Consider the following 113,618-nt stretch of genomic DNA (forward strand, 5'->3'; position numbering starts at 1 on the left):
TGTTTGAACCGGGCCAGATGATTGAGCACCGAGAAATGCGACAGCTCCATGCCCCGGGGCAGCATCTTGCTCAGCCGGTTGCGCAGCATCTGATCGGCTGTGAACAGCTCGGAAAACAGCGCAACGGCGAGGGCATTCTGGCTTTCATCTGCCATCAGGGGTTTCGAACTCTCGATCATGGGTCAGCGACGGAACGCGCTTGCGTGCTTGTTCCACGGCGCCAAGGTCGAGGTCAACCAAAGTCACGCCGGGTGCTTCGCCCGCATCGGCCAAAACCTCGCCCCAGGGCGCAATCGCCAGCGAATGCCCAAATGTGCTGCGTTGCTTGCCGCGTGTCGCGCTATGCGCGCCCGTCTGTGCGGCGGCGATTACAAATGCGCCGTTTTCAATCGCACGGGCGCGCAACAGCGGTTCCCAATGGGCGGCACCGGTCACCGGACAAAAGGCGGATGGCACGATCAGAATCTGCGCCCCGGCATGGGCGAGGGCGCGGTAGAGATAGGGAAACCGGACATCGTAGCAGATGCTCATGCCAATGCGCGCAAAGGGCAGATCAGTGACAACTGCGCGCTTCCCGGGCCGGTAGCCTGCGCTTTCGCGGTAGGTCTCGGTCTCGGAGACCTGCACGTCAAACATGTGGATCTTGTCATAGCGCGCGTGAATGCCGCCATCCGGCCCGATCATGAAAGAGCGATTGGCAAAGCGACCATCGGGGTCATCGGTTTTGAGCGCCAGCGACCCGATGGAGAGCCACACCCCCAAACGCGCGGCAAGTTCGCGCAAAGCTGCTAGGGTGAGGTCCTCGTTCTCATGCTGCAGCACGTCGTTCTGGCGTGTGCGGCTGGCAGAGACGCAATTGGTGACCTCTGGAGTCAGGATGAAACCCGCGCCGTCCCCCGCCGCGCGCTCGATCAGCTCTGCCGTGACGGGCAAATTGGCCTTGGGGTCATCCCCGGAGCACAGCTGAACGAGCGCCGCGCGCATCAGGCGGCCAAAAGCGGGTCGAGCTTGCCGCCTTGTTCCAGCGCATAGAGGTCGTCGCAGCCGCCGACATGGACATTGCCAATGAAGATCTGCGGCACGGTGCGGCCACCATTGGCGCGCTGGATCATCTCCGGCTTGCGGTCTGGGTTGGCAAAGACGTCGATCTCAGAAAAGGTCACGCCCTTTGTCGTCAGCAGGCGCTTGGCCGCATGGCAGAAGCCGCAGAGCGGCGAGGTGTAGATTTCAACGGTCGGCATTTCGGTGTCCTTGGTTCTGTTTGCCGACTACTTAATCATCCCGATGCACGCGCGCCAGTACGCCAATGCAAACCCGCTCTGCGCCCGCCGCGTGCAGGGCTTCGGCGCAAGCGCTCAGAGTTGCACCCGTGGTCAACACATCGTCTATCACGAGAACGGAGGGGTATCTGTCCAGCCAAGCCTCTCGCCCGTGATGCAGGCGTATTTTGCGCTCGAGGATCGCGCGCCGCTCCTCGCGGTTGCCGTTCAGGCTGGGTGTGCGCCCGGTCCGAACCAGAAGATCTGGGCAGTAGGGCAGGCCAAGTTCGGTCGCGAGGGACGCGGCAAGAAGCGCGGATTGGTTGTAGCGCCGTTTCAAACGCCTGCTCCAGTGCAGGGGAACAGGGGTCACCAGCGTGCCTGGTCGCATAATGGGCCGCAGGACGCGCGCCAGCCAGATGGCGGCAGGTGCGGCGATGTCGTGCCGGTCGTTGTGCTTGAGGCCCAGCACCAGCCGTCTTGCATTGTTGCGATAGCTAAGCGCTGCGCGCCCCTGCGCCCAGGGTCGCGGATGAGACAGGCAGCTGTCGCACAGGACGGGTTCACCGGTATTTTCGCCGGGCAGGGGCGCGCCGCAGGCATCACAGACCAGACCACCGATAAACGGGGTGTCACGCCAACAGGTCCCGCAGAGCGCAAAATCGGTTTCCACCATGTCGCGGCACAAAAGGCATTGCGGCGGGTAAATCAGCCGCAAGGCGGTTTGAACAATTCCAGCCATGGCTCTATCTACGGTCCCATGCAGCCGCTTTTGACAGATCGCACCGCCCTGACACAGCACCGCCAGAGGGCCACGCCCGACGCGTTTTTCCTGTTCGAAATCGCACGGGACGATCTTCAGGATCGCCTGTCGATGGTTAACAGAAGCTTTACCGCGCCCGCGATTGTGACCAACCAGCCGGGCGTGTGGGACGGCGCGTTCACGGATGCCCGTATCGTGGCAGATGGCGATACGCTGGACCTGGAGGAAGGCGCGCATGATCTGGTGCTGCATTCCCACGCGCTTCACTGGGCGAATGACCCGATTGGGCAGCTTGTCCAATGCCGTCGTGCGTTGAAGCCGGACGGGTTCTTGCTTGCGTCGTTTTTCGGGGGTCGGACCCTGCATGAATTGCGCGCCGCGCTGGCGCAGGCGGAATCCGAGATCACGGGTGGTCTGTCGCCGCGCGTGGCACCCATGGCCGAATTACGCGATGCCGGCGCTTTGTTGCAGCGCGCCGGGTTCGCGCTTCCGGTGGCGGACACGTTTTGTCAGACCGTGATGTATCAGACTCCGTTTCACCTGATGCGTGAGTTGCGGCAGATGGGCGAAGGCAATGCGCTGCACGACCGTTTGCGCAGGCCGGGTCGGCGGGATGTCATGACCCGCGCGGCCGAGATTTACGTGGACAGCTTTGGCAAAGACGGGCAGATCCCGGCCACTTTCGAATTCATCGTGCTGACGGGTTGGAGCCCGGACGAGAGCCAGCCCAAACCGTTGCGCCCCGGATCAGCCACTGCGCGTCTGGCCGAGGCGCTGGGCACACGCGAAACCCAACTCAAAGATTGACCTTGCCTCCCGCGCCCTTAAGTGTCGCTGGGACAGATTTCCGGAGAATGACATGCTCGACACCAGCACGGCCAAGACCTGCCCGGCGCACGCCCCCGCGGACCACCCGAAATTGCCCGCTCAGAAGGTGGGGATTTTGCTGGCCAATCTCGGGACGCCCGATGCGACCGATTACTGGTCCATGCGCCGTTACCTGAACGAGTTTCTGTCGGACCGCCGGGTAATCGACTATGCGCCGTGGAAATGGCAGCCGATCCTGCAACTGATCATCCTGACCAAACGCCCGTTCAGCTCGGGCGAGGCGTACAAGTCCATCTGGAACGAAGAGGCGAATGAAAGCCCGCTGATGACCATCACCAAGTCGCAGACCACCAAGATCAAGGCGGCGATGCACGCGGAATATGGCGATCAGGTGATGGTGGATTTCTGCATGCGCTACGGCAATCCCTCGACCCCGTCCAAAGTGCGCGAGATGGTCGAGGCGGGATGCTCGAAAATCCTGTTCTTTCCGCTTTACCCGCATTACGCCGGGGCCACATCGGCCACCGCGAATGATCAGTTCTTTCGTGCGCTGATGAAGGAAAAATGGCAGCCTACCGCGCGTGTTGTGGACCCGTATTTCGAGCATCCGAAATATATCGAGGCACTGGCACAATCGGTCGAGCGCGCCTATGGCGCGATGGACAAAAAGCCCGACATCCTTGTCTGTTCCTACCATGGCGTGCCGAAACGCTACCTGATGGAGGGCGACCCCTACCATTGCCAGTGCCAGAAAACCACGCGGCTGCTCAAGGAGCGGCTGGGCTGGGATGACACGCAGATCACCACCACTTTCCAGTCGCGCTTTGGTCCGGAGGAATGGCTCAAGCCCTATACCGTGGACGAGGTGAAGCGTCTGGCCGAAGAGGATGGCAAGAAACATATCGCCGTCATCGCACCCGCGTTTTCCGCCGATTGCATCGAAACGCTGGAAGAGATCAACGAAGAGATCAAAGAAAGCTTTGAAGAGGGCGGCGGTGAACGGTTCGACTATATCCCCTGCCTGAATGACGATGACGCGCATATCGACGCGCTGAGCACGATCATCGGCGAAAACCTTGGGGGTTGGGTGCCTTGACACCCGGCCACAATGGCTGACCGGTTCGGTCCAGACCGCACAAAAAGAAAAAGCGGCGCCCAGGGACGCCGCTTTTCCAATTTTTTGAAGCGCTAAAGCTTAGTCAGCTGCGACTGCTGCGATCACGATCGCCAGCAGGATCAGCGGAACCAGAACGCCAGCGGAAGAAGACGCTTGTGCGGTTTCTTCAACGATGACCGGCGGCTCCATGACAACTTCGTCTTTGGCGTAGGAGCCAGCGAAAGCGGTGGAAGCAGCAGCGGACAGAGCGGCAGCGAGTGCGAGTTTTTTCATAGTTAATCCTCCAGATTTACACTTGCCGCTCACACCATATCGGATGCGGCAAGCACCCAAGACTTACCTCGTGACTTTTTCTAAGCAGCTATTCAGGGGGAATGCAAACCGATCTTTACGGTTCTTCCATGCGCGCCGCCGATTTGTCGTCAAATAAGCAACACTTGCGTGCCAACCTTGGCCATTCCGAAGAGTTCCGCGATATGTTCGTTATACAGCCCAATGCAACCATTGGACGAACGACGCCCGATTTTGCGGGTATCGTGGGTGCCATGGATTCGGTAGTAGGTCCAGCTCAGGTAAAGCGCGTGTGTTCCCAGCGGGTTATCCGGGCCGGGGCCGACAAAATCGGGCCATTCCGGGTTGCGGATCTTCATCGCGGGCGTCGGGCGCCAGCTTGGGCCTTCGACTTTGCGGACAACTTTGGTGCGGCCGCGGCGGGTCAAATCCTCGGTCAGCGGTACCGAGGAGGGGTAGAGCTTGTAGGTCTGGCCATCGGCTGACCAGTAATGCAGCGCGCGGCTGGTGATATCGACCAGAATTGCGCCGTTATTGAGATTGCTGAAATAGGGACGCCAGTCCAGCGACCGGAAGCTGGAAATGTTGCGGCGCACCACGCGCGACAGGTCACGCTCGATCTCGACCGTCTCATTTTCGGTCTGCGCCAGCGCGGGTGTTCCGATCAGCGCAGCGGACCCCGCAAGGAAGGACCGGCGGTTCAGTGCAAATCCGGGTGTCTTGGTCATCGTCTCTTGCTCCATTCGCGCGATCACTCATTTGTGACGGTATTTAGTGCGCGAAAGCCTCAGTCGCAAATCAAACCGGCGTTAACTTGCGGATGCTTGCCCAAGTGGGTTTGATTGGCCACGTCATTGCGGATAGAGCAGTGAAAAAGCACATCCCGGATGGACCACTCATGAAACGTCTTACTGTTCTCCTGTTGCCGTTGGCTCTTCTTCTGGCCGCGTGTACCACCACGCCGTCCGCGCCACCGCAATTGGGTCCGGACGGTAAACCGCTTCCGAAACTCTACAGGATCCCTGCGGGAGCCGAGGGCCAGATTCAGTTTCGCATTCTTGATTCGATCAATTCCCTGCGGGGTGCCAAGGGCTTGCAGAATGTCGAGCTGAACGCACAGCTCAACGCGGCGGCAGCCACCCATTCGCGCGACATGGCGGTTCAGAACCGGCCCTGGCATTTCGGATCGGACGGGTCGTCGCCGCTGGATCGGGTGCGGCGCGTCGGCTATTCCGGGCTTCTGATCGGTGAAGCCATCTCGGAAACCTATGAGACCGAGCTTGAGACGCTGGCCGCATGGATGGAAGAACCCGGCACGCGCGAGGTGATCCTCTCGCCCGAGGCGAGGGATTTGGGTTTTGCCTATTTCCAGGAGGAAAACGGCAAGATCTGGTGGACACTGGTCATGGGAACACGCTCCCAGGCGGCCGTGACACCCACTCCGTCGGTCGAAGAGATTGCCGGGGCGGCAATTGATCTGGTCGAGGACGGCAACTGAGCCCTATCAGACCGGTTCGCGGTGGCTGGCCTGGATTTCTTCCCAGGCCTTGTTGATATCCACCATGCGCCGTTCGCTCATCTGAATCGCTTCTTCCGGGAGACCACGGGCCATCATCCGGTCCGGGTGGCTTTCCCGCACGGCGTTGCGCCAGACTTTTCTGATTTCGTCCAGAGACGCGGTCGGGTCCACACCCAGAACGGCATAGGGGTCTTTTTCGGCATCCGGCACGAACCGGGCGCGGAGGGTTTTGAACTGCGCCTTGTCGATCCCGAAAATGCCTGCCACCCGCGCCAGAAAGTCGTCTTCGGCGGGATGATAGGTGCCATCCGCAACGGCGATATGGAACAGCCCCTCCATCAGATCGCAAAGAGCGGTATCGGTATCGTCAAACATGGTGCGGATGCGTTTGGCATATTCCTCAAATCCCGCGACATCCTGCCGGGCGAGGTTGAACACCTTGGCGGCCTGCGCCTCGTCCTCCGGCGGGATGTGAAACACTTCGCGGAAGGCCGTGACCTCGTCCCGCGTGACCAGCCCGTCGGCCTTGGCCATCTTGGCGCCAAGTGCGATGACTGCGATGGTAAAGGCCACGGAGCGCTCAGGCGGCGTTCGCAGCTTTTCAAAAACGGTGCTGAGCGGCTCACCATTGGCAAGCGCGGCAAGGGCGGCGGATATGCGGGTCCAGATCGACATGGGGCTACAGTATAGAGGGTACAACCGGAAGTCAGTGTGACAATCACAGTAACTTTTGCATCAACACCAAATCCATCCATCGCCCGAATTTATAGCCAACTTCGGGCAAACGCGCGATTTCGCGGAACCCGATGGACGCGTGAAAGGCGACGCCAGCGGGGTTTTCGCCGCTGACACCGGCAAAGAGCGAATGCACCCCCTTGTTGCGGGCATCGGTTTCAAGCGCGGACATAAGCGCACGCCCAACCCCCCGGCCTCGGGCCTCCTCGGCCAGTACGATGCTATGCTCCATGGTGTGTCGATATCCCGGGCCGCCGCGAAACTGAAAATAGCAGGCATAGCCGATGACGCTCGCCCCGTCACAGGCGACGAAATAGGCATCGCTGTCCGCGATCGCAGTGGCCAATCCTTCAGTGGTCTTTTCTTCGGTGGTAAAGGTGATCGCGGTGTCGCGGATCACCGTGTTGGCCAGATCCGCAATAGACGGAGCATGGTCGGGCCGGGCCTTGCGGATTCTCATTGCAGGGTCACCGGGCCATTTCGGCACGCCATATGAGCCGCAAGTGCCGCCGACCCGGTTTTGAACGAGACGCGCGCGTCATTCAGGTAAGGGCTGAGCCTTTGCTGGAGCCGGTCGGCGTCGGGATGATGTACGACCAGACGGTCCAAACGGCACTCGACCTGGTCGAGCAACCCGGCCGGGTGGGTGTCGCAATCCCATTGGATCAGGGCCGGGAAACATCCGTCAAAGGGAAGGTTGCCATCGGCGGGCACCGCCATGCGCCACTTCAGGTCTCCACGTTCCAGCGCGATGATCTCCCCCGCTTCCGGCAGGTCGCGCAACAGCGTTTCAAGATCGGGCGTCTGACAGATCCAGTTGCTCAACCGCGGGGGGCCGGAAATCGTATCGAGCGCAAACCAACGGGGTCGCCCAGGGTCCGGCGCATCCGGGTTGATGGCAATCGCTTCAAGGTAAAGCCCGTCGGCCAGCCCGAGCAGATGGTTATGCGTGCCGAAATACGCGTGTTCGCCGCCCGTTTGCAGCGGCACGCCAAGCGTGTCGGTGACATGCGTGGCGGCGATATCGCGTGTTTTGCCTGCAACGGCCAGATGGTCCAGTGTGATCATGATGCGCCCTTTCGGGGGCACTCTGCCCGATATCGACCGGGTATGGCAAAGGGCTTTGTCACGAAAAAAAGCCCCCGATCCTGTCGGGGGCTTTGCGTGCGGTCTGGAGCGTCAGTGCTTAGTTGACAGCCTTGGCGTCCACCACGTCCTTTTCAATGGCTTCGCCCTTGGCAATTTCGATCCGGCGCGGTTTCAGCGCTTCGGGAATCTCGCGTTGCAGGTCGATATGCAGCATGCCGTCGCGATGGCTGGCCCCGGTCACGCGGACATGGTCGGCCAGATGGAACCGGCGCTCGAACGCGCGGGTGGCAATGCCGCGATGCAGGAAGGTGCGGTTCTCGTCCTCGTCGGCCTTGCGGGCCGAGACGACAAGCGCCTTTTCCTTGACCTCGACGCTCAGGTCGGCGTCCGAGAACCCGGCCACGGCGATCGAGATGCGGTAGGCATCGTCGGCGGTCTTTTCGATATTGTAGGGCGGATAGGTCTGGTTCGACACGTCATTGGCCATTACCCGGTCCATCAGGTCGGCAATCTGGTCAAAACCAACGGTTGCACGGTACAGCGGTGCAAGATCAAAGCTTCGCATGGGTCATCCTCCATTGAGCGACAACATATGTTGATCGGCCTTCCCGTCCGGGACAGGCCAGTTGACGTCCGGGCCCAGCATTGGCACCCGAACATCTCAGATTTGGGAAGCGGTCAGCGTAGTTTCAAGAGGGTCAGGGGCGCAGGAATTTCGCGCCCTTTGGCCGATCATTGGCATCCAGCCCCTTGAAGCGGGACCTTGACCGCAATTCGACCTTCAAAAGGGCAAGCGGCTCTTCCAGCGAAGTCCCAAGAGAGACCGGCGTGCCATCGGATTCCGCCTTGGCCGAGATCAGCGACACGATCCGCGGCACCCCACCGTCAAAGGAAAAGACCGGCGCACCGGACGATCCGAAATCTGCCGAACAGGACATGACCAGAATACCGCGTTTCCGTCCCATGACGGTGCAGGCTTCTTGCAGCGACGGTGCCTTGGCCCGGTCATGGGCGTAGCTCACCACGCTGATTTCCGCGCCTTGTTTTGGCTTCTGGGCGGTGTCGAACGGAACCACCTGTGTATTGCGGATCGGACGGGTGAGTTGCAGCAAGGCAACGTCATTGGGCACGTGGTCAAGATTGGCATCTGCGGAAAACATGTATCGCGGGTGAATGACCGATTGCTTGACCGCGCGATAGGCCGAGGCCCGTCCGTTGCGCAACCCGGCCTGAAACTGAATATCGCTATCGGATACGCGCGCGCCGCTTGTCTTGTCGAACAGGCAGTGCGCGGCTGTCAGGACGAGATCCGGTTCGACGAGAACACCGGTACAAAAGCCGATATCCTGCATGTCCAGGCGACCCACCGCTTCCCATCCTCGGCCATCGTCACCGGTGTTCAATTGCCGGAGCACACTGGTCTGGGCGCTCAGCGGCAGGCCCAGCATGCAAAAAAGGAAAGCCAACAGATAAGCGCGCAATGTTTGCCTCAATTCTCTCTCCCCGCAGGTTTACCCCGCAGTTTAGGCAAAAATACGGCAAATCGGGCGTATACGGTCAGGAATTTTGCAGGCTTGGTGGCTTTGGTCCCCCGGTGGCCCAATCCAGCAACTCGACCGTGTGCACGATGGGGGTTTCGGTGCCGCTGCCGATCTGCATCATGCAGCCGATATTGCCCGCTGCGATCACATCGGGTTTGACCGCTTCCAGCGTGCGCACCTTGCGGGCCTTGAGCTGCTTGGAAATCTCCGGCTGCATCAGGTTGTAGGTGCCTGCCGAGCCACAGCACAGATGGCTGTCGGCGGGTTCGGCCACCTTGAACCCGGCTTTCTTCAGAAGCGTTTTGGGATGCGTCTTGATCTGTTGCCCGTGCTGCAGCGAACAGGCGGCGTGATAGGCCACGGTCATGCCTTTGTCCGCGCCCTCGGGCAGGTCCAATTTCATCAGCACTTCGCTGACATCCATGGCAATGTCAGAGACGCGTTTGGCATCAGCGGCCAGCGCCCCATTGCGGAACATATGGCCGTAATCCTTGACCGTGGTGCCGCAGCCAGAGGTGTTGATCACAATGGCGTCCAGCCCCTTACCATCCATCTCGCGCGCCCAGGCGCGGATGTTCTTTCCGGCGGTGCCGTGGCTTTCGCTGGTTTTGCCCATGTGATGGGTCAACGCCCCGCAACAGCCCGCGCCCTCGGCCACCACGACTTCGCAGCCCAGCCGGGTCAAAAGCCGGATGGTGGCGTCGTTGATATCGGTATTCAGTGCCTTTTGCGCACAGCCGGTCATCAGCGCCACGCGCATCTTGGGCTCGGTTTTCGGCGCAAAGCTTTGCGGGTCGTCATTGCGGCTGACCGGCGGGATCTGTTTCGGGGCCATTTCCAGCATGGCGCGCAGTCGCGGATCTGGCATGAACCGGGCAAAGGGACGCCCGATCTTGGCACCAAGCAGCGCCACGCGGAACCGCATGGGATGGGGCAGGATGCGGGCGAGAATCCAGCGCAGCGCCTTGTCATGCCAAGGGCGGTCATAGTGCTGTTCGATATATTCCCGCGCGTGATCGACCAGATGCATGTAATGCACGCCCGAGGGACAGGTGGTCATGCAGGCCAGACAGGACAGGCAGCGGTCAATATGTTTGACCGTGGTCTCATCGGGCACACGCTCATTCTCAAGCATGTCCTTGATGAGGTAGATACGCCCCCGCGGGCTGTCCAACTCGTCGCCCAGCACCTGATAAGTGGGGCAGGTGGCGGTGCAGAACCCGCAATGCACACAGGTGCGGAGGATCTCGTTTGCGCGCTGGGTGCCGGGGTCCTTGAGTTGATCTTCGGTGAATGTCGTCTGCATGATTTACCCCATGAGTCCCGCGTTCAGAATGCTGCGCGGGTCGAATTTCGCGCGCAGGTCGGATTCGATTCGCGCCAGCGCGGCAGGTTGCGGTTGGAACACCGGCACCGATTTGCGTGTCTCTTCCGAGGCGCGGAACAGCGTGGCATGCCCACCGACGCCTTCAACCGCGCTGCGGATGGTCTCTGCCTTCTGCCGCTCGGGCACGAGCATCCAGATCAACCCGCCACCCCAGTCATAAACCGCCTCGGCCCCCTTGACCTGTGCCACCACGCCGGGCGCATCGCCGGGTTTGACCGACACGCGCCAGACATCGCCATCGCGGTCATGGAACGGCTCCACATCGCGGATATACCGCCAGCCCGCCGCCGTATGCTCGGGTTCGGTCTCAATGGTGAAATCGCCAATATCTGCCAGCAACGTGCGCAGGGCGTCGGTGCGATAGGCGACAGAGGCCTCGGACCCTTCCAGCCGGATCATCGTGACCGGTGCGCCGTCCATCCCCTTTTGCAGATGCGCCGCGCCCGTCACCTCATAGGGTGAGCCAAGCGCCTTGCTCAGCGCGCGCACCGCGTCCGCATCGCCCAAGCCTTCGCAAAGCAGTACCCCGGTGGCGCCGCTATTGGGCAGAACCTTGAAGCTGACTTCGGTCAGCACGCCCAGCGTACCCCAGCTGCCGCACAACAGTTTGACAAGGTCATAGCCAGTTACGTTCTTCATCACGCGACCGCCATTCTTGATGATGTTGCCTGCGCCATCGACAAACCGCACACCCAGCATGAAATCCCGCGCGGCGCCCACCTGAATGCGGCGCGGCCCGCTGACATTGGCGGCAATCACGCCGCCGATTGTGGGCCTGCCGTCTGTCCCCAGAAGCCCGCGCCAATCGCCCGGCTCAAAGGCGAGCCGCTGGTTTTCCGCATCCAATGCGGCCTTGATCTCGGCCAGCGGCGTGCCCGCCTGCGCTACCATGGTCAGCGCGCCGGGTTCATAAAGCGTGATGCCCGACAGCCCGCCGGTTTCCAGAATGTCGCCCGCGACGGGACGGCCCACGTCACGCGTGCCGCCGCCGCGAATGCGCAAAGGGCCTTGGGCCGCAGCAATGGTCTGGGCCAGTTCGGCCTCGGTTGTCGGTCGCATGATCAGGTTCTTTCGCTTGGGGTGGCGTTTATTCGGCGGCAACAGCCGTGGCGCGCCGTGTCTCGGACGCGTCCAGTGGGAACACCTTGGCCGGATTGAGCAGCCAGGCCGGGTCAAACACATCCTTGACCGCCATCTGCGCTTCCATATCGGCGGCCTCATATTGGTGCCACATCAGGTCGCGCTTCTCGATGCCCACGCCATGTTCCCCGGTCAGACAGCCACCCACCTCAACACAAAGCTTGAGAATATCGGCGCCAAAGGCCTCACATTTCTCAAGATCGCCGGGGGTGTTGGCATTGTAGAGGATCAGCGGATGCATGTTGCCGTCGCCCGCGTGGAATACATTGGCGACGCCAAGCCCGTAGTCTTTGGACATCTCGCTGATACGTTTCAACACATGCGGCAGGCTTGAGACCGGGATCGTGCCGTCCAGGCACATGTAATCGTTGATCTGGCCCATCGCGCCAAAAGCGGATTTGCGGCCCAGCCAGATGCGGCCCGCTTCATCGGCATCCTTGGCTTCGCGAAGTTCCAGTGGATCGTGGTTGCGCGCGATCTGCTTGATCAGGCCAAGCTGTTCGTCGATCTCCGCCTCAGAGCCTTCGACCTCGACAATCAAGAGCGCCTCGCAATCGGGATAGCCCGCTTTGGCGAAATCCTCGCAGGCGCGGATACAGGGGCGATCCATGAATTCGATGGCCACGGGCAGAACGCCTGCCTTGATGATGTCAGACACGCAGGCGCCCGCCACTTCGTTGCTGTCAAAGGCCATGAGCACGGGCCGCGCGCCTTCGGGTTTGGGAAGGATGCGCAGGGTGGCCTCCGTCACCACGCCAAGCTGGCCCTCCGAGCCACAGATCAGCCCCAGAAGGTCATAACCCGCCGCGTCCAGATGTGCGCCGCCAATCTCGACCACGGTGCCGTCCATCTCGACCATGGTCACGCCCAGGAGGTTGTTGGTGGTCACGCCGTATTTCAGGCAATGCGCGCCGCCCGAATTCATCGCGATATTGCCGGAAATCGCACAGGCAAGCTGACTGGAAGGGTCGGGCGCGTAAAAGAACCCGTCCTCTTCGACCGCGCCGGTCACGGACAGGTTGGTGCGGCCCGACTGCACGCGAATGACACGGTTGTCGTAATCTGTATCCAGCACCGCATTCATCCGCGCCACGCCTAGGATCACCGAATCCGCCGTGGGCAACGCGCCGCCCGCCAGCGAGGTGCCCGCGCCGCGCGGTACGACCGGTATGCCCAGATCGTGACAGATGCGCAGAATGTGCGACACCTCTTGGGTGGACGATGGCAACACCGCCGCCATGGGCGGGCAGCGATAGGCCGAGAGCGCATCGCATTCATAGGCGCGCAACTCCGCTTCGTGATGGATCACCGCGTCTTCGGGCAAGACCTCCCGCAACCGGGTGATCAGCGTTTCCTTCTTGGCAAGCCGCTCTGGGCGGGGGGCTGGCATTTCCATGGCGTCCTCCTAGATTGGTAAAAAAATATAACCAATTTCACGATGAAGCAAGGATCAATCCGTCGCAGAGCGACATCTGCCCCAAGCACCTGATATTCCGCCCCTTTCGCGTAGGGGCATTCCGCTCTAGGCTAAGCCAATGACATGGATGGACCGTCTCGGACTTTTTACACCGCTGGATTTCACGGCTGTCGCACTGCTGTTTTCGGGGTGGATTCTCATCGGTCTGCGCATCGAGATGCCGGGAAAACAGACCTCGGTTTCGGTGCTGATGGCGCAGTATCGCCGCGACTGGATGGAGCAGATGCTGACCCGCGATCCGCGGATATTTGATTCCCAGATCCTTGGCATCCTGCGGCAGGGCACGGCGTTTTTTGCGTCGGCCTGCATGATTGCCATTGGCGGTGCGCTGGCACTGATCGGCAATGCAGAGCGGCTGGCCGGTGTGGCCAATGACCTGACGCTAGAGGATGATCCGGCCTTTGTCTGGGAACTGAAGCTGGTGGTGATCGTGCTTCTGGTGGTGAATGCGTTTTTGAAATTCGTCTGGTCGCACCGGTTGTTTGGCTATTGCGCGGTGATCATGGCGGCTGTGCCGAACGATCCCGATGATCCCGCCGCGCGCCCCCGTGCGGTCAAGGCGGCGGAATTGAACATCACCGGCGCACGCAGTTATAACAGGGGATTACGATCAATTTACTTCGCAATGGCCGCGACGGCATGGCTTTTGGGGGCTGTGGCACTCATAATTGCGACGCTTCTTACACTGGCCGTTCTCTGGCGCCGCGAGTTTGCGTCGCGTTCCCGCGAAGCGCTGCTTGCACCCGAGACCGGCTGAACACTCATGAATTGGGGCCATGCCATGAAGACACCTGCTGCGCTTTGCATTCTGATGATGGCTACGGGCCTGTCTGCACCCGCTTGGGCGGACGCGCCGGAAATCGTCAAGGTCTCGGCCTCGAAACCGGGGATGGGCTGGCAGTTTGAGGTCACGCTGCGCCATCCCGATACCGGGTGGGACCATTTTGCGGATGGCTGGGAAGTTCTGGACGCTGAAGGTAACCGGCTGGGCTATCGCAAGCTGCATCACCCGCATGTGGACGAACAGCCTTTTACCCGGTCGCTGCGCCGCGTCATGGTGCCCGATGGCACGCGCAAGGTGATGATCCGCGCGCGCTGTTCCGAGCACGGCTGGGTCAGCAACACTGTTGAGGTCGAACTGTCCCCGGATGGGCGCGCCAGTTATTAACTGCGCCCCTCGCGCAGCCACGCGGCAACGATCAGGCCAGAGGCCAAAAGCAGCACAAGCCATCCCGGCAACAGCGGCACTTGCGTCACGTCACGCGTTTCAAACGCGCCGCGCGGCGTGATTCCGATCCAGCCGCGCCCGGCGGCAGGACGTCCTTCGCGTACCGCGCGAATTCTAGGAACGCCGTCTTCCAGTCGCAATGCACCGCCGCGACGGGTCTCGATCAGCGGCTCCAAAAGCGCCGCGCTGGCAATGGTTTGCTCGAATTCCTTCGGCGCGGCGGGGCCAAGCCCGATCACCGATTCCATGTCGCCATCGCGCAGCCGGTAAAGCCCGATCTCCGGCCCTTCGAACAGTGCCTCAAACCGGCCGGGGGTGACCTCTTCCAGCGGCAGTTCGGTTTCGGTCCCGTCGGGTCCGATCACAGTGACAGGGCCTGCATCATCCTCCAGTGTGCGGCGGATGATGCGCATGGTCTGGCCTGTGGCTTCGGCAAAAAGCGCCTCTTCCTCAAGCTCGGGTTCCTTCATCATCCAATGCGCAAGCCTGCGCAGCAGTTCCAGCTGCGGCCCGCCGCCTTCATATCCCCGGCTCCAGAGCCAGGCATGGTCAGAGGCCAGGAGCGCCACGCGCCCCTCGCCCACGCGGTCCAGCATCAGAAGCGGTTTGTCATCCACGCCGGACATCACCACTTCGCCGCGTTCGGGATCAACTTCGATCTGGCGCAGCCAGCGGCCCCAATCCTCAGGATTGCCAAGACCGGCGGTGACCGGGTGGCGTTCGCCGCGTTCGGTCACTTTCGGCGCGTAACCCTGTTCGATCACCCGGGCCGAGGGCGCAGCGGGTACAACCGGTGACAAGGGCGAGCGATAAAGCGAATCCGCGCTGGCGAAATCGGGACCAGCCGCGATCAGCACCGCGCCGCCGTCTTCGACATAGCGTGCCACGTTATCGAGATAGATGGCGGGCAGGATGCCGCGCCGCTTGTAGCGGTCAAAGATGATCAGGTCGAAATCGTCGATCTTTTCGAGGAACAGTTCCCGTGTGGGAAAAGCGATCAGCGACAATTCCCGCACCGGCACGCCGTCCTGTTTTTCCGGTGGACGCAGAATGGTGAAATGCACAAGGTCCACCGAGCTGTCGGATTTCAGCAGGTTGCGCCAGGTCCGCCCACCGGGATGCGGCTCGCCCGAGACCAGCAGCACGCGCAGCCGGTCGCGAACGCCGTTGATCTGGATCAGCGCGGTGTTGTTGCGGTCGGTCAGTTCGCCCTCAGCCGTTGGCACGATGAATTGCAGCACGTTGCGCCCGCCATGGGGCAGGGTCAGCGGCAGTTCGATGTCACGCCCGATGGGCACGGTGAATTGCTGTGGCTCTTCGCCATCGACTGAAACCAGAAGCGGTGTTTCCGTGGCACCCGGCGCGGCACCGCTATCCTCGATCCGCAGGGTCAGTGTGACGGGTTCGCCCAGAATGGCAAAAGCGGGGGCGTTGCTGACCACCAGCCGGCGGTCCCAATCCGTTTCGCGCCCGGTCATCAGCAGGTGCAGAGGGGCGGGCAGGTCTGGCGCGCGTTCGATGTCATGCAGCCGCCCATCGCTGAGCGCGATGATACCCGCGACGCGCGCGCGTGGCTCTTCGGCAAGAGCGGTGCCCAGCGCAGTCATGAGCTGCGTGCCGGTGTCGCCCTCTCCGTCGCCCACGGTAATGCGGCGCACCTCGGTATTGCCGCGCGCCAGCAGGGTTGTTTCGATTTCGTCCGCCGCATTTGCAGTGACCTCGGCGCGCTCCGCCAGTTTCTGCGACGCGCTGGTATCCTCCAAAAGCATCACGATATCGGTGAGCGGGGCGCGGTCCTCTTGCTGGAATGCCGGTTGCGCCAGCGCTGCGAGGATCACCAAGCCGCCCAAAAACCTGAGCGGCCAGCCACGAAGCCCGCGCCAGAGCGCAAGGCCAATGGCGGCGACCAGAATAGCCGCCACACCGGCCAGAACCGGCCATGGCAGCATGGGATCAAATACAACGCTTCCGGTCATTGGCCCAACCTGTCGAGCAGCGCAGGCACATGGACCTGATCGGATTTGTAATTGCCGGTGAGCACATGCATGATCAGGTTCACCCCGAACCGATAGGCCAGCTCGCGCTGCCGTTCACCTGCATAGCCGCGACCCACCGGGTAAAGCGGATTGCCGCGATCATCCATGGCCCAGGCCGCGGCCCAGTCATTGCCGCCGATGACCACGGGTGTGACCCCATCATTCAGATTACGGAATGGCATGCCCTCGATCCTTTCGGCATCCGGCGGCGCGGCCTCGACCCAGACATCGCGTCCCAGATGGCGGCCCGGGAAATCTTGCAACAGGTAGAAAGTCCGGGTGAGCACGTGATCCTCGGGCACCGGCTCCAGCGGCGGAATATCCAGCGGCGCGGCCAGCCGCTGCAGGCGGCGGCCATTGGGCGATGACGCGCCAAAGCCGGCAATATCGGCGTCGCGCGTGTCAAACAGGATCATCCCGCCAGAGCGCAGATAGGCGTTCAGCTTGGCATAGGCGGCGTCCGACGGGATCGGCTGATCCGGGTGCACGGGCCAGTAAAGGAACGGGAAAAACGCCAGTTCGTCACGCTCAAGGTCAACACCAACCGGTGCGGCGGGTTCCACGGAGGTACGGAAGAACAGCGTTTCGGACAACCCGTTCAGCCCGGCCTGCGCCATCTGGTCCAGATCGGGGTCACCGGTCAGCACATGGGCCAGCACCACCTCGGACGTGACGGCCAGTGCGAAATCGTCGCTGCCTTGTTCCTGAGCCTCCGCGAGTTGCGGCGAGAGCAACAGGGCAAACAGCACCGTCGCCGCCGTGCGCAGCGACCCGGTGAGCCGCCCTGACAGAGCCAGAGACGCGACCACATCGACCAAAAGCAGCACCGTGGCCAGCGCCAGAAGCACACCGGCAAGCGGGGTTTCGCGCGGTTGGCTCAACCCTTCGACGGGAATGCGATCCGGCCAGACTGCGGGTTCCAGCACCGTTTCAGCAGACACGGCGTTGCGGGCCAGTGTGCGCGCCTCGTTTTTGTAAAGCCCGGGCAGCAGCGAGGGTCCAAGCGGTTCGGTCACCAGATCTGGACCGCCCACGCCGGGCAGGTTCCCGGCCTCTTCCAACTGGCCAAAGGCGTTCATCACCTGCACGGGTTGCCATATGGTACCTTCCAGCGCTTCGGCGCTGGGCTGGCCCGCGGAACTGGACACCGCGAGCCGGTCCAGCATCTGCACGAAAAGGCCCGACAGCGGCAGCGTGGACCATTCCGCATTGGCGGTCACATGGACCAGCACGACCTGCCCCTGACCAATCGCTTTGCGGGTGACCAACGGCGTGCCATCGGCCAGTTGCGCAATGACCCGGTCGGCCAGCGTGGGATCGGGCTGCGCCATGACCTGCGCGGTGACACGCACGTCATCCGGCACATCCAGCCCGGCGAATGGCCCGTCCTCGGGGAAGGGGGCCAGTGATTTGGGTTCTCCCCAGCTCATCGCGCCGCCAACGCTGCGGCCACCGGCGCGCAGGCGCACGGGCATCAGCGGGTGTTCCTCGGACCGGCTCACGTCAGATGCGGCCAGTCGCGGACCGGCAAAGCGCAGCAGCACACCGCCCTTGTCCGCCCAGTCCAAGAGCGCTTGTTCCTCGGCTTCGGCCAGCGTGGCGACATCGGCAAGAACGATCACGTCTGGATTGGCGGGCAGGATATCGGTGAGCGCACCGCTGAGCAGTTCGGCATTCGGTTCAAGCGCTTTTTCGAGGTAATGCAGCGGCGACAGCAGTTCCAGCCCCTCGCGGTCCTCGCGCCCGGCGATCAAGGCCACCTCGCGACGCTGTAGGCTGTCGTCGGACAGGGAAATGGCACCAACGGATTTCTGCCCCTCGGCCTCAAACCGGGTGATGCGCGCGCGCAGTTCGGCGGGCAGGGACAGGGAAACCTGTGCTTCGGTCTCACCAGCGGCAAAAGAGGCCGTGGCGCGGGCCAGAATGGCGGCGGCCCCGGCGGGATCACGGCCATGGGCGGCGATGGACAGGTCCTGTGCGCCCAATGCCTCGGAACGCAGGGCCGTCAGTTGAATGGCACCGTCCTCATAGACCGGCGGAGCAAGACCAATCACCGGGCGTCCTGATTGAAGGACCCGCACCGTGCCGGACTGCTCCAGCCGCGCCAGCATGGCGTCACGCCCGTCATGGGCCAGACCATCGGAGAGCCAGAGCGTGTCGAAACTCTCGGTGCTCTCCAGTGCGGTCAGCGCACGATCAAAATCCGCTTGTCCCGGCAGCCATGCCGCTGGCTGCAGGCCCGGCAAACGGCTCCGCCACGTATCGGCGGTTTGGAAAACTGGCTCTTCGGCGTCCGTGACGCGCATCATGGCCACGCGCCGCCCATCGCTTTGTGCTTCTTGCAAGAGCGCGTCCAGTGCATTGCGCTGGGCGGTCCAGCTTGGCGCGCTGGCCCATCCCGCATCCATAAGGACCAACAGGGGACCAGTGCCGCGCTCGGCGTCATCACGCGGGTTCAGCACCGGACCGGCCAGCCCGATAATCAGCGCGGCCAGCGCCAGCATCCGCAGCAAAAGCAGCCACCACGGGGTGCGGTCGCTCACCTGTTCCTCGTCCTTCAGCCCGAGCAATAGGATCACGCCGGGGAAGAGCTTGCGCACCGGTGCGGGCGGCACGGCGCGCAGCAGAATCCACAGGATAGGCAGCGCGGCCAGCGCGGTCAAAAGCCAAGGGGAGAGGAAGCCAATGCCGAAAATCGTCATTTCGCCCCCTCCAGCGCCCGGTACATCCACAACAGCGCCGTTTGCGCCGCGTCCGTGGTGTGGTGCAGCTCATACTGCCAACCGGTCGATTGCGTCAGATGGCGCAGCCAGTCCTTGCGGTTTGCCAGCCGCTCAAGATAGCGGTCGCGCAGATCGCCCGCCTTGAGCGTGTCATGCTGCATGGAGCCGCCGATGCTCTGGAAAATCGTGCGGCCTTGAAACGGAAACGCCTCTTCCGACGGATCAAGCACCTGCACCAAGAGCCCGCGCACACCGCGATCCGCCGCCTTGGTCAACGCGGCCTCGATGGGCTCGGGATCGCCGAGAAAATCAGACAGGAACACTGCCCGTGCATGGGGCAGCATAAGCCGCGCTTCGGGCACGGCATAGTCGCTGTCATCATCGTTGGAAAAGGCTTGGGCCAGTTGCAAAAGCTGGTGTTCGCCGCGTTTCGGGGGCAAGGCACCGCCGGTCAGACCGACGCGTTCACCGCCGCGCAAGAGCAGGATCGACGCAGAGAGCGCCAAAAGCCGCGCGCGGTCGATTTTTTCCGGCGTGTTCTTGTCCGAGGAAAACCGCATCGAGGCGGCCTGATCGACCCAGAACATCACGCTTTGCGCGATCTGCCATTCCCGTTCGCGCACATATTGCCCATCGCTCTTGGCAGAGCGGCGCCAGTCGATGCTGCGCCGCCGGTCGCCGGGCTGGGCCGGGCGGTATTGCCAGAAATCATCGCCCATGCCTGCGCGCCGCCGCCCGTGTTCGCCCAAAAGCACCGTCCCGGCCAGATGTTCGGCACGGGCCAGCAAGGGCGGCAGGGTTGCGGCCTCCGCTTCGGAGCGGACGCGCAGTTGGGCGGGCTGGTGTATCACGCGGCGGCCTCGGCCCGGGTCAGGTCTGCGGCGGTCTCATCAATCAGCCTGGCCAGCGACATGCCGCGTGCGCGGGCCGCAAAGTTCAGCGCCATGCGATGGGTGAGCACCGGGCGCGCCATGTCGATCACGTCCTCGGCGCTGGGCGCAAGCCGCCCCTGAAGCATCGCGCGGGCACGCACCGTCATCATCAGCGCTTGTGCCGCGCGCGGACCGGGGCCCCAGGCCACGTTTTCGCGCACCACGTCGCTGGCCTCGGGCTCGTCTGGGCGGAAGGCGCGGACCAGATCAAGGATCATCTCGACCACGCTGTCGCCCACCGGCATGCGCCGCAGAAGCGTCTGCGCGTCGATCAGCTCCTGGGCTGTGAACACCTCGTGCGCGGCGTCTTCCTCGACCCCGGTGGTGGCCAGAAGGATATCGCGTTCGGTGTCGCGGTCCGGGTATTCGACGTCAATCTGCACAAGGAAACGGTCAAGCTGCGCTTCGGGCAGGGGATAGGTGCCTTCCTGTTCGATCGGGTTCTGCGTGGCCAGCACGTGAAACGGCGCATCCAGCTTGCGGTTTTCGCCCGCGACGGTGACCTGTTTCTCCTGCATCGCCTGCAACAGAGCCGATTGTGTCCGGGGGCTGGCGCGGTTGATCTCGTCCGCCATCAGCAGCTGGCAGAAAATCGGGCCTTCGATGAACTTGAAGGCGCGCGACCCGTCATCGGCGGTTTCCAGAACTTCGGAGCCAAGGATATCGGCGGGCATCAGGTCGGGGGTGAACTGAATCCGGTTGCCGTGCAGGCCCATGACGGTGCTGAGCGTTTCCACCAGACGTGTCTTGCCCAGTCCGGGCAGACCGATCAAAAGCGCATGACTGCCGCACAAGAGCGAGGCCAGCGTCAGGTCGACAACCCGTTCCTGACCGATGAACCGCTTGGTGATCGAGCTGCGCGCAAGGGCGAGCTTTTCTTCAAGCGCCTCGATATCCGCGACGAGGTTTTCGGTGTCGCTCATGAAAAAGCTCCCTTGCGAACTATGCCTATGAGTATGAGTGTATCGCTGAAACTGGAAATGGCAAAAGCAATGACCTCACAAAATCGCGTGACACCTTCGGCAGAGGGCATCGCCGCCGCGGCCAAGGCGGCCAGCAAGGGCAAGGGCCTGCCACCTGTGCACAAGTGGAATCCGCCCGATTGCGGTGATCTGGACATGCGGATTGCCCGGGACGGCACGTGGTTTTATCTGGGCACGCCCATTGGCCGCAAAGAGCTTGTCCGGCTGTTTTCCACCATCCTGCGCAAGGATGGCGACCGATATGTGTTGGTCACGCCGGTCGAAAAGGTCGGGATCACGGTGGATGACGCGCCGTTCGTGGCGGTGGATTTCGAGGCCCAGGGCGAAGGCCGGGACCAGGTTCTTACCTTCGAGACCAATGTTGGCGATTACACCACCGCGGGGCCGGACGCGCCGATCCGCGTGGAACGAGACCCGGAGACCGGCGAACCATCGCCCTATGTTTTGGTGCGGGCGAATCTTGACGCGCTGATCGACCGCAAGAGCTTTTACCGGCTTGTCGAGATTGGCGCGCATCACGATGTGGATGGCGAAAGCTGGTTCGGGCTGTGGTCCTCGGGTACGTTTTTCCCGATCATCCCGTCGGCAGACCTGCCCTGATCCTCAGGTCCGCACCACGTAGACCGAGCATTCTGCATGGGTGACCACATGGCTGGCGGTCGTGCCGAGAAGGTAATCCTGAACCTTGGGGTTGGCCGCCTCCATGACAACCAGATCAACCCCGCGCTCATCGGCCAGTTTGACGATCTGGCGATGCACGGCACCTTTGCGAACCACGGTTTCCACCTCGACGCCTTCGGCCGGGTGCGCTGCGAGGAACTTCTTCAACTCATCGCCCCAGTATTTGTCTGAATCATAGATATTCAGATTGCGCTCGATCTCGGGGGCGACCGTGGCCACGATCAGTTTGGCCCCGCGCCGCTGTGCCATTTCCACCGCTTCGGTATAGGCGTTGTATTCCACTTTGACGTGGCGAAGATTGACCGGGCATAGGATGAGTTTGGTGTCGCGTGCCATTTGAACCTGCCTTTCTGACTCCGCCCACCCTAGGACAAACGCCCCTTTGCCGCCAAGGGCAGGGGGCGTATCGGACCTGTTTTGATGGAACATCAGGTTTCGAGCGTTGTGCCGGAGCCTGAGTGCAAAAGGTTACACGCCGTATTCGCCGCCCAGATGCTTTTCGCCCCGTCTGCGGGCCAGCTCGATCTGTTTTTGCCGCTCGCTGAAACGCGCCTTGTCCGCGTCTGTGGTCTCATTGATGCAATGGTGGCAGGAGACCCCGTGTTCATATTCGTGACGCGCGCGATCCTCGGGCAGGATCGGACGGCGGCACGCGTGGCAGAGCAGGTGCGGCCCTTCCTTGAGCCCGTGGCCGACAGAGACCCGCCCGTCAAAGACGAAGCATTCACCCTGCCAGCTGCTGTCCTCGGCCGGGACCTCTTCGAGATATTTCAGAATGCCGCCCTTGAGGTGATAGACGTCCTCGACCCCCTGACCGATCAGGAAATTGGTGGATTTCTCACAGCGGATGCCACCGGTGCAGAACATGGCGATGCGCTTGTTATGAAAGCGGTCCTTGTTCTTTTCCCACCAGTCCGGGAAATCACGGAACGACGCGGTTTCCGGGTCCACGGCTCCCTCGAACGTGCCAATGGCCACTTCGTAATCGTTGCGCGTGTCGATCACCGCCACATCCGGGCTGCGGATAAGATCGTTCCAGTCGGCGGGGTCGACGTAGTGACCCACACTCGCGCGTGGGTCGACATCGGGCTGACCCATGGTCACGATCTCTTTCTTGAGTCGCACTTTCATCCGGGCAAAGGGCTGTTCGCTGGCGGTGCTTTCCTTGTGGTCCAGATCGGCACAGCCGGGCAGGGCGCGCACATGATCCAGCACCGCGTCAATCCCGCCGCGACCCCCGGCGATGGTGCCATTGATCCCCTCATGCGCCAAAAGCAGCGTGCCGGTCACCCCGTGCGACAGGCACAGCTCTTTGAGCGGTCCCTGAATGGCGGCGGGATCGTCGAAACGGGTGAAGTGATAGAGTGCAGCAACAATATACATGCGCGCGATGTAGGGCAGGGGCGGGGCGCTGTGCAAGGGGCAGGGTTGACGCGGGGCGCACCATTGCGAGAATGCGCCAAAACCGGAGAGGCCTCATGACCAAAGCGCTTATCGTCATCGACGTGCAAAATGATTTCTGCCCCGGCGGGGCGCTGGCGGTGACCGGCGGGGATGAGATTGTCGGGCCGGTCAACGCGCTCATGGCCGAATATGACGCTGTGGTGCTGACCCAGGACTGGCATCCGGCGGGGCATTCTTCGTTCGCGAGCCAGCATAGTGGCAAACTGCCCTTTGACGTGGTGGACATGCCCTACGGCTCCCAGATTCTCTGGCCGGATCACTGCGTTCAGGGATCGCCCGGCGCGCATTTTCATCCCGATCTGACCACGGATCGTGCCGATCTGATCATTCGCAAGGGGTTTCGCCCGGCGATCGACAGCTATTCAGCGTTTTTTGAGAATGACCACGAAACGCCCACCGGGCTGGAAGGCTACCTCAGGACGCGCGGGATCACATCGCTGGATATGGTGGGGCTGGCCACGGATTTCTGTGTCGCCTATTCGGCAGTGGACGCTGCAAAACTCGGGTTCGAAACACGGGTTCTGCAGGAGCATTGCCGGGCCATTGACCTTGACGGATCACTCGCGGCCTCGCGTGAGACCATGATCGCCGCAGGCGTGACGCTGGCCTGAACCTACCGAATCTTAACCGCTTGGGCGCTATCACCCTCTGCATGGACCGTTGCAGGCAGGTGAATGGCGCATCTTCTGGATACTGACAGCCAATTGGCAGAGTTCGAAGAACGTTCGCGACCACGCGGGCTTTTTCGGCGCTATGCCCGGGGCAGGATCGACTATTTCTGGAGACGCCAATGGCTGACCCTGACTGGGTCGGTTGCGCTGTCCGTGCTGGTTGATCCGTGGATCGGCCTGTTTGCGGTCTGTCTGGCCCTGTTGGGTGAAATGGTCGATTGCATCGCCCTGCGCCGGGCCTTGCGTCAGATGGACAGCGGCGAGCATTTCCAGAAGGCGTACGAACATACGGCGGTTACCGCCGGGTTTCAGGCCGCGACCATCGCGGCTTGTGTTGCTATGGCCTGGTTCGCGTCCCCCATGGGCGTGGCCAATTTCTTTTGTCTGGCCTATCTGACCGGGGCGGCGATGAATGCCGGTGTGGTCTTTCCCTTTCATCGGCGCGCGGCCTTTGCGCGGTTGTCGGTCTACGCGGCGGCGCTGGTTCTGATCCTTCTGGTGGATGTGTTCATCGTTCACGGGTTGTCTTTGCGTCATGGCTATGACCTTTTGGCGATATTCATGATGGCCTACATGGTCGGTATTTTTCTGCACTATGTGAATTCCGCCCAGATGCGCCATATCGCGACCTCGCGCGATTTGCTGCGGAGGCAACGCATGATCGAGATTGCCAACCAGGAAATGCATGATCAGCAGAAGGACCTGCGCAAACTGTCTCTTGTCGCGCGCCATGCGCTTGATTCCGTGGTGATTTCCCGGCCAGACAGGCGGATCGAATGGGTCAATGACGCGTTTTGCAGGTCGACCGGCTATGATCGGGACGAGGCCATCGGCAAAACGCCCGGCGAGCTGCTCAATTCCCCGCATACCGATCTTGGGAAAGTGGCCGAGCTTGAAGCCAATCTCAAAGCGGGAAAACCATTCCGGACAGAGATTCTCAACCGGCGCAAGGACGGGTCGGACATGTGGGTGGATACCACACTGGTCCCGCTTTTGACCGATCAGGGCGAGACCGAGCGCATCGTTGCCATCGAACGCGACATCACGCAGGCCAAGGCCCATGAACAGGAACTGGCCGATGCCCGCGTGGCCGCGGAAAGCAGTGAACGGGCCAAGTCCGAATTCCTGGCCACCATGAGCCATGAGATCCGCACGCCGATGAACGGGATCATCGGCATGTCGGAGCTTTTGAGCGAGACGCGCCTGGATCAGTCACAGCGGTTTTACACCGATACCATTCGTGGTTCGGCGGAGGCGTTGCTGAAGATCATCAATGATATTCTCGACCTGTCCAAACTTGATGCCGGCAAGCTGTCCATTGATCCGGTCGATTTCGCGCCTGGTCCTTGCATTCTGGATTGCATGGACCTCCTGCAGAAACAGGCAGACGAAAAATCGCTGTTGCTGGATGTGAGTTTCGAAACCTGTCTGCCCCAGCTCATGCATGGCGATGATGGCCGGTTGCGCCAGATTCTGATGAACCTTGTGGGCAACGCGTTGAAATTTACGGAGCATGGCAGCGTGTCGGTGCGTGTCCAACATGAGGAATATGACGATGGATACAGGCTTCAGCTTGCCGTTCGGGACACAGGAATCGGAATCGCGCCAGACAAGATCGAAACCATTTTCGACAATTTTTCGCAGGCGGACGCTGCGACAACGCGAAAATTCGGAGGGACCGGGCTGGGGCTGACTATTTCGCGCCTTCTGGCGCAGCAAATGGGCGGGGACATCACCGTGACATCTGAGCCGGGCGAGGGCTCGTGTTTCGAGCTACAGGTCAAACTGGGCAAGCCTGTCGGAACCCGCGTGCAGGTCCCGGTGACAGAGACTGCGACGGGCGGTCTCGACCAGCTTCGGGTGCTGCTGGCGGAAGACAACCGGACAAACCGGGTTCTGGTGCAGAAATTCCTCAAGGACAGCGGCGTCTGTCTTGACGTTGCGGAGAACGGTGAGATCGCGCTCAATATGGTCCTCAAAGCCGCGTTCGACGTCGTCTTGATGGACATGTCCATGCCGGTGATGGATGGGCTGGATGCGACGCGGGCCATTCGTGCCGCGGATATTGACCAACCCTGCATCATTGCGCTGACCGCCAACGCATTTGCCAGCGACCGCGAGGCCTGTCTTGCGGCAGGAATGGATGCGTTTCTGAGCAAACCGATCCGCCGCGCAGATCTGATTTCGGCGCTGTCACAGGCGGCTGTGGACCGGCCAACCCCAATGCCGGAGCATCCCGGCGCATCCCTGCGCCATGCAAATCCGCTTTGAAGCCCGGCCCCGCATCGCGTATCACCGGGAAATCCGCTGTTTACAGAAAGGCCGGGGCCCTTGGATATCGCAACCCGCGTGTGGAACCACAAATGGAAGATCGACCCCATCGTGCGGTCGCTCATCGACACGGATTTTTACAAGCTGTTGATGTGCCAATCGGTGTTCCGCAACAAGCCGGACACGCAGGTCACGTTTTCGCTGATCAACCGGACCAAGGCGATCCGGCTGGCCGAGCTGATCGACGAAGGCGAGCTGCGCGAACAGCTGGACCATATCCGCTCCCTGTCGCTGAGCCGCGGCGAAAGCACCTGGCTGCGCGGCAACACGTTTTACGGCAAACGCCAGATGTTCCGCCCGGATTTCATGGAGTGGTTCGAGAACCTGCAATTGCCGCCCTACCATCTGGAAAAGCGCGACGGGCAATATGAGCTGACGTTTGAGGGCAACTGGCCCGAAGTCATGCTGTGGGAAATCCCCGCGCTGGCCGTTCTGATGGAATTGCGCGGGCGCGCCGTGCTCAAGGAAATGGGCCGGTTCGAGCTTCAGGTGCTCTATGCCCGCGCCATGACAAAGCTCTGGGAAAAGGTCGAGCGTCTGCGCGCCGTGGAAAACCTGCGGATTGCGGATTTTGGCACAAGGCGGCGGCACTCTTTCCTCTGGCAGGATTGGTGCGTACAGGCGATGACCGAAGGGCTGGGCGAGAAATTCGTCGGTACCTCCAATTGCCTGATCGCCAAGAACCGCGATCTTGAGGCGATTGGCACCAATGCGCATGAACTGCCCATGGTCTACGCCGCACTGGCCGGGGATGACGCCGCGCTGGCCCGCGCGCCCTATGACGTTCTGGCCGACTGGCACGAAGAGCATGACGGCAATCTGCGCATCATCCTGCCCGATACCTATGGCACCAAGGGGTTCCTCGACCGTGCGCCGGATTGGCTGGCGGGATGGACCGGTATCCGCATCGACAGCGGCGATCCGGCCACCGGAGCCGAGATTGCCATCGACTGGTGGAAAAGCCGGGGCGAGGACCCGCGCGAGAAGCTGGTGATTTTCTCGGACGGGCTGGATGTGGAGTCGATCGAGGCGTTGCAAAAACAGTTTGCAGGCCGCGTGCGCGTGTCCTTCGGCTGGGGCACCAACCTGACCAATGATTTCCGGGGGCTTGTGCCGGATCGCGGGCTGAACGCCTTTTCACTGGTCTGCAAAGCGGTGAGCGCCAATGGCAGTCCCACGGTGAAACTGTCCGACAACCCGGAAAAAGCGATGGGGCCGAAGGACGAGATCGCACGCTACAAGCGGGTATTTGGAGTCGGTGAGCAGGAGCGGATTGAGGTTGTCGTGTGATTTCAATCACACCTATCTTGGGTGAGCAGGCGTAGGCTTTTTCGCGCAATGCGAGAAAGGAACGCTCAATGTCTGGTTCGACCCTGCCCACCATGTGCAACGCCTGGATTTTCTTGAACGAAGACGATCCGATGGGGCCAAACGGCTATGCGACAACGACCTATCCCGACCCGAATGGTGCATATCAACGGCTGATCGCGAAAGGTGTCTATGAGCATGTCGATATGCTGTTCATTTGCTTCGCCGCTCTTGTTCCGACATCGGACATGACGACGCCCAAAGGTGACGGAGAGGGTTTCACGATCCAGATGGGTGAGGCGACGCACCCGTCTCAGGACCAGTACAAGACGAATGGCTATCCGGTACGGTACTCAAATCAGAACTATCTGAATTGGGTGATCCGCGATGCGCGCGCCGCCAACCCCAACATCAAGATCCTGATGACCCTGCAATATGGTCGCGGCACGGACATCTCTTCGGTTTTCCTGCCAGAGGGGCGTACAGATCAGGAGAACGCCGAAGATTTTGCCGCCAACCTGCTCACCTATCTCAGGGCTTACGATCTGGATGGGTTCGACATCGATTGGGAATCCCCTTTGTCAGATGACACAACCACCGGTCAAATGGCGACGTATCTTGATGCCATTGGCACCTTGTTCGCGAAGCAGACCGACAAGAAATACTGGCTTACCATTTCTCCTGCCACTGCGGGCAATCTTGATGCTACTGCCATGAATGCGCATGTCGATTTTCTGAATCTCCAACTCTATTCAGGGTTCACTTTTGAATCAGACTTCACCGGGATTGGGATCGACAAAGAGCTGCTGGCTTACGGCGCCAAGTTTGAGTCGACAGTCCAAACGGCACAAAGCGCGTTTTCCGGCTACCAAAGCGGTGGCTACAAGATTGCTACAATGTGGCGACTGAACTCGGGCAATTTTGAGTACGAACAGGACAACCAGATCGCGTTGTATAATCTTGTACATGGAGCCTGAGAAACGCGTTGCAGCGTTTCAATCCTCCACCTTCCCCCTCAGCGCCTTGACCTCCCCCCGCTTCTTTTTGGCGTCCACGCGCTTGCGCTTTTGATTGGCTGAAACGCGGGTCGGGATGCGCCGCTTGGGCTTTTCACAGGCCTTGCGGATCATCTCGACCAGCCGCTCGCGGGCAATCTCGCGGTTGCGGGCCTGGGATCGCGTTTCATCCACCTGAAGGATCAGCGCGCCTTCCTTGGTCCATTTCCGCCCGGCGATCCGGCGCAGCCGGTGTTTGACCGCGTCGGGCAGGTTGGGCGAGCGTTCGGCTTCGAACCGCATTTCCACGGCGGTGGAGACCTTGTTCACGTTCTGCCCGCCGGGCCCGGAGGAGCGGATGAACTGCTCGGTCAGTTCCCAGTCTGCAAGGGTGATATGATCGTTCACGGTCAGCGGCATGGCCGCAATCTAATGCCTTGGCCCAGCAAAAGGAAAGAGCCGTCCCCCGGGTGGGAACGGCTCTTCGAGATTGTCAGGAGGTGGGGCCGGTAAGGCTCTCACCAATTTGGACTGCTCATCCTCCAAGGGCTGCCTCAGAGGGTTCCTCCCCAAACTGTTCCGACACCTTTCTCCAATACCTCTCTAGACACTGAAGCACCTCCTTTCGTTTGTTGACCCGTACCCGAATCATGGCACGGGTCCGACAAATCGCAAAAGGAAAAATTACGCCAAGGCGCGATTTTCACTCAGCCGCGCAACAATTGCCCGAAATGGAATCAGTGCGATCAGCGCAATCGACAGCTTCACCAGCCAATCAGCAAAGGCCAGCGTGACCCAGAGCGGGGCTTCGGGACCGGTCAGCATGAAGGGCACAGCTTCCCACGCCCAGTTGATCGCGGCGTCGGCATCGGGCCCAAAGAACGTGACCGAGGCCGAGAAGGCGATGGTAAAGAACAGCGCGGTGTCCAGCGCCGAGCCCACCAACGTGGAGACCAGCGGCGCGCGCCACCAGCGCCCTTCGCGGAAGCGGTTGAACACGGCAATGTCGGTCATCTGTGCCACGAGGAAGGCAAAGCCCGAGGCCACGGCAATGCGCAGTGGCACGGCGGCATAGGTATAGCCATCGCCCTGCAACATGATTTGCGAACCGATCAGCGAACAGGCCACGCCCGTCACGAACCCGGCGAACACCACTTTGCGCGCGGGACCGGCACCGTATACGCGGTTCATCACATCGGTGACAAGAAAGGCCAGCGGATAGGTAAACGCGCCCCATGTGAGGAGGCCGTCTAGAATAAGAAACTGAACAAGGATGTTCGAGGCCACGACAATGGCGGCCATGGCAAGAATGCCGGGAAGATGTGTGCGGTTCATGTTGTGATGCCCGTTTTAGCAAGGTTGCGGCGACTTGGCCCCCGGTGACCGGGAACGGGCGCGTCCTATAGAGACGGAGACGAGCGGTCAAGGGGGCGGCTGCGTGGTCTTGGGCTCGTGACGATGTATTCGACGAACTCGGTGCGCTGGAAAAAGCGGAAATTGTCGTCGGAAATCATGGTGAGCCGGATATGCCCGTCTTTGGTTTGCGTGACGGCTAGCCCTTCGAGATTGTCATGCGTTCCGGTCAGCGTTTCGAACAAAGTCGTTTCGTTCGAGAATCCATCGGCCAAAAGATCAAAGCGGCGCACGCGCGCGCGAAACCCGATGCCGTTGAATTCCCGTTCCAACAGATAGAACCGCCCGTCCGGCCCGAAATCCGCCCCGACCGCCAGAAATCCACCGCGGCGCGGGATGCTGAGCCGTTTGTCCCATGTGCTGTCGCGCAAGCGATAGACTGGGAAAGGACGGTTCAGGCGGCCGGACCGCTCGGGCAGCGTGTAAAGATGGCCATGTCGATCCACCGCCAGCGCTTCGAGCGAGGAATTGCCCTGTAGTGATTTGAAATCCGGATGTCGGGGCAGTTTTTTCGCGCGCTCCATCGTGGGATAGGCCCAAACGCGGTGGTTTCCTTCGTAAGATACGAAAATCCGCCCGTCTTTGCCCACCGCCAGCCCTTCGCTGTCCTTGCTGAATTTGCGGGTTTGGTTTTGCCCCTTGGGGTCACGCAGCGGTTTCAAAGCCTGGCTTTCAACACGCACAATGCGCCCATGTTCCCGGATCAGCCGCCCGGTGACATAGTGACCGCGGTCCGAGATGGCGGTGAAATCCATGCCATTTTCGGCCAGTTCAAGACCGGAAAAGCCGCCAAAATCCGGATCCGCCTGGCTCCAGGTGTAGCTCTGCAGATAACGGGCCTGATGATCCGGGGACGCGGCGATGCCCAGCCCCGACAGGAGCAAAAGCGCCGCGGCACTCAGGGCGACTGCAAGACGGCGGCGCATTGGCGGGGCAGATCGGCAAGAACGAGTTCACGGCGCGGTTTTGGCGGCGGTGCATTGGGATCGGGCGGCGGCGGGTTCAGGATACGGTCGACCCAGCCCTGCGCCTCGGCACAGCCATCGCCGGGACCGGGTGCGGCCTGATTGACGCAACCGGCGGCACCGGGTGGACAGGACAGACGCACATGGAAATGGTAGTGATGCCCCCACCAGGGCCGGATCTTGCGCAGGTAGGCGCGATTGCCTTTTTCATCCTTGCACATCTGCACCTTGGCACCGGGGAACACGAAAATCCGCGCCACACGCGGATCGCTGGCCGCGGCCTTGAGCACCTCGTGATGTTCGCGGGTCCATTGGTCATTGGTAAAGGCCCCCGCAGAGCGGCGCATGGAGATGGACGAGATATTCTCGCGCGCTTGCCGCGACAGGTTGAGGTTGGTCGCAGGCCGCATCCAGATATCGATATCCAGCCCGATCTGGTGGCTGCGATGCCCGGTCAGCATCGGGCCGCCGCGCGGCTGCGAAATATCCCCGATATAGAGCCCGTTCCAGCCTGGAAGGGACGCCACCTTGCGCGACAGATCCTGAATGTAGTCGATGGTGATGGGGTGGCCCCAGTTGCGGTTGCGGCTGAGCCGCATGGCTTGCCATGTGGGACCGGTTTCGGGCAGTTCCATACCGCCCGCCATGCAGCCCTTGGCATAGCCGCCATAGGGGGCGGGGGACTGATCCGAGGCACCGGCTTTGGCGCCGAACAGCTGCTTGGCCTGTTTTGTGGACAGGACACCCATGGAATCGCCAATCGTAGGCAGCGGCGCGCTGGCCAATGTGGCGCGTGTCTTGGGCGTCTCGCCCCCGCCACAGGCGGCCAGCGTCAGGACACAGGCGAGCGCGGCGAGATGTCTGATGGGGTTGCGGACCATGCTGCTTGGTCTCCCTCTGGTTTCACCCAGCGTAGCAAAAGAAGCCCGATCAGGAAAAGCACAATGAGCGGGGTTACGCCCATTTGCTGCGATCCTGTGAGCGCCGTCACAATCCCGATGGACAATGGCGCGAGGAACGAGGTCGCCTTGCCCGCCAGCGCATAGAGGCCAAAGGCTTCGGTCATGCGGGCGGGGTTGGCCTGACGGACCATCATTGTGCGGCTGGCGGACTGGATCACGCCGCCCGCAGCACCAATCACCGCGCCCATGATGTAAAAGGCGATATCGGGGACGGGCGAGCCTTCGGGGAGGGGGATGCCATAGATCGCGTTGGGTGAGATCAGCACGATCGAGATCGCCACAAAGGTCAGGAGCAGAATGCTGGTGGTGATCACTGGTTTGGGGCCAAAGCGCGCATCGGCCATACCGCCGAGCCAGGCGAATATTGCGCCCGAGATAATGGCGAGGATGCCGAAAATGCCCACATCCACGACCGTCCAGCCCAAAACGCCAGAGGCGTAGATGCCGCCGAATGTGTACATGCCATTCAGAGCGTCACGATAGAACATGGACGATCCGAGATAGGCAAAGAGCGACGGGGTGCGCGGCAGGCGCGCGATGGTGGTTTTCAATCCCTTCAGCGCGGCGCGCGTGGCACCTGCCGGGGCGCTGGCGGGTTTTGGATCACGCACCCAGAGGAAGAAGGGGATCATGAAGACGGCAAACCAGATCGCCGTCAGCGGCCCGACAAAGCGGGTGCCTTCGCGCATGTCCGGATCAAGGCCCAGTGCCGGGGCGAGGCCGATAAAGGTTTTCCCGGTCTCGGCGCTTTCGGCAAAAAACAGGAGCATGATGACCAGCGCCACCAACCCGCCGCAATAGCCAAAAGCCCAGCCATTGCCGGAGATGCGGCCAATCTCTTCCTTGGTCCCCAGATCCGGCAGCATGGAATTGGTGAAGATCGTGGCGAACTCCATCCCGATCATCCCGATGGCAAAAAAGAACAGCACAGTCACGATGTTGAAGCTGTCCGGTGCGGCAAACCACAGTGCGCCCGAGCCAATCACGTACAGCGCCGAGAATAGCCAGATATAGCGCATCCGGTGGCCCGAGGTGTCCGCCAGTGCGCCAAGGATGGGCGCGAGGATGGCAATGGCGATCCCCGCCGCCCCGATGCCAAAGCCCCAGGCCGCCTGCGCCGATGACCCGTCGCCGACCATTTCGCGCACATAGGGCGCAAAGATGAAGGTGATCAGCAATGTGTTGTAAGGCTGGCTGGCCCAGTCGAAAAAGAACCAGCCCCAGATGCGTTTGCGCCTGACAGTGTCCATATCACCCCCGTGTTTCCACGTGGTTAGACCCCGGCGCGGGCGTTCTGGCAAGTCTTTCGATAGGTGACGTCGATGTCTTGTGGCCTATGCGTCCTGCATGGGGGGCCAGGGGCGTTGCGCTTCGGCATCGGACCAGGCCCGCACCCAGTCGGGCATCGGATACTGACCGGGCTCTTGCCCCAGTTCGCGCATCACCTCTGCCGGTGGAACAATACCGCCCGGCCCGGTGACCGCAGTGCGATAGAGCGCATGCCCGGAGCAGTCGCCGCTTTTGTTCCACATGCTTTGTTCGATGTAGAAGAAACGATCATCATGGCAGATTGCCCGCGAGCGCATCTCGATCCGTTCAAAGGTGCGGATGCGGCGGCGGTAGCGCACCGATGATCCCGCCACGGTCAACCCCCAGCGCCGCCGTTTGAGAACGTCAACCAGACCGGTGCGCTGTGCCAGAGGGATACGGCCAAGGTCATACAGGGTCAGCGTGCGACCATTGTTCAACTCCATCCACATGTCGATGTCCCAGGGCCAGCACCTGTGATGGGAGACATGGGTCCCGGTCAGGTCCAGCTTGGGCGCGTTGCGGAATTTCCACAACTCCTTGAACATCCGGATAAAGGGGTACATCGGCGCTCTCCTTTGGCCCTTTTGTCGCGCTGCGGCGCGGCACGGGCAAGCCATGACCCTGCGGCACTTGTTCTTTGGTCTCGCGCGGCTTACCTGTTTTTCCGCCGGAACAAGGAGACAGGCCGCCATGTACGCGATTTACGGACCGATCAAGCTTATTCTCGACGTGGCGTTTTTCATCATGATCGCCCATATCATCATGAGCTGGTTGATCAATTTCAACGTGCTGAACCTGCGCCAGCAATTCGTGGCCCAGCTCTGGTACGGTCTGAACCGGCTGCTTGAACCGATCTACCGCCCGATCCGCAACATCCTGCCCGATACGCGCCCGCTGGACCTTGCGCCGCTGGTGGCCTTCATCATCCTCATTTCGCTGCGCGACTTCATCCTGCCGGAATTGTTCGGGCTGATCTGACGCCCTCGCGGGGCTTGTTCACCGATTCTCAATGTGGGATTGTTTCGATCAGAGCAGATTGAAACAAAACCTACAGGTTCCCCATGGAAAACGCCGCCACGCTTTTGCGGGACGTGTTCGGATTCGATGATTTCCGTCCCGGTCAGGGCGAGATCGTGGAAGCCGTGGTGCGCGATGAAAACGTGCTGGCCATCATGCCCACGGGTGGTGGGAAATCTCTGTGTTTTCAATTGCCTGCACTGATGCGCGAAGGGGTGACGGTGGTCATCTCGCCGCTGATCGCGTTGATGCGGGATCAGGTGCGCGGGCTGCGCGAGGCGGGGGTGTCCGCCGGGGCGCTGACCTCGGGCAATACGCCGGAAGAGAGTGACGCGATCTGGGCAGGGCTGGAGGCGGGGACGCTCAAGCTTTTGTATCTGGCACCCGAGCGGCTCGCCTCTGGTGGTACGCTGACCATGTTGCGGCGGATCGGGGTCAGCCTGATCGCCGTGGACGAGGCCCATTGTGTGAGCCAATGGGGCCATGATTTCCGGCCTGATTACCTGCGCATCGGTGAATTGCGCGGCGCGCTGGGCGTGCCTTTGGCTGCGTTCACCGCCACGGCAGATGCCGAAACCCAGGACGAGATTGTCACCCGGCTTTTCGGCGGCGAAGAGCCCGCGCGCTTCCTGCGCGGTTTTGACCGGCCCAACATCCATCTGGCGTTTCAGCCCAAGGACGGGCCGCGCCGCCAGATCCTTGATTTCGCCGATGCGCGCAGGGGCCAATGCGGCATTGTCTATTGCGGCACGCGCGCCAAGACCGAGACGCTGGCGCAAGCGCTGCGCGAGGCCGGGCATGAGGCGATCCATTATCATGGCGGTATGGAGGCCGAGGACCGCCGTATCGTAGAGGCGCGATTTGCGCGCGAGGATGGGCTGATCGTTGTGGCGACCGTGGCCTTTGGCATGGGCGTGGATAAACCGGACATCCGCTGGGTGGCGCATGCGGACCTGCCCAAAAGCATCGAGGCGTATTACCAGGAGATCGGCCGCGCCGGTCGCGATGGCGGCCCCGCTGAGACGCTGACGCTGTTCGGGGCCGACGATATCCGCCTGCGCCGCGCCCAGATCGACGAGGGGCTGGCCCCGCCCGAACGGCGCGTAGCGGATCACGGACGGCTCAACGCGCTGTTGGGTCTGGCCGAGGCGTTGGCCTGTCGGCGCGTGACCTTGCTGGGGTATTTCGGAGAGCGGACGGAGCCCTGCGGGCATTGCGACCTGTGCCAATCCCCGGTCGAGACCTTTGACGGGTCCGAGGCGGTGCGCAAAGCGCTTTCAGCCGCGCTGCGCACCGGCGAATGGTTTGGCGCGGGGCATCTCATTGACATTCTGATGGGCAATGAGACCGACAAGGTGCGCATGAAGGGCCATGACCAGTTGCCTACCTTTGGCGTCGGGCGCGAGTTTGACAAGCGCGGCTGGCAGGCGGTGTTCCGGCAGATGATGGGTCATGACCTTTTTCGTCCCGATCCCGACCGCCACGGCGCGCTGCGCATGACCGAAGCCGCCCGGCCCCTGTTGCGCGGTGAGGAAAGCATCACGCTGCGCAGGGACACGATCACCAGGGCACAGGCGCGGCGGCGCCCGGCGATCAAGGCGATGGTGAGCGACGAAGACGCGCCGCTGCTCTCTGCGCTGAAAGCCAAGCGCCGCGCCTTGGCCGAGGCGGCAAGCGTCCCGGCTTATATTATCTTCAGCGACCGCACGCTGATCGAGATGGCGGAAACACGGCCGCAATCTCTGGACGAAATGGCGCGGATCTCGGGTGTAGGGGCGAAAAAGCTGGAGCGCTACGGGGCAGAGTTTCTCGCTGTGATTACCGGCGAAGCCCACGAGATGCACCCGACCCGGCGCAAACTTGCCGGACGCGCGGCGGGTGATGTTTATGACCGGTTGCTGGAGGTACAGTCCGATCTGGCGCGCGGGCAATGCGGCACGGAAAAACCGCTGTCCTGTTCGGCTTCGCAATTGGCCAAGCTCGCTTCATCCCGGCCCAGCGTTCCGGAAGAGCTTGAACGGCTCTTGGGCGAGAAGCGCGCGGAACGATTTGGCGCGGCCTTTCTGGACGTTTTGCGCGAAGCGTCCTAAGTCACGTTCAACAGACGGAGGGTGGCGATGCTCGTGGTGATTTCCCCGGCCAAGCGGCTGGATTGGGACGCGGTGGATGTTGAAACAACCGAACCGGCGATGGCCGAGGACGCGATGCGTTTGGCCAAGACGGCGCGCAATCTCACGCTGGGCGATCTCAAGGGGTTGATGAACATCTCCGATGACCTGGCCAAACTGAACCGCGACCGGTTCAAGAACTTTTCCGAAGCGCCGGAAGATCCGCGCCCTGCCATGTTCGCCTTTGCGGGTGACACCTATCTGGGGCTGGAAGCGAAAACGCTGGACGAGGACGCGCTGCGCTATGCGCAGGATCATCTGCGCATCCTGTCAGGGCTGTATGGTGTGCTACGCCCGCTTGATGCGATCCAGCCTTACCGTCTGGAAATGGGCTCACGGTTGAAAACGCGGCGCGGCACAAACCTCTATCAATACTGGCGCGACCAGATTGCCAAGGCGCTGAACGCGCAGGCCGAGGCGATGGGGACCGATGTGCTCATCAATTGCGCCAGCCAGGAGTATTTTGGTGCCGTGGACCTCAAGGCGCTGAAACTCCGGGTTGTGACGCCGCAGTTTTACGACATGAAGGGCGGCAAGCCCAAGATCATCAGCTTTTTCGCCAAAAAGGCCCGCGGTGCGATGGCCCGCTATATCGTGCAGAACCGGTTGAGCGATCCGGAAGATATCAAGGGCTTTGACACGGGCGGATATGTTTATGAACCGGAATTGTCGGAGCCGGATAGACCGGCGTTCCTGCATGATGGCCAAGGCTGAAAACCAGCGTTAGCCGGCATCATCCATCGCTGGAAAAGGCGGGGCAACTCCCTCTGGTTGGTAGCGTTCGATCATGTCCTCGACGGCGGCGCGTTTGATCGGTTTGGTGACGTAATCATCCAGCCCGGCCTGGATCAGCATATCGCGGTCCCCGGCCATGGCATGTGCGGTGCAGGCGATGATCGGGGTGCGTTTCATTGTGCCACTTTCCCGTTCGCGAATGGCGGCGGTGGCCTGTTTGCCATCCATTTCCGGCATGGAAATATCCATAAAGATCACGTCCGGCTGAAAGCTTTCATAAAGGTCCAGCGCTTCGCGCCCGTTATTGGCGAATTCAAGCTCGACCCGCAGGGATTTGAGCATTTTGCCAAAGACGAACCGGTTGGTCTTGTTGTCTTCTGCCGCCAGGACACGCAGCAGGCGCTGTTGTGGTGATGCGTCCTCAGAAGGCTTTGGCGGGGCATGATCGTCCGGGGCGGGATCGGGCGCCGCGTTTCCTGCAGGTGCTGGCTTTTGCTCCGGGGCGTCCGACAGGCGCGCAAGTGCATTTGACAGAACATGGCGTGGCACAGGTTTTTGCAGAATGGCGTGCAGCGACGCGCTGGCCGGGTCCTGTTCGGCATAGCCGATATTCGAGCTGAGCATGATCACCGGTGTGTCATTGCCCAAATCCTTGAGCGCGCGGGTCAATTCCAGCCCGTCCATTTCCGGCATGTTGTGATCGGTCAGGATCAGGTCAAATGCATGGTCGCGTTCAAGGTAGGCCAGCGCATCGCGGCCGTTCTTGCAGATATGGGTATCGACCTGCATGACCTGCAATTGCTTCTGCAGGATCAAACAATTGACCGGCTGATCATCGACAATCAGGACGCGGCGAATATCCTGCGGGGGCCGGGGCGGTTCTGACATTTCGTCGGCAGCACAGGGCAGGGTGATCTGAAAGCCGAAGCTGCTGCCTTTTCCGACCTCGCTGTCGACCCAGACCTGCCCCCCCATCATGCCGATCAGGCGGCTTGTGATGGCCAGGCCAAGCCCGGTGCCCTCGAATTTGCGGTTTCGGTCGTCTTCGACCTGATTGAACTCGCCGAACACGTGGGCAAGCTTGTCCTGGGGAATGCCGATGCCGGTGTCTTCGACCGTGATATGAATGGCGGTCTTGCCGTTTTCGCGCGGTACCCCGACGACGCGGATCAAAACATGACCCTCCAGCGTGAATTTCACCGCGTTGCCCAGAATATTGGTCAGGATCTGCCGGATGCGCCCCGGGTCCCCGACAAATTCCGTCGGCAGGAACATGTCGTAATCCACCAGCAAATCCAGCCATTTGTCGCGCGCTGAGGGTTGCAGAAGCATGACGATCTCGTGGATCGCGCGCTCAAGATCAAACCGTTCGGGATGCAGCTCAAGCTTGTCGGCCTCGATCTTGGAATAATCCAGCACGTCATTGATGATGACCAGCAGCGCCTCGCCCGAGTTCTTCATCGTGTCGACGTAAAGCTGCTGTTCCTCGCTCAGGTCGGTATCGGTGAGAAGGTCGGCCATACCGATCACGCCGTTCATCGGCGTTCTGATCTCGTGACTCATATTGGCGAGGAACGCGGATTTTGCCCGGTTTGCGGCCTCGGCCCGGTTGCGGGCTTCGCGCAGCTCCTTTTCATAGCGAATCGTGTCGGTGATATTGAGTGCGAGGCTGACCACATCCCCGGCCTCGCCGCGTTTGTCCAATAGCTTGACATACATGTCGTTCCAGAACCGGAGCGTCACGGGTTCCGGATTTGGCGACTGCCAGCGTTCGAGCATCATCGAACGCCAATCCTGTGGGCTCAGTTCGCCGGTGTCGACAATGCCCTCTTCGGTCAGGAGCTGCAGGATGCGGGCAAAGGGGACGCCGGGTTCGATCTCTTCCAACCCATCGAACACGGACAGATAGGCGGAATTGGCGCTGATCAAACGATGATCGGCGTCGAAGAAGGCGAACCCGTCTTCGATGGTTTCCACAGCTTGCCACAACCGGCGTTCGGCCACTTCAAGGTTTTGGGTGACGACCGTCAGATCGGATTTGACCCGCTGGTTTTCGTCGCGGACCGTCGCTACCTCTGCGGTTTTTTCGACGATTTCCTCGCTGAGCGCACGGGCGTGATGGCCCAGTTTGCGATTGGCGGCAAACAGCTCGGCCTGCTTCAGTTCCAACAGCCGTTCCGCGGCCAGACGCGCACGGCGTTCTTCTGCAAGTTTACTGGCCAGACTCATGCGGCGATTCCGACATCCCATGTCCAAGATGTGGGCAAGATGGCCGCATTGGGTGAATATCTGTTTAAATGCCGCTTTTGCCGAACATGACAGTTTCCGGCCAAAACCCGGGGAATCGTTGCCAAGCCGGTGCAGGGCATGGAACAATGATACCATTGAGACCGGAGGATTTTTTCATGCATCGTTTCCTCACCTATTTGATGTGTTCATTCATTGCCCTGACGCTGCAGGCGCAGCTGTCGCTTGCGCAGGATATCGTCCCCGACCGACGCTTGGTCGTGTCGCGCGATGTGGATTTCTTTGGCTCCGATCTTCAGGCGCTGTTCGATACCAATCGCGAAGCCTGTGAGCGGGTGTGCCTGAATGATCCGGCGTGCAAGGCATTTACCTTTAACACCCGGTCAAATGCCTGTTTCCCCAAGAGCGCGGTCAGCGAGCGCAATGAATACGAAGGTGCGATTTCCGCCATCGTAGTTGAAACGCCGGCACAGGTCCTGTCCCGGGCCGAGACCCGCGCCGCGGATCTTGGCTTTCTCAACAAGCGTGATCTGGATGCCGCGTTTTCCCAGGCCCGAAAACTGGGCGGCACCCATATGGGTGGCAAATGGACGGTTGATGTTCTGCTCAAGGCGTCGCGCGACAAAGAGGCCGAGGGCGATCTGAACCTCGCGCTGCATTGGGCGGGCGCAGCTGTGGCACAAAGCGATGCGAGCGATCAATGGGCTGACTATGCGCGGCTTGCTTTGGCGAATGAAGCGGCGGCCAATCGCGGCAGTGACCGTCGCCGTTTTGCCGCACAGGCGCTGAGCGCCAGTATCAACGCCTATCTGCGCGCGGCGGGTGACCCGGCACGTGTCGCGGGTCTTCTGGTGATGGCCGAGGCGTTGGAGGAATCGTCGCGCGGCCGCGACATGGTGCCGACCCTGCGTCTGGCGGAAAGCATTCAGCCGCGTGCCGATGTGGTGGCGGCGCTGGATGATGCCATCGGCAAATACGGCTTCCGTATCACCGAACACAGCACCGAAAGCGACAAGGCCGAGCCGCGTATCTGCGCGCGCTTCAGCGAGGATCTGGTGCGCACCGGGCTGGATTATACGCCCTATGTGCAACTGCCCGATCCCGGTCTTGTCGTTGAGGCGGCCGGGCGGAACATCTGCGTCAGCGGTGTGCAGCACGGCGCGCGCTATACCATCACCTTCCGTGAGGGGCTGCCCGCAGCGTCAGGTGAGACCATGGCCAAGGATGTGACCATCGCGCAATACGTGCGTGACCGACAGCCTTCGGTGGCGTTCAAGGGGCGGGCCTATGTGCTGCCGCGTGTCGCCGATGCGGGGCTTCCGATCGAGACGGTGAACCTCTCCGAGGTGGAGCTGACCCTGCGCCGGGTGTCCGACCGCAACCTGCTGCGCGCCATTCAGGACAGCTATTTTGGCGAACCGATGGGCTATTATACCGAGCGCCGGTTTGAACGCGAGGTGGGCGAAACGATCTGGGAAGGTGTGGGCGAGGTCGAAGAGACGCTCAACCGTGATGTCACCACGCGCTTGCCGATGGGGGACGTGCTCAAGGATCAGCCGCCGGGCATTTATGCCCTGACTGCGCGGGTCCCGTCGGAAGATGAATACAGCAACAACACGGCGACGCAGTGGTTCGTGCTGTCTGATCTGGGCATGGCCAGCATGTCCGGCACCGATGGGCTGCATGTGTTCATCCGTGGTCTTGGCGATGCGGCGGGGCGTGAGGACGTCACCGTTCAACTGGTGTCTCAGGCCAACCGCGTTCTGGCGGAATTGGCCACCGATGCCGAAGGTCATGTGCGTTTCGATCCCGGTCTTACGCGCGGGACACAGGGCGCGGCACCTGCGCTGCTGGTGGCCAGGACCGGCGAAGACATTGCCTTCCTGTCCCTCGATGACCCGGCCTTTGATCTGTCTGATCGTGGGGTCGAAGGGCGTGAACCCGGCGGGCCGGTGGATGTGTTCCTGACCACGGACCGGGGGGCGTATCGCGCGGGTGAAGTGATCTATGCCACCGCTCTGGCGCGCGATGCGCAGGTGCAGGCGATTGACGATTTGCCGCTGACCGCGGTTTTGACGCGGCCTGATGGCGTGGAATATGCGCGGCACCTGTCGGACGGAGGCCGCGCGGGTGGCCATGTGTTCGAGATGCCCACCGGAGCCTCGGTGGCGCGCGGCACCTGGCGGATTGACGTGTTCAGTGATCCGGACGCGCCCGCCATCGCGACCGAGACCGTGCTGGTCGAGGATTTCCTGCCGGAACGCATTGATTTCGACCTGTCTCTGCCCGAGGGGCGGCTGACGGCGGCGGATAATCCCGAACTGACCATCGAGGCGCGCTACCTGTTCGGGGCACCGGGGGCGGATCTGCCCGCCGATGTGCGCGTGCGCCTGTCGCGGGCGCAGTCGGTCGAGGGGTTTGACGGGTTCCGCTTTGGCCGTCATGACCTGCGTGTCGATCCGCGCACCCGGTATATGGAAGGCAATTTGCTCACCGATGCGGAGGGTCTGCTGAGTGTGCCGCTTGATCTGCCCAAGATTGAGGGTGAGGGCGCGGCACTGCCCATGAACATGCAGGTTGTTGTGTCCATGTCCGAAGGCTCGGGCCGTCCGGTCGAGCGGCGCATCACGCGTGCGCTGGCCCCGGCCAGCCCGGTTCTGGGCATCAAGCCGCTGTTTGACGGGGTGGTGAAGCAAGGCTCTGAGGCGCGGTTCCGGCTGATCGCGCTGAACGAACAGACCCAGCCCATGCCGATGCAGGTGAAATGGTCCTTCAACCGCGTGCGGACCCGGTACGAATGGTATCGGCTGCATGGGCAATGGAACTGGGAACCGACGGTGACCAGGACCCAGATTGCCTCGGGCGAGGCGACGCTGGGCGCTGATCCGGTCGAGATCGCGGCCGGTGTGGACTGGGGCAACTATGAGTTGGTCGTGGAGCGCGTCGGCGGCGACTACCTTGCCGCCTCTACCGATTTCTGGGCCGGATGGTACGCGCCTGCGGACACGTCCAGCACACCCGATACGCTGGAGTTGTCGCTGGACAAACCAGCATATCGCGCGGGCGAAACCGCAACGCTGCGGATTGTGCCGCGCTATGCGGGCACCGCGCTGATCACCGTCATGTCCGACCGTGTGATTGACATGCAGACGGTGCAGGTGGCCGAGGGCGAAAACACCGTTCCACTGACCGTAACGGACGATTGGGGCGCTGGTGCCTATGTCTCCGCCACGGTGATCCGCCCGATGGATCTGCCCGCCGGTCAGAACCCGGCACGTGCGCTGGGGCTGGCCCATGCCAGCATCGACCCGGGGCAAAAGGCGCTGGAGGTGTCGCTGATTACCGGCGACACGTCCAAACCGCGCGGGCCGCTGGAGGCTGTGGTGCAGGTGGACGGCATTGCCGAGGGTGAAAGCGGTTTTGTCACCGTGGCCGCCACTGATCTGGGCATTCTCAACATCACCGGTTTCCAAAGCCCTGATCCGCAAGGCCATTACTTTGGCCAGCGCAAACTGGGCGTTGAGATGCGCGACCTCTATGGTCGGCTGATCAACGGGCTGGACGGTTCGATGGGGCGGGTCCGCTCGGGCGGTGACGCGGGCGATGCGGGGCGGTTCAATTCGCCGCCGCCGACCGAAGAGCTTGTCGCGCTGTTCTCTGGCCCGGTCGAAGTGGGCGCGGATGGGCGCGCCACGGTCAGCTTTGACATCCCGGAATTCAACGGCACGATCCGGTTGGCCGCTGTCGCCTGGACCCCAACTGGCGTCGGACAGGCCGAGGCCGATGTGCTGGTGCGTGACCCGGTGGTGGTGACCGCGAGCCTGCCGCGCTTCCTTGCTCCCGGAGATCAGAGCCGCATGCTTCTGGAAATCGTGCATGCCGAAGGGCCGAGCGGGCGCATGGGTCTGGATATCACCGCCGATGGCGTGACGCTGGATGCAGGCGCGATCCCGTCGGGCGTCGATCTGGCGGAACGGGGTAAGGCAACCTTCGCGGTGCCGGTCACCGCCGGGGCCGAGGGCGACCACGAGATCACCATCGCGCTGACCACACCGGACGGGCAGCTTTTGCGCAAATCGCTGACTGTTCCGGTGCGCAACAATGATCCCGAGGTCTCGGAAACCCGCCGCTTCTCGCTTGCGCCCGGGGAGACATTCACCTTTGACGACAATGTCTTTGCCGGGCTGCGGGTGAACACTGCCTCGGCGCTGGTATCGGCCGGGCCGCTGGCGCAGTTCGACGCGCCACGGCTGCTGGCGTCGCTGGATCGCTATCCCTATGGCTGCACCGAGCAGATCACATCGCGGGCTATGCCGCTGCTGTACATGTCGTCGGTGACCGAGGCGATGGGACTGACCGAAACGGCCCGTATCCAGCAGCGCATCGACGAAACCGTGGCGCAGATCCTCACGCGGCAGGCCCCCAATGGTACCTTTGGCCTCTGGCGCGCGGCGTCCGGGGATTTCTGGCTGGACGCTTATGTGAGCGATTTCCTTAGCCGCGCCCGTGCTGGCGGGTTTGAGGTGCCGGACCTGGCTTTCCGTCAGGCGATGGATAACCTGAAGAACCGGGTCAACTACGCCCCCGATTTCGACAATGGCGGCGAGGATCTGGCCTATGCGCTCATGGTGCTGGCGCGTGAAGGCGCGGCGGCGGTGGGTGACCTGCGTTACTATGCGGATGTGAAGGGCAATGATTTCGCCACGCCGCTCGCCTCAGCCCAATTGGGCGCGGCGCTGGCCATGTATGGAGATCAGACCCGCGCCGACCGCATGTTCGCCATTGCCGTGCGGCAGATGTCGGGCCGCATGGGCGAAGAAGCGTCCGTTTTCCGCGTCGATTATGGCACCAACCTGCGCGATGCGGCGGGGCTGCTGTCCTTGGCCGTCGAAGCGGGGTCTTCGGTGGTGGACCGCGAGGTTTTGGTGCAGCGCATCTCCAACGCACGGCCCCAGATGTCGACGCAGGAACAGGCCTGGGCGCTGCTGGCGGCGCATGCGATGGTGACCGATCCCAGCGCCTCGGGCGTACTTCTGGATGGCGAACCGGTGAGCGGACCGATGGTGCGCCGCTTTGCCAATGGCACTGCGCCGCGCACGATCACCAATACTGGCGACCGTGCCACCAGCGTGACGCTTACCAGTTTTGGCAAACCCTCCGAGCCAGTGTCCGAGAGCGGCTATGGTTACCGTCTGGAACGGCTCTACTACACGATGGAGGGCGAGGAAGTGACCGGCCCTGTGCAGGTGGGCGACAGACTGGTGACCGTGCTGCGTGTGACACCGGCGGAAACCACGGGCGCGCGGCTGATGATCAACGATCCGCTGCCTGCGGGCTTCGAGATCGACAATCCGAACCTCTTGCGGTCGGGCGATATCCGGTCGCTGGAGTGGCTCAAGCCCAAGGATGCCCGCCACACGGAATTCCGCGCCGACCGGTTCCTTGCGGCGGTGGATCATCGCGGCGACAAGAGCTTTGATCTTGCCTATATCGTGCGCGCCATTTCCCCCGGTGACTTCCATCACCCGGCGGCGGTGGTCGAGGATATGTATCGCCCGCAATACCGCGCGCGCACCGCATCGGGGCAGCTCACGGTTTCGCAATGAAACGGTTTGGGCTTTTTGTACTGATTGCCCTGCTCTGGTTCGGGGCTATTGCGCGCGACACGTTTGACGATTGGGTGGATTCGACTGTCCTGCCCCGGGTATTGGCCGAAACCTCGGTCGAGGTACTGGACCGCGAGGGGCGGCTGTTGCGCGGCTACACGGTCGAGGACGGACGCTGGCGCTTTTCCGTGACGCTGGACGAGATCGACCCGATGCTGGTCGATATGCTGGTGGCCTACGAGGACAAGCGTTTCTGGGACCATCCCGGTGTTGATGTGATCGCCACCTCGCGCGCGGTCTACCAGGCGCTGCGCTATGGGCGTGTGGTGTCGGGCGGCTCGACCCTGACCATGCAGGTGGCGCGGCTTCTGGAAGACAGCGGCACTGGCGCTCTGGCGGGCAAGATCCGGCAGGCGCGGCTGGCGCTGGCGATGGAACGCAAGCTGACCAAGCGCGAGATCCTGACGCTCTATTTCATCCACGCGCCTTATGGCGGCAATCTTGAAGGGGTGCGCGCGGCGACGCTGGGCTATTTCGGCAAGGAACCCAAACGGCTGACCACCGCGGAGGCGGCGCTTTTGGTGGCGCTGCCGCAAAGCCCGGAAGGCCGCCGCCCGGACAAGCGCCATGCGCGCGCGGTGGCGGCGCGCGACAGGGTACTGGACCGGGTGCAGGGCGCAGGGGTCATCGGGCAAGAGGCCGCACAGGTGTCGAAACGCGAGGCGGTGCCCGATGGGCGAAAGGATTTCCCGGTTCTCGCCCCGCATATCGCCGACCGCGCGCGGACCGAGGCGCCGTTCCGGCAGGTGCATGACCTGACCATTGACCGGGATTTGCAGAAACGGCTGGAGGCCTTGGCCGCGCGGGCGGTACAGGGCAAGGGGGATCACCTGTCGATTGCCATGGTGGTGGCGGATCACGTGACCGGCGAGGTGCTGGCCTCGGTCGGTTCTGCGGGCCTGACCGGCGGTGAGCAGCGCGACGGTTTTGTCGATATGACCCGCGCGCTGCGATCACCCGGTTCGACGCTGAAACCGCTGGTCTATGCGCTGGGCTTTGACCGGGGGCTGGCGCATCCGCAAACCTTGATCGACGACAGCCCGGTGCGCTTCGGGGCCTATGCCCCGGAAAATTTCGACCGCCAGTTTCGTGGCGAAGTGACGGTGGAGCGCGCGCTGCAATTGTCGCTCAACATCCCGGTGGTGCGCCTCACCGAGGCATTGGGACCGGCGCATCTTATGGCGGCTTTGCGCCGCTCCGGTGCGAACCCGGCCTTGCAGGGCGGTACGCCGGGTCTTGCCGTGGCGCTGGGCGGCGTGGGTTTGACGCTGGAGGATATGGTGCAGCTTTACGCGTCGCTGGCGCAACTGGGTAAGGCGCGTCCGCTTTATTGGCAGAGGGGCGAAGCGCCTGAACCTGCTGGTGATGTGACCGGTGAGATTGCCGCGTGGCAGGTGGGACATATCCTGTCAGACCTGGCCCCGCCGCCCGGTGCGCCGCGCGATTGGCTGGCCTATAAAACCGGAACGTCCTATGGCCACCGCGATGCGTGGTCTCTGGGCTTTGACGGGCGGCATGTGGCCGGGGTCTGGATCGGGCGGCCCGATGGCACGCCGGTGCCGGGGGTATTTGGCGGCGAGGTGGCCGCGCCGGTGCTGTTCGAGGCATTTCAGCTGCTGAAAACCACGCCCGCACATTTGCCACCACCGCCGCCCGCGACGCTGATGCTACGCAATGCGGACCTGCCGCAGCCCTTACGCAGATTCCGTGCGCGTGACGGGCAATACCGGCAGGACAACAGCGCCTTTGAAATGGCATTTCCGCCCAATGGAGCGGTTATGTCAGGGGAGCATGTGACGGTGAAACTCCGCCACGGAACGCCGCCCTTCACGGTGTTGGTCGACGGCGCGCCCATGGTCACGAATGCACGGACGCGGGTCTTGCCCGTGCTGTTGCCGTCGCGCGGGTTTTCGCGACTGGCGGTGATTGATGCAAAGGGGCGCTCTGCCTCGGCGGTGATCCGCCGCGAATAAAGCGCCCCTGAGCGTTGGCTCAGAGCCGTTCGATGGCCACCGCGATACCCTGACCGCCGCCGATGCACATGGTGATCAGGCCCTTGGACCCGCCAACGCGCTCAAGCTCATACATGGCTTTGACCATCAGAATCGCACCGGTGGCCCCCACCGGGTGGCCCAGCGCGATGGCGCCGCCATTCGGGTTCACCTTGGCCGGATCAAGACCCAGCTGCTTGTTCACGGCAAGCGCCTGCGCTGCAAAGGCCTCATTGGACTCGATCACGTCAAACGTATCCAGTGACAGGCCGGTTTTCTCCATCAGGGCCTGACAGGCCGGAACCGGGCCGATGCCCATGATGTCCGGGCGCACACCCGCAACCGCATAACCCAGGATGCGGAATTTCGGCGTCAGCCCTGCCTTTTCGGCCGCGTCCGCACGGGCCAGCACCAGCGCGGCGGCACCGTCATTGATGCCCGATGCGTTGCCCGCTGTCACCGAACCGTCTTTTTGGAACACGGCGCGCAGACCGGAGAGGGCCTCGATCGTGGTGGCTTTGGGATGTTCATCGGTGTCGATGGCAACCATGTCGCGGCGCACCTTTACCTCTACGGGCGCGATCTGCTCTTTGAAGCGGCCTTCTTCGATGGCGCGGGCGGCGCGGTTCTGGCTTTCGAGGGCAAAGGCATCCTGTGCCTCGCGCGAGATATCGTTTTCGGCGGCCACGTTTTCGGCAGTCACACCCATATGGCCGGTGCCAAAGGGGCAAGTCAGCGCGCCGACCATCATGTCGATGGTGCGAATGTCGCCCATTTTGGCGCCAAACCGCTGGGACGGGTTGATGAACGGTGCGCGGCTCATGTTTTCGGCACCGCCTGCAACGGCAAAATCGGCATCGCCCAGCATCAGCGCCTGTGTGGCGGAAACGACCGCTTGCGCGCCGGAACCGCAGAGTCGGTTCACGTTGAGCGCCGGGGCGGTGTCGGGAATGCCCGCTGCGATGGATGCAGCGCGGCTGAGATACATGTCACGTGGTTCGGTGTTGATCACGTGACCAAAGACGGTGGTGCCGATCTGCCCGCCTTCGACGCCTGCGCGTTCCAGCGCGGCTTTGGTGGCCACTGTGGCCAGGTCGATGGGGGGAGTGCCAGCAAAAGAGCCACCAAAGGTTCCGATGGCGGTACGTGCGCCACCAAGAATGACGATATCATTAGACATGAAGATTCCTCGTTTTTAAGTACCGCGACTATGATGGGCCGGTCTGACAGAGTCAGCAGGACATGCGGTCGCGATTTCCCTGAACGCATAGCGGGATTGCGCTTGCCATTGGGCGGCCATGGATACAAAGTTCCGTCATGACGGAGAACGCTATAGATACCGGCGGGGAGGCAGTGCTTGCCCTTTTGCCCGCACGGCTCAAAGAGGCGCGGCGCGCCCAGGGCCTGTCGCTGGAAGCGGTGGCCAAGCTGTCGGGCGTGTCGCGGTCGATGGTAAGCCAGATCGAGCGCGGCGAAAGCAGCCCGACCATTGCGACGCTGTGGAACCTGACCCGCGCGCTGCAGGTGGATTTCGCCGGGTTGCTGGAAGACGGACAGACCGCGCCGCGCATCGAGGTGCTGCGCGCCGACCAGATTCCCACCATCGACAATATGGGACAGGGATGCCGCATCCGCATCCTGTCTCCGCCGGAAGAGGCCGGGCGCAATGAGCTCTATGAACTTCGGTTCGAAGAGGGTGGCAAGCTGGACAGTCAGCCGCACAAGCATGGTACGGTTGAAATCCTGAGCGTCATCAATGGGGATGTGACGGTGACCTCGGGCGAGAATCAGGAGATTCTGACGCGCGGGGATTCGGCACGATACGCGGCGGACCTTCCCCATTGCATCGCGGCCAAGGACGGAACAGCCAAGGTTTTCCTTGTCGTGCAGGATGCAGGATAAAATCCGCTAAATAGGAAATCCGTTATTTCGGATTGTCATCCGCTGTGCTATGGTGGCCGCAGAAGGAGTCGCATCATGGCACAAGCATTTCTGAATCACCTCACCGATACGCTCGCCGGGATCGAGGCCGACGGGTTGATGAAGCACGAACGCCCCATGACCGGGCCGCAAGGTGCGCACATGCAGGTGGCCGGGCGCGATATGATCAACCTGTGCGCCAATAATTACCTTGGTCTTGCCAATCATCCTGATCTGATCGACGCCGCCAAGGAGGCAATGGACAGCCACGGATATGGCATGGCCTCGGTGCGGTTCATTTGCGGCACGCAGGACCTGCATCGCGCGTTGGAAACCCGATTGGCCGATTTTCTCGGGATGGACGATTCGATCCTGTTTGCCGCCTGTTTCGATGCCAATGCCGCTGTGTTCGAGCCTCTATTAGGGCCGGATGATGCCATCATCTCGGATGCGCTGAACCATGCCAGCATCATTGACGGCATCCGTCTCTGCAAGGCGCGGCGCTACCGTTTTGCCAATTCCGATATGGCGGATCTTGAGGCGCAGTTGAAAGCAGCCCGCGAGGATGGAGCGCGTCACGTTATGATCGCCACCGATGGCGTGTTCTCGATGGATGGCTTCCTGGCCAAGCTGCCCGAGATACGCACGCTGGCGGATAAATATGATGCGCTGATCATGGTGGATGATTGCCACGCCACGGGGCTCATGGGCCCCAAGGGGGCGGGCACCCCGGCCCATGCGGGCGTACAGGTCGACATTCTGACCGGGACTCTGGGCAAGGCGCTGGGCGGAGCGATTGGCGGCTATGTGGCCGCGTCTCAACCGGTGGTGGACATGCTGCGGCAGCGCGGGCGGCCTTATCTCTTTTCCAACGCTTTGCCACCTGCGGTGGTAGGCGCGGGGATCAAGGCGCTGGATCTCGTCGAAGCAGGTGATGATCTGCGCGCGCAACTGTTCGAGAATGCGGAGTATTGGCGCGCTGGGCTGACCCGGCTTGGGTTTGACCTCTTGCCCGGCGAACATCCAATCATTCCCGTCATGCTGGGCGAGGCGCAGTTGGCGCAGGACATGGCGGCGAAGCTCTATGACGAAGGCGTTTATGTCTCGGGCTTTTTCTTTCCCGTTGTGCCCAAGGGTCAGGCGCGCATCCGCACCCAAATGAATGCGGCGCTGACGCGCGACGATCTGGATACGGCGTTGGGCGCGTTTGAGCGCGTGGGCAAAGAGCTGGGGGTGATCTGATGCACAATGATATGAAAGCTCTTGTCAAGGCCGAGCCGCGTGAAGGGCTGTGGCTGCAAGATGTGCCGGTGCCCGAGATCGGGCCGGATGACGTGCTGATCAAGGTGCATAAGACCGGAATTTGCGGCACCGATGTGCATATCTGGAACTGGGATGAGTGGGCGCAGAAAACCGTGCCTGTACCGCTGGTCACGGGCCATGAATTCGCCGGGGAAATCGTCGAGATCGGGCGCAATGTGGATGACCTTGAGGTCGGACAGCGGTGTTCCGGAGAGGGGCATCTGATCGGCCATCATTCGCGGCAGGTGCGGGCGGGCAAGTTCCATCTTGATCCCGAAACACGCGGCATCGGGGTGAATGAACAGGGGGCCTTTGCAGAGTACCTGCGCTTGCCCGCTTTCAACGTGGTGCCATTGCCCGACGCGATTGATGATGAGATCGGCGCCATCCTCGACCCGCTGGGCAATGCGGTGCATACCGCGCTCAGCTTTGATCTGGTGGGTGAGGATGTGCTGATCACCGGGGCCGGGCCGATTGGCATCATGGCGGCGGCTGTCGCCCGTCATGTGGGCGCGCGGCATGTGGTGATCACCGATGTGAACGCGGATCGGCTGGCGCTGGCGGCCAAGGTGGCGGATGTGGTGCCGGTCAATGTGGGTGAACAGGACCTGAAACAGGTGATCGCCGATCTGGGTATGAAAGAGGGCTTTGACGTCGGTCTTGAGATGTCCGGCAACCAGCGCGCGCTCGATCAGATGGTCGAAGCACTGGTGATGGGCGGGCGCATCGCGCTTTTGGGTATTCCGCCGGGCAAATCGCCGGTGGACTGGTCGCGGATCGTGTTCAAAGCGATCACCATCAAGGGCGTCTATGGCCGCGAGATTTTCGAGACCTGGTACAAGATGATCGCCATGCTGGAAAACGGGCTGGATGTGCGCGGGGTGATCACCCACCGGTTCAAGGCGGATGACTTTGAAAAGGGCTTTGCCGCCATGCGTTCGGGCAAAAGCGGCAAGGTTGTGCTGGAGTGGTGAGAGATCAGCCCGGGCGTAACCCGGTCTCGACCAGCATGCCGCGCCGTTTGGCCTCGTAATAATAGCCTTTGGCATACCACATGATGGCGGTCTGATGATCGCCATCGGACAAAAGCCACGCACCGCGAAGGTATTTGCCAGCGTATTTCAGGTTGGTATCGGCATCGAGAAGATCGGAAGGCTGACCACGAAAGCCCATCGTGCGGGCGGTTTGCGGCAGGATCTGCAAGAGACCCCAATAGGGACCGTTGCGGGCCCAGGGACGGTGCGTACTTTCGCGAATGGCAAGCTTGTGAACCAATGCGCGCGGCATCTCGTATTGATCTGCCCATTTGTTGATGAGCGCACGCAGCTCTGGCGTTTCATTGGGATAAAGCGGCGGGTTGAATCCGGATGTCTTGGCTGTGTCCTCTGGCTCTGAGCGCCGCCCGCAAGCGGCCAGGGCGGTGACAAGGCCAGCGATCATGGCGCGACGTGTGAAATGGGTCATGAAACGACTCGGGTTGTGATGTTTGGCCAAGGTTAGACGCGGTGCCGGGCCTGTGCACGCGCCAAGACGCGCCCCGGCAAAGCGCCGCCTATGCTTTGCGGAAAACGGCCACCAGCCCGGTCGCGTCGCGATGCTCGGATGTATTGGCGGGGCCGTAAATCCGTACTTCGGGCAATTGCAGATCGGTGATCGAGGCTCCAAGTGCTGCGAATTTTTCCTCAAACCCCCGCTCCGCCCAGTATTTCGCGTTGATGGACAGGGCGATGACCGCACCGGGTGCCGCAATGCGCAGAACCTCGTCCAGCGCTTCGGGACCGACATGGCCGGTGGTGAATGTGCCAGAGCTGACAAGGCCCGTGTAACCCCCGTCCTCTACCGGCAAAAGCCCGGTCAGATCTCCGGTAAACAGAGACCTGTAGATGTTTTTCTGCGCCGCGATATCGAGCATGTCCTGCGAAATATCGGTGCCGTCAATGGGAGCGACCCCGCGTTGCGCCAATGCCTGCGCGCATAGCCCCGTCCCCGCCCCAAGGTCCAGCACCGGCCCGGTTCCGCCCGTCCCGACAAAGACACGCTCCACGTGATCGGGCAGGCGGTAGTCCATCTCTGCGGCAAAGCTGGTGTCATAGCTGTCTGCCCATTTGGCATAGAGCCGTTTGCTGTCTTCGGGGGTTTGCAGCGCATAGGCGCGATCAAGATCGGGTTTGTCCTGTGCCATGCGCGTATTGGGACCGAAAACACAGGTGACCGCAAGGCGTGGCTTGAATGTCTCCAATTTGGACCGCACTGTCGGGATATGACATCAACACTGCTTTCATTTGGTCACGGCTTTTCAGCCCAGGCGCTGACCCCGCTTCTTCTGCCCGAGGGGTGGCGCGTGATCGGGACCACACGTTCCGCGGACAAGATGGCAGGGCTGCGGGAAACCGGCATCGAAGTGCTGCGCTTTCCCGGGGATGACCTGCGCCCCGCGCTGGAGATGGCCAGTCATGTCCTGATTTCGGCAGGGCCCGATGCGGGGGGTGATCCTGTCCTTGCGTTGATGCGGCAGGCTTTCGTGGACTGCGCGCCCAATCTGAAATGGGTCGGGTATCTGTCCACGACCGGCGTCTATGGGGATCACGACGGCGGGTGGGTGGATGAAACCACGCCGCTGGCCCCCTCTACGCGCCGGGGCCGCTGGCGACAGGAGGCCGAGGCCGCGTGGCAATCGATTCCCGGTTTGCCGCTGCATATCTTTCGGCTGGCCGGTATCTATGGCCCGGGGCGAGGGCCGTTTGCCAAAGTGCGCAAGGGAACGGCGCGGCGCATCATCAAACCCGGACAGGTCTTTAGCCGCATCCATGTCGACGATATCGCACAGGTGCTTCGGGCCTCCATCGCGCAGCCCAACCCGGGTGCAATCTATAATCTGTGCGATGACGATCCGGCACCGCCGCAGGACGTGATTGCCTATGCCGCAGAATTGCTGGGTGTGCCCGTGCCGCCGCCGATCGATTTCGACAAGGCCGAGATGACCCCAATGGCGCGTAGTTTCTATGCCGAAAGCAAGCGGGTACGGAACGACCGGATCAAGGATGAGCTGGGGGTTGAGTTGAAATATCCGGATTATCGCCATGGGTTGCGGGCCCTGCTGGCGTTGGAAAAGGCCCGCACAAAGTGACCGAACCGCGCACGTTGGGCGAATTGCTTGATGCGATTGAGCCCGGCGACAACACGGTCGACATTTCGCTGGGCGAGATTTTGGACAAGATTGGCGGACGGTCCTTTGCGCCTGTCATCCTTGTGCCAGCGCTTTTGATGATATCGCCGCTGTCCGCCATTCCCGGCATGCCGACGCTATCGGGCCTGTTGATCATTCTCATCACCTTGCAATGGGTGTTTGCGCGAAATCACATGTGGCTGCCCGGTGTTCTGTTGCGCCGCCGGGTGGCTGCCTCCAAGGTTTCGCGCGCTGCCTCGTGGCTGCGCAAACCGACGGGCTGGGTGGACCGGCACAGTCACAGGCGGCTGCGGGTGCTGACCACGCCGCCGCTGACACTGGTTCCGAAACTGTCCATCCTGTTGATCGCGTCAAGCTGGCCGATACTGGAACTGTTGCCGATGGTGACCAGCATTGGCGCCTTTGCCGTTGCGTTGCTGGCCTTTGGCATGATGACGCGGGACGGTGCCTATCTTGCTGCTGGATATGCCGCGATCGGGCTTGTGGCCGGACTGATTATCTGGCTGACCGGATTGGCGTGATGTCGCTGCCCGAGGGCGCGGCCAGAAGCGTGGGTTTGCCCGCGCGCGCGCCCGATACCCAGTCATAGACCTGCGCCACCTGCTCGGCCTTGCGCTCCCAGGTGAACAGCGCATGGACCCGGTCGCGTGCGGCGATGGACATCGGGTCCAGCATCCTCGGATTGTCCGCCACCTGTTTCAACGCGGTGCGCAGCCCCTTGATGATCGCGGCGCGGGGGCCGATGGGGATCTTGATACCCGTGTCCGGCGTGACAAGTTCACCGGGCCCGGCATAATCCACGATCATCGGCACCACGCCCAGCGCCATGGCCTCAAGCACCACGCCGCCGCCGAATTCGCGGATTGACGGGAAGGTGAGCAAGTGACTGCGCGCGGCGATGTCCTGGACCGCATCATGGGCCTGCCAGCCATGGAAGGTGACGGCCTGGTCGATGCCTTCGTCCTCGGCCTGTTGTCGCAGCTCCGGCATCATGGGGCCATCGCCGATGATGTCGAGCGTCAGGCGGCCCGCGCTCAACAGCGGTGCCGCAGCGGACAGAAGCATGTCCGGGCCTTTGTAAGGTACCAGCCGACCGATGAAGCATCCCCTCAGAGAACCGCCCGCATATGGCGGGGCCATACGTGTAAAGCGCAAAGAATCCACCGCGTTTTCAGGCAGGTAGAACAGCTTGTCCCTGAAACGCTCCGGGATCTCCGACGCGGTGTGTCGCGATCCGGCCAGGATGGCGGCAGCATGGCGCAGCGTCGCGCGGCGACCTGGCAGGGCCTTGTAGGCGGTTCGCAGGTAGCTCAGGAATTCGCGTTCGCGGCGGCGTTCGCTGTCGAACCCGTCGGGCCAGGGCACGCCGCCATTGAGCGGCCCAAGCACAAAAGGCACTCCAGTCTTGGCGCAGTGGCGGGCCAGAGGGCTGGCGATGGTCGGGCTGAGCGGGGTGATACGATGCACGATGTCAAACGCGCCGTTCATAAGATCCTCGGAAAACCGGCGCCAGACCAGACGTTCGAAATACGGGTAGGCCAGCGCGTTGAGCGCTTGCACGGTGGTCCAGCCTTTGCCCTGCCCCATGCGCAGCTTTTCACCCAGTCGCCAGAGCGGTTTGGCGATGGCGTCACTGTCGATAAAACTGACATCGCGATCTTCCGCATAACCCTGGGCCAGGATGGCATCGCGGTTGCGTGTGTGGGTGACCAGATGCACATCGGCGACCTTGCGCAGGGCATGCGCCAGTGACCACCCCACAAGCGGGACCGAAACCCAGTCGGGGTTGGCGGCTTCGGCAATGGCAAGAACGCGGGGACGTGTCATCGATTCACTGTCCTACCGGACGCCATTTGAGATGGCCTGTCTCATCATAGGTCATATTGAGCCGTTCCCGCCGCAGCGTTTCCGCATAGCCCATCAATGCGCCTGACAAAAGCCATGTGACAGGCGTCAGGGTGGCGTTTGGCACCAGTTCCACGGCATTGATTCCCAGCATCAGCGTAAGCGGACCGATATAGGGGGATATCTCATCTGCCTTGCGCGCCAGCATTTCCCGCCACATCAGGAAAATGGGCAGCACCATGAGCCCGAACTCCGCAAGGAATCCAAACCAGCCATATTGACCGAGCACGATGATCCAGCGCCCGTCAGAGACGGATTCCAGTGTGCCGTTCACCTCGTTATAGATCAGGTTCCGGCCCCAGCTTCCCCAGCCAAAGACCGGTTTTTCGTAGGCGCGTTCCAGCAGGATATCTTCGTTGTAGAAGCGGAAGCGCAGCGAATTGGCGCGGTCCTCGTCGATGCTTTCCGCAGCGGCCAGGATGTCATCGGCGGGGATCAGGTCCACCGCCTTGAGCATCGGATAGCCAATGGCCAGAAGCGCCAGAAGGGCGGCCACCTTGAGCTGCATGCGCACGCCGAAGATAAGCACCACGGGCAGCAGGAAAACCGCAAAGATCAGCGCGCCCAGTGACTTGCACAGCACCAGTACACCGCCGAGATAGATCGTCGCAACAGCCAGGAGCACTTTCCGCTTTTTCTCGAATTTGAAAAGCGCGGCCGCCGCGGTCAGCGCTAGCATCGCAAAAAACGCCAACCAGATCCCGTGATAGAGGAACACCATTGGTCGCCATCCGCCAAAGCGCATCGTTTGCAGGAACGAATGCTGGAAATAGCCATAGATCCACAGGTTCAGCTGCGGCGACAGTCGGATTTCCAGCAGCATGAGCGGCGTGTAGGCCAGCCCGGCAAACATCAATACAATCAACACTTGCCGCTGCGAGTCCGCATCGGTCAGGAACTGCCGCGCCAGCACAAAGGGGATGAAGATCAGGATCTGGGTGATGGACAGGGCCAGCGCATCGGTCACGCCCAGCCCCGGAAGGGTCAGTTCGCCCCAATAGACCACCTCGCCATTATTGGCGACGGTTGCGATGGGCGACAGGATAAAGGTGAGCATGAGGATCTTGCCCAGCACCGTATCGGGCAGGATCGACCGACGCAGCCCGTACATGGCCAGCACCATGATCAGCGCGACAAGCGCCGGAATGGAATGCTTGGTCAGCGGCGGCAAGAGCGGGAAATCATAGGCGGCGGGCGGCGGTGGCAGGATCAGAAAGGCCGCCACAAGATTGATGATCAGCGCGAGCGAAAGCGACAAACGGCGAAAAAGGATCACCGTCACGACCGGCCATACGGCCAGCATCAGCATTGCAAGTGCGTTGGGCATGGTCCCTTTCGCGTTCAATCCCGCGCGTTCTAAACCCGGATTGAGACAGTTTTAGCACCCGATTAGGTCAGAGTCGTGGCATCTGCTCTCACAGATGCGTGCAGGCCGCAAAAGCAAACGGTTTGCGGTGTTAGATATTGCACTTTGGGCACAGCACCGTAGCCTTGGAAAACCTGTTGCATATCTGGTGTTTGCCCCGTTTTGACCCAGCGTCGGAAAATTGCATATCTGTGCGATCAATCGCCTCTTGACCCGCTGAGCTATTCCGGCGGGAACGCCCGGATTCATGCTGCCTTGGGCGCGCATGTTGGCGATGTCACCGTGCTTGATCCGGGTTGGGGGCGTCTGGACTGGCTACGTCGGGCGATTGATGCGATGCCGGAAGCGATCATGCTGCGGCTGCGGTGGCGCATTCATCTGCTGTTGGCGCGGTTCATTGCGCATTCGATTCAGAAGCAGCTTGTGCAGGGGCGTTTTGACGTGGTGTTCGGGGCCTATTCGTTTCACTCCATGGCCGGGCTTCGGGTGCCGCCCGGCATGCTCACGGCCTATACCTCGGACGCGACGCCAACCACCTACAAGAGGTCCGAGATCGGCGAAAGCTTTGGGTCGTATCTTGCCCTGTCGCGGCTGTTTGATCCGATGATCCTGCGGGCTGAACGCAAGACGTTTTCGAGGATCGACTTTCTGCTCTGGCCGACCGAATGGCTCAAATCCGGGGCGGACGGGCTTTATGACCTGAGCGATGTGCAATCGCTGGTCGTGCCCTGGGGGGCAAATGTTCCGGACCCCATGCCCAGTGACGTGCCGCCGGTTTTGAGCGCTGGCGCGCCCGTGCGCTTGGTTCTTGTCGGGCGCGACTGGTTCGCCAAGGGCGGGCCGTTGGTTTTCGAGACAATCAAGGTTCTCCGGAACCGTGGCATCGATGCCCAGATTGATGTGATCGGAGTTGAACCGCCCGAGTTTAATCGGGCAGATTTCGTGAAGGTGCACGGGCTTCTGGACAAAGCCGATCCGGAGCAATTTGCCCGGTTTGAATCCGTGCTGCGCCGTGCGCATTTCCTGTTTCAACCATCTTTCGAAAGCTTCGGTTTCGCGTTCTGCGAGGCGTCGGCCTATGGCCTGCCGTCGCTGTGCCTGCGCGTGGGGGGCGTTCCGGTCCGCGATGGGGTCAACGGCTATGCCCTGCCGCGCGAATCCACCGCGTCGGATTTCGCCGACAAGGTGGCTGAGCTTATCGCTGCACCCGACGCGTATCGCAAACTGCGCGCATCATCCCGGACCGAGTATGAAGAGCGCTTGAATTGGGACGCCTGGGGTCGCCGGGTTGATGCGCTTTTGGCCGAGCGCGGGCAATAGATTGCGTCTGGATATATCCGGACATCGCATCTGGCCCTATTTCCTGACAATAGGACGCACTAGCTTCCCAACCAACGCCGCTCGCGTCGCGAGCGGTGCGATTCTTGCGCCCAGCACCACATCTCAGGAGATTGCCACCCATGAAAATGACGACCGAAGAAGCCTTTGTGAAAGTGCTTCAGCGCCACGGGATCGAACATGCCTTTGGCATTATCGGGTCCGCCATGATGCCGATCTCGGACTTGTTCCCGAAGGCCGGGATCATGTTCTGGGACTGCGCGCATGAAGGCTCGGCGGGCATGATGGCCGATGGCTATACCCGCGCCACCGGCAAGATGAGCATGATGATCGCCCAGAACGGTCCGGGCATCACCAATTTCGTCACCGCCGTGAAAACCGCCTACTGGAACCACACGCCGCTTCTCTTGGTCACGCCGCAGGCCGCAAACAAGACCATCGGTCAGGGTGGGTTCCAGGAAGTCGAACAGATGAAGCTGTTCGAAGACATGGTGGCCTATCAGGAAGAGGTACGCGATCCGTCCCGCGTGGCCGAGGTCCTGACGCGCGTGATCTCCCAGGCCAAGCGCCTGTGCGGTCCGGCGCAGCTCAATATTCCGCGCGATTTCTGGACCCAGGTAGTGGATATCGAGATCCCCGATCCGATCGAGTTCGAATCCTCGCCCGGTGGAACCAATTCCGTTGCGGATGCCGCCAAATTGCTGTCCGACGCGAAGAACCCGGTGATCCTCAACGGCGCGGGCGTTGTGCTGTCTCAGGGTGGTATCAACGCGTCCATGCAACTGGCCGAGCGTCTCGATGCGCCGGTCTGCGTGGGCTACCAGCACAATGACGCCTTCCCCGGCTCGCATCCGCTCTTTGCCGGGCCGCTGGGTTATAACGGGTCCAAGGCCGCGATGGAGCTGATCAAGGAGGCCGACGTGGTGCTGTGCCTTGGCACGCGGCTCAACCCGTTCTCGACCCTGCCGGGCTATGGCATGGAATACTGGCCTGCAAAGGCCAAGATCATTCAGGTGGATATCAACCCGAACCGCATCGGCCTGACCAAGAAGGTCACGGTGGGGATCGTGGGTGATGCCGCCAAGGTGGCGCATGGCATTCTGGAGCAACTGTCCGAGACTGCCGGTGACGCGGGCCGCGCCGAACGCAAGGGCCGGATTGCCGAGACCAAGTCGCGCTGGGCGCAGCAGCTGTCCTCGATGGATCACGAGGATGATGATCCCGGCACCAGCTGGAACGAGCGCGCCCGCGCGGACAAGCCCGACTGGATGAGCCCCCGCATGGCGTGGCGCGCGATCCAGTCCGCGCTGCCGAAAGAGGCGATCATCTCGTCCGATATCGGCAATAACTGCGCCATCGGCAACGCCTATCCCAGCTTTGAAGCGGGGCGGAAATACCTCGCGCCGGGTCTGTTCGGTCCCTGCGGCTATGGCCTGCCTGCCATTGTCGGCGCCAAGATCGGTTGCCCGGATGTGCCGGTTGTGGGCTTTGCCGGGGACGGTGCGTTCGGCATCGCGGTGAACGAGCTGACGGCGATTGGCCGGGGCGAATGGCCCGCGATCACCCAGATCGTGTTCCGCAACTACCAATGGGGCGCGGAAAAGCGCAACTCGACCCTGTGGTTCGATGACAATTTCGTCGGTACCGAACTGGATGAGCAGGTGTCTTATGCCGGGATCGCAAAGGCCTGTGGTCTGCAAGGCGTCGTGGCGCGGACAATGGAAGAGCTGACCGCAGCGCTGGATCAGGCGATCAAGGATCAGAAAGACGGCAAGACGACGCTGATCGAAGCCATGATCAACCAGGAACTGGGCGAGCCGTTCCGCCGCGACGCGATGAAAAAGCCGGTCGCCGTGGCCGGGATCGACGCGGCCGACATGCGCCCGCAAACGGGCAGCTGATCTGATGGGCGGACCCGGCGCCATGGGCGCAATCCTTGTGCTCAATGCCGGGTCGTCCTCGATCAAGTTCGCGCTGTTCGACAACGCGCTTGAGCAATCGCTCTCGGGCCTCGCCGCTGGTATTGGCGGGGCGTCATTCCTTGAGGTGGACGGAGAGCGGCGAGAATTGCCGTTCATCGACCACCGTTCGGCGCTGGCGGCGGTGCTCAAGGCGCTGGAGGCGCGCGGTGTCGCTGTTAAAGACTTGCGCGCGGCGGCGCATCGGGTCGTGCATGGCGGTCGCAAGCTTACCGCGCCGGTGCGGATCAATGACGAGGTGCGGGTCGAGATCGCGGCCTGTTCGCCGCTGGCACCGTTGCACAACCCTCATAACCTTGCCGCCATCGACACGCTGGCCGAGCTGGCCCCGGACCTGCCGCAATATGCCAGTTTCGACACTTCGTTCCATGCGACCAACCCGGATGTGGCGACACGCTATGCGATCCCCAAGATGATGGAGACCAAGGGTATTCGCCGCTACGGGTTTCATGGGCTGAGCTATGCTTCGCTGGTGCGGCGGCTACCGGAGATCTCGGGCGAGAAGCTGCCCTCGCGGCTTTTGGCGTTTCATCTGGGCAATGGGGCGTCGCTCTGTGCAATCCTGAATGGGCAGTCGGTGGCGACAACCATGGGCTATTCGCCGCTGGATGGGCTGACCATGGGGACGCGGTCGGGCGGGATCGATGCCAATGCGGTACTGCGGCTGGTCGAGGAAAACGGGCTGGAGCGGACCAAGGCGATCCTGAACCATGAAAGCGGTTTGCTGGGATTGTCGGGGGGCAAATCCGACATGCGTAACCTTATGCTCGACCCCAGTGCCGACAGCGCCTTTGCCATCGAGCATTTCTGCTACTGGACGCTGCGCCATGCCGGGAGCCTGATTGCGGCCATGCAGGGGGTGGATGCCATCGCCTTTACCGGCGGGATCGGGGAGAACGCCACCGCCGTGCGGGCGCGCATTTGTCAGGGGTTGGAATGGCTTGGGGCGCGGATGAACCCGGATTTCAACCACCGTGCCCGGCCGCGGCTGCATGCAGACAGTTCCAAGGTCGGGTTGTGGGTGATCCCCGCCGAAGAAGAGCGCATGATTGCGCGGGACGCCCAAAGCCTGATGGAGGCGGCGTGATGGGTCTGGATCAAGCCAGCGCCAGCGTCACCACGGTCGCGGCGACAATGTCATCCACCGTTGCGCCGCGGCTCAGGTCACAGACCGGATGGCGGAAGCCTTGCAGCATCGGTCCAATGGCCTGCGCGCCCGCAAGCTCCTGGCAGAGCTTGTACGCGATATTGCCCGCATCCAGCGAGGGGAAGACCAGCACATTGGCCCGGCCCTCCCCCAAACCCTTCTTGGCGGCGATGGCGGCGTTCAGGGCCGCATCCGCCTGGATCGGGCCGGTAAAGCCCGTGGCCTCGGCCACGCGGCGCACCAGATCGACGCTGTCGCCACTGCCGGAGGTGCCGGTGGAAAAGGACAAAAGCGCTACATCCGCATGGCCTAGAAGCGCCGCACCCGTGGCGGCAGAGGCGCGGGCAATGGCCTCAAGCTCAGCCGCATCGGGGGCCACGTTGACCGCGCAATCGGCAAAGATCATTTCGCGCCCATCGGGGAACAGCATGAGGAAAAAGGACGAGGGCACGGTGACGCCCTCGGCCAGCCCAATGCCGATGGCGGCCGCCTCGATCACCCGGCGCGTGGGGCTGTCGGCACCGGCGACCATCGACTCGGCCTCGCCCGCGGCGACCATGGCGGCGGCGTGGTACAGGGGCTTTTTCAGCATCCGTCGCGCGATGCCCTCTTTGAGCCCGCGCGCCTCGATCAGGGCGGTGACATGCGCCTCGGTGACATCGCCCAGCCCGACCGGATCGGCCAACCCTTCGCCACGCAGCCGCGCGCAGGCCTCGGCCACCCGGGGATCGTCCATTTCGGGGAACACCACGCGGGCGCGTTTGGCGCGGGCGCGATCAAAAAAATTTTCCAGAACCGGCATGTATGCCTCCGTATACCTGCATGAAAGGAGCCAGCGATGAGCGATGACGTCAAGATCAACCGGGGTCTCAAGGGCATCTATTTCGAACGATCCGGCGTCAGCCATATCGATGGCGCCAAGGGCGAGCTGCTTTATCGCGGGTATACGATCCATGATCTGGCAGAGCATTCCACCTTTGAAGAGGTGTGCTACCTTTTGATCCATGGCGAGTTGCCGAATGCGGAGCAATTGGGGGAATTCGATGCCGCGCTGAAGGCTGCACGCGAGCTTCCGGGTGAGGTGCATGACATCATCCGCGCCTGCAAGGACGGGCATCCGATGGATGTGCTGCGCACCGCCGTGTCGGCGTTGGCGGCGCTGGAGCCGGGTAGTCAGGAAACCGGGGAAGAGGCGTTTCTGCGCAACGGGATCCGGCTCACGGCGCAGGTGCCGATGATCATCGCCGCGCATGAGGCCATTCGTAACGGGCGGGATCCGGTTCCGGCCGATCCCACGCTGAGCCATGCCGCGAACTGGCTCTGGATGCTCAAGGGTGAAAAACCATCCGAAGATGCGGCGCGATTGGCGGATGTGGATTTCATCCTGCACGCGGAACATGGTGCCAACGCGTCGAGCTTTGCCGCGCGGGTGACTGTGGGAACCGAGGCGAACCTGCATGGCGCGATGGTCACGGCGCTGAGCACGCTGGCTGGTCCCGCCCATGGTGGCGCGGCCGAGGATGTGATGAAAATGGTGCATGAGATCGGTAGCCCGGACAAGGCGGCGGACTATGTGAAAGCCAAGCGCAAGAACCGCGAGGCGGTGACCGGCTTCGGGCACCGGGTCTATCGTGCCGAGGACCCGCGCGCGCGGCATATGCGCGAAGGCGTGCGCAAGCTGGGCGAAGAGATGGGCGCACCGGAATGGTACGAAATCCTTCAGGCGGTGGTCGAGGCGATGAAGCCCTACAGCCGCCATGGGCTGAACGTGAATGTCGATTTCTATTCGGGCGTCATCTACCAGCTTCACGGCATTCCGATGGACCTCTATGTGCCGATTTTTGCAATTGGGCGGATGCCCGGGTGGTTCGTACAGTGCCTTGAACAGCAGCGCAGCAATATCCTGATCCGGCCTTTGACGCTGTATAACGGACCGGAACAGCGCGACTATATTCCGATTGAAGGCAGATAAACGTTTCGTTTTGGGGTGAAAACTCAGAACGACGTCAAATGAAAGCGCTTGCATTTTGACATGGTTTTTGGTGTCGTGCGCGGCGAAGGGGAGTGAAAATGGGCCAGCCTAAAATTGATACCTCGCCGGTTGTATCGGACGAGGTGCGCAAGACCACGTGCTACATGTGCGCCTGCCGCTGCGGGATCAATGTGCATATGAAGGACGGCAAGGTTGCCTATATCGAGGGCAATCGCGACCATCCGGTGAACCGCGGTGTGCTCTGCGCCAAGGGCAGCGCGGGCATCATGCAGCACAATGCGCCCTCACGCCTGCGCGCGCCGCTCAAGCGGGTGGGACCGCGTGGCTCGGGCGAGTTCGAGGAAATCAGCTGGGACGAGGCGCTGGAGCTTGCGGTGAGCTGGATGAAACCACTGCGCGAGACCGCGCCGGAAAAGCTGGCGTTTTTCACCGGGCGGGACCAGTCGCAGAGCTTCACTAGCTTCTGGGCGCAAAATTTCGGCACCCCGAACTACGCTGCCCATGGTGGCTTTTGTTCCGTCAACATGGCGGCGGCGGGCATTTACACGATGGGCGGCGCGTTCTGGGAATTCGGCCAGCCGGATTGGGAGCGCAGCAAGCTTTTCATGATTTTCGGTGTGGCCGAGGACCATGACAGCAACCCGATCAAGATGGGCATCGGACGGCTCAAGGAACGGGGCGCGCGGGTCATCGGGGTGAATCCAATCCGCACGGGCTATAACGCGGTGGCCGATGACTGGGTGGGGATCACGCCGGGCACCGATGGGTTGTTCATCCTGGCGCTGGTCCATGAGCTGTTGAAGGCGGGCAAAATCGACCTCGATTACCTCGCGCGCTACACCAATGCTCCGGTGCTCGTGAATTGCGATCCATCGTCAGCGGAACACGGCCTGTTCCTGCGGGATGCAGATGGCAAGCAGCTGGTCATGGACCGGATCACCGGGAAACCGGCACCCTTTGATCAGCCCGGGGTCAAACCCGACCTGCGCCATGGCCTGCGCAAAGCCGGTGTCACCCATAAACCGGTGATGCATTTCCTGGCCGAGCGCTATCTTGATCCGCAATACGCGCCCGAGGCGGTGGCCGAGCGCTGCGGTGTGAAGGCGGCCAAGATCAGGACTCTGGCCGCCGAGATCGCGCGCGTCGCGTTCGAAGAAACGATCGAGATTGATCAGCCGTGGACCGATTTCCGGGGGGAGCGCCATGAAAAGATGATCGGCCGTCCGGTCAGCTTCCATGCCATGCGCGGGATTTCCGCCCATTCCAACGGGTTCCAGACCTGTCGCGCGCTGCATGTGTTGCAGATTCTTCTGGGCAGTGTCGAAGCGCCGGGCGGGTTCCGGTTCAAACCGCCCTATCCCAAACCGGTCGAAGCGCATCCGACGCCGCACGGGTCGGCAAAACCGGGATCGCCGCTCGACGGTCCGCATCTGGGCTTTCCGCGTGGCCCCGATGACCTTTTGCTAAAAGAGGACGGCAGCCCGACGCGGATCGACAAGGCGTTTACATGGGACAATCCGATGTCGGCCCACGGGCTGATGCATATGGTGATTTCCAACGCCCATGCAGGTGATCCTTACAAGATCGACACGCTGTTTCTCTATATGGCGAACATGGCGTGGAACTCGTCCATGAACACCAGCGGCGTCATGAAGATGCTGACGGATACCGATGAGAACGGCGAGTATGTGATCCCCCGGATCATCTATTCGGATGCCTATTCCTCCGAAATGGTGGCCTATGCGGACCTGATCCTGCCGGACACCACCTATCTTGAGCGGCATGACTGTATCTCGCTGCTCGATCGCCCGATCTGCGAGGCGGATGCGGCGGCGGATGCGATCCGCTGGCCGGTGGTGGAGCCTGACCGCGATGTGCGTGGGTTCCAATCGGTGCTCTGTGATCTTGGCGCGCGGATGGGTATGCCCGGTTTCGTCAATGAGGATGGCAGCGCGAAATATGCCGATTACGCGGATTACATCGTCAACCATCAGCGCAAACCGGGGATAGGCCCGCTGGCGGGCTGGCGTATGGGTGAAAACGGGCTGACCCATGGGCGCGGCGCGCCGAATGAGGGGCAGTTGGACAATTACATCGCCAATGGCGGGTTCTTTGTCAGCCACATCCCCGACGAGGCGCAGTATTACAAACCGTGGAACATGGCCTATCAGAACTGGGCCGTGGAGATGGGCATTTTTGATGCGGCAGCGCCCTATCTGTTCCAGCTCTATGTGGAGCCGATGCGCAGGTTCCAACTGGCCGCAGAGGGCCATGGCAAACGCCAGCCGCCCGAGCATCTGCGCGAGCGGATCAAGACCACTCTGGACCCGCTGCCGATCTGGTATCCGCCCTTCGAGGACGGGCATGTGGACCCGGTGGAATACCCGATCCACGCGCTGACCCAGCGGCCTATGGCGATGTATCATTCGTGGGGGACGCAAAACGCGTGGCTGCGGCAGATCCATGGGCGCAACCCGCTCTACCTGCCGACGAAACTGATGCGGCAGCATGGGTTTGCCGATGGCGATTGGGCGCGGGTGATTTCGGCCCATGGCGAGATCACGGTGCCGGTCATGGAGATGGCTGCGCTGAATGAAAATACCGTCTGGACCTGGAATGCCATTGGCAAGCGCAAGGGGGCCTGGGCACTGAAAGAGGACGCGCCGGAGGCGACCAAGGGCTTTCTGCTCAACCACCTGATCCATGAGCTTCTGCCGCCCAAGGGCGACGGGCTGCGCTGGGCCAATTCCGATCCGGTCACCGGTCAGGCGGCATGGTTTGACCTGCGGGTGAAGATCGAGAAGTCGGCTCCGCCAGAGGCCAGCCAGCCGAGCTATGGCACGATCAAATCGCCCGTGGGGCAGGGGCCGGATGAATTGACGTGGAAGGTGGGGAAATGAGCGGAGTGCAGCGCATATTGGTGATCATCGCGGTTTTCCTGGTCCTGATCATTGCAAGCTTTGTCTGGTTCGTCTCGACCTGGGATCCGGCCAAGGAAGAGTCGATCACGCATAGGATGCCAATGGAGGAGGTAACGGCATGACCCAATTGCCCGAAACCACCGAACGTAAGCTTGGCCTTGTTATCGACCTTGATACCTGTGTTGGCTGCCATGCCTGTGTCGTGGCTTGCAAGGGCTGGAACACCGAAAACTATGGCGCGCCGTTGTCCGATCAGGACCCCTATGGGACGCCGTCGGGCACCTTCCTGAACCGCGTACATAGCTACGAGATCACGCCAAAGGAAGGCACCGCCAAGCTGGTGCATTTCCCGAAATCCTGCCTGCATTGCGACGATGCGCCTTGCGTCACGGTTTGCCCCACCGGGGCCAGCTACAAGCGGGTCGAGGACGGGATCGTTCTGGTCAACGAAGATCACTGCATTGGCTGCGGGCTTTGCGCCTGGGCCTGTCCCTATGGTGCGAGGGAAATGGATGCGGCTGAGGGCGTGATGAAGAAATGCACGCTTTGCGTGGACCGCATCTATAACGAGAACCTGCCCGAGGAAGACCGCGAACCGGCTTGCGTGCGTACCTGCCCGGCGGGCGCGCGGCATTTCGGTGATCTGGGCGATCCCGACAGTGACGTGAGCCAGCTGGTCGCGGAGCGTGGCGGCATGGACCTGATGCCGGAACAGGGCACCAAGCCGGTCAACAAATACCTGCCGCCCCGGCCCAAGGATGTCTTGGACGAGGTCGATATCCTCGCCCCGCTTCTGGCCACTCCGGAAACCGCAGAACACCGCAACCTGTCGGGATTCCTCGGCTGGCTTGACCGCACATTGGAGAAGATCTGATGCATCCGGCACCGTCGATCATTCTGTTTACCTCGCTTTCGGGTCTGGGCTTTGGATTGCTGTTCTTCCTTGGCCTTGGCTATCCACAGCCGACCGGTTGGGTGGGGTTCGTTTTCTTCCTGATCGCCTATTTTCTGGCGGCGGGTGGGCTTCTCCTGTCCACCTTTCACCTCGGTCACCCGGAACGTGCGTGGCGGGCGATGAGCCAATGGCAAAGCTCGTGGCTGTCGCGCGAGGGTGTCTGCGCGGTGGCGGCGCTGGTGGTGATGGGGCTCTATGCGCTCGGGCTGGTGTTCTTTGACAGCGCATGGCAACCGCTGGGCTGGATTGGTGCGCTGCTGTCACTGGCCACGGTGGGCACCACGTCAATGATTTACGGACAGCTCAAGACGGTGCCGCGCTGGAACATGCTGCCGCTGACGCCGGCGCTGTTTCTGAGCCTTTCGTTGGCGGGTGGTGCGCTCCTGGCTGGTCAGGTGACATGGGCGACCGGCTTGCTGGTGCTTGCGGCATTGGTGCAGGTGGCGTGGTGGGTTCTGGGTGACAAGGCGCTGGTCTCGTCTGGCAGCGATCTGGCCTCGGCCACAGGTCTGGGCGCGATCGGCGACGTGCGCGCCTTCGAGCCGCCCCATACGGGCACCAATTACCTGCTAAGCGAGATGGTCCATGTAGTGGGTCGCGCCCATGCATTGAAACTGCGCGCCATCGCGTTTGGGTTGGGCTTTGTGCTTCCCGTTCTCTTCCTGCTCTTGCCGTTTAATCACCTCTGGGGTGTACTGGCGGTGCTGGCCCATGTGGCGGGTGTGCTGGTGTCACGCTGGCTGTTCTTTGCCGAGGCCGAGCACGTGGTCGGGATCTATTACGGAAAGAGATGAGATGCGCGGATTGCCTGTCTTTCGACCCGAACGGGGGGAGTGGATCGGGCAGTGGGGCGATATCACTATCACGGTTGCCGATCCCGAGCTTGCGCAGGCACATGCGCTGGAAATGCGCGGGTCAGCCAGTGATTTGCTCAATCGGGTGTTGCCCGGTTTCCACGAACAGGTTTTTCCACGTGCGATAGATGCGGCGTCGGAAGGGTGTCGCAAGGTTTTGGGCTGGCAAGGTGTACCCGAGCTTGAAGACTGGGAACTGATCGCGCTTGAGGTCGATGCCCGCGACCGGCTTTGGGTGGCGGTGCAGGAATATGTCGCCGATGACTACGCGCTGTGGATCGTCGGATTTGATCGTCATGGACGGGCGCGGCATTTGCGTCGCGCGCCCGATCTGGCAGGCAGCGGTCAGGCGCCACTGCATCTGCGCGGGGATCATGTTTTGGATCTTGGGCTGGGTAGCGCGGCGCTTACTTGCGCTGGAAGAACCGTTTGATGCGTCCACCCGTCTGGCTCACTGCGTCGCCCGCATCGGCAAGGCCCTCTTCGACATCCTCAAGCACCGGATCGATCCGCGCCTGACGGAACCGCCGCCAGCGCACCCAGATCGCCCAGAAAACCAGTGCCGAGAAAACGAGGATCACGATGTTGAGCCACGGGATGATCGTCACATCCGGGCCGTCCACCTGTCGCACGGAAATGGCGTTGGGAAAGATCGAGATGAACTCGTTGCGCCAGCCGTAATGCTTGATCGCCACCCATTTCGGGGCCTCTGCGGTGGATTTCAGATCGGCGGCTTCGGCCTGCAGGTTCGAGGTGTCGAACTTGAAATAAGGCGGCCAGCCCCAGCCTGTATCCTCGTTGCGATAGACCATGACCCGGTCATTGGTGCCACGCGTCTGGATGAAGAACACATCGCGGTTCACCACGCCTTCGGCATTGCCCACATCGGCCTTGGCCCAGAAGATGGAGTTTTCGCCAAAGTCGATCCGCTTTTCATAGGTGTCGGTGATCCGCGCGATGTCATGCTGCGGCAGGGTATAGTGGAAGAAGGCCGCCACCAGCGTCCAGAAGCTGAGGATCAGGAGCCATTTGATAAAACGCATTTTCGTTGCCTTAGTGGAAATTCGTGAAATAGACCAGTGCCGCCACCAGCGTGATCGGAATGATATAGACGCCCAGGATCAGCTTGCGGCGCAGCGATCCGTCATAGTCACGCAAGCCCTCTTCGATAAAGGCATCGCGGTCGCCGTCCCTGCCGGTTTCGTCCCACTCCGCTTCAAGCTTTCCGCGTCGCACGGCGCGGGAATAGAAGGACAGGCAGACATAGACCACCGTCAGCACGATCAGGCCAATCACGGCCAGACGCAGGAATGCGAACATCTTTACCTTCCTCTCACCGCGCCCCCAACGGCACCCCATGGACCCACGCGGGCGATCATGTCTTCGCGCGGGGGCGGACCGGGGGGCTCTTCTTGCATGGGGGCGTCATGGCCAAAGAGTGCGTCACGCGCCCCTGCCTTGTCCACCTGATACTCGCGGGCAAGGAAATCAACCACATAAGAGCGTTTCGTGTCGCTCCAGCCACGGTAAAGGCGGTAAAAAAGCTGTTTGTGGCAGATAAAAAGCTGGCGGATGTCCATCGGGGCCAGTTCGGCGAGCAGCATATTGACCAGATCGCGGTCGGGCGTGTCAGCGGCGCGGAGCGAGTAGAAATAGGCCGGATGCTCGGATGAGATGCGCGGCCATTGTCCCGCGCCCTCGGCCCAGTTCACCAGTTGCCGCAGGCCATGGTACGCCTCGGGCAGTTGATCGGCGTGGTTGCGGGCAAGGCGGCGGATGTCGCGGCGGGTGGCACCGCTGAGGTCGATCCCGGCCTCTTGCGCGGCGTCCACCACGATGAAATCCATTTTCTGCCGCAGGATCGCTGCGGCGTCGATGCCGCGCGCTTTCACGATGGGTTCGACCAGATCGTTATAGTCAAAGAACTTGGCGATGCGGTTCCGCTCGGTCAGGTCAAAGGTGTATTTGATCGGCAGATCGCGCAGCGCATCCTTGTCCCCGGCGGTGATCAGCGCCGGGTGATCGACCCCGCGAAACAGGTAGCATCCGCCGAAATGCGCGGTCCAGAAATTGCGCGTCTCGAATTCCATGTGATCGAGCAGCACAGGGTTGCGGATGATGTCGCCGGTGCGCTTGGCGTGGCTGATCATCTTGGCGATCAGCACATCGTCAAACCACGCATCCTCGCGGGTCTTGAACTCGTCCACCATGGCCGCCAATTCGCCCGCTTCGCGCAGGGTATTGCCGGTGGTGTCGGCCTCGACGGTGATCTTGTGAATGTCGAACAGGCGGACGGGGTCGGAGACGTCGAAGACGGAATTGACCAGCTCGCCTGCGACGGCATCGCGGGCCGTAAGGGCAAAAAGCTGCGCCTCGTTGGTCTGGATGAAGTCCTTGAGGATGGTGCGGGAGGTGGAGAAAGTGGCGTCGAGCAGCGGCGCGGTTTTCTGCTCGGTGGTGAGCAGGATGAACTGCCGGTTCACGCCGCGATGGTTGAGGTAAAGCGGGTCGTTCAGGTCTTCGCCCACCTCCGGCGAAAAGCCGGAAATGTCGATGTGGAAATCGGTCAGGGTGGTGGTCTTGCCGGTCAGATGCTTGAGCGCGCGGTTATAGCGGTCCACGAGCGCGGGGCTGTCCACGTGGATCAGATTGCCGAACATGAGGCCGGATTGGATGAGGCGGTTCATTGGGGAAGCTCTTGTCGCCGAATGATTTTCCTTAGCTTATCAGGAGAAAGTGGTGGATTTACGCGATGCACCATGGCATGGCAATTCGGACAAAGAGGCACCAAATCCGTGGTTGGGTCCACCGAGTATTCCTGCCGCACGAGCTTCATCGGGTTCAGGTGATGGACGTGGATAAATCCCTTGCCCAAATCACCATAGACCTTTTGAAAATCCATTTCGCAAACGTTGCATTTTGCGCCGAAGTGCCGAATGCAGGCCTCCCGCGCTGCTCCGTTTCGTTCGATGGCCTCAACCGTGACTGTCTTCTTGGCCCCTTCAGGAAAAAGCTTCTCGATCTTAGTGTGAATGCCATCGGATATCTCTGCTTCCTGACCCTCTAACACAGCAATCCATTGAGAACCGGCTTTCGTCAACGTCGCGGGATACAGGGTTTCATCCAACTCGAGAATTTGAGAGGGCCCATCTTCATTCGGCATCCGGCCATTGACCATTTTAAAGATAAGAAGCGCGTATCCTTCCTCGTCGACGTGTTTGAGCTTTCTTTGGGCATCAGAAAATCCAGGAGATCTTCGAGCGCGATTCAAGGCCCAGTCTTCATCAAGTATTACGGCGGATGATTCTGTGGTTCGGTCGTCCCACGCGCCAAAATACACCTCTTTCTTGTCGTGATTTACCGCTGACCAACTCCAGCGCGGGTTGGCATATTCCGCACCGATCTTACGGAAGAAAGCTGTTCGGCTCATTTCATCACCTGTTTTGGGAAAACTAGTACACAAATTGTAGAGAATATATGCCCGGGTTCACCCCGGGCCGCGCCCGTCCGGGTCTTCGACCGTCCTCGGGCGAAACGTTCCCCCGGAGCGTTTCCATGAAGCCCTCGGACCCTCCCCCCGGAGGGCGCGTTGGCGATGTCATGCACAAATCGCGCGACGTGCCTGCTTTGAAGTGATCACGCGGGCCAACCGGAGCACATGCGCCCTCCAGGTCGGGCGCGGCCCTTCGCTCTGTTGGGGCGGGCGTGGCGCTCATGATTTGCTCTCCAAATACCGACGCTTCGCCTCTTCCTGCCGCCCGAAGTCGCGTACCATGGCCTCGATCGCCACCTCGTCCGACTTATCCGCATAGCGGAACTCAGAATCCGCGTAGCGGTTGATCTCCTGCAGCACCATGTCGGTGGTGATCGGCACGCGCAGCTCTTCGATCATGGCTTTCTTCTCGTCATAGCCCTTGCGCAGGAACAGTTCGGGGTTCTCCATCCATTCATCGGGCAGCTCAAAATCCATCGCGCGGACCTTGACCGCGTCGGTGATGTTCTTGATGGCGCGGCCGGTGAAGCGTTCGTCAGCTTCCTGAATGCCTTTGAGATAGGTGCCCATCTTGGTGATCGTGTCCAGTTCCCCAATCTGATCGCGGACGCGGTCAAAGACGTTCAAAAGCCCCTGTTCATGCGGGCGGGAATGGCTGTCGAAGCTGGCGGCGACGGCTTTCTTGATTTCCTGTGCGGCAAAGACCTCGTGATCGCCCAGCGGGATCGAATGGTTCTTGCCCATGAGCAGGTAGAGGATGTCGATGTAATCCTCGCGGGTCTGAGGCCCATCGACGAGGAACCGGGCACCCGCGCGTTGGCGCAGCGCGTCGTCCACATTCTCGGGGTAGTTGGAGAACATGCCGAAGGTGCAATTGCCGCGCACCACGGTGTTGGCCCCGGCAAAGCTTTCCATCAGCACGGCGGTAATCTCCTGCTGGCCCGCCGAAGACTGCCGGTCGCCGCGTTTGCCGGCGATCTGGTCGATATCGTCGATGGTGCCAAAGCCGATCACGTTGGGGTCGATCACATTGTTGACGAAGGCCTTGGTGTTCTGGCCCGACTTGCCCTGATAGCTGTCGATATTGTCGGTGCTGAGGTTCTGGTAGCGGAAGGGGTAATCGGCCACCTTGCAATAGTCGTTGATCAGACCGGCCATCATCTGGATCAGGATGGTCTTGCCGGTGCCCGGTTTACCATCGCCCATGAAGGTAAAGATGAAGCCGCCCAGCTCGGTGAACGGGTTCAGCTTGCGGTCGAAATCATAGGCCATGAGCATTTTGGAGAGCTTCAGCGCCTGATATTTCGCGATGTGGTTGCCGATGATCTCGTTCGGTTTCTTGAACGTCATGGTCAGAGTCGAGGATTTCGCCTTGGCCGCGGGGGTAAAGCCGCGGATGGTCAGGTCGTCGGCCTCGATATGCCAGGACGCGCCGGTGAAGGGGGCGAGGCGCGGGGCGGTCTGGGCGCGCAGGTTCACCTTTTCCATGACCTGTTCGGCGAAGGCGCTGATCGTGGCGATCAGGTGGGCGTCATCGGGGGCGTGCCGCTCGATATCCTGATCGAGTTCCCAGAGCAGACCGTGCAGGGCGATCTGGCCATTATCGGTGATCAGTTCCTCGACCTCGCCCACCTCGACCGTGGTCTCGGTGGTGTGGGTTGAGAGCAGATAGGCGGTGGCATTGGCCCAGCTATACGCGGTGATCAGCGCCTCGGCAGTGAGCAGCTCGCTGAATTCGCTCTTGCGGTTGGCGGGCAGCGCGCCCTCCAGGTTGGCGCGTTTGAGATCGGAAAGCCCGGTGGCTTCAGCATAGGTTTCCGCCACGGCCTGCGCGATGGCGATGGCGCGGCGGAGCGTGTGCAGAACGGTGGCCTGTTGCGGCGAAGTCAACGCATCCTCGTCATCGGCGGCCTCTATGGTGGCGCGCAACTGCACGCCGTGTTTGACGGTCTGGCGGCGGGTGGCGAGGCCCGGGGTGGTCGAGCGGAAACGGCGGGTGCGCGCGATGCCGGGGGAGCGTTCCTCTGCCTCCTCGGCGCCATTGCCGGACGCGATGCGTGGTGTGTGGTCGAACCCGGTGAGCAGGGCGGTGGCGGCGGCGTAATGCTTGCGAATGTCCTCTTCGCGAAGCTCCATCTGATCGGCTGTCTGGCTCATGAATGTCTCTTTCAAATGGTGCAAATGGTGGGCAATTTGCCCACCCTACGGGGTTAATAACTCAGCACTCGGCCCCCGGGGCTGACGACGAATTTACGGACGCTGCCGAAACCGGGCGGGTTTTTCTCGGCCAGCACCTGAAACGGGCGCTGCGGCAGGATGATGGCGCGGTGGGTTTCCGTGGCGCCGGTGTCGATGCCCCGGCCCGAGAAGGGATCAAGTGCGAAGACCTCGCGTTCCACGGTGGAAAACCAGCCTGCGCGCTCCTCTTGCACCCGCTCGCTTTCCAGCACTTCCATGGTCCAGGCCAGCGTCCAGTCCTGTCCCTCGGGCGCGTTGGCCTCGGCCAGCACATCGCGGATCGGTCCGGCCTGACGGGTGAAGCTGTGGGAATACATCGGCCCCACATGCACCCGGCGCAGGCGTTTGGGGTGCAGGTCGTCAAAGCTTTCGTCGAACCCCTTGGCGATGGTCAGCAGTTTGAGCGCGCCCAGCGACTGGCTCATCAGGTGGCGTTGCACCTCGGGCCAGCGGCGGGTATCCTTGGGCAGCGCGGTATGGCCGCTGTCTTCCAGTTCCATGATGTAGATCGTGGGCAGGTTGATCTGGCTGTCATAGACCGCCCAGTGCACCCGGTATTTGCGCCGCTCGTCAAAGCCGCTGATCCAGTCGATGCGCGGGTCGTTGCGCGCCCAGAACAGGTGACCTCGGACCAGTTCCTCGTAATAGAGCCGCTGGGACAGGGCGAATTGCAGCTTTGTCGGGATCTGCTGATCGCCGATGATGGTGCCGACCATCTGATCCTTGAGTGCCGCCGTGCCGGGCATGTTTTCCAGATGGCTACCGGCCTGTTGCGCGTCATTGGCCATAACCAGAAGTTCGTTGAAGGTCGGGAAACCGCTTTCCGTGGCGTCGATGGCAAGGCTGCCAAAGAACTGCCCTGTCTCGCGCCCGACCAGCAGGTATTTCATGGAGAGCGCCTTGAACGTATAGGCGATGCCCCGGATGTAGCGGGCGAGGATTTTCACATCGTCGCGGCTCACACTGCCTTCGGCCTCCATCACGCCCGCGACGCGGCCCAGATGGGTTGTGATCGCCTCGAATTTACCGAAATAGCGGCGGCTGGCGAATGTGTCGGTCAGCCCGCGATGGTCGGAGGCGGCGTCAATCATGCGCGGGTCCGTTCAAACCAGTTTCCTTGCGTCCTGAGCGGGCATTGTAAATCGTGTCACTCAAAGCCGCCGCCATTGCCACTATCAGCGCCGTCGCGGACCTCTTTCACCGAAAGCTGCCGACCATCCTTGTCCGTCACCGGGCGAAGCGATCCGCGCACGAACAGCACCAGTAGGAAGAACAGCCCCAACCCGCCCGCGCCATACCGCAGCCAGGCCGGTGCCCCGAACATGGACGCGAGACCCGAGAGGATCAGGAAGAACACCGCCCCCACGAAATACCAGTTCTCACGCAGATAAATCCGCAGATCGATCAGGAAAACCTGCATCACGACCCCCCGTAGGCGTTGCTGTCATGTTTCTTCACGATCTCTGCAAAGCGGCGCGCGAAACGTTCATCGGCTTTGGCCTTGGCCTGCAACACATCACGGGCAAAGACCATGTGATCTTCATGCGCTTCCAGCATGTCGGCCATTTTCTGGTTGGTCGCGGTTCCGATGGCGGCCATGGCGCTTTGCGCTTCCTGATCGGTTTTTACGCCAATCTCGTTGATGCGGTGGGCCACGTCCTGTTGTTGCGCGGTCTTGAGCGATTTGGTCAGCGCATCGTAGAGCACAACCCGCTGCTGGGTGTCAGTTTGCAGCTTGTTGATCAGCACCATCTGCGTCGCGGCCTGGTTCTGCAGAGAGTCGACCCAGGATTTGCCCTTTTCGATATAGCGTTCCAGCGTCTGGGACTTGGCGAGCTTGACCTGCTCCTGCTGGACCATTTCGTTATAGGCCTTGTTCAGATCGGCCAGTTCGGTTTCCAGCTTGGTGCGCGCGGCGGCATCCTGTTCGACCGCGATCTTGTTTTCCAGCGTGATGATTTTCGGGTCCATGGCGAGGATCTCGGCCTTGAGGCTTTCCAGCTCGCCCACGGTGAATTCACGGTCATCAAGCGTGGCGGACAGATTGGTTTCGACCTTGGTCTTTTGATCGTTGAGCACCGCCAACTGCCCTTCGAGCAGCTTGGTGATGATGTCTGATTTGGCGATCAGATCCTGAAGCTTGTCGTCGATATTGGCGGTTTTCATGCGTTCCTGCCGCATGGCGTCGGAGCGGTCCTTGGAGAAGAAACCGACAAAGCTTTCCCAGCCGGTTTTCGAACGCATCTCGTCAAAATCACGGGAAAAGGCGGCGGTCACATCGTCCAGCCCCATGATCAGTTCGGCGATATTGGCGTTCATCACCTCGGTATGGGCATGCACGTCTTCGAGCGTTGCATTCTCGATGTCGATCTCGGTGCCGTCCTTGATCTTGTCGCGGGCCACTTCGATGCGGCTGGTGATTTCCGATATCTTCGATTGCGCTTCGGCCACCTGGGCCTGGCTTTCGCGCAGTTGGGTTTCGAAATCTGACATTTAAACGCTCCCTCTTTGAATATCTTGAGGTGGATATGGATAATGTTACGCCGATTTACATCTTTGCGGCTTGGGTTTTGGGGAAACTGTGGCAAATGTGCCGTGCAAAGGGAAGGTCTGATTGGGGGCCAGCCCCCAAACCCCCGAGGTAATTTCAAACGGAAGAAGACAGGATCGGGTCACAGATCAGCGAGCGTGAGCGCAGCATTGATCCCTGTGAGCAAGGCGCGGCGCAGGCGTCCGAGCGGAAAGCGGGCGGGTGGTGTGGCAAAGGCTGTTGGAAAAGGCTGGTCTGGGGTTTTGTCCAGCGCAAGATCGGCCAGCAAGCGGCCCGCGTAGCTGCCCATGGCGACGCCATTGCCATGAAAGGCGAACCCCGCGAAAGCGCCGGGCATTTCCGGGATGGGGCCGATGAAAGGTGTACGATTGCGCGCCAGACAGACAAGCCCGTTCCAGAAATGGGGGCGCTCCACATCCCTCCATTCCGGGAACATCGCGTTGAAATCGGCGTGGATCTTGCGGCGCAGGCGGGCCATGGCGCGCGGTGTGGCGTAAACGCCGCCACGCATGCCGAACAGGAATCGCCGGTCGGGCAGGAGGCGAAAGTAATGCAGCAGATGGCGGGTGTCATAGGCCATTTGGTCCGAGGTCCAACCCTGTGCGGCCAGTTCGGCATTGGTCAGGGGCCGCGTGGCCAGCACGTTGGACTGCAGCGGCAAGTAGCGGGCGCGCAACCAGTCGGGGATGTCATCGGAGGAATAGCCGTTGGTGGCAAGAATCAAGCGGCGCGCGGTCAGTTTTCCGGTCGGGGTGATGAGCGTGAATCCCTCGCGAATGGCGGTAACGGGGCTGGCGTCATGCAGAACAGCGCCTGCTGCCTCGGCCGCGCGGGCAAGGCTGTGCACATATTTGCGGGGGTTGAGACCAAAGCCGATTGGCAGGGTCAGACCACCAAAGAACCGCCCGCCCATGCCAAGCCCGGGCAATTCGTCGGCCTCGTGCAGGTCGGGCGTCACACCGTAGTCTTGATTGAGACCATGAACCTCTGATCGCAGCGCTTTCATCGCGCGCCTGGTGTGGGCCAGCACCGTTTCGCCGCGCGATTGCCGGTCGGCGCGGATATTGTGCCGGTCGAGCAGATCGGCGACCAGTGCAACGGCGGCTTTTTCAGCGTCGCGATAGGCTTGTCTGCCTGCGATGCCATGGCGTTTGACCAAAGCGGCGGAGCTGATCTTGCCGCCGCCGAGACAGCAGAACCCGCCGTTGCGCCCCGACGCGCCCCAGCCGATGCGCTTGGCTTCCAGCACGCGGACGTCGGCACCCTGTTCCGCCAGATGAAGCGCAGCGGAAAGCCCGGTGAACCCGCCGCCGATGATCGCCACGTTGCAGCGTTGCGCGCCGTCCAGCGCCGGGCGGGGGGCTGGGGAAGGTACGTCGTTCCACACACATGCCTCCAGCGGCGCGTCGGAATAGGCGTAAGGCTCGTAAACGCGCTGCATCAGGCCCGAATGGCGGCCTGTTCCTCGGCCTGCTGGCGGAGGGTGGCGCGTTTGGAGATCAGCGAAGCGGTGATCACGCCCACGGTCACAATGCCGATCATGATGGTAGAGAGCGCGTTGATTTCCGGACTGACGCCAAGCCGCACGGCCGAGAAGATCTTGATCGGCAGGGTGGTGGCGGAGGGGCCGGCGGTGAAGGAGGCGATCACCAGATCATCGAGCGAGAGCGTAAAGGCCAGCAACCAGCCCGAGATCACCGCAGGGGCGATGATCGGCAGGGTGACAAGGCGAAAGGCCTGAAACGGGGTGCAGCCGAGGTCCAGCGCGGCCTCTTCCAGTGAGCGGTCAAAGCTGACAAGGCGCGAGGAGACCACAACCGAGACGTAGCACATGGAAAACGTGGTATGGGCCAGGATGATGGTCAGCACACCCCGGTCCAGCCCGATGCCGATGAAAAGCAGCAAGAGCGAGAGGCCGGTGATCACTTCGGGCATGACAAGCGGCGCGTAGATCATGCCGGAAAACAGCGTGCGGCCCGCAAAGCGCCCGGCCCGGACCAGAACCAGCGCCGCCATGGTGCCCAGCACGGTAGCGATTGTCGAGGACACGACCGCGACCCGTATCGTGACCCAGGCGGCGTCGAGAAAGGCCTCGTTCTGCAACAACTCTCCATACCATCGGGTCGAGAACCCGGCCCAGACCGTCACCAGTTTGGAGGAGTTGAAACTGTAGATCACGAGGATCAGCATGGGCAGGTAGAGGAAGGCAAAGCCCAGCGTCAGCGACACCGCATTGAAAGCGGAAAAGCGTTTCATGCGCGATCCTCCCTATCGCCGATTTCTTCAAAAGAAATCGGTCCGAAATCTTTTGAAGATTTCGTGTGCAACGGACTCATCCCTCGGCCTCCCGCGCCTTTTGCTCGTTGCGCTGGAACAGGATGATCGGAATGATCAGGATCAAGAGCAGGATCACAGCCACGGCAGATGCCACCGGCCAGTCGCGATTGTTGAAGAACTCTTCGAACAGCACCTTGCCGATCATCAGCGTGCCGGACCCGCCCAGAAGCGAGGGGATCACGAACTCGCCCACCACCGGGATGAAGACAAGGAAACAGCCCGCGATGATGCCTTGTTTCGACAGCGGGATCGTCACGAGCCAGAAGGCTTCCATCCGCGAACAGCCGAGGTCTTCGGCGGCTTCGAGCAGGGAGTCGTCCATTTTCTCCAGCGCCGAATAGATCGGCAGGATCATGAAGGGCAGGTAGGTATAAACGATGCCGATATAGACCGCCGCATTGGTGTTAAGGATGGTCAGCGGCTCGGAAATCAGACCAGTCCAGAGCAGAAAGGCGTTCAGCAAGCCTTCGTTCGACAGAATCCCCATCCACGCATAAACCCGGATGAGGAACGAGGTCCAGAAGGGCAGGATCACCAGCATCAGAAGCGTGGGCCGCCATTCGGGGGCGGCGCGGGCCATGGCATAGGCGATGGGGTAGCCCACCAACAGGGTCAGGATGGTCGAGATCAGCGCGATCCTGACCGAGGACAGGTAGGCCTTCCAATAGAGGTCATCTTCGGTCAGCCAGACGAAATTTTCGAAATCCAGTTCCGACAGGAAGCCCTTGATCGCGGCCCAGCCGCCGGAAATGTCCAGCGTGGGGGTGTAGGGTGGGATGGCGATGGCCGTGTCCGAAAGCGAGATCTTGAACACGATGAGGAAGGGCACCAGAAACAGCGCCAGAAGCCAGGCATAAGGCACCGCGATGAGGGCAAAGCGGCGCATGGTTATCCCTCCAACATCACGGCGGCGGTGTCGGTCCAACTCAGCCAGACCTGATCTTCCCATGTCAGCGCGCGGCGCGACAGGCGGCGGGTATTGGCGGTTTGCGCCTTCATCATCGTGCCGCCCGGCAGCTCCACGTGATAGGTGGAGAGGTTGCCCAGATAAGCGATGTCGATGATCTTGCCCTGCACACGGTTGCGGGCTTCGGGCTCATCGGTGCTGATTGCGACCTTTTCGGGGCGCATGGCAAGGAAACAGCGCTGATCCTTGCTGAAACTCTTATCTGTTTCGGCGTGAAACGGTCTCTGCCCCTCGGCCCAGGCCACGTCATAGCCCTTGCCCTCGGGCGTGGCCGTACCCTCGATAATGTTCACATCACCGATAAAGTCGGCCACATAGACCGAATTGGGCTGTTCATAGATTTCGGCAGGTGTGGCGACCTGCATGATCCGGCCCTCATCCATCACCGCCACGCGGGAGGCCACGGTCATTGCCTCTTCCTGATCATGGGTCACGATCACGAATGTGGTGCCGGTTTTCTCCTGAATATCCATCAGTTCAAACTGCGTCTGTTGCCGCAGCTTGGCATCAAGCGCGCCGAGCGGCTCATCCAGCAAAAGAAGTTTCGGCGCCTTGGCAAGCGAGCGGGCCAGCGCCACTCGCTGCCGCTGGCCGCCAGAGATCTGGTGCGGTTTGCGCTGGGCGAAACGCTCCAGCCGCGTGAGGCGCAGCATTTCTTTCACGCGGTCGTCGATATTGCCCTTGGGCATGCCTTCGCGTTTCAGGCCAAAGGCGATGTTTTCGGCCACGCTCAGATGCGGGAACAGCGCGTAGGACTGAAACATCATGTTCACGGCGCGCTTGTTCGGCGGCACACCGGCCATGTCCTGCCCGGCGATAAGGATCTGGCCTTCGGTTGGTGTCTCGAACCCCGCCAGCATGCGCATCATCGTGGTCTTGCCACAGCCAGAAGGACCCAGAAGGGCAAAGAATTCCTGGGCAAATATGTCCTGGGTCAGGTTGTCGATGGCCACGAAATCGCCAAAGCGTTTTGTCACGCCTTTGAACTGGATCAGCGGCTTTTCATTGGGATCGGCCCAGGGGGCAAAGACGGGTTCGGCCATGGATGCGCCTCAAAACTGAAAACGCCCGCGCCGGGTGTGGCGCGGGCGATATGTCAATGGATCAGGTACCGGACTTGATCTTGGTCCAGAGGCGCGTCACCACACGCTGCACTTTCGGCGGGTAGGGCGTGGTGGTGAACAGGTTTTCCAGCGCCGCCGGCGTCGGATAGATCGCCGGGTCGCCGATCACGTCCTCCAGCAGCAATTCCTGAGACGCCTCGTTGCCATTGGCATAGTAGACGTAGTTGGAGGCGTCCGCCATGTTCTGCGCATCCATGATGAAGTTCAGGAAGACATGCGCGGCGTCCGGGTTGGGGGCGTCGGCGGGAATGGCCATCTGGTCAAACCACATCTGCGCGCCTTCATTGGGCGCGTTATAAGCAATCTCGACGCCATTGTCGGCCTCGGCGGCGCGGTCACGGGCCTGAAGGATGTCGCCGGACCAGCCCACCGCGACACAGATGTCACCATTGGCCAGCGCATTGATGTATTCCGAGCTGTGGAATTTCTGGATATGCGGGCGGACAGGCATGAAAACACCTTCGGCCTTGGCAATCACGTCCGGATCGTGGCTGTCAGGGTCTTCGCCGAGATATTTCAGCGCGGCGGGGATCATTTCCGCCGGGGCATCCAGGAAATGCACGCCACAGGAGGCCAGTTTTTCCATGTTGGCGGCGTCAAAAACCAGCGACCAGCTGTCGATGGGGGCGTCTTCGCCCAGCAGTTCCTGAACCTTGCCGACATTCACACCGATACCGGTGGTGCCCCACATGTAGTTGATCGAATACTCATTGCCGGGGTCGTATTGCGCGGTGCGCGACGACACCACATCCCACATGTTTTCAAGGTTGGGAAGCTTGGATTTGTCCAGTTTCTGGAACGCGCCCGCCATGATCTGGCGTTGCAGGAAGGTGCCCGACGGCACCACCACGTCATAGCCGGAGCTCCCCGCCAGCATCTTGGTTTCCAGAACTTCGTTGCTGTCGAACACGTCATAGATCAGGTCGATGCCGGTTTCGGCTTCGAATTTCTCAAGCAGCGCTTCGTCGATATAGTCCGACCAGTTGTAGACACGGACTTCTTCGGCGCCGACCATGCCAGCGACAAGGGCCAAAGCCGCAGTGCAGCTCATCAGGGTTTTGGTCATTCTTTGCTCCCGTTGGGTTTATGTGGCTATCCTGCCACCTTCTCCCGATTTGATCAAATTCTGCCTGTTCAGGCAATATGGAAATGCTTTCATGCAACCGTTAAAGTCGCAAGGGCAGATCGAAAGGCGCGGAAAGAGGCAGATGAACCAGCTTGCCAAACAAGCCCCCACGGCGGGTCTCCCCGCGCATGAACGGGTTTACCGGGAATTGCGCGCACAGGTACTTTTCGGGGAAATGCCACCCGGCGCGCCGGTGACGATTCAGGGGCTTGTGGCCAGCCTCGGGGCTGGCATGACACCGGTCCGTGAAGCGATCCGACGCCTGATCGCCGAAGGCGCGCTGCGCTTTCAGGGCAATCGCCGGGTCTCCGTGCCGGTGCTGGATAAAGATGCGGTGCAGGAGTTGATCCATGCGCGCGTCGCCATTGAGCCCGAGCTGACACGCCGCGCCTGCGGACATGTGTCGGGGGCACAGGTTGACACGCTACGGTCCATTGACGACCGGCTGGATCGTGCCATCGCCGGTGGGGATGTGCAGGGCTATCTGGAACAGAATTATCGCTTCCACGCGGCGCTCTATTCCATGGCTAACGCCCCGATCCTTCAGGATATGGCTGAAGGTCTCTGGCTGCGCTTTGGCCCGTCCTTGCGGGTGGTTTGCGGGCGATTCGGGACCCAGAGCCTGCCGGATCAGCACAAGGCGATCCTCGCTGCGCTGTCGGCGCGCGATGCCGATACGGCGGCTCGGGCGATGGAAGACGACGTGCGTCAGGGCATGGAGCAGATTGTCCAGTCTCTTGAGTGATCAGGTATAAGGCGATCGTTGCGGTCGCAGTGTCAGCTCTGTGACGCAGGACGTATTTGGCAAGGTGATCGCAGTGGCAATCATCTCGGCGATGTCGGCCATCTGGATCATCTTGTCGGGGTCCTTGCCGTCCTTGCCAACCCCGGGTGTGTTGACGAATCCTGGATGGACCAGCGTCACCCGCACGCCATCTTCGCGCACCTCTTCGAACAGCGCCTTGGCAAACCCTGCCTGGGCGTGGCGGGTGGCGCAATGGACGGAGTGGCGTTTCCATCCGGTCCAGGACGTCGGGCCGCAGATATAGACAAAGGCCCCTTCTGCTGCGCGGACCGCAGGCAGGACATGGGCGGTCAGACGCATGGTGGCCCGCAAAACGGCAGTGATCGTGTGGTCCCAATCTGCGAACCGGTCTGTCGAAACCTCGCCATATGTGAATTTCGCGGCGCAATGGACGAGCGCGTCCAGCCGTCCGGTCTTCGTGGCCCATTCTGCCAGCGCCGCCAGTTGATCCATGTCTGACATTTCGGCACTCATCGGTTCGGCGCTGCCACCTGCCTGTTCAATCAGCGCGCAGGTTTGATCCAGCTTGTCCCGGTCGCGGCCATGAACCTTGATATGCCAACCATCGCGCGCCAACCGCAGAGCGGTGCCCTGACCGATGCCGCTGGACCCTCCGGTGATCAATGCGATTTTTCCGGTCATGGCTGTCTCCTTTGATCGTGCTGCACGTTGCCGCCGGCGCAAGTATACCAGGGAATTCGAAATCACCGGATAAAGCCCGGAGGTAACCAGGCGTGCGCTGATTCGATTGACAGGAAATAATTTGATCATATTCTGGGCGCGACCGTTGCAACCCGGGGAGTCCGCGCCATGAACATGATCACCAACCACCTGCCAACGGCTGAGCTTCAGGCGCTTGATGCGGCCCATCACATGCATCCGTTCACCGCCGGAGGCGAGTTGGCGGCCAAGGGCGCGCGCGTTATCACACGGGCGCGTGGCGTGACACTGACCGACAGTGACGGCAACGAGATTCTCGATGCCATGGCGGGGTTGTGGTGCGTGAATATCGGTTATGGTCGCGACGAGCTGGCAGAGGTGGCGGCGCGGCAGATGCGCGAGCTTCCCTATTACAACACGTTTTTTCAGACGACTCATGTGCCCGCAATCGCGCTGGCCGAGAGGCTGGCCGCGCTGGCCCCCGGCGATCTGAACCATGTGTTTTTCGCAGGCTCCGGGTCCGAGGCGAATGACACCAATATCCGCATGGTCCGCACCTATTGGGCGATGAAGGGCCAGCCCGAGCGCAATGTCATCATCTCGCGCAAAAACGCCTATCACGGGTCGTCTGTCGGCTCTGGCTCGCTTGGCGGCATGGCGGGTATGCATGCGCAGGGCGGGATGCCGATCCCGGGCATTCATCACATCAACCAGCCCGACTGGTGGTCCGAAGGCGGCGATATGGAACGCGAGGCGTTTGGCCTTGCCCGCGCGCAAGAGCTGGAAGCAGCGATCAAGGAGATCGGCCCGGACAAGGTGGCAGCTTTTATCGGCGAGCCGGTGCAAGGCGCGGGCGGTGTGATCGTTCCGCCAGACAGCTACTGGCCGGAAATTCAGCGGATTTGCGACAAATACTGCATCCTGCTGATCGCCGATGAAGTGATCTGCGGCTTTGGCCGTACCGGCAACTGGTTTGGATCACAGACCGTTGGGATCAAGCCGCATATCATGACCATCGCCAAGGGGCTGTCATCGGGCTACCAGCCTATCGGCGGCTCAATCGTCTGTGACGAGCTGGCGAACGTGATCGGGCAGGGGGAGTTCAATCACGGCTACACCTATTCCGGTCATCCGGTCGCCTCGGCCGTGGCGCTGGAGAACCTGCGCATCATTGAGGAAGAGGGCATCGTCGATCACGTCCGCGACGTGGCCGCGCCCTATGTGGCCGAGAAATGGCAAAGCCTGACTGATCACCCGATGGTGGGCGAGGCGCGGATTGTCGGGCTGATGGGGTCCATCGCGCTGACCCCGAACAAGGAAACCCGCGCCAAATTCGCATCAGATGCAGGCACAGTCGGCTATATCTGCCGCGAACGGTGCTTTGCCAACAACCTGATCATGCGCCATGTGGGCGACCGGATGATCATTGCACCGCCGCTGGTGATCAAGCCCGAGGAGATCGACACGCTGATCGCGCGGGCGCGGCTGTCATTGGACGAGGCATTCGAGCGGGTGCGCAAAGAGGGGCTCTGGCAGGAGGCGTAGCCGGAATCGGCAAATTCCTGCCTCATGATCTGCACATTTCATGGCTATTCCGGATGCAATGCGATGCACGACGGGAGGCACACATGATATTCACTCAGAAAACCGTTCTGACCTGTGCGCTGACCCTGTCCGCCTGTGCGCTTTGCGTTGCCTTCATCGTGTCGGTCAAAGGTTCCGCAGCTCACAATACACAGTTTGCGGATAGATCCGGACCCCCGGGCAATATGCGGGCAGACCTGGTCGAGGTGCAGTACACGCAGGGGATTCGACAACTTCCGCGTGTTGAGGACGCGCCGAAAGCCGGAGTTGCGCGCTAATATCGTTCCGACATCACGCCAATATTCAGAATTCTGTTTCGAAATGCCTGCGTTGAACCGTCAGATTATGGAATGATCGCCCGGGACCTGTATGCTTCCGCTCTGACACAGGGAAAACAGGGGAAGGCTCATGGGCATCCGACAAACCACTGGCCGCGGGCAGCGCTTTGACAGCATTCTGGACACCGTCGGCAATACGCCGGTCATCCGCATCAACCGCATCGCGCCAAACAATGTCACCGTTTACGTGAAATTCGAGGCCTTCAACCCGGCTGGGTCGGTCAAGGACAGGCTGGCGCTCAATATCATCGAGGCGGCGGAGCGCGACGGGCGACTCAAGCCGGGACAGACCGTGGTCGAGGCGACCTCGGGCAATACCGGGATCGGGCTGGCGATGGTCTGCGCGGCCAAGGGTTATCCGCTTGTCGTGACCATGGCGGAAAGCTTCTCGGTTGAGCGGCGGCGGCTGATGCGGTTCCTCGGGGCCAAGGTTGTGCTGACGCCCAAGGCGCAGAAAGGCTTTGGCATGTATACCAAGGCAAAGGAACTGGCCGAGCAAAACGGCTGGTTCCTGGCCAGCCAGTTCGAGACGCCGGACAATGCCGATATCCATGAAAACACCACCGCACGCGAGATCATGGGCGATTTCGAGGGGGAGCGTCTGGACTACCTGATCACCGGCTATGGCACGGGCGGCACGGTTTCGGGCCTTGGCCGCGTGCTGCGCAAGGAGCGCCCCGACACGAAAATCATCCTTTCGGAACCGGCCAATGCCGCGCTGGTGGGGTCGGGCTATATCAACACCCGCAACGATTCCAACCAGCCCACCGAAAGCCACCCCAATTTTGAGCCGCACCCGATTCAGGGCTGGACCCCGGATTTCATTCCCTACGTGCTCCAGGAGACGCTGGACAAGAAGTTCTATGACGAATTGATCCCGGTTGCTGGTCCTGACGGCATCAAATGGTCGCGCAGGCTGGCGGCGGAAGAGGGCATCTTTACCGGCATTTCCGGCGGCTCCACCTTTGCCGTGGCCATGGCGCTGGCGGAACGCGCGCCGGAGGGATCGGTGATGCTGGTCATGCTGCCCGATACCGGCGAACGCTATCTCTCGACGCCGTTGTTCGAAGGCGTGGCCGAGGAGATGACCGAGGAGGAATGGGACATCTCCCGCTCGACCCCGTCGGCACAGATGGCGGCGGAGTAAACGCTGCGGCATAGGGACAGCCGGGGGCGCCCCGGCTTCCCAAAGGCGCATGGGTTGTCTATAGCGGTGCGAATTCCGGCCCGCCCCAGCGGGCCGATCCTAGCACCGCGAGACCCCATGTCGCTTTCGATGATGTCCACCTTTGTGAAACCGATGCACCCCGAGGGGCGCAAGTTCGTGGCGATTGCCGCTGCGATCACGCTGGTCCTGTTCTGGCTCTGGCAGCCGCTGGGCTGGATCGGTGCAGGGATCACAGTCTGGGTCTATTACTTCTTTCGCGATCCCGAGCGCGTCACGCCGGATCGGCCCGGGCTGATGGTGTCGCCTGCCGATGGAGTGATCTCGCTGCTGGAACCGGCTGTGCCGCCTGCGGAGCTGGGCTTGGGCGATGCGCCGATGACGCGGGTGTCCGTGTTCATGTCTGTGTTCAACTGCCATGTGAATCGCCTGCCGCATGAAGGCACGATCGAAACCGTGGCTTACCGCCCCGGCAAGTTCCTGAACGCTTCGCTGGACAAGGCGTCGGAGGATAACGAGCGCAACGGGCTCACCGTGCAGATCGCCGATGGCCGCCGCTACGGCGTGGTGCAGATCGCCGGGCTGGTGGCGCGGCGCATCCTGTGCTGGTCGCAAGAGGGTGAGGCGCTGCAACGCGGTGAGCGGTTCGGCCTGATCCGCTTTGGCTCGCGACTGGACATCTACCTGCCCGAGGGCGTCGCGCCGCTGGTCGAGATTGGCCAGACAATGATCGCCGGGGAAACGGTGATTGCCGATCTTGGGGTGACGGAGGGCGCATGACCGCAGAGCCGCCCCGCACCCAAAGGGACAAGGTTCCCTTTCTGATGCTCCTGCCGAACATGGTGACGCTGGGCGGGATGTGCATCGGGCTGACCTCGATCCGCTTTGCTATGGACGAACGGTTCGGAACGGCGATGCTGCTGCTCTTACTGGCAGCAATCTTTGACGGGGTCGACGGGCTGTTGGCGCGGTCGCTCAGCGCCACGTCGAAAATCGGCGCAGAGCTGGATTCGCTTTCGGATTTCCTGTGTTTCGGCGTCGCGCCTGCGATCCTTGTCTACCAGATGTACCTGTCCGGGATCGGCAGCCTCGGTTGGGTATTCGTGCTGGTCTTTGCATCGGCCACCTGTCTGCGGCTGGCGCGGTTCAACGTGCACAACACGTCTCAGGAAGAAGACGCCAAACCGATGACCTATTTCATCGGTGTGCCCGCGCCCGGCGGAGCGCTGTTGGTGCTGTTCCCGGCCTTTCTGGACTATGCCGAAATCCTGAGCTTTGGCGATCTGCCCTATGTGGTGGCGATCTGGAGCGTGATTGTGGCGCTGTTGATGGTGTCGGGGGTCCAGACCCTGTCGCCCAAGGCGCTTCGGGTGCCGCGCGCGCTGATCTGGCCGATGATGTTCACCGTGGTGATTGCCATTGGCCTTCTGTTCACCCGGCCATGGCTGGTGCTGGTGATCGTGGATACGGTCTATTCGGCCTCGCTGATCCGCAGCCTGTATCTGGCGGCGCGAAGACACCGGGGATAGGGTGAGTAGCTCTGCCTACCAAACCGGTCACACCACACGATCCAGCATCTTCAGACAGGCGTCCATCTGTTCGACGGTGATGAATTCATCGGCCATATGCGCCTGTTCGATAGAGCCGGGGCCACAGACCACCACATGAGTGCCAAGGCTCTGGAACAGCCCCGCTTCGGTGCCAAAGGCCACCAGATCCGCGCCATTCGCGCCGGTGAGCTTGGCCACCAGATCGCGGGCCGCGTTCTCTTCCATCGGTTCCAGCCCGGCCACCTCACCGATCACATCGGTCCAGATATCGGCATTGGGGTCCACTGCTTGCATCGCGGGGCGCAGCACCTGATCGACAAAGGCACTCATCTCGCCCTTGACGAAATCGGCGTCGCCCCATTGCACGGGCCGCATTTCCCAGTCCACCTCGGCCAGCGACGCGATCACGTTATGGGCCGATCCGCCATGGATGCGGCCCACATTGATCGTGGTCCAGGGCGGGTCAAAGCGGCTGCCCGATGGCACGCGGGTTTTGAGCTCTTCACGCAGTTCCAGCAGCTTGCTGACATAGCGCGTCGCATATTCGGCGGCGTTCACGCCCCGGTCGGGGGCCGATCCGTGCCCCTCAAGCCCGCGGAAATGCGCGGTGTATTCGCAGCAGCCTTTGTGGCCTTCGATAATCCGCATCGAGGTCGGTTCGCCCACGATGGCCATGTCCGGGCGCACGCCCTGGGCGCGCAGCGCATCCACCAGCGCCTGACCGCCGAGGCAGCCCACCTCTTCGTCATAGGTAAAGGCGAAATGAACCGGGCGGGACAGGTCGCGTTGCGCATAACGCTCGGCCATGGTCACCGCGCACGCGATAAACCCTTTCATGTCGCAGGTGCCGCGCCCGTAGAGCGCGCCGTCATGTTCCACCATGTCGAACGGATCACTGGACCACGGCTGATCGGTGACCGGAACAACGTCGGAATGCCCGGAGAGGACAAGCCCGCCCTCTTGTTCCGGGCCGATGGTGGCGAACATGTTGGCCTTGGTGCCGCTCTCATCGGACAGGATCTGCACCCGCGCGCCCGCATCCTCGAGCCGGTTGGCCAGGATCGCCATCATGTCGAGATTGCTGTCCGCCGACACGGTCGGACAAGCGATAAGCTCGCGCAGGAGATCGATGCTGGCGTTCAGCTGGTTCATTTCACGGTGACCTTGCGGGGCCGGTTACAGAAGGTTTCGGCCGGGCCGCTTTCGGTGATCAGGATGGATTCGGTGATCTCCAGCCCCCAATCCTCCATCCACAGCCCCGGCATGAAGTGGAAGGTCATTCCGGGTTGCAGCACGGTCTCATCCTCGGAACGCAGCGAAATGGTCCGCTCGCCCCAGTCGGGCGGATAGCTCAAGCCGATGGGGTAGCCGCAGCGCGCTGCGCGCTTGATGTCGGATTTGCCCAGCTCGTCGGCCAGCGCATTGGCCACATCACAGGCGCGGTTGCCCGCACGCGCCATCTCGATCCCGGCCTCCAGCCCGCGCAACAATGCCTCTTCGGCGCGTTTGAGGAAATCGGGCGGCGTGCCAAGAAAGATCGTCCGGCAGAGCGGTGCGTGGTAGCGGCGGTAGCAGCCCGAGATCTCAAAGAAGGTCGCTTCCCCCCCGGCGAAAGCCTTGCCGTTCCAGGTCAGGTGCGGCGCGGCGGCGTCAGGGCCGGAGGGCAAGAGCGGCACGATGGCCGGGTAGTCGCCCCAATGCCCGTCCGCGCCCTGCACCGCGTCGGCCATGGCGGCGGCGACCACTTCGTTTTTCGGCACGCCCAGTTCGGTGCGCTCCATCAGCCCGTCCATGATCTTTTCACTGATCCGCGCGGCGCGGCGCATAAAGGTGATCTCTTCGTCCGATTTCACAGCGCGGCACCAGTTGACCAGCGCGGTGGCGTCCACGATCTCGCATTGCGGCAGCCAGTTCACCAGTTCTTCATGCGCCTTGGCGCTGTAATAGTAGTTCTCCATCTCCACGCCGATCCGCGCGGCGGACAGCTCAAGGTCACCGATCCGCACCGCAAGGTCCTGCATCGGGTGGCGTTCGGTGGATTGGACAAAGTGATCCGCATAGCCCAATATCCGGTCATCATCCATCCAGACGGTGCGCAGCGCGCCATTGCTGTCCTGTTCGCGGCCCCACCAGATCGGGTCCGCATACGGAAGCACGATTACCCCCTGATGCACGTAAAAGGACCACCCGTCGTAGGCGGTCAGCCATGCCATGTTCGACGGATCGGTCACGAACAAAAGGTCCAGCCCTTTCTCGGCCATTGCCGCACGGACCTTGGTCAGGCGGCGGTCATATTCTGCGGCGGAAAAGGGGATGTCCTTGGCAAAGCGATGCATCGGCATGACGGATCCTGTGGCTATGGGGTGTGAGGTGAGACTCGGGAAATGTCATTGCCTTTGCCCCAACAAAAACGACATGGGAGGACGTTTTGCGTCGCCCGTCCGAATCCATTCCGCGCAAGCTGACTTTCTGTCCAGTTCTCGCGCCGCGACTCGGGTTCTTTGTGGCAAAATCTGCCGCATCTGCTTGAAAAACGCACGATCACTTGCCCAAAAAGAGCGCTTTGCGGCCCCGTGTGCTGAATAGTTTAGCGCTAACTAGCGGGCCATTGTCCTGAATTTCTCGAATATGATGGTCATTCGTCCTGCGGTGCCGCGAATGGTCAATGAAATGTCGCATCGCGGTTGCAGTTGCGTCCGATGCGCGTTTTACTCTTGTCCAAATAACGGGGATCACCCGAACAAAAAAACAGGGAGCCGAACTTGGCAGATAGTTCAGGGAACGACGCGTTCGTCGAATTTGAACGCGTGCAGAAAAGCTACGATGGCGAGTCACTTGTCGTCAAAGACCTCAACCTCACGATGCCAAAAGGCGAGTTTCTGACGATGCTCGGACCGTCAGGGTCCGGCAAGACCACTTGCCTGATGATGTTGGCCGGGTTCGAGACCGCGACCCATGGCGATATTCGCCTGGGCGGCACCTCGATCAACAACATCCCGCCGCATAAACGCGGCATTGGCATGGTGTTCCAGAACTACGCGTTGTTCCCGCATATGACGATCGCCGAGAACCTCAGCTTCCCGCTTGAGGTCCGCAAGATCGGCAAGTCGGACCGCGAGGAAAAAGTCAAACGCGCGCTTGATATGGTTGAAATGGGTGCCTTTGGCGGTCGTCGCCCGGCGCAGCTTTCCGGCGGTCAGCAACAGCGGATCGCGCTGGCGCGCGCGCTGGTGTTCGAGCCGGAGCTGGTTCTGATGGACGAACCGCTGGGCGCGCTGGACAAGCAGCTGCGCGAAAAGATGCAGTTTGAAATCACTGATCTGGCCCACCGTCTGGGCATCACCGTGGTCTATGTGACCCATGACCAGACCGAGGCGCTGACCATGTCGGACCGGGTGGCCGTGTTCGACGATGGCCGTATTCAGCAGCTGGCACCGCCCGATCAGTTGTACGAAGAGCCGGAAAACAGCTTTGTTGCCCAGTTCATCGGCGAGAACAACACGCTTGAAGGTACGATCAAGGAGATCAAGGGCGGCCTCGCGGTGGTGCAGCTGGACGATGGTGGACTGATCGACTGCACCCCGGTGAATGTCAGCCAGGTGGGTGAACGCACCCGGGTTTCGATCCGCCCCGAACGTGTCGAGTTCAACAAGGACCGGATGCAGGAAGGCGCGCATACGCTCAAGGCCGAGGTACTGGAATTCATCTACATGGGCGATATCTTTCGTACACGGCTGCGCGTCGCGGGCAATGACGAGTTCATCGTCAAGACCCGGAACGCGCCCGACCAGGTGCGGCTCAAGCCCGGCGAACAGATCGAGATCGGCTGGTTGCCGCAGGATTGCCGGGCGCTTGACGCGGCCTGATGCATATCGTGGCGCGCGGCTCACTCGCGGCGTACCACGGGAAAGCGGTCTGGCGCGAGTTTTACCCGTAGCCGCCCGGACCGCACAACAGATAACCAACGGGTTCAGTAGGGAGTTTAACCAATGAAACTGACCACAACTCTTATGGCGACATCGGCTCTGACCGTTGCGGCAGGCATGGCGTCTGCCGCCGGTCACGGCATGGCCGACGACATGACGCTTGTGAGCTGGGGCGGCGCGTATCAGAGCTCGCAGCAGCGCGCATATGCAGAGCCTTATATGGAAATGAACGAAGGCGTTTCGATTTCCTGGGACGAAAGCTCGGCCGAAGCTGTGGCCAAGCTGCGCGCCATGAACGAAGCCGGCAACGTGACCTGGGATCTCGTGGACGTCGTGGCGGCTGACGCCATCCGTCTGTGCGACGAAGGCCTGGCGATGGAAATCGACCCGGACGAAGATCTGGCAGCCGCGCCTGATGGCACCTCTGCCGAGGACGACTTCGGTGACCTGCTGGTCTCCGACTGCTTCATCCCGCAAATCGTCTATTCCACCACCTTCGGCTACCGCACCGACATGGTTCCGGAAGGCGTTGATGCGCCGTCCGACATCTGCTCGGTCTTCGATCTGGAAACTTATCCGGGCAAGCGCGCGCTGGAAAAGCGTCCGATCAACAACATGGAATGGGCGCTGCTCTGTGACGGCGTGGCCAAGGACGACGTCTATGACGTTCTGGAAACTCCGGAAGGTCAGGAACAGGCGCTTGCCAAGCTCGACACTATCAAGGACGACGTGATCTGGTGGTCCGCGGGTGCCGACACGCCGCAACTGCTGGCCGATGGCGAGATCTTCATGGGCTCGACCTATAACGGTCGTCTGTTCTCGGTCATCGAAGAGCAGAACCAGCCCGTCGCCATGATGTGGGACGCGCAGGTGTTCGACCTTGATGGCTGGATCATTCCCGCGGGTCTGCCTGAAGATCGTCTGGCCCGTGTGAAGGACTTCGTGATGTTCGCGACCGACACCCAGCGTCTGGCGGATCAGGCCAAGTACATCTCCTATGGCCCGGCGCGCGCCTCTTCGGCGCCGCTGGTTGGCAAGCACGCGGATCTGGGCATCGAAATGGCACAGCACATGCCGACCGATCCCAACAACGCGGCCAACACGTTCCTCTACAACTACGAGTTCTGGGCTGACTATCGCGACGACATCGACGCGAAATTCCAGGCCTGGCTGGCCAAGTAATCCGGCTTCGCGCGGGGCTGGTCCCCGCGCGATCCCAACACAAAACGACCGGGCAGGCATCGACCTGTCCGGCACTCAACAGGGGAACAGCACGATGCCCAAGGGCTATATCATTGGCCATTTCAAGGTGAACGATCCCGAGACGTACAAAGAGTACATCGAACGGGATACGCCGATTCTGTTGGGCATGGGGGCAAATTTCATCGTGCGGGGCGGTCAGAACGAGATCGTCGAAGGCGCGACCCATGACCGGCACGTGGTCATCGAGTTTCCCAGCTATGATGCCGCGCTCAAGGCGTATCATGATCCCGACTATCAACAGGTCGCCGAGATCCGCCGCCGCAGCGCAGACAGCACGATTATCGTCGTCGAAGGAGCCGAATAATGGCGGATGAAACAGCAAACGGCCCGGTGCTTTCCGCCGATGGCACCCCGCTCAAACGCTCTTTGAACAAGGCGCTGCGCGCCCAGAAAATGCGCGCGCTGATGTTGATCGCGCCGCTTCTGATCTTTGTTCTGGTCACGTTCATCGCGCCGATTGCGTCGATGTTGTTCCGGTCGGTGGAAAACCAGATCGTATCCAACACCCTGCCGCTGACTGTGACGTCGCTCAAGGAATGGGACAGCAAAAGCGGAGAAATGCCCGATGAGCAGGTTTATGAGGACCTTTTCTTTGACCTCTTCCTCGCCGCTGAAGCCAAGGAACACACCAAGCTCGGCACCCGGCTGAATTATGAAAAAACCGGCGTCTCGTCGCTGTTCCGGCAGTCGGGCAGAAAACTCGACGATATAGGCGAGGTGTATCAGGACCCGCTTGAGGACCTGAACGAAGCCTGGGAAGACGGCTCGGTCTGGTATGAGCTGATGAGCGGCGAGGGCGCGGGCAATGATGATCTGCTCGAGTCGACCGTGGAGCGCTTTAACCAGCTGACCAGATCGGATTCCGGCACGGATATTGGTTTTGTGCCGGGCGTGGCGATCACCAGCATCCTGCCCAAGACCGCGCGCGCCTACACGGCATTCGCGGTGTTCACCGTGGTCGCCGATGAGGACGTCGTTGCCGAGGAAGATCCGTGGGAAGCGGTCTATGCCGCGCTTGCGCTGGACCTGATGGCAGATGGCACCGCCGACGCGATTTCCGGCTATTCCGGGCCTCAGGCAGAGCTGCTCAAGGAAGCAGCGGCCAATGTGGACATGTTCCCGCAACCGGATTTCCGTGCGGCATTCCTCGATCTGGATGAGGATTGGGGCGACATCGAAAACTGGACAACGTTCCAGACCTATAGCCCGCGCTACACCAACGGTTACTTCCTGAACGCGGTTGACCTTCAGAAGACCCCGGACGGTTTCGAGGCGCGTCCCGAGAACCAGCAGATCTATATCCTGCTGTTCAAGCGCACGATTTTCATGTCGCTTGTGATCACTGCGTCCTGCATCATCCTAGGCTACCCGGTGGCGTGGATACTTGCCAACCTGCCGATGCGTACGGCGAACCTTTTGATGATCCTCGTGCTACTGCCCTTCTGGACCTCGCTTCTGGTGCGAACCTCGGCGTGGAAGGTGATGCTGCAGCAACAGGGTGTGATCAACGATGTGCTCGTGTGGTTGGGCATGGTGGCCGATGACGGGCGGCTGGTGATGATCAACAACCAGTTCGGCACAATCGTGGCGATGACCCATATCCTGCTGCCCTTCATGATCCTGCCGATGTATTCGGTGATGCAGACCATCAACCCGACCTATCTGCGCGCGGCAAAATCACTGGGCGCCACGAACTGGACGGCGTTCTGGCGGGTCTACTTCCCGCAATCGGTGCCGGGCATCGGCGCGGGTTCGATCCTCGTCTTCATCCTGTCGATCGGCTACTACATCACGCCGGAAATCGTGGGTGGTACGACGGGTACATTCATCTCGAACCGGATCGCCTACCACATCTCCAGCTCTTTGAACTGGGGTCTTGCGGCGGCGCTGGGCACGATCCTCTTTGCGGTCGTCCTGATCCTTTACTGGGCCTACGACCGGATCGTCGGCATCGACAACGTGAAACTGGGGTAAATCATCATGGGCACTTTCACACCGCTCGAAAAGAAACCCTACTCCTTTGTCGGCCCGGTGGTCGCTGCGGCAGGGGCTGTCATGGGCCTGTTCATTGGCACCGCCAACGGATCGTCCTTCCTTGGCGTGGTGGTGGGTGCTGTCCTTGCTGCTGCGCTGGCCTACCTGTTCACCGAACTTTGGCGGCAGGAAAAACCGGCCCGTTGGCTGATCCTTGCGGCATTCCTCGTGGCAGGCTTTGCCATGGGGGGCGTGTCCGCCGCCATCGTGGGCGGGCTGTTCGGCTGGTTCCTGGGCTGGTTCATCTTCTGGCTGGCCGAGGGGCGGTATCGCGGTCACCTTGCTCCCTATCTCACACCGGGGCAGGTGCTGTGGCACTACACATTCCGGGTGATCTGCGGGTCGATCTTTGTCTTCCTGATCACGCCGATCATCGTGGTCATGCCGCTCAGCTTCAATGCCGAGGATTTCTTTACCTTCACCCCGGAAATGCTGCGTTTTGACCCCGAAGGCTATTCGCTCAAGCATTACCGCGATTTCCTGACCAATACGGAATGGACATCCGCGGTGTGGAACTCGGTCAAGATCGCGCCAGTTGCCACGCTGATCTCGGTGTCGCTGGGGACATTGGCGGCCATCGGCCTGAGCCAGAGCCACGTGCCGTTCAAACGCTCGATCATGGCGATCCTGATCTCACCGATGATCGTGCCGCTGATCATCTCGGCGACCGGTATGTACTTCTTCTACTCCTCCATCGGCATTCAGGGCACATATTGGGGCGTCGTGCTGGCCCACGCGGTGCTGGGCATTCCCTTTGTGATCATCACGGTGACCGCCACGCTGGTCAGCTTTGACCGGTCTCTGACCCGTGCGGCGGCGAATATGGGGGCCGATCCGGTGACCACCTTCTTCCGCGTGCAGATGCCGCTGATCCTGCCGGGCGTGATCTCGGGCGGGCTGTTCGCCTTCATCACCTCCTTTGACGAGGTGGTCGTGGTGATCTTCCTTGGCTCTGCGGAACTGCAAACGCTGCCATGGCAGATGTTCACCGGGTTGCGCGAACAGATCTCGCCCACGATCCTTGCGGCGGCAACGATTCTGGTGTCGATCTCGATCCTTCTTCTGGCGACGGTCGAAATGCTGCGCCGCCGGTCCGAGAAACTACGCGGTATGACTCCGGGGTGAGGGTGACCGCAAGAAACACCGCAAAAGGGCGTCCGTCGGGGCGCCCTTTTTATGTCTGGGCCACTCGCAGGGTCCGATCCGTCCTTGTGGCTCTGGACCCCGGCCTGCCGCCAATGAACGGTTTCCCACCCGGTTTGATCCTGCGCAAAGCGGGTTCCCCCGGCGTGATGTCAAATGAGACCGCCAATCCTGGCAGCGAACGGGAGGATCAAAGCCATGTACAAGAACCTTTTGATACCGGTTGTTCTCGATGATGCGCACGACACGCAGGCGTCGTTTCTGGCGGCCAAGGCGCTCGCGGATGACGGTGCGGAATTCACTGTGATGCATGTTGTCGAGGAGATGCCGGCCTATGTTGCGAGCCAGATACCGGCGGATCTTGCCGCCTCGACCCGGGCCGAGATCGAACGCAGGCTGGCGAGTCTGGCCAAGGGCCTGCCGGGCGCAAAGCCCAAGCTGGTGCATGGGCATGCTGGCCGGACGATTGTCGATTATGCGACCGACAACAAGGTGGACTGCATTATCGTGGCGTCCCATATTCCCGGTTTGCAGGACTATTTTCTGGGCTCCACCGCGGATCGCGTCGTGCGTCATGCCCGGTGTGCGGTGCACGTGATCCGCTAGAGCTGATACCCTTTGCGGTGGATGCTTTTGCTCTGCTGCGCCTTGCCCTTGCGCGCGGGGCAGGTCATGGTCCCGGCGATATCAGATTGCCGGAGACCCGCCCATGTCCTTTACCCTTGCCACCTGGAACATCAACTCCGTCCGGCTGCGCGCCGATCTGGTGGCCAAGCTTCTGACGGACGAAGCGCCCGATGTACTGTGCCTGCAGGAATGCAAAAGCCCGGTGGACAAGATCCCGGTTGAGGTGTTTCAGGCGCTGGGCTACGGCCACATGGTCGCCCGTGGGCAAAAGGGCTATAACGGCGTGGCGATCCTGTCCAAACTGCCGATCCGTGATGTGGGGGACAGGGATTTCGCGTCACTCGGTCATGCCCGCCACGTGGCGGGGCAGTTGGAGAACGGGGTCACGATCCACAATTTCTATGTCCCGGCGGGCGGCGACAAACCGGACCGCGAGGTGAACGAGAAATTCGGTCAGAAGCTCGATTACCTGACCGAGATGCGCGATTGGTTCCACGGGGAGCGACCCGAGAAATCCATTCTTGTTGGCGACCTGAATATCGCCCCGCGCGAAGACGATGTCTGGAGCCACAAGCAGCTTCTTAAGGTGGTCTCGCACACGCCCATCGAGGTGGAGCATCTGGGCGAGACACAGGATGCGGGGCGTTGGGTCGATATCACCCGACAGGATATCCCGGAGGGGCAGCTTTACAGCTGGTGGTCCTATCGTGCCAAGGATTGGGATGCCGCCGACAAGGGCCGCAGGCTTGACCATATCTGGGCCACGCCGGATATTTCCAATGCGGGCCATTCCAGCCGTATCCTGCGCGATGCGCGGGGCTGGGAAAAACCTTCGGATCATGCACCGGTTTTTGCTACATTCGATCTGTAACCTACCGGAGCACACGCCATGTCCCAGATTCCTGCCGAGGATGCCCTGCCCGAAGACGTACTTGCCTTCTGGTTTCCCGACGGGCTGGAGCACAAGGGGCAGGACGCGCACATGGCGTTCTGGCAAAGCCGGATGCAGGGCGGCATGGACGAGGCGATCATAAAAACCATGGCGGATGTGACCGCCGCCGCTGCGCGCGGACAGTATGACCATTGGGCCGACACCGCCCATGGTCGGCTCGCGCTGCTGATCGCGCTGGACCAGTTCCCGCGCTCGCTCTGGCGTGATACGCCAGCCGCCTTCGGACAGGACATCAAGTCCAACCTGCTGGTGCTCGAGGGGATCAAGAACGGCCATTTCGATGCGCTGAAATGGCCCTGGGAAAAGAATTTCTACCTGATTGCGCTCTGCCATTGCGAGGGGCCGGATCACCTTGCCCGCATCGACCTTGCCATTGAGCTTGCGGAAAAGGTCGTTGAGACCATCGACGGGCCACTCCGCGAGGGCTACGCTGACATGGCCATGCAGCCGCGCCGCGTGCGCGAGGTGATCGAACGCTTTGCCCGCCATCCGCATCGCAACGCGTTTTATGGGCGGCTTTCGACGCCGGATGAAGCGGCCTATGTGGAGCATGGGGAGTTTCCCCATAACCGCAAGATCGACGCCTAGGGATTGGTTGCAATCACGCCTGCCAGCGCCGCACCCAGCGCCCGATGCGCTTCGGCTTCGAAATGCACGCCGTCCAGCGCGCTGCTTTCGATCACGTCGCCCGCGTTGAAGAACCGCGCGCCCTTGGCCCGGGCCAGCGCGGCAAATCCTTCGGCCAGCGGGCCGACCGCCTCGGCGCCAAAAAACTCCGTGGCAAGACAGCCGCGTTCCAGAACCGGTGGCGGGCAGATCAGCAACATGTCGAATCCGCCATGCAGGGCCTGCATTTCGGGATGTAGTGCGATGTCCAGAAGACCGGCGGCCCCGGCGGTGATCTTTGCGGCGGACGGGTTGAACCGCGTCTTGCAATCATTGGTGCCCAGCATGATCAGCAACAGATCCACGGGCCGGTGACAGCCCAGCGCAATGCGCGGCCCGTCCTGCCCGTTCATGTGCCGCCCCATGACAGGATCATCCAGCCCTGTGGTTCGTCCGGGCAACCCCTCTTCGATTACGGACCAGTCGGTCCCCAGGGCAGCACCGAGCACGGCGGGCCATCGTGTATCGGGACCGAACCGGCCCGGCGCCCCGCGTGCGTGCATCGGGGGGTAGCCATGGGTATTGGAATCCCCGTAGGCCAGCAGGGTTTTCGTCATTCTGTGCCCTTTCACATGACTGCCCCGGAATGCTAGACAGCAGACAAGCCAAGGTAAACCGCGTCGGGGGGCTTGGACGCCACCCCGTCGCCGCCCATATAGGGCAAAACGCATATGAAGGAGCGCGCCATGCTGGAGCTTGGGCAATCGCAAAATTCTGGCCCCGCTGCGGGCGATCTGATCAAGGATGTCTCCGAGGCCGATTTCATGGCCGAGGTGGTGGATGCCTCGATGCAGGTGCCGGTGATCGTCGATTTCTGGGCACCCTGGTGCGGCCCGTGCAAGACGCTGGGTCCGATGTTGGAAGAGGCGGTGACCAAGGCCAAAGGCGCGGTCAAAATGGCCAAGGTCAATGTGGATGAAAACCAGATGATTGCGGGTCAGCTGCGGGTGCAGTCGATCCCGACGGTCTATGCCTTTTGGCAGGGACAGCCTGTGGACGGCTTTCAGGGCGCGGTGCCGGGGTCCGAGATTCAGGCCTTTGTCGAACGCGTGGTTCAGGCGGCGGGCGGTGATGCGTCCGGTGGGCTGGACGATGCCATGGCGGCGGCCGAAGAGATGCTGGAACAGGGCGCGGCGGTGGATGCGGCGCAGACCTTCAGCGCCATTCTGGGTGAAGAACCTGCCCATGCCGGGGCATATGGCGGACTGGTGCGTGCGCATATCGCGATGGACGATCTGGATCAGGCCGAGGCGATCCTGAACGGAGCACCGGCCGAAATTTCCGGCGCGCCGGAACTGGAAGCCGCCCATGCGCAGCTTGAACTGGCCAAACAGGCTGCCGATGCCGGTCCGATTGCCGAGCTGCGCGCGCAGGTCGAGGCCAACCCGGACGATCATCAGGCGCGCTATGATCTGGCGCAGGCCATTTATGCCAGCGGCGATGGTGAGACGGCGGTGAACGAATTGCTGGAGCTGTTCCGCCGTGACCGCGAATGGAATGACGGCGCGGCCAAGGCGCAGCTTTTCACCATTTTCGAGGCGCTCAAGCCCGATGATCCTGTCGCTTTGAACGGGCGCCGCAAACTGTCGTCTATGATATTTGCCTAGATCGCTGGCAACGCTAGGTTTGCTGTTATGAAAAGCATTGCGGACCTGCCCGACACGATCCCCGTTTTCCCGTTGCCCGGGGCGCTGTTGTTGCCCCGGTCGCGGCTGCCTTTGCATATCTTCGAGCCGCGCTACCTCGCCATGATCGAGGATTGCATGAAGACGCCGCAGCGGCTGATCGGGATGGTCCAGCCCAATCCGCGCCCGGGGGCCGACACGCAGCTCTATGCCATTGGCTGTGCCGGTCGGTTGTCGCAGTTTTCCGAAACTGAAGACGGGCGCTACATGATTACGCTGACCGGCATCTCCCGGTTCCGCATCCGGCAGGAGATCGACGGGTTCACACCCTATCGTCGCTGTGATGTGGACTGGGCCGGGTTTGACCGCGATCTTGGCGGCGGCGAAAGCGATCCGGGGTTTGATCGTGCGGCTTTTATGAAGCTGTTGGGCCGTTTTTTCGAGACCCGCTCGCTTTCCGCGGACTGGAGCACATTGGAAGACGCGGATGACGAGCTTCTGATCAATTCGCTGGCCATGCTGCTTGAGTTCGAACCAGAGGACAAACAGGCCTTGCTTGAAGCGCCGTCGCTTGGCACACGGCGTGAAACGCTGGTCACCCTGATCGAGTTCGCGCTGAGGGGTGGGAATGCCGAGGAGATACTGCAATGACCCAGGACGAGACACAGGTGTCTGATGCCGGATTTGACCGCCGGATGCTGGAAGCTCTGGTCTGTCCGCGCAGCCACGGGCGTTTGGAGTATGATGCCGACAAACAGGAACTGGTGTCGAAATCCGCAGGGCTTGCCTATCCAATCCGCAATGGCATTCCGCTGATGCTGGTGGACGAGGCGCGCAGTCTCGACTGAGCGGCCCGGCGGGCAAAAAAATGGAGCCCCGAAGGGCTCCAGTCTGCTGCTCGGCTTTTTTGCCTGTTGTTGTTCTATAGAGTCGGAATCGTCAGCGTCATGCCCGGGCGGATTGCGCTGGGGGCCGGGAGCTTGTCTCGATTGGCCATGAACAGGATGTCATGCGCGGTCGTCGTGCCGTAATGGCGCAGCGCGATCCCGGCAAGGCTGTCTCCGGGCTGCACCACATAAGTCAGGTCGCCCTCGGGCGCGAGCGACGGCGTCTGTGCGGGGGGCGCGGTTCCCGCGTTGGATTTCTGGACGAGTGAATCCAGAATGGTTGCGGTATCCACCTCTCCCGAGGAGGTGACGATTGCGTCAGGGGCGGCGACCTGCCCCTTGCCCACCGCCTCGTTGATGAGCGAGTCGACATAGGCATCGGGCTTGCCCTCGCGCACGGCCTGAATAATCAGCGCATTCAGCGATTGTGGCCTGTTCACGTCGGATTTGGGTACAAGTGACGGCGTACCACCCAGCCCGGCCAGAACAGTGTCGGTCAGATTGCGCATTTCGTCGCTGTGGCCGCCGGTCTGGGTGGCAACCTGGCGTAGCCGGTCGCCAGTGACGGGGCGGCGCAATTCGGACAGGATGGATTGGGTCATCAGGTCAATCGGGTTCGCGGCATCGCTACTCGACAGTGTTTCTGGCGCTTTGGCCTGCGTCGTTCGATGAGCCGTTTCGAACAATCCGCCGCGCGGTTCTTCAAACGGGGTGCTGTCAGCGCGAGTGGCGGCAGACGTTACACCCGGGCCATCTCGCTCCGTGCCTTCGGGGTCGCCCATCTGGGTGACCAGAAGGGCAATTGTGACCGAAAGAAACCCGGCGGCAAGGAGGAAAAGTCTGATCACGGGTTTGGCATCCTTGTCATTGGGTTGATCCCTTCATGGCAACGGTCAGCCCAAGCTGTTGCCAGACCTGCATGCCACCCCGGTAATAGAGGAGTTTTTCGGGCGGGTAGCCCGCGTCCAGCAGGTTTCGGATCGCGCGTGGGGTCTGATCGCACCATGGGCCATTGCAAAAGAGCAGAAGATCGCGCGCTGCGGAAAAACTCCATCCGCCATTGGACTCAAATCCGCCCAAAGCACGCAGAATATCGTTCCGGTACGGATTTTGCGGATCCAGGGTGTTGAAGGGCAGGTTAATGGCTCCGGGAACCGATCCCTTGGCAAACCACTCCGGAACGCGGGTATCCAGCAAAAGCCCTTGACCGGTCGCAACATGGCTTTCCAGGAAATCCATGAGCTCCAGTTCGCCCACAGTCTCGACGCCCGGTGCGACCACCATCGGCGTGATGCAAAAGGGCGGGCAGGGTCGCGACGTCTTGGAGTATTCGCCGCTGAGCTGGTGATCGGGATTCTGAATGCGGCCAATCACGATCGGGGTGCCGTTGATAACGAGGCTGCGTTCCGCTTCCGTTTCAGTTAAGCGCACGTCCTGGGCAGCTGCCATGGAGCAGATACTCAAAAACACAACGGAAAAAGCCGCCGCCAACCGCAACATGAAACGTCCCCCAAGAACTGATTACGCCACATATAGAACAAGGGCAGGCATATTGGCGCATCGTCCCTACATGCATCGAAATATAGATGCACAATTGGGATTCCGTCAACGGGGAGTGATTCGTTTTTCTGGCCCATTTTGGCGAATCACACAAGATACGTGTGGATCGCCGTTGGAAATTTCTAGCTGTAGTTGCGCAACACGTGACCTGCCAGGTAGAGCGATCCGCAAATCAGGATGCGCGCGTTCGGCTCCCGCGTGACAATGTGCTGGATAGCTGAGGGGATATCAGCCGCTTCAGACGCGCTGAGACCGGCGGATACGGCCGCCGCCGCCGTGTCAGAGGCGGCAAGCGTGTTGGTTTCCCCCGGAATGGAGAGCGCGACCAGTTCCGTGACCGCACCAGAAAGCGGACGCAGGTAGCCGCCGATATCCTTGGTGTTGAGCATACCGCAGATCGCGTAGGTCGGGCGCGGGGGCAAACGGTTCAGAACCCGGCCCAAGGCCTCACCGGCCGCGGCATTGTGCCCGCCGTCCAGCCAGATCTCGGCCCCGGGGGCCATGTCGACGAGCGCGCCTTCGGTGATCCTCTGCATCCGCGCGGGCCATTCGGCGCGGGTCACCGCAGCTTCGGCGCTGGCGTCGTCATATCCCAGATGGCGCAGCGCGGCGATGGCGGCCCCGGCATTGTCGATCTGGTGATCGCCGGGCAGGTTGGGCAGGGGCAAATCCAACAGCCCGTTTTCGTCCTGATAGGTCAGACGCCCACGTTCCTCAAAGGCATGCCAGTGTTGTCCATGCGCGAATACAGGCGCGCCCAGCTCGGCGGCGCGGGCCTCGATCACATCCATGGCCTCTTCAGCCTGGGGGCCAATCACACAAGGTACGCGGCGTTTGATAATACCGGCCTTTTCACCGGCAATAGCCGCAATCGTGGTGCCCAGGAATTGTTCATGATCGCGTGACACTGGCGTGATGATCGTCAGCGCCGGGGTTCCGATCACGTTGGTGGCGTCCAGACGCCCGCCAAGCCCCACTTCGAGTAGCGTGTAATCGGCAGGCGTCCGCGCCATGGCAAGGAGCGCGGCGCAGGTGGTGATTTCGAAATAGGTGATGTTTTCGCCACCATTGGCGGCGTAGCATTCATCCAGCACCTCGGTCAGATGCGGTTCCGAGATCAGCTCACCGGCCAGCCGGATGCGTTCATGAAACCGCGCCAGATGCGGCGAGGTATAGGCATGCACGCGTTTGCCCGCAGCCTCCAGCCCGGCTCGGATCATCGCCTGTGTGCTGCCCTTGCCGTTGGTGCCCGCGATATGGATCACTGGGGGCAGGTCGTTCTGGGGATTGCCCAAAGCCTCAAGAAGACGCCAGACCCGGTCCAGCGTCAGGTCGATGACCTTGGGGTGCAGCGCCATCATCCGTTCAAGGATGACGTCCGATGTGGGGGCGGTCATTTGGTTTCGCTGTCCTCGGCGGGCGCACTTGATGTGCTGGTCTCATCCGGGCTTGGCAAATCGCCGTGAATGGCGGGCGGCAGGCCCATGAGCATACGGGTGATGGTGATCAGCTCGCCGCGCAGTTCCTTGCGCGGGGTCACCCGGTCCAGCATACCATGTTCCAGCAGGTATTCGGCGCGCTGGAACCCTTCGGGCAGCTTTTCGCGGATCGTCTGTTCAATCACGCGCGGCCCTGCGAAACAGATCAGCGCATTGGGCTCGGCAATCTGCACATCGCCCAGCATCGCATAGGACGCGGTCACACCTCCGGTGGTGGGGTGCGTCAGCACAACGATATAGGGCAGGCCCGCTTCCTTGAGCATCTGCACCGCAACCGTCGTGCGCGGCATCTGCATCAGGCTGAGAATACCTTCCTGCATCCGTGCGCCCCCGGCGGCGGAAAACAGGATCAGCGGGCAGCGGTGTTCAACAGCGGCTTCTGCGGCGGCAACGATGGCGTTGCCCACATACATGCCCATGGAGCCGCCCATAAAGGAAAAGTCCTGCGCCGCGGCAACAATGGGCGTGCGGCCAATCTCGCCATGTGCGACCAGCATCGCCTCTTTCTCGCCGGTGGATTTCTGGGCGCTGCGCATCCGGTCGGGGTATTTCTTCTGATCGCGGAAATGAAGCGGGTCGGCCACCGGTTCCGGCACGTCGATCTCGGCAAAGACGCCACCGTCGAACAGCGTCTCGAACCGGTCGCGCGGGGTGATCGCCATATGGTGTCCGCAATTGGTGCAGACATTCAGGTTGTCCCTGATTTCGCGGTGAAACAGCATCGCGCCGCAATCGTCGCATTTCGACCAGAGGTTATCCGGCACTTCCCGGCGCGAGAAGATCGAGTTGATGCGCGGGCGCACGTAATTGCTGATCCAGTTCATGAAAACCCTGTCTTGCTTGGCCGGACGCGGCGTGTCGTGCCCTCGAAATAAGCCTCTGGCGCGGGATTTGCAATCACAGCCGCAGTGCCAGCCTTGCGGCAAGCCATGAAATCACCAGAGCGACGAACTCGGCAGGCAAAAGCGCGCGGAATGCCTCTGCGTCTTCCGCTCCGAAGGGCAGGACATAAAGGGCAAGCGCGCCCATGTCGCCGGGCAGGCTGACCAACAGAATGGCGGATATGTTGACCGAGATATGTACCGCGATGGCCGCACCCAGCGTGCCGGAGCGCGCGGTCAGGTCCGCCATGGCAAGACCGAAAACACCGGCCCAGAACACGACCGGCCAGGCTTTGCCGTCATAGAGCGCGGGGGAATAATGCGCCAGTGCAAACAACGCAGAGGGCAGGCCGAGCCAGATGGACGGATGTCTGTACCGGGCTGAAAGCTGTTGTTGCAGATACCCGCGAAAGACCATTTCCTCTGCCGTGCATTGCAGAATGATCGCGGGCACTGCGAAGGGCAGGATCATCAGCCACTGGCCAAAGGGCCTGTTGGATACGAGTACATGCGGTGCGGCGTAGGCCATGGTCAATCCGACCGCACTAATGGCGATCAATTGCAGCGGCAAAACCTTCAGAAAATCGCGCCGCGCCTGCAACGGATCACCAAAAAGGCTGCGTGCGGGGCGTTTGTGCCATGACTGGACAATGATCGCCGCAGCAACGCCCATCAGCGCGACAAGAAGCAATTGCGTGATGATGATCGCCGGCCCGCCGCGCGTGTCTTGGAACAGAGGCAGCAACACCGCGGTTGCCGACCAGACAAGAGCAAGATAAATGGCGCACCCGCCCAGCGTTCCCAACGCCGTCCGCCAGAGTTCCGGCGCGTCTTTTGCGGCGTCACTGAAGCGTGACTGAGCCTGATAGGGGGAAGAAAAACGTGCCATCCAGCCCGGCATAAGCTCCCCGACAGGTAGGGGCAAGCGCCCAAAGACGCTTGCCAGCGTCCGGGGGCTTGGCTATCCCGGATATGGGAGTGACGGGAGGACGGCAGAGCTTTGGCACTGCAACCCCCGGTGTTCATGAGGAATTTTGTATGGTGACCGGTTTGGGGAGAGTTCAGCCATTGGTTTACCTGAAACGGGTCGTGACAAGTGCGCTGCTGCTGTGGACACTCGCCGCGTGCACATTGACCGCGCCCGGCAATGGGTTCTTGTCCGGGGGGGACCGGTCAGAGACGCCAAAGGCGCTGACGCGGGCAACGCTGGGCGGTGGTGATGTGATCCTTCGGGGTCCCGATGGCTGGTGTATCGAACCCTCGTCGCTCCGGTCCCGGACAAGCGACAACTTCGCCAGCCTTGCCGGATGCCATGCGCTCACTCAGGGGGCGTCGGGTACGCCGGTGCCTTATGGCATTCTGACTGTCGCGGTCTCTGCGCCGCGTGCCCCGGGCGATGTCGATGTTCAGCAAGCCCTGCGTCAGGCGGTGTCGGATCAACCCCTGATTTCCACAAGTATTGAGGACGGTGTGGCGCTGGTGCATCTTGCACCAGAACGCAGCGCAACGGCCGAGGGTCTGGGCGACCCCCATTGGCGCGGCGTTTTCGTTCAGGGGCGGCGGGTTGTGATGCTGGCGGCCTATGGGCCAGAGAATGGCGCGATCTCCGGTAAGGATGGCGGGCGGCTTTTGCTGGATCTGGCGGGGTCAATCCGTGCCTCCAGCCCGGATCTGCCCGAGGCCAAACCGGCCGAGCCGGGGTTTGAACTTGGGGCTGGTCTAAAGCGTTTGTTCAATTGAAAGGTCTTTGCGTAGAATCGGACCCGAGGCATATCGGCTGAAAGAGCAGGAAAAGGCGTAAGCATGGCACGGCAAGGTGGCGGATTACTGGAACGGCTGAATTATCGCACGTCGCTGCGCAATTGGACCGCTGCGGCGCGCGCCGCGGGAGAGACTCCGCTTGCCGAATTGCGGCAACAGCAGCTACGCGCGCGAAAACTGCGCCACCAGCTTGACGAATTGCTGCATCAGGCCGAGTTCCGGCTGGCCTTGCCGCAAATCGGGTCCGATACGGTGCCCGCGCCGCATGACGCGGATTGGTGCTGGCGTCCGCCGCTTTGGCATGGTCCGCTTCCCGAGCCGGGCGCTGCGTCGGTTGAAAGCGGGTATTCTTTCGGGTCCGGGGTGACGTTGTTCCATGATTGCCGGATTTCCGAACTGACCCTGCGCCAGATCCGCAACACGCGCGAGGGCGATCTTGCTGCCTTTGGTCTGCGCATGGATGTGTTCCAGTTTGACGGGTCCTACCTGTCGCTTGCGATCGACCTTCCCTCTGAGGCGGCACAGGGGCTGACCCGGGGGCATCTGATCCGGGTGGATACCACTGTCGAGCTGGAGCGCCCGCTTGAAATCTTTGCGCGGCTCAACATCAAGCATGGGCCGAATACCGACCAGATGGTGCGTGAGCTTCCGCTGGGGGCCGGGGACTGCTTTGTCGAATTTGACCTTGCCTATAGCAAGCTGAATGAAAAACGCGTGGAAAAGCTCTGGCTGGACCTGATTTTCGAAGGGCCGCAAATGAACCAGGTGATCCTGCGGGACCTGACCTGCAACCGCCGTCCGCGTGCAGAATTGTGAGGGAAGTGACATGAGCGAGCTGGTGCTGGAAAAAACCCGTTTCTTCCAAGGCGTCTGGGAAGGCATCCTGCGCGACCGGTCGCCCGGCGCGGGCGACCCCACGATCAATGTCATGCTGGATGACAAACCGGTCGGCACGCCCGAGCTGAGCCCCGGGTCGGATGACGAGACATGGTCGGTCCGCTATCCGGTGCCCGCGCGGCTATTGGGCGAAGGCGCGCATACGCTGGTTTTTGCGGATGCGACGAATGGCGATGTGCTGGACACATTCTCCATCATCGCGGGCGAGGCGCTGGGCGATGATATCCGCGCTGAGGTCAATCTTTTGCGCGCCGAACTGGACATGCTCAAACGCGCCTTCCGCCGCCATTGTAGTGAAACCGGCTGAGGCTGGTCAGGGGGTAACTGTAAAGCTGACGCAGCGTGTCGCGCCATGAGCGTGACCCCACGTTTCACGTGACAAGTTGACCTTGTTGCGGTGAACGTCACCTCCAGAAGAAGGAGGCCGCCATGACCCGCTACCCAAACCTGTTCCGTCCGCTCGATCTTGGCCATACCACGCTGAAGAACCGCGTTCTCATGGGCTCGATGCATACCGGGTTGGAAGAGACAAAAGACTGGAACCGTGTGGCCGAATTTTACGCAGAGCGTGCGCGGGGCGGTGTGGCGCTCATGGTGACGGGCGGTATGGCTCCCAACCGCGAGGGCGGGGTGTTTCCCGGCGCGGCGGGTCTGTTCACGCCCGACGACATTGCCAATCACCGTATCGTCACCGACAGGGTACATCAGGCGGGCGGCAAGATTGCCATGCAGATCCTGCATGCGGGGCGCTATGCCTACAGCCCGGATTGTGTTGGCCCCAGCCCGGTCAAGTCTCCGATCTCGCCATTTCCGCCCAAGGAACTGGACGAAGACGGGATCGAAAAACAGATCGCCGATATTGCGACTGCCGCCGCCCGCGCCCGCGAGGCAGGCTATGACGGGGTCGAGGTGATGGGGTCCGAGGGGTATTTCATCAACCAGTTCCTTGTGACCCATACCAACAAGCGCACGGATCGCTGGGGCGGGTCTTATGAAAACCGTATGCGGTTGCCGATTGAGGTGATGAAACGGGTGCGCGCGGCGGTGGGCGATGACTTTATCATCATTTATCGCCTGTCGATGATTGATCTGGTGCCAAACGGCTCGACCCATGAGGAGGTGGTGCAACTGGCGCAGGAGATCGAGAAAGCGGGTGCCAGCATCATCAACACCGGCATCGGCTGGCACGAGGCGCGCATTCCGACGATTGCCACCAGCGTGCCGCGCGCGGGCTTTGCCTGGGTTACGAAAAAGCTGATGGGCAAGGTCGGTATCCCGGTGATCACGTCGAACCGGATCAACACGCCGGAGATTGCCGAAGAGGTGTTGTCCGAGGGCTGCGCGGACATGGTCAGCATGGCGCGCCCCTTCCTTGCTGATGCGCATTTCGTGGCCAAGGCCGAGGCGGGGCAATCGGCGCTGATCGCGCCCTGCATCGCCTGCAATCAGGCCTGTCTCGATCATACGTTCAGCGGCAAGATTTCGACCTGTCTGGTCAATCCGCGCGCCTGCCACGAGACCGAGCTGCAAATCCAACCGGCGACCCAAACGAAAAAGGTCGCCATTGTCGGAGCGGGTCCCGCTGGCCTGTCCACGGCGATCACCGCGGCAGAACGGGGACATGCCGTGACGCTTTTTGACAAGTCCGACGAGATCGGCGGCCAACTCAATATGGCCAAGAAAGTCCCCGGCAAGGAAGAATTCTGGGGTCTGGTGGATTGGTTCGGCGCGTCGCTTGAGGCCGCCAGGGTCACCGTGCAACTGGGCCAGACCGTGGGCGCGGAGGATCTGGACGGGTTTGACGAGGTGATCATTGCGACAGGGGTGCTGCCGCGTGATCCGGGTATCGAAGGGCAGGACGGGCCAAATGTGCTGGGCTATGTCGATGTGCTGCGCGGCGGGGCCGAGGTGGGCAAGCGCGTGGCCATCATTGGTGCCGGTGGCATCGGGTTCGATGTGGCAGAGTATCTGGTCGAGGACACGCCCTCACCCACGCTGGACCTTCAGGAGTGGAAGGCGCAGTGGGGTGTGGGCGATCCCGAAGAGACGCCCGGTGGGCTTTCGCCAAAAGGGCCACAGCCCGAGCCGCCGAAACGCGAGGTGGTGCTTCTTCAACGCAAGCAGGAGAAACCGGGCAAACGGCTGGGCAAGACGACAGGCTGGATTCATCGCGCGGCGCTCAAGCTGAAGAACGTGGAGATGAAAGCGGGCGTGAACTACGAACGCATCACAGCTGAAGGGTTGTGGATCAGCAGCGGCGAGGCGCGGGAAAACCCGCAATTGCTTGAGGTCGACACGATTGTGCTTTGCGCTGGGCAGGTGTCCGAGCGGTCTCTGGCGGATGCGCTGAGGGAGAAGGGCATCACCGCGCATGTGATCGGCGGTGCCGATGTCGCGGCAGAACTGGATGCCAAGCGTGCGATCAATCAGGGGGTTCGACTGGCGGCGACGCTGTAGAAAGATGGCAGGCGGGCAGAACCGCCGAACCTACATTCATTCTATGGTGATGCTGATCACGTCAGAATGCACAGCCAGATCGTGTGGCACATGCTTCAGGCCGCGTCTGCCTTTTCGGCGTTCGGGCTGGACCGTTATGTGGACCCTGCGTCAAAAGATGACGCGTTTCGTGAAGCGTAACAGTCCAGCGAAAACCGCGATATTGTCAGGCACCCGCCGCAGTGCTGCCCGATTTCGACATCATACCTGTTCCTCGGGGTGCTTATAAACCGAGGATGTCATATGGACCGCCTGACAGAAATGGAAGCTTTTGCCACCGTCGTGGACCAGGGCGGCTTCACGGATGCTGCCAAGAAAATGGGAATTTCGAAATCTGCCGTTTCGAAACACGTTTCCTCTTTGGAAGCCCGTCTTGGTGCGCGGCTTTTGAACCGCACGACCCGGCGTGTCAGCCCGACCGAAATTGGCCTTGCCTATTATGATCGCGCCCGACGCGTGCTCAATGACGCGGGAGAGGCGGATGCGCTTGTCACCTCGATGCAATCGGCACCTTCCGGTCTGTTGCGGATCTCCGTGGCGACGGATTTTGGCGTCAATCACATGAGTCCCATTTTGGGCGAATTCCTGACCGAGTTTCCGGACATCACGGTGAACATGGTCCTGAATAACCGCTACGTGGAGCTGATCTCGGAAGGGTTCGACATGGCCGTGCGCATTGGTGAGTTGGAAGACAGCACCCTACGCGCCCGCAAGCTGACCGAGACCACCAAGCGCATGATTGCCGCGCCGTCCTATTTCCAGAAATACGGCCGCCCGCAGCGCATTGATGATCTGAACGAACACAAGCTTCTGCACTATTCCAACCAATCCAGCGGCAATGTCTGGAAGGTGACCGCGCCGTCCGGCGAAAAGCGCCAGGTGCGCACCGCCGGATGGCTGAGCGTGAATGACGGGCAATCGCTGCTCAATGCTGCCATTGCCGGGCTGGGTATCGCTTACCTGCCGTCATTCCTCTACGCAGATGCGATGGAGCAGGGGTTGGTCGAAGATGCCATTCCGGATCTTCCTGTGGAGACCCAGGGTATTTATGCGGTCTATCCCCCGGGCCGGTTTACCCAGCCCAAGGTGCGCGCCTTTATCGACTTCCTTGTGCATGCCTTTGCCGACAAGGGGCCGACCGACTGGTAAGCCCCGTCGCGCTCAGTCCCGCGACACCATGCGGCCCATCGGGTTTCCGCCAAGGATATGGACGTGAAGGTGCGGAACCTCCTGCACGCCGTTGCGCCCTGCATTTGAAATCAACCGGAACCCATCGCCACCCGGAAGATCCACCCCGGCCATTTTGGCCACCGTACCCACGGTGCGTGTATAGTCGATGATTTCGGCGTCGCTGGCTTCCAGCGCGAAATGGTCAAAGCTAACATACGCGCCCTTGGGGATGACCAGAATATGGACCTTGGCCTGCGGGTTGATGTCGTTGAAGGCCAGCGAATGCTCGGATTCAAAGACTGTATCATTCGGGATCTCGCCGCGCAGGATTTTGGCAAAGATGTTTTCGGGGTCGTAAGCGTAGGACATTCAGGTCTCAATCTGCAAAAAGGTGATCGGTTCGCGCGAGGGCCTCGGCGGTTTCACGGGGAACCTGGAGGAAATCGCAGATGGCGTCGGCATTGACGTCGTCGGTATCGGTTTCACGAATGCGGCTGTGATGCGAAAACTCCGCCGCGCGGATCGCATCGCTTTCGTAAGTGAGGTCATTGCGGATGGTCGGTAGCAGGCGCTGAAGCGTTTCTGGTTTGGTGTGCTCCCCGGCCAACCCCACACGGCGCGCATGCCCGGTCAGGTATTCATCGCTGAACTGGCACTGGATTTCGAGAATCCGGGTATCGGACCGGTCGCCATAGAAGTCCTGCAACAGGTCCAGATTGGCCGGATCAAGGCAGATGATCAGCTTGTCCGTATCGTAGTAGTCAAACAGCATGCGCATCAACGCGCGGCGGTGGCGATGGCGTTTGCCCATGGTGGATTGCAGCCCGCCCAGATCGGGCAATTCGCAGGCATCCTCATTGAACAGGTATTCGACTGCCGGGACATTGGTGAGCTGCCGGATGCGCGCAACGAGCCGCTTGGCCACATGCCATTTCTTGCACACCACGATCAACATCTCACGGTCACGCCCGAGCGAGCCTTCGTTCTCCCAGAAACGTGGCGCAAAGCGACGGCCGACCCGGCCTTTTTCGGTCAGGAACTTGTGCAGGCTGCGGCCTTCGTTCGAGATCTGGAATTCCGTGCTTTCCGAAGAATAGAGCACGCCCAGACGGCGTTTGAGTTCATGCGCCTCGGCGCTGATCTTACGCGCAAACAGGAAATCCTGGCTCAGCAACAGGTCATAGTGGTCATTGTAGAAATTGACCGGCATGCCATAGTCGGAGAACATCAGGAAGGTCAGCGTGCGTGTCTTGATCTCGTCCTCTGGCACCAGATGGCGCACCAATGTCTGGAAAAACGTCTCATCCGGGATCCATGTGGTCCGGAAAAACCGCATCACGTCCTTGCGTGTTCGGCAGAAATCCAGAATCCATTCGATCGTCCGACGGCGCAGGCACCACCACTGGCTGCCGATCATGATCTGCAGGTCTGGCGGAATGTCCCGCGTCAGGTTCAGCCGCTTCTGAATGTCCATCGACGCATAGAACAGCCGCTTGTGCGTGCGTTCGTTAAAATAGTGGCGGTAGATCAGGCGTTCTGCCTTGATACCGGTCTTGATCCAGTCGCTCTCAAAAAAATCGAAGCTTTCGATATAGTCCACGTCCCGTTCATCCAGGAACTCATGCGTGTACTCGGCCGATTTGATCGCCATGCAGTCGCCCGACAGCATGTAAAAATGCGTCGCCTTGGGAAAGGCATCGACCGCGGCCTCGACCGCATAGAGAGACGCCTGCACAAGGCTCCATTCCCCCCAGCCGCACTTGATGCGCTTGCGGGCAAAAGTAACATGGTCATTATCGGCCAGCGCCTTGCGGATCTTGGCAAAGTCACCTGCATCGGCACGGGCATCGAAATGGATCGACATATAGTCGCCAGCCGCTGTCAGCCGCTGCGCCTGCTTGATGATGGCCTCGGGGTCCTTGTGGCACAGCAATATGAAGGCGATTTTTGCCATGTCGAACTGTGATCTTCCTCACTTTGCGACCTGAATACCAGTTAAAGCTGAATTGTCTTTGAATAAACAGGCTTTATTCACTTTTTCAAACCAGAGTATAGTGGCCGTAACAACAAAAGAAGCCATCGGAGGCAGGAGCAATGGGTTTCCCCGGCACATGGATGACGGAGAGCGAAAGCGTGGTTTACCGCGTGGTGCCCAAATGCGCATGTTCGACCATCGGTCAGATCATGTATTTTTCCGATCACGGCGCGTTTTTCGACGGCGATATCCATGATGCGACCGAGGGTCTGCACAAATGGGCGCGCGAGGAAAGCCAGCCGTTGATCAACGCCAATGTGAAGACGCATCAGGCCTATGCGTTCACATGCGTGCGCAATCCCTATACCCGGATCCTGTCATCCTTCTTCGACAAGATCTGCGGGATACAGCGCAATGGCAAACGCTATCGCGGGAACCTTGTTCCGATGCTGATCCAGAAATACGGGATCGAGGTGGG

The 113,618-nt window shown here is 61.4% G+C and carries 108 protein-coding genes (2 of these 108 running past the window's edge); 51 read left to right on the forward strand and 57 right to left on the reverse strand.

The genetic code is table 11. The features are described from left to right. The 4 genes in view from PGB28_RS04455 to PGB28_RS04470 are tightly spaced (at most 31 nt apart) and all read right to left on the reverse strand, a layout consistent with a single transcriptional unit that may run on beyond the window. A protein-coding gene (locus PGB28_RS04455; protein WP_271420286.1) for a MarR family winged helix-turn-helix transcriptional regulator crosses the window boundary here: on the reverse strand, positions 1-155 show its beginning. Its footprint begins 292 nt before the window's first position; the window shows 155 of its 447 coding nt (coding positions 1-155); its start codon is at positions 153-155; its stop codon lies beyond the left edge, outside the window. Next, positions 145-984 (reverse strand): carbon-nitrogen hydrolase family protein, encoded by an 840-nt coding sequence (locus tag PGB28_RS04460; RefSeq protein ID WP_271420287.1) that lies wholly within the window; start codon positions 982-984, stop codon positions 145-147. Before PGB28_RS04460 ends, PGB28_RS04455 begins: the two co-directional genes overlap by 11 nt. Next, positions 984-1,241 (reverse strand): glutaredoxin 3, encoded by a 258-nt coding sequence (grxC, locus tag PGB28_RS04465; RefSeq protein WP_271420288.1) that lies wholly within the window; start codon positions 1,239-1,241, stop codon positions 984-986. Before grxC ends, PGB28_RS04460 begins: the two co-directional genes overlap by 1 nt. Before the next feature lie 31 nt (positions 1,242-1,272). Further along, positions 1,273-2,001 carry a ComF family protein gene (locus tag PGB28_RS04470; protein ID WP_271420289.1) on the reverse strand — a complete coding sequence of 243 codons (729 nt, stop codon included), beginning with the start codon at positions 1,999-2,001 and terminating at the stop codon, positions 1,273-1,275. Between the two features lie 18 nt (positions 2,002-2,019). Between PGB28_RS04470 and PGB28_RS04475 the strand changes: the two genes are divergently transcribed. Next, a complete protein-coding gene (locus PGB28_RS04475) occupies positions 2,020-2,829 on the forward strand; it encodes a methyltransferase domain-containing protein (protein ID WP_271420290.1) in 810 nt (269 codons plus the stop codon). Positions 2,830-2,881: 52 nt separating this feature from the next. Continuing rightward, positions 2,882-3,946, forward strand: coding sequence for a ferrochelatase (gene hemH, locus PGB28_RS04480; protein ID WP_271420291.1), 1,065 nt, complete (start codon positions 2,882-2,884; stop codon positions 3,944-3,946). Between the two features lie 99 nt (positions 3,947-4,045). Here the strand turns inward: hemH and PGB28_RS04485 are convergent, their stop codons facing one another. Next, positions 4,046-4,240, reverse strand: coding sequence for a ferrochelatase (locus PGB28_RS04485; RefSeq protein WP_271420292.1), 195 nt, complete (start codon positions 4,238-4,240; stop codon positions 4,046-4,048). Positions 4,241-4,389: 149 nt separating this feature from the next. Then, positions 4,390-4,986 carry a L,D-transpeptidase gene (locus PGB28_RS04490; RefSeq protein ID WP_271420293.1) on the reverse strand — a complete coding sequence of 199 codons (597 nt, stop codon included), beginning with the start codon at positions 4,984-4,986 and terminating at the stop codon, positions 4,390-4,392. A 170-nt stretch (positions 4,987-5,156) separates the two neighbouring features. Between PGB28_RS04490 and dalA the strand changes: the two genes are divergently transcribed. Beyond that, positions 5,157-5,756 carry a divisome-associated lipoprotein DalA gene (dalA, locus tag PGB28_RS04495; protein WP_271420294.1) on the forward strand — a complete coding sequence of 200 codons (600 nt, stop codon included), beginning with the start codon at positions 5,157-5,159 and terminating at the stop codon, positions 5,754-5,756. A 6-nt stretch (positions 5,757-5,762) separates the two neighbouring features. Here the strand turns inward: dalA and PGB28_RS04500 are convergent, their stop codons facing one another. From PGB28_RS04500 to PGB28_RS04535, 8 genes are all read right to left on the reverse strand, one after another. Beyond that, complete coding sequence (locus PGB28_RS04500; RefSeq protein WP_271420295.1) at positions 5,763-6,452, reverse strand: molecular chaperone DjiA; 690 nt, start codon at positions 6,450-6,452, stop codon at positions 5,763-5,765. A gap of 43 nt (positions 6,453-6,495) precedes the next feature. Then, entirely contained in the window at positions 6,496-6,972 is a 477-nt protein-coding gene (locus tag PGB28_RS04505; protein ID WP_271420296.1) for a GNAT family N-acetyltransferase, read from the reverse strand. Beyond that, a complete protein-coding gene (locus PGB28_RS04510; RefSeq protein WP_271420297.1) occupies positions 6,969-7,580 on the reverse strand; it encodes a VOC family protein in 612 nt (203 codons plus the stop codon). Before PGB28_RS04510 ends, PGB28_RS04505 begins: the two co-directional genes overlap by 4 nt. Positions 7,581-7,698: 118 nt before the next feature. Next, on the reverse strand, positions 7,699-8,166 hold the full coding sequence (locus tag PGB28_RS04515) for an Hsp20 family protein (RefSeq protein WP_271420298.1): 468 nt from the start codon (positions 8,164-8,166) through the stop codon (positions 7,699-7,701). Positions 8,167-8,299: 133 nt separating this feature from the next. Next, positions 8,300-9,067: a trypsin-like serine peptidase gene (locus PGB28_RS04520; RefSeq protein WP_333908218.1), complete on the reverse strand. Its 768-nt coding sequence runs from the start codon at positions 9,065-9,067 to the stop codon at positions 8,300-8,302. Between the two features lie 91 nt (positions 9,068-9,158). Then, entirely contained in the window at positions 9,159-10,448 is a 1,290-nt protein-coding gene (gene glcF / locus PGB28_RS04525) for a glycolate oxidase subunit GlcF (protein WP_271420299.1), read from the reverse strand. A gap of 3 nt (positions 10,449-10,451) precedes the next feature. Further along, positions 10,452-11,588 (reverse strand): glycolate oxidase subunit GlcE, encoded by a 1,137-nt coding sequence (gene glcE, locus PGB28_RS04530; protein WP_271420300.1) that lies wholly within the window; start codon positions 11,586-11,588, stop codon positions 10,452-10,454. A 28-nt stretch (positions 11,589-11,616) separates the two neighbouring features. Further along, a complete protein-coding gene (locus tag PGB28_RS04535; RefSeq protein ID WP_271420301.1) occupies positions 11,617-13,065 on the reverse strand; it encodes an FAD-linked oxidase C-terminal domain-containing protein in 1,449 nt (482 codons plus the stop codon). Between the two features lie 139 nt (positions 13,066-13,204). On the opposite strand from PGB28_RS04535, the gene PGB28_RS04540 reads away from it, so the two are divergent. Beyond that, on the forward strand, positions 13,205-13,903 hold the full coding sequence (locus PGB28_RS04540) for a DUF599 domain-containing protein (protein ID WP_271420302.1): 699 nt from the start codon (positions 13,205-13,207) through the stop codon (positions 13,901-13,903). Positions 13,904-13,927: 24 nt separating this feature from the next. Further along, entirely contained in the window at positions 13,928-14,314 is a 387-nt protein-coding gene (locus PGB28_RS04545) for a hypothetical protein (RefSeq protein ID WP_271420303.1), read from the forward strand. Here PGB28_RS04545 and PGB28_RS04550 read toward each other — a convergent pair. From PGB28_RS04550 to PGB28_RS04565, 4 genes are read right to left on the reverse strand one after another with little or no spacing between them, the layout of a single operon-like run. After that, on the reverse strand, positions 14,311-16,350 hold the full coding sequence (locus tag PGB28_RS04550) for a DUF7408 domain-containing protein (protein ID WP_271420304.1): 2,040 nt from the start codon (positions 16,348-16,350) through the stop codon (positions 14,311-14,313). The two genes, PGB28_RS04545 and PGB28_RS04550, sit on opposite strands and share 4 nt — an antisense overlap. Next, entirely contained in the window at positions 16,347-19,112 is a 2,766-nt protein-coding gene (locus tag PGB28_RS04555) for a DUF4159 domain-containing protein (protein ID WP_271420305.1), read from the reverse strand. Before PGB28_RS04555 ends, PGB28_RS04550 begins: the two co-directional genes overlap by 4 nt. After that, a complete protein-coding gene (locus tag PGB28_RS04560) occupies positions 19,109-19,984 on the reverse strand; it encodes a DUF58 domain-containing protein (protein WP_408636210.1) in 876 nt (291 codons plus the stop codon). Before PGB28_RS04560 ends, PGB28_RS04555 begins: the two co-directional genes overlap by 4 nt. Continuing rightward, the gene (locus PGB28_RS04565) at positions 19,981-20,988 is read right to left on the reverse strand and encodes an AAA family ATPase (protein ID WP_271420306.1); all 1,008 of its coding nucleotides are present in this window, start codon (positions 20,986-20,988) and stop codon (positions 19,981-19,983) included. Before PGB28_RS04565 ends, PGB28_RS04560 begins: the two co-directional genes overlap by 4 nt. Positions 20,989-21,057: 69 nt before the next feature. Between PGB28_RS04565 and PGB28_RS04570 the strand changes: the two genes are divergently transcribed. Further along, positions 21,058-21,648, forward strand: a complete 591-nt coding sequence (locus tag PGB28_RS04570) for a DUF1285 domain-containing protein (RefSeq protein WP_271420507.1) — start codon at positions 21,058-21,060, stop codon at positions 21,646-21,648. A 3-nt stretch (positions 21,649-21,651) separates the two neighbouring features. On the opposite strand, the gene PGB28_RS04575 is transcribed toward PGB28_RS04570, so the two are convergent. Further along, on the reverse strand, positions 21,652-22,065 hold the full coding sequence (locus PGB28_RS04575; protein ID WP_271420307.1) for a universal stress protein: 414 nt from the start codon (positions 22,063-22,065) through the stop codon (positions 21,652-21,654). A gap of 132 nt (positions 22,066-22,197) precedes the next feature. Then, positions 22,198-23,112, reverse strand: a complete 915-nt coding sequence (gene trhO / locus PGB28_RS04580; RefSeq protein WP_271420308.1) for an oxygen-dependent tRNA uridine(34) hydroxylase TrhO — start codon at positions 23,110-23,112, stop codon at positions 22,198-22,200. Positions 23,113-23,207: 95 nt separating this feature from the next. Here trhO and pncA point away from each other — a divergent pair, with 95 nt between their 5' ends. The 4 genes from pncA to PGB28_RS04600 all read left to right on the forward strand — a co-directional run bounded on the left by pncA (position 23,208) and on the right by PGB28_RS04600 (position 28,480). Continuing rightward, complete coding sequence (gene pncA, locus PGB28_RS04585; RefSeq protein WP_271420309.1) at positions 23,208-23,804, forward strand: bifunctional nicotinamidase/pyrazinamidase; 597 nt, start codon at positions 23,208-23,210, stop codon at positions 23,802-23,804. 63 nt (positions 23,805-23,867) lie between these two features. Next, entirely contained in the window at positions 23,868-26,135 is a 2,268-nt protein-coding gene (locus PGB28_RS04590) for a PAS domain-containing hybrid sensor histidine kinase/response regulator (RefSeq protein ID WP_271420310.1), read from the forward strand. 60 nt (positions 26,136-26,195) lie between these two features. Continuing rightward, complete coding sequence (gene pncB / locus PGB28_RS04595) at positions 26,196-27,485, forward strand: nicotinate phosphoribosyltransferase (RefSeq protein ID WP_271420311.1); 1,290 nt, start codon at positions 26,196-26,198, stop codon at positions 27,483-27,485. Positions 27,486-27,553: 68 nt separating this feature from the next. Continuing rightward, the gene (locus tag PGB28_RS04600) at positions 27,554-28,480 is read left to right on the forward strand and encodes a glycoside hydrolase family 18 protein (protein WP_271420312.1); all 927 of its coding nucleotides are present in this window, start codon (positions 27,554-27,556) and stop codon (positions 28,478-28,480) included. An 18-nt stretch (positions 28,481-28,498) separates the two neighbouring features. Here the strand turns inward: PGB28_RS04600 and arfB are convergent, their stop codons facing one another. The 6 genes from arfB to PGB28_RS04630 form a co-directional block, all read right to left on the reverse strand. Further along, a complete protein-coding gene (gene arfB / locus PGB28_RS04605; RefSeq protein ID WP_271420313.1) occupies positions 28,499-28,918 on the reverse strand; it encodes an alternative ribosome rescue aminoacyl-tRNA hydrolase ArfB in 420 nt (139 codons plus the stop codon). Positions 28,919-29,182: 264 nt separating this feature from the next. Beyond that, entirely contained in the window at positions 29,183-29,833 is a 651-nt protein-coding gene (locus tag PGB28_RS04610; RefSeq protein WP_271420314.1) for a queuosine precursor transporter, read from the reverse strand. A 65-nt stretch (positions 29,834-29,898) separates the two neighbouring features. Next, complete coding sequence (locus tag PGB28_RS04615; protein ID WP_271420315.1) at positions 29,899-30,837, reverse strand: esterase-like activity of phytase family protein; 939 nt, start codon at positions 30,835-30,837, stop codon at positions 29,899-29,901. Continuing rightward, positions 30,810-31,757, reverse strand: a complete 948-nt coding sequence (gene mepA / locus PGB28_RS04620; protein WP_271420316.1) for a penicillin-insensitive murein endopeptidase — start codon at positions 31,755-31,757, stop codon at positions 30,810-30,812. The genes PGB28_RS04615 and mepA overlap by 28 nt, the downstream gene beginning before the upstream one ends. After that, a complete protein-coding gene (locus PGB28_RS04625; protein ID WP_271420317.1) occupies positions 31,709-33,088 on the reverse strand; it encodes an MFS transporter in 1,380 nt (459 codons plus the stop codon). Before PGB28_RS04625 ends, mepA begins: the two co-directional genes overlap by 49 nt. A gap of 84 nt (positions 33,089-33,172) precedes the next feature. Beyond that, complete coding sequence (locus PGB28_RS04630) at positions 33,173-33,712, reverse strand: acyl-CoA thioesterase (protein ID WP_271420318.1); 540 nt, start codon at positions 33,710-33,712, stop codon at positions 33,173-33,175. 127 nt (positions 33,713-33,839) lie between these two features. On the opposite strand from PGB28_RS04630, the gene PGB28_RS04635 reads away from it, so the two are divergent. From PGB28_RS04635 to yaaA, 3 genes are all read left to right on the forward strand, one after another. Next, a complete protein-coding gene (locus tag PGB28_RS04635) occupies positions 33,840-34,127 on the forward strand; it encodes a YggT family protein (RefSeq protein WP_271420319.1) in 288 nt (95 codons plus the stop codon). Between the two features lie 83 nt (positions 34,128-34,210). Beyond that, a complete protein-coding gene (gene recQ / locus PGB28_RS04640) occupies positions 34,211-36,256 on the forward strand; it encodes a DNA helicase RecQ (RefSeq protein ID WP_271420320.1) in 2,046 nt (681 codons plus the stop codon). 27 nt (positions 36,257-36,283) lie between these two features. Further along, complete coding sequence (yaaA, locus tag PGB28_RS04645) at positions 36,284-37,048, forward strand: peroxide stress protein YaaA (protein WP_271420321.1); 765 nt, start codon at positions 36,284-36,286, stop codon at positions 37,046-37,048. Positions 37,049-37,057: 9 nt separating this feature from the next. Here yaaA and PGB28_RS04650 read toward each other — a convergent pair whose 3' ends face one another. Further along, positions 37,058-39,298, reverse strand: a complete 2,241-nt coding sequence (locus tag PGB28_RS04650) for a response regulator (RefSeq protein WP_271420322.1) — start codon at positions 39,296-39,298, stop codon at positions 37,058-37,060. Between the two features lie 176 nt (positions 39,299-39,474). On the opposite strand from PGB28_RS04650, the gene PGB28_RS04655 reads away from it, so the two are divergent. Then, complete coding sequence (locus PGB28_RS04655) at positions 39,475-44,922, forward strand: alpha-2-macroglobulin family protein (RefSeq protein ID WP_271420323.1); 5,448 nt, start codon at positions 39,475-39,477, stop codon at positions 44,920-44,922. Next, positions 44,919-46,955 carry a penicillin-binding protein 1C gene (pbpC, locus tag PGB28_RS04660; protein WP_271420324.1) on the forward strand — a complete coding sequence of 679 codons (2,037 nt, stop codon included), beginning with the start codon at positions 44,919-44,921 and terminating at the stop codon, positions 46,953-46,955. Before PGB28_RS04655 ends, pbpC begins: the two co-directional genes overlap by 4 nt. Positions 46,956-46,974: 19 nt before the next feature. Here pbpC and PGB28_RS04665 read toward each other — a convergent pair whose 3' ends face one another. Further along, on the reverse strand, positions 46,975-48,153 hold the full coding sequence (locus PGB28_RS04665) for an acetyl-CoA C-acyltransferase family protein (RefSeq protein WP_271420325.1): 1,179 nt from the start codon (positions 48,151-48,153) through the stop codon (positions 46,975-46,977). Positions 48,154-48,290: 137 nt separating this feature from the next. Here PGB28_RS04665 and PGB28_RS04670 point away from each other — a divergent pair, with 137 nt between their 5' ends. The 3 genes from PGB28_RS04670 (at position 48,291) to tdh (ending at position 51,169) form a co-directional block, all read left to right on the forward strand. Continuing rightward, a complete protein-coding gene (locus PGB28_RS04670) occupies positions 48,291-48,875 on the forward strand; it encodes a helix-turn-helix domain-containing protein (protein ID WP_271420326.1) in 585 nt (194 codons plus the stop codon). 75 nt (positions 48,876-48,950) lie between these two features. Then, a complete protein-coding gene (locus PGB28_RS04675; protein ID WP_271420327.1) occupies positions 48,951-50,135 on the forward strand; it encodes a glycine C-acetyltransferase in 1,185 nt (394 codons plus the stop codon). Further along, positions 50,135-51,169, forward strand: a complete 1,035-nt coding sequence (gene tdh, locus PGB28_RS04680) for an L-threonine 3-dehydrogenase (RefSeq protein WP_271420328.1) — start codon at positions 50,135-50,137, stop codon at positions 51,167-51,169. The genes PGB28_RS04675 and tdh overlap by 1 nt, the downstream gene beginning before the upstream one ends. 4 nt (positions 51,170-51,173) lie before the next feature. On the opposite strand, the gene PGB28_RS04685 is transcribed toward tdh, so the two are convergent. Together PGB28_RS04685 and PGB28_RS04690 are read right to left on the reverse strand one after the other, a co-directional pair. Beyond that, on the reverse strand, positions 51,174-51,659 hold the full coding sequence (locus PGB28_RS04685) for a lytic transglycosylase domain-containing protein (protein WP_271420329.1): 486 nt from the start codon (positions 51,657-51,659) through the stop codon (positions 51,174-51,176). A gap of 88 nt (positions 51,660-51,747) precedes the next feature. Continuing rightward, the gene (locus tag PGB28_RS04690) at positions 51,748-52,377 is read right to left on the reverse strand and encodes a class I SAM-dependent DNA methyltransferase (protein ID WP_271420330.1); all 630 of its coding nucleotides are present in this window, start codon (positions 52,375-52,377) and stop codon (positions 51,748-51,750) included. Between the two features lie 78 nt (positions 52,378-52,455). On the opposite strand from PGB28_RS04690, the gene PGB28_RS04695 reads away from it, so the two are divergent. Both PGB28_RS04695 and PGB28_RS04700 read left to right on the forward strand, forming a co-directional pair. After that, positions 52,456-53,322 (forward strand): SDR family oxidoreductase, encoded by an 867-nt coding sequence (locus PGB28_RS04695; RefSeq protein WP_271420331.1) that lies wholly within the window; start codon positions 52,456-52,458, stop codon positions 53,320-53,322. Continuing rightward, positions 53,319-53,903, forward strand: coding sequence for an exopolysaccharide biosynthesis protein (locus PGB28_RS04700; RefSeq protein WP_271420332.1), 585 nt, complete (start codon positions 53,319-53,321; stop codon positions 53,901-53,903). The genes PGB28_RS04695 and PGB28_RS04700 overlap by 4 nt, the downstream gene beginning before the upstream one ends. Here PGB28_RS04700 and PGB28_RS04705 read toward each other — a convergent pair. Continuing rightward, entirely contained in the window at positions 53,878-55,209 is a 1,332-nt protein-coding gene (locus tag PGB28_RS04705) for a glycosyltransferase family 4 protein (protein ID WP_271420333.1), read from the reverse strand. The two genes, PGB28_RS04700 and PGB28_RS04705, sit on opposite strands and share 26 nt — an antisense overlap. Positions 55,210-55,213: 4 nt before the next feature. Beyond that, positions 55,214-56,614 (reverse strand): hypothetical protein, encoded by a 1,401-nt coding sequence (locus PGB28_RS04710; protein WP_271420334.1) that lies wholly within the window; start codon positions 56,612-56,614, stop codon positions 55,214-55,216. 294 nt (positions 56,615-56,908) lie between these two features. Between PGB28_RS04710 and PGB28_RS04715 the strand changes: the two genes are divergently transcribed. The 3 genes from PGB28_RS04715 (at position 56,909) to PGB28_RS04725 (ending at position 61,057) form a co-directional block, all read left to right on the forward strand. Next, positions 56,909-57,973 carry a glycosyltransferase family 4 protein gene (locus PGB28_RS04715; RefSeq protein ID WP_271420335.1) on the forward strand — a complete coding sequence of 355 codons (1,065 nt, stop codon included), beginning with the start codon at positions 56,909-56,911 and terminating at the stop codon, positions 57,971-57,973. A gap of 140 nt (positions 57,974-58,113) precedes the next feature. Continuing rightward, positions 58,114-59,892, forward strand: a complete 1,779-nt coding sequence (xsc, locus tag PGB28_RS04720) for a sulfoacetaldehyde acetyltransferase (RefSeq protein ID WP_271420336.1) — start codon at positions 58,114-58,116, stop codon at positions 59,890-59,892. Positions 59,893-59,914: 22 nt separating this feature from the next. Then, complete coding sequence (locus PGB28_RS04725; protein ID WP_271420337.1) at positions 59,915-61,057, forward strand: acetate/propionate family kinase; 1,143 nt, start codon at positions 59,915-59,917, stop codon at positions 61,055-61,057. Positions 61,058-61,067: 10 nt separating this feature from the next. Here the strand turns inward: PGB28_RS04725 and PGB28_RS04730 are convergent, their stop codons facing one another. After that, positions 61,068-61,919: a phosphate acyltransferase gene (locus tag PGB28_RS04730; protein WP_271420338.1), complete on the reverse strand. Its 852-nt coding sequence runs from the start codon at positions 61,917-61,919 to the stop codon at positions 61,068-61,070. Between the two features lie 36 nt (positions 61,920-61,955). On the opposite strand from PGB28_RS04730, the gene PGB28_RS04735 reads away from it, so the two are divergent. The 6 genes from PGB28_RS04735 to PGB28_RS04760 all read left to right on the forward strand — a co-directional run bounded on the left by PGB28_RS04735 (position 61,956) and on the right by PGB28_RS04760 (position 68,273). Then, entirely contained in the window at positions 61,956-63,089 is a 1,134-nt protein-coding gene (locus tag PGB28_RS04735) for a citrate synthase (protein WP_271420339.1), read from the forward strand. A gap of 98 nt (positions 63,090-63,187) precedes the next feature. Further along, the gene (locus tag PGB28_RS04740; protein ID WP_408636211.1) at positions 63,188-66,010 is read left to right on the forward strand and encodes a molybdopterin oxidoreductase family protein; all 2,823 of its coding nucleotides are present in this window, start codon (positions 63,188-63,190) and stop codon (positions 66,008-66,010) included. Beyond that, entirely contained in the window at positions 66,007-66,153 is a 147-nt protein-coding gene (locus PGB28_RS04745) for a hypothetical protein (RefSeq protein ID WP_271420341.1), read from the forward strand. Before PGB28_RS04740 ends, PGB28_RS04745 begins: the two co-directional genes overlap by 4 nt. Continuing rightward, positions 66,150-66,905, forward strand: coding sequence for a 4Fe-4S dicluster domain-containing protein (locus PGB28_RS04750; RefSeq protein WP_271420342.1), 756 nt, complete (start codon positions 66,150-66,152; stop codon positions 66,903-66,905). Before PGB28_RS04745 ends, PGB28_RS04750 begins: the two co-directional genes overlap by 4 nt. After that, on the forward strand, positions 66,905-67,780 hold the full coding sequence (locus PGB28_RS04755; protein WP_271420343.1) for a dimethyl sulfoxide reductase anchor subunit family protein: 876 nt from the start codon (positions 66,905-66,907) through the stop codon (positions 67,778-67,780). Before PGB28_RS04750 ends, PGB28_RS04755 begins: the two co-directional genes overlap by 1 nt. A gap of 1 nt (position 67,781) precedes the next feature. Next, the gene (locus PGB28_RS04760; protein ID WP_271420344.1) at positions 67,782-68,273 is read left to right on the forward strand and encodes a hypothetical protein; all 492 of its coding nucleotides are present in this window, start codon (positions 67,782-67,784) and stop codon (positions 68,271-68,273) included. On the opposite strand, the gene PGB28_RS04765 is transcribed toward PGB28_RS04760, so the two are convergent. The 13 genes from PGB28_RS04765 to PGB28_RS04825 form a co-directional block, all read right to left on the reverse strand. Next, entirely contained in the window at positions 68,248-68,883 is a 636-nt protein-coding gene (locus PGB28_RS04765) for a DUF1523 family protein (RefSeq protein ID WP_271420345.1), read from the reverse strand. The genes PGB28_RS04760 and PGB28_RS04765 overlap by 26 nt on opposite strands. A gap of 10 nt (positions 68,884-68,893) precedes the next feature. Continuing rightward, a complete protein-coding gene (locus PGB28_RS04770; RefSeq protein WP_271420346.1) occupies positions 68,894-69,160 on the reverse strand; it encodes a hypothetical protein in 267 nt (88 codons plus the stop codon). Positions 69,161-69,162: 2 nt separating this feature from the next. Beyond that, positions 69,163-70,527 carry a DUF6638 family protein gene (locus PGB28_RS04775; protein ID WP_271420347.1) on the reverse strand — a complete coding sequence of 455 codons (1,365 nt, stop codon included), beginning with the start codon at positions 70,525-70,527 and terminating at the stop codon, positions 69,163-69,165. After that, complete coding sequence (locus tag PGB28_RS04780) at positions 70,524-71,270, reverse strand: HNH endonuclease (RefSeq protein WP_271420348.1); 747 nt, start codon at positions 71,268-71,270, stop codon at positions 70,524-70,526. The genes PGB28_RS04775 and PGB28_RS04780 overlap by 4 nt, the downstream gene beginning before the upstream one ends. Positions 71,271-71,552: 282 nt before the next feature. Beyond that, positions 71,553-73,490 (reverse strand): AAA family ATPase, encoded by a 1,938-nt coding sequence (locus PGB28_RS04785; RefSeq protein ID WP_271420349.1) that lies wholly within the window; start codon positions 73,488-73,490, stop codon positions 71,553-71,555. A gap of 53 nt (positions 73,491-73,543) precedes the next feature. Then, positions 73,544-74,662: a hypothetical protein gene (locus PGB28_RS04790; protein WP_271420350.1), complete on the reverse strand. Its 1,119-nt coding sequence runs from the start codon at positions 74,660-74,662 to the stop codon at positions 73,544-73,546. A gap of 56 nt (positions 74,663-74,718) precedes the next feature. Next, the gene (locus PGB28_RS04795; RefSeq protein WP_271420351.1) at positions 74,719-74,991 is read right to left on the reverse strand and encodes a hypothetical protein; all 273 of its coding nucleotides are present in this window, start codon (positions 74,989-74,991) and stop codon (positions 74,719-74,721) included. Beyond that, positions 74,991-76,064 (reverse strand): type III PLP-dependent enzyme domain-containing protein, encoded by a 1,074-nt coding sequence (locus tag PGB28_RS04800; RefSeq protein WP_271420352.1) that lies wholly within the window; start codon positions 76,062-76,064, stop codon positions 74,991-74,993. Before PGB28_RS04800 ends, PGB28_RS04795 begins: the two co-directional genes overlap by 1 nt. Positions 76,065-76,243: 179 nt before the next feature. Further along, a complete protein-coding gene (locus PGB28_RS04805; protein WP_271420353.1) occupies positions 76,244-77,563 on the reverse strand; it encodes an NAD(P)/FAD-dependent oxidoreductase in 1,320 nt (439 codons plus the stop codon). After that, positions 77,563-78,378: an ABC transporter permease gene (locus tag PGB28_RS04810; RefSeq protein WP_271420354.1), complete on the reverse strand. Its 816-nt coding sequence runs from the start codon at positions 78,376-78,378 to the stop codon at positions 77,563-77,565. The genes PGB28_RS04805 and PGB28_RS04810 overlap by 1 nt, the downstream gene beginning before the upstream one ends. Before the next feature lie 76 nt (positions 78,379-78,454). Continuing rightward, entirely contained in the window at positions 78,455-79,345 is an 891-nt protein-coding gene (locus PGB28_RS04815; RefSeq protein WP_271420355.1) for an ABC transporter permease subunit, read from the reverse strand. 2 nt (positions 79,346-79,347) lie between these two features. After that, positions 79,348-80,469: an ABC transporter ATP-binding protein gene (locus tag PGB28_RS04820; RefSeq protein WP_271420356.1), complete on the reverse strand. Its 1,122-nt coding sequence runs from the start codon at positions 80,467-80,469 to the stop codon at positions 79,348-79,350. A 61-nt stretch (positions 80,470-80,530) separates the two neighbouring features. Further along, positions 80,531-81,616 (reverse strand): polyamine ABC transporter substrate-binding protein, encoded by a 1,086-nt coding sequence (locus PGB28_RS04825; protein WP_271420357.1) that lies wholly within the window; start codon positions 81,614-81,616, stop codon positions 80,531-80,533. A gap of 142 nt (positions 81,617-81,758) precedes the next feature. On the opposite strand from PGB28_RS04825, the gene PGB28_RS04830 reads away from it, so the two are divergent. Further along, entirely contained in the window at positions 81,759-82,421 is a 663-nt protein-coding gene (locus PGB28_RS04830; RefSeq protein ID WP_271420358.1) for a GntR family transcriptional regulator, read from the forward strand. Here PGB28_RS04830 and PGB28_RS04835 read toward each other — a convergent pair whose 3' ends face one another. Further along, a complete protein-coding gene (locus PGB28_RS04835; RefSeq protein ID WP_271420359.1) occupies positions 82,422-83,123 on the reverse strand; it encodes an SDR family NAD(P)-dependent oxidoreductase in 702 nt (233 codons plus the stop codon). A 168-nt stretch (positions 83,124-83,291) separates the two neighbouring features. On the opposite strand from PGB28_RS04835, the gene PGB28_RS04840 reads away from it, so the two are divergent. The 4 genes from PGB28_RS04840 (at position 83,292) to pssA (ending at position 87,757) form a co-directional block, all read left to right on the forward strand. Further along, the gene (locus tag PGB28_RS04840) at positions 83,292-84,686 is read left to right on the forward strand and encodes an aspartate aminotransferase family protein (protein ID WP_271420360.1); all 1,395 of its coding nucleotides are present in this window, start codon (positions 83,292-83,294) and stop codon (positions 84,684-84,686) included. A gap of 447 nt (positions 84,687-85,133) precedes the next feature. After that, positions 85,134-86,210: a cysteine synthase A gene (cysK, locus tag PGB28_RS04845; protein WP_271420361.1), complete on the forward strand. Its 1,077-nt coding sequence runs from the start codon at positions 85,134-85,136 to the stop codon at positions 86,208-86,210. Between the two features lie 117 nt (positions 86,211-86,327). Next, complete coding sequence (locus tag PGB28_RS04850; protein ID WP_271420362.1) at positions 86,328-87,008, forward strand: phosphatidylserine decarboxylase; 681 nt, start codon at positions 86,328-86,330, stop codon at positions 87,006-87,008. After that, entirely contained in the window at positions 87,005-87,757 is a 753-nt protein-coding gene (pssA, locus tag PGB28_RS04855) for a CDP-diacylglycerol--serine O-phosphatidyltransferase (RefSeq protein ID WP_271420363.1), read from the forward strand. The genes PGB28_RS04850 and pssA overlap by 4 nt, the downstream gene beginning before the upstream one ends. Before the next feature lie 27 nt (positions 87,758-87,784). On the opposite strand, the gene argE is transcribed toward pssA, so the two are convergent. Then, positions 87,785-88,930 (reverse strand): acetylornithine deacetylase, encoded by a 1,146-nt coding sequence (gene argE / locus PGB28_RS04860; RefSeq protein ID WP_271420364.1) that lies wholly within the window; start codon positions 88,928-88,930, stop codon positions 87,785-87,787. Beyond that, a complete protein-coding gene (locus tag PGB28_RS04865; protein WP_271420365.1) occupies positions 88,927-90,120 on the reverse strand; it encodes a M24 family metallopeptidase in 1,194 nt (397 codons plus the stop codon). The genes argE and PGB28_RS04865 overlap by 4 nt, the downstream gene beginning before the upstream one ends. 420 nt (positions 90,121-90,540) lie before the next feature. Here PGB28_RS04865 and PGB28_RS04870 point away from each other — a divergent pair, with 420 nt between their 5' ends. The 8 genes from PGB28_RS04870 to PGB28_RS04905 all read left to right on the forward strand — a co-directional run bounded on the left by PGB28_RS04870 (position 90,541) and on the right by PGB28_RS04905 (position 98,311). Next, entirely contained in the window at positions 90,541-91,644 is a 1,104-nt protein-coding gene (locus PGB28_RS04870) for an ABC transporter ATP-binding protein (RefSeq protein ID WP_271420366.1), read from the forward strand. A gap of 123 nt (positions 91,645-91,767) precedes the next feature. Beyond that, positions 91,768-92,886, forward strand: a complete 1,119-nt coding sequence (locus PGB28_RS04875; protein WP_271420367.1) for an extracellular solute-binding protein — start codon at positions 91,768-91,770, stop codon at positions 92,884-92,886. Between the two features lie 94 nt (positions 92,887-92,980). Beyond that, the gene (locus PGB28_RS04880; RefSeq protein ID WP_271420368.1) at positions 92,981-93,271 is read left to right on the forward strand and encodes a DUF1330 domain-containing protein; all 291 of its coding nucleotides are present in this window, start codon (positions 92,981-92,983) and stop codon (positions 93,269-93,271) included. Further along, a complete protein-coding gene (locus PGB28_RS04885; RefSeq protein WP_271420369.1) occupies positions 93,271-94,941 on the forward strand; it encodes an ABC transporter permease in 1,671 nt (556 codons plus the stop codon). Before PGB28_RS04880 ends, PGB28_RS04885 begins: the two co-directional genes overlap by 1 nt. 6 nt (positions 94,942-94,947) lie before the next feature. Continuing rightward, complete coding sequence (locus PGB28_RS04890) at positions 94,948-96,126, forward strand: ABC transporter permease (protein WP_271420370.1); 1,179 nt, start codon at positions 94,948-94,950, stop codon at positions 96,124-96,126. A gap of 216 nt (positions 96,127-96,342) precedes the next feature. Further along, a complete protein-coding gene (locus PGB28_RS04895; protein ID WP_271420371.1) occupies positions 96,343-96,750 on the forward strand; it encodes a universal stress protein in 408 nt (135 codons plus the stop codon). Positions 96,751-96,853: 103 nt separating this feature from the next. Beyond that, on the forward strand, positions 96,854-97,642 hold the full coding sequence (locus PGB28_RS04900) for an exodeoxyribonuclease III (protein ID WP_271420372.1): 789 nt from the start codon (positions 96,854-96,856) through the stop codon (positions 97,640-97,642). A gap of 18 nt (positions 97,643-97,660) precedes the next feature. After that, the gene (locus PGB28_RS04905; protein ID WP_271420373.1) at positions 97,661-98,311 is read left to right on the forward strand and encodes a DUF924 family protein; all 651 of its coding nucleotides are present in this window, start codon (positions 97,661-97,663) and stop codon (positions 98,309-98,311) included. Here PGB28_RS04905 and PGB28_RS04910 read toward each other — a convergent pair. Continuing rightward, entirely contained in the window at positions 98,308-98,946 is a 639-nt protein-coding gene (locus PGB28_RS04910; protein WP_271420374.1) for an SGNH/GDSL hydrolase family protein, read from the reverse strand. The genes PGB28_RS04905 and PGB28_RS04910 overlap by 4 nt on opposite strands. Before the next feature lie 129 nt (positions 98,947-99,075). Between PGB28_RS04910 and trxA the strand changes: the two genes are divergently transcribed. The 3 genes from trxA to PGB28_RS04925 are packed head-to-tail and all read left to right on the forward strand — an operon-like array spanning position 99,076 to position 100,862. Continuing rightward, positions 99,076-99,996 carry a thioredoxin gene (trxA, locus tag PGB28_RS04915; protein WP_271420375.1) on the forward strand — a complete coding sequence of 307 codons (921 nt, stop codon included), beginning with the start codon at positions 99,076-99,078 and terminating at the stop codon, positions 99,994-99,996. 27 nt (positions 99,997-100,023) lie between these two features. Further along, the gene (locus PGB28_RS04920) at positions 100,024-100,665 is read left to right on the forward strand and encodes an LON peptidase substrate-binding domain-containing protein (protein WP_271420376.1); all 642 of its coding nucleotides are present in this window, start codon (positions 100,024-100,026) and stop codon (positions 100,663-100,665) included. Further along, positions 100,662-100,862 (forward strand): Trm112 family protein, encoded by a 201-nt coding sequence (locus PGB28_RS04925; protein WP_271420377.1) that lies wholly within the window; start codon positions 100,662-100,664, stop codon positions 100,860-100,862. Before PGB28_RS04920 ends, PGB28_RS04925 begins: the two co-directional genes overlap by 4 nt. 74 nt (positions 100,863-100,936) lie before the next feature. On the opposite strand, the gene PGB28_RS04930 is transcribed toward PGB28_RS04925, so the two are convergent. The 5 genes from PGB28_RS04930 to PGB28_RS04950 form a co-directional block, all read right to left on the reverse strand. Continuing rightward, positions 100,937-101,749 carry a LysM peptidoglycan-binding domain-containing protein gene (locus tag PGB28_RS04930; protein WP_271420378.1) on the reverse strand — a complete coding sequence of 271 codons (813 nt, stop codon included), beginning with the start codon at positions 101,747-101,749 and terminating at the stop codon, positions 100,937-100,939. A gap of 16 nt (positions 101,750-101,765) precedes the next feature. Beyond that, positions 101,766-102,350, reverse strand: a complete 585-nt coding sequence (locus tag PGB28_RS04935) for a rhodanese-like domain-containing protein (RefSeq protein ID WP_271420379.1) — start codon at positions 102,348-102,350, stop codon at positions 101,766-101,768. A 233-nt stretch (positions 102,351-102,583) separates the two neighbouring features. After that, positions 102,584-103,858, reverse strand: a complete 1,275-nt coding sequence (locus PGB28_RS04940) for a bifunctional folylpolyglutamate synthase/dihydrofolate synthase (RefSeq protein WP_271420380.1) — start codon at positions 103,856-103,858, stop codon at positions 102,584-102,586. After that, complete coding sequence (accD, locus tag PGB28_RS04945) at positions 103,855-104,784, reverse strand: acetyl-CoA carboxylase, carboxyltransferase subunit beta (protein WP_271420381.1); 930 nt, start codon at positions 104,782-104,784, stop codon at positions 103,855-103,857. Before accD ends, PGB28_RS04940 begins: the two co-directional genes overlap by 4 nt. Before the next feature lie 73 nt (positions 104,785-104,857). After that, positions 104,858-105,730 carry a CPBP family intramembrane glutamic endopeptidase gene (locus PGB28_RS04950; protein ID WP_271420382.1) on the reverse strand — a complete coding sequence of 291 codons (873 nt, stop codon included), beginning with the start codon at positions 105,728-105,730 and terminating at the stop codon, positions 104,858-104,860. 179 nt (positions 105,731-105,909) lie between these two features. Here PGB28_RS04950 and PGB28_RS04955 point away from each other — a divergent pair, with 179 nt between their 5' ends. The 5 genes from PGB28_RS04955 to PGB28_RS04975 all read left to right on the forward strand — a co-directional run bounded on the left by PGB28_RS04955 (position 105,910) and on the right by PGB28_RS04975 (position 111,144). Beyond that, complete coding sequence (locus PGB28_RS04955) at positions 105,910-106,581, forward strand: hypothetical protein (RefSeq protein WP_271420383.1); 672 nt, start codon at positions 105,910-105,912, stop codon at positions 106,579-106,581. 63 nt (positions 106,582-106,644) lie between these two features. Further along, the gene (locus tag PGB28_RS04960) at positions 106,645-107,418 is read left to right on the forward strand and encodes a DUF6478 family protein (protein ID WP_271420384.1); all 774 of its coding nucleotides are present in this window, start codon (positions 106,645-106,647) and stop codon (positions 107,416-107,418) included. Positions 107,419-107,428: 10 nt separating this feature from the next. Continuing rightward, on the forward strand, positions 107,429-107,806 hold the full coding sequence (locus PGB28_RS04965; RefSeq protein WP_271420385.1) for a hypothetical protein: 378 nt from the start codon (positions 107,429-107,431) through the stop codon (positions 107,804-107,806). A gap of 122 nt (positions 107,807-107,928) precedes the next feature. Further along, entirely contained in the window at positions 107,929-109,956 is a 2,028-nt protein-coding gene (locus tag PGB28_RS04970) for an NADPH-dependent 2,4-dienoyl-CoA reductase (RefSeq protein ID WP_271420386.1), read from the forward strand. Between the two features lie 282 nt (positions 109,957-110,238). Then, positions 110,239-111,144 (forward strand): LysR family transcriptional regulator, encoded by a 906-nt coding sequence (locus PGB28_RS04975; RefSeq protein WP_271420387.1) that lies wholly within the window; start codon positions 110,239-110,241, stop codon positions 111,142-111,144. Between the two features lie 12 nt (positions 111,145-111,156). Here PGB28_RS04975 and PGB28_RS04980 read toward each other — a convergent pair whose 3' ends face one another. Together PGB28_RS04980 and PGB28_RS04985 are read right to left on the reverse strand one after the other, a co-directional pair. Further along, a complete protein-coding gene (locus PGB28_RS04980) occupies positions 111,157-111,534 on the reverse strand; it encodes a histidine triad nucleotide-binding protein (RefSeq protein WP_271420388.1) in 378 nt (125 codons plus the stop codon). 7 nt (positions 111,535-111,541) lie between these two features. Next, positions 111,542-113,119, reverse strand: a complete 1,578-nt coding sequence (locus tag PGB28_RS04985; protein ID WP_271420389.1) for a DUF5928 domain-containing protein — start codon at positions 113,117-113,119, stop codon at positions 111,542-111,544. A 140-nt stretch (positions 113,120-113,259) separates the two neighbouring features. Between PGB28_RS04985 and PGB28_RS04990 the strand changes: the two genes are divergently transcribed. Further along, positions 113,260-113,618 carry the 5' end (the start) of a sulfotransferase family protein gene (locus PGB28_RS04990; protein WP_271420390.1) on the forward strand. The gene runs 460 nt beyond the window's last position, so the window shows 359 of its 819 coding nt (coding positions 1-359); it begins with the start codon at positions 113,260-113,262; its stop codon lies beyond the right edge, outside the window.

Origin of the sequence: Primorskyibacter aestuariivivens (assembly GCF_028023675.1) — a bacterium.
GTDB classification, from domain to species: Bacteria; Pseudomonadota; Alphaproteobacteria; order Rhodobacterales; family Rhodobacteraceae; genus Marinovum; species Marinovum aestuariivivens.

Bases quoted from the DNA above. Each gene is read 5' to 3' on its own strand.
- cysK (WP_271420361.1), top strand. From the start codon at position 85,134: ATGGGCATCCGACAAACCACTGGCCGCGGGCAGCGCTTTGACAGCATT.
- xsc (WP_271420336.1), top strand. From the start codon at position 58,114: ATGAAAATGACGACCGAAGAAGCCTTTGTGAAAGTGCTTCAGCGCCAC.
- PGB28_RS04635 (WP_271420319.1), top strand. From the start codon at position 33,840: ATGTACGCGATTTACGGACCGATCAAGCTTATTCTCGACGTGGCGTTT.
- PGB28_RS04625 (WP_271420317.1), bottom strand. From the start codon at position 33,088: ATGGACACTGTCAGGCGCAAACGCATCTGGGGCTGGTTCTTTTTCGAC.
- PGB28_RS04665 (WP_271420325.1), bottom strand. From the start codon at position 48,153: ATGTCTAATGATATCGTCATTCTTGGTGGCGCACGTACCGCCATCGGA.
- PGB28_RS04535 (WP_271420301.1), bottom strand. From the start codon at position 13,065: ATGGAAATGCCAGCCCCCCGCCCAGAGCGGCTTGCCAAGAAGGAAACG.
- PGB28_RS04630 (WP_271420318.1), bottom strand. From the start codon at position 33,712: ATGTACCCCTTTATCCGGATGTTCAAGGAGTTGTGGAAATTCCGCAAC.
- PGB28_RS04835 (WP_271420359.1), bottom strand. From the start codon at position 83,123: ATGACCGGAAAAATCGCATTGATCACCGGAGGGTCCAGCGGCATCGGT.
- PGB28_RS04485 (WP_271420292.1), bottom strand. From the start codon at position 4,240: ATGAAAAAACTCGCACTCGCTGCCGCTCTGTCCGCTGCTGCTTCCACC.
- PGB28_RS04785 (WP_271420349.1), bottom strand. From the start codon at position 73,490: ATGAGCCAGACAGCCGATCAGATGGAGCTTCGCGAAGAGGACATTCGC.
- PGB28_RS04575 (WP_271420307.1), bottom strand. From the start codon at position 22,065: ATGGCACGCGACACCAAACTCATCCTATGCCCGGTCAATCTTCGCCAC.
- yaaA (WP_271420321.1), top strand. From the start codon at position 36,284: ATGCTCGTGGTGATTTCCCCGGCCAAGCGGCTGGATTGGGACGCGGTG.
- PGB28_RS04985 (WP_271420389.1), bottom strand. From the start codon at position 113,119: ATGGCAAAAATCGCCTTCATATTGCTGTGCCACAAGGACCCCGAGGCC.
- tdh (WP_271420328.1), top strand. From the start codon at position 50,135: ATGCACAATGATATGAAAGCTCTTGTCAAGGCCGAGCCGCGTGAAGGG.
- PGB28_RS04775 (WP_271420347.1), bottom strand. From the start codon at position 70,527: ATGAACCGCCTCATCCAATCCGGCCTCATGTTCGGCAATCTGATCCAC.
- arfB (WP_271420313.1), bottom strand. From the start codon at position 28,918: ATGCCGCTGACCGTGAACGATCATATCACCCTTGCAGACTGGGAACTG.
- trxA (WP_271420375.1), top strand. From the start codon at position 99,076: ATGCTGGAGCTTGGGCAATCGCAAAATTCTGGCCCCGCTGCGGGCGAT.
- PGB28_RS04515 (WP_271420298.1), bottom strand. From the start codon at position 8,166: ATGCGAAGCTTTGATCTTGCACCGCTGTACCGTGCAACCGTTGGTTTT.
- PGB28_RS04825 (WP_271420357.1), bottom strand. From the start codon at position 81,616: ATGACCAAAACCCTGATGAGCTGCACTGCGGCTTTGGCCCTTGTCGCT.
- PGB28_RS04805 (WP_271420353.1), bottom strand. From the start codon at position 77,563: ATGCAGCGCGTTTACGAGCCTTACGCCTATTCCGACGCGCCGCTGGAG.
- hemH (WP_271420291.1), top strand. From the start codon at position 2,882: ATGCTCGACACCAGCACGGCCAAGACCTGCCCGGCGCACGCCCCCGCG.
- PGB28_RS04460 (WP_271420287.1), bottom strand. From the start codon at position 984: ATGCGCGCGGCGCTCGTTCAGCTGTGCTCCGGGGATGACCCCAAGGCC.
- PGB28_RS04695 (WP_271420331.1), top strand. From the start codon at position 52,456: ATGACATCAACACTGCTTTCATTTGGTCACGGCTTTTCAGCCCAGGCG.
- PGB28_RS04940 (WP_271420380.1), bottom strand. From the start codon at position 103,858: ATGACCGCCCCCACATCGGACGTCATCCTTGAACGGATGATGGCGCTG.
- PGB28_RS04545 (WP_271420303.1), top strand. From the start codon at position 13,928: ATGAAGACACCTGCTGCGCTTTGCATTCTGATGATGGCTACGGGCCTG.
- PGB28_RS04910 (WP_271420374.1), bottom strand. From the start codon at position 98,946: ATGACGAAAACCCTGCTGGCCTACGGGGATTCCAATACCCATGGCTAC.
- PGB28_RS04920 (WP_271420376.1), top strand. From the start codon at position 100,024: ATGAAAAGCATTGCGGACCTGCCCGACACGATCCCCGTTTTCCCGTTG.
- pbpC (WP_271420324.1), top strand. From the start codon at position 44,919: ATGAAACGGTTTGGGCTTTTTGTACTGATTGCCCTGCTCTGGTTCGGG.
- trhO (WP_271420308.1), bottom strand. From the start codon at position 23,112: ATGTATATTGTTGCTGCACTCTATCACTTCACCCGTTTCGACGATCCC.
- PGB28_RS04650 (WP_271420322.1), bottom strand. From the start codon at position 39,298: ATGAGTCTGGCCAGTAAACTTGCAGAAGAACGCCGTGCGCGTCTGGCC.
- PGB28_RS04970 (WP_271420386.1), top strand. From the start codon at position 107,929: ATGACCCGCTACCCAAACCTGTTCCGTCCGCTCGATCTTGGCCATACC.
- PGB28_RS04840 (WP_271420360.1), top strand. From the start codon at position 83,292: ATGAACATGATCACCAACCACCTGCCAACGGCTGAGCTTCAGGCGCTT.
- PGB28_RS04505 (WP_271420296.1), bottom strand. From the start codon at position 6,972: ATGAGAATCCGCAAGGCCCGGCCCGACCATGCTCCGTCTATTGCGGAT.
- PGB28_RS04685 (WP_271420329.1), bottom strand. From the start codon at position 51,659: ATGACCCATTTCACACGTCGCGCCATGATCGCTGGCCTTGTCACCGCC.
- PGB28_RS04815 (WP_271420355.1), bottom strand. From the start codon at position 79,345: ATGCGCCGCTTTGCCCTCATCGCGGTGCCTTATGCCTGGCTTCTGGCG.
- PGB28_RS04675 (WP_271420327.1), top strand. From the start codon at position 48,951: ATGGCACAAGCATTTCTGAATCACCTCACCGATACGCTCGCCGGGATC.
- PGB28_RS04745 (WP_271420341.1), top strand. From the start codon at position 66,007: ATGAGCGGAGTGCAGCGCATATTGGTGATCATCGCGGTTTTCCTGGTC.
- PGB28_RS04810 (WP_271420354.1), bottom strand. From the start codon at position 78,378: ATGAAACGCTTTTCCGCTTTCAATGCGGTGTCGCTGACGCTGGGCTTT.
- PGB28_RS04850 (WP_271420362.1), top strand. From the start codon at position 86,328: ATGTCGCTTTCGATGATGTCCACCTTTGTGAAACCGATGCACCCCGAG.
- PGB28_RS04895 (WP_271420371.1), top strand. From the start codon at position 96,343: ATGTACAAGAACCTTTTGATACCGGTTGTTCTCGATGATGCGCACGAC.
- PGB28_RS04500 (WP_271420295.1), bottom strand. From the start codon at position 6,452: ATGTCGATCTGGACCCGCATATCCGCCGCCCTTGCCGCGCTTGCCAAT.
- pssA (WP_271420363.1), top strand. From the start codon at position 87,005: ATGACCGCAGAGCCGCCCCGCACCCAAAGGGACAAGGTTCCCTTTCTG.
- PGB28_RS04880 (WP_271420368.1), top strand. From the start codon at position 92,981: ATGCCCAAGGGCTATATCATTGGCCATTTCAAGGTGAACGATCCCGAG.
- PGB28_RS04750 (WP_271420342.1), top strand. From the start codon at position 66,150: ATGACCCAATTGCCCGAAACCACCGAACGTAAGCTTGGCCTTGTTATC.
- PGB28_RS04800 (WP_271420352.1), bottom strand. From the start codon at position 76,064: ATGTCAGATTTCGAAACCCAACTGCGCGAAAGCCAGGCCCAGGTGGCC.
- glcF (WP_271420299.1), bottom strand. From the start codon at position 10,448: ATGCAGACGACATTCACCGAAGATCAACTCAAGGACCCCGGCACCCAG.
- PGB28_RS04865 (WP_271420365.1), bottom strand. From the start codon at position 90,120: ATGCCGATGCATCGCTTTGCCAAGGACATCCCCTTTTCCGCCGCAGAA.
- pncA (WP_271420309.1), top strand. From the start codon at position 23,208: ATGACCAAAGCGCTTATCGTCATCGACGTGCAAAATGATTTCTGCCCC.
- mepA (WP_271420316.1), bottom strand. From the start codon at position 31,757: ATGGTCCGCAACCCCATCAGACATCTCGCCGCGCTCGCCTGTGTCCTG.
- PGB28_RS04565 (WP_271420306.1), bottom strand. From the start codon at position 20,988: ATGAGCGACACCGAAAACCTCGTCGCGGATATCGAGGCGCTTGAAGAA.
- PGB28_RS04885 (WP_271420369.1), top strand. From the start codon at position 93,271: ATGGCGGATGAAACAGCAAACGGCCCGGTGCTTTCCGCCGATGGCACC.
- PGB28_RS04730 (WP_271420338.1), bottom strand. From the start codon at position 61,919: ATGCCGGTTCTGGAAAATTTTTTTGATCGCGCCCGCGCCAAACGCGCC.
- PGB28_RS04875 (WP_271420367.1), top strand. From the start codon at position 91,768: ATGAAACTGACCACAACTCTTATGGCGACATCGGCTCTGACCGTTGCG.
- PGB28_RS04795 (WP_271420351.1), bottom strand. From the start codon at position 74,991: ATGCAGGTTTTCCTGATCGATCTGCGGATTTATCTGCGTGAGAACTGG.
- PGB28_RS04550 (WP_271420304.1), bottom strand. From the start codon at position 16,350: ATGACCGGAAGCGTTGTATTTGATCCCATGCTGCCATGGCCGGTTCTG.
- PGB28_RS04615 (WP_271420315.1), bottom strand. From the start codon at position 30,837: ATGCGCCGCCGTCTTGCAGTCGCCCTGAGTGCCGCGGCGCTTTTGCTC.
- PGB28_RS04890 (WP_271420370.1), top strand. From the start codon at position 94,948: ATGGGCACTTTCACACCGCTCGAAAAGAAACCCTACTCCTTTGTCGGC.
- PGB28_RS04935 (WP_271420379.1), bottom strand. From the start codon at position 102,350: ATGGCAGCTGCCCAGGACGTGCGCTTAACTGAAACGGAAGCGGAACGC.
- PGB28_RS04755 (WP_271420343.1), top strand. From the start codon at position 66,905: ATGCATCCGGCACCGTCGATCATTCTGTTTACCTCGCTTTCGGGTCTG.
- PGB28_RS04490 (WP_271420293.1), bottom strand. From the start codon at position 4,986: ATGACCAAGACACCCGGATTTGCACTGAACCGCCGGTCCTTCCTTGCG.
- PGB28_RS04900 (WP_271420372.1), top strand. From the start codon at position 96,854: ATGTCCTTTACCCTTGCCACCTGGAACATCAACTCCGTCCGGCTGCGC.
- PGB28_RS04965 (WP_271420385.1), top strand. From the start codon at position 107,429: ATGAGCGAGCTGGTGCTGGAAAAAACCCGTTTCTTCCAAGGCGTCTGG.
- PGB28_RS04670 (WP_271420326.1), top strand. From the start codon at position 48,291: ATGACGGAGAACGCTATAGATACCGGCGGGGAGGCAGTGCTTGCCCTT.
- PGB28_RS04905 (WP_271420373.1), top strand. From the start codon at position 97,661: ATGTCCCAGATTCCTGCCGAGGATGCCCTGCCCGAAGACGTACTTGCC.
- PGB28_RS04925 (WP_271420377.1), top strand. From the start codon at position 100,662: ATGACCCAGGACGAGACACAGGTGTCTGATGCCGGATTTGACCGCCGG.
- PGB28_RS04610 (WP_271420314.1), bottom strand. From the start codon at position 29,833: ATGAACCGCACACATCTTCCCGGCATTCTTGCCATGGCCGCCATTGTC.
- PGB28_RS04555 (WP_271420305.1), bottom strand. From the start codon at position 19,112: ATGACGATTTTCGGCATTGGCTTCCTCTCCCCTTGGCTTTTGACCGCG.
- PGB28_RS04725 (WP_271420337.1), top strand. From the start codon at position 59,915: ATGGGCGCAATCCTTGTGCTCAATGCCGGGTCGTCCTCGATCAAGTTC.
- PGB28_RS04570 (WP_271420507.1), top strand. From the start codon at position 21,058: ATGACCTCACAAAATCGCGTGACACCTTCGGCAGAGGGCATCGCCGCC.
- PGB28_RS04770 (WP_271420346.1), bottom strand. From the start codon at position 69,160: ATGTTCGCATTCCTGCGTCTGGCCGTGATTGGCCTGATCGTGCTGACG.
- PGB28_RS04790 (WP_271420350.1), bottom strand. From the start codon at position 74,662: ATGATTGACGCCGCCTCCGACCATCGCGGGCTGACCGACACATTCGCC.
- recQ (WP_271420320.1), top strand. From the start codon at position 34,211: ATGGAAAACGCCGCCACGCTTTTGCGGGACGTGTTCGGATTCGATGAT.
- PGB28_RS04830 (WP_271420358.1), top strand. From the start codon at position 81,759: ATGAACCAGCTTGCCAAACAAGCCCCCACGGCGGGTCTCCCCGCGCAT.
- PGB28_RS04475 (WP_271420290.1), top strand. From the start codon at position 2,020: ATGCAGCCGCTTTTGACAGATCGCACCGCCCTGACACAGCACCGCCAG.
- PGB28_RS04510 (WP_271420297.1), bottom strand. From the start codon at position 7,580: ATGATCACACTGGACCATCTGGCCGTTGCAGGCAAAACACGCGATATC.
- PGB28_RS04590 (WP_271420310.1), top strand. From the start codon at position 23,868: ATGGCGCATCTTCTGGATACTGACAGCCAATTGGCAGAGTTCGAAGAA.
- PGB28_RS04765 (WP_271420345.1), bottom strand. From the start codon at position 68,883: ATGCGTTTTATCAAATGGCTCCTGATCCTCAGCTTCTGGACGCTGGTG.
- PGB28_RS04470 (WP_271420289.1), bottom strand. From the start codon at position 2,001: ATGGCTGGAATTGTTCAAACCGCCTTGCGGCTGATTTACCCGCCGCAA.
- PGB28_RS04740 (WP_408636211.1), top strand. From the start codon at position 63,188: ATGGGCCAGCCTAAAATTGATACCTCGCCGGTTGTATCGGACGAGGTG.
- PGB28_RS04780 (WP_271420348.1), bottom strand. From the start codon at position 71,270: ATGAGCCGAACAGCTTTCTTCCGTAAGATCGGTGCGGAATATGCCAAC.
- PGB28_RS04735 (WP_271420339.1), top strand. From the start codon at position 61,956: ATGAGCGATGACGTCAAGATCAACCGGGGTCTCAAGGGCATCTATTTC.
- PGB28_RS04960 (WP_271420384.1), top strand. From the start codon at position 106,645: ATGGCACGGCAAGGTGGCGGATTACTGGAACGGCTGAATTATCGCACG.
- PGB28_RS04975 (WP_271420387.1), top strand. From the start codon at position 110,239: ATGGACCGCCTGACAGAAATGGAAGCTTTTGCCACCGTCGTGGACCAG.
- PGB28_RS04760 (WP_271420344.1), top strand. From the start codon at position 67,782: ATGCGCGGATTGCCTGTCTTTCGACCCGAACGGGGGGAGTGGATCGGG.
- glcE (WP_271420300.1), bottom strand. From the start codon at position 11,588: ATGCGACCGACAACCGAGGCCGAACTGGCCCAGACCATTGCTGCGGCC.
- grxC (WP_271420288.1), bottom strand. From the start codon at position 1,241: ATGCCGACCGTTGAAATCTACACCTCGCCGCTCTGCGGCTTCTGCCAT.
- PGB28_RS04950 (WP_271420382.1), bottom strand. From the start codon at position 105,730: ATGGCACGTTTTTCTTCCCCCTATCAGGCTCAGTCACGCTTCAGTGAC.
- PGB28_RS04540 (WP_271420302.1), top strand. From the start codon at position 13,205: ATGACATGGATGGACCGTCTCGGACTTTTTACACCGCTGGATTTCACG.
- accD (WP_271420381.1), bottom strand. From the start codon at position 104,784: ATGAACTGGATCAGCAATTACGTGCGCCCGCGCATCAACTCGATCTTC.
- PGB28_RS04600 (WP_271420312.1), top strand. From the start codon at position 27,554: ATGTCTGGTTCGACCCTGCCCACCATGTGCAACGCCTGGATTTTCTTG.
- PGB28_RS04690 (WP_271420330.1), bottom strand. From the start codon at position 52,377: ATGGCACAGGACAAACCCGATCTTGATCGCGCCTATGCGCTGCAAACC.
- PGB28_RS04655 (WP_271420323.1), top strand. From the start codon at position 39,475: ATGCATCGTTTCCTCACCTATTTGATGTGTTCATTCATTGCCCTGACG.
- PGB28_RS04980 (WP_271420388.1), bottom strand. From the start codon at position 111,534: ATGTCCTACGCTTACGACCCCGAAAACATCTTTGCCAAAATCCTGCGC.
- PGB28_RS04710 (WP_271420334.1), bottom strand. From the start codon at position 56,614: ATGCCCAACGCACTTGCAATGCTGATGCTGGCCGTATGGCCGGTCGTG.
- dalA (WP_271420294.1), top strand. From the start codon at position 5,157: ATGAAACGTCTTACTGTTCTCCTGTTGCCGTTGGCTCTTCTTCTGGCC.
- PGB28_RS04820 (WP_271420356.1), bottom strand. From the start codon at position 80,469: ATGGCCGAACCCGTCTTTGCCCCCTGGGCCGATCCCAATGAAAAGCCG.
- PGB28_RS04705 (WP_271420333.1), bottom strand. From the start codon at position 55,209: ATGACACGTCCCCGCGTTCTTGCCATTGCCGAAGCCGCCAACCCCGAC.
- argE (WP_271420364.1), bottom strand. From the start codon at position 88,930: ATGAACCAGCTGAACGCCAGCATCGATCTCCTGCGCGAGCTTATCGCT.